The sequence below is a fragment of the Candidatus Tisiphia endosymbiont of Beris chalybata genome (assembly GCF_964026555.1).
In the GTDB taxonomy this organism is placed as follows: Bacteria; Pseudomonadota; Alphaproteobacteria; order Rickettsiales; family Rickettsiaceae; genus Tisiphia.
In genome coordinates, this window is sequence record NZ_OZ032159.1 from 692,057 (window position 1) to 807,399 (window position 115,343).

The window sequence follows — 115,343 nt, forward strand, 5'->3', positions numbered from 1 at the left end:
CGCTCGATATGGGCATTATCGTTACACCTGCCTTTGCCCGTCATGCTGATGCTTATGACGCATCTCCTCAATTCATTAATCCAATCCTCGCTGGTAAACTGGCTACCTTGATCACTATTAATTATCGACGGCTTCCCATATTTAGCTATAGCATCTTCTAACGCTAGCAAACAGCTCTCTGTATTTAAACTATTTGATAAACGATATCCTACTACTAATCTAGTATAAACATCGATTAATGCAACCAAATACATAAAACCACTTTGTACCCTTAAATAAGTGATATCCACCTGCCATACCTGATTTGGCTTTATAACCTCTAACCCTGATAGCAAATATGGATAAATAGCTTCTTTTAGGTTTCTTTTACTTGTATTAATCGAAGGGTAAATTGCTTGCAAATTCATTAGTTTCATCAACCTCCTGACTTTTTTGCTGTTAACAATTACCACTTCTCTCCTAAGTATCGCCGTTATTCGCCGGTAACCATATATCGGATAATTACTATAGATCTCAACTATTCTATTACTTAAATAATTATCTTGATCCTTCTCCGAATCCTTGTAATATAGGCTGGAGCGGTTCAGATTCAATAGCTGACTTTGCCGACGAACACTTAAATCTTTATAATCCTTATCTACCATCACTTTCCTCTTTATAGTTTCAACTTGGCAGATACGAGCTGCAAAAAATCGTTTTCTACCTTCAATTTGCCAATAGTTGCATGCAGTTTCTCTATTTCGCTTGTAGAACTAGAGGAATTACCGTTTTCATAGCTAAACTTAAAAATATCAGCACCATTTTCCAAAAATTGTTTCTTCCACCTTGTCATTACCGACCTTGGAACTTGATATTTTGAGATTATTTCAGCAATACTCAAATCTCCTCGGATCATCTCTAGCGATACTTTAAACTTAAATTCTTTACTGTAACTTTTTGGCTTACTCATTTTCGACTGCTCCTATTTTATATTTATTTTAACATAAAATAGTCTCTCTATCACTGCTCTAGTTTTCGGGGCGCATTACGCATACACGGTAGTATGCGGGAAGCATAGTAGCCATGCATATTTGAAGATACGTACCCTGTATGCACCTTAATGGACTATACTATACTTATGCAGGAAGTCTATTATTTTCCTTCCCCTACCTTATAGTCATTGGTGATAGGGTAGCGTCTTTCTTTCTCGAAACTGCAACTAGTTAATTTAATTCCTACTGCCGATTGCCTTCGTTTAAATTCAGAATTTTTTACTAATAACACTATTTTTTTTACTATATTACTATCAAACCCTAGTTTTACGATCTCATTCATTCCTAGATTATGCTCTATATGTAAATTTAAAATTTGATCAAGTAATTCATACTCTGGCAATGAATCACTATCTTTTTGATTATGAGATAATTCTGCCGAAGGAGGTTTACTAAATATTCGCAAGGGTATTATATCAATTACGGGAGTCTTAATATCAATTAAGCGGGGGAGATTTTTGTTGCGAAATCTTGCTATTTTATAAAGTTCTGTTTTATATAAATCCTTAATTGGACTAAATCCGCCACACATATCCCCATATAACGTAGCATATCCAGTAGCACTCTCACTTTTATTACTAGTAGCCACCAATAAGCTATTAGTAGAATTAGCAATACTCATAAGGATAGTACCTCTAATTCTTGCTTGCAAATTTTCATAAGCTATAGAGGAAATATTATTAATAGTGTTCTTGGCTGCTTTCAGCATATCAATTATTGATATAGATTGGTATACTGCCCCTAAGTTCTGAGCCACCTGCTCAGCATCTTCTATACTCTCCTTGCTGGTAAATTCAGAAGGTAACATCACTAATGTCACATTACTTGCCCCCAAACTATCTGAGGCAATAACACTTACCAAAGCTGAATCTATCCCGCCAGATATTCCTAGTAATACTGAATTAAAGCCATTATTGATAACATACTCCCTAAACCCTAAAATTATTGCACTATACATTTGCTCTGCTTCCGCTAAAGGAGCATAAGGCAAGACTTTTGAAGTAAACTTAGCTTCCGTTTGGTTCCCGTTCTCTACAGGGATCAAATTTATGCTTGGCGCTAAAGCTGGATGAAAATCTATATTAACAATACAAGTATCTTCAATAAAAGAACCTAATACATGCTTAAGCCCATCCTGATAAATAAAACTATTGCCATCAAAAATTATACCATCATATCCCCCTATTTGATTACAATATATAATTGGTAAATTATTATCTTTAAAACATTGCTCAGCTTTTTGAATTCTAATATTGAATTTATCCTTTTCATAAGGAGAAGCATTTGGCACTAATATTATTTCAGCTCCTTTAGATTTGAGCTCCTTAGACACCTCTGAACACCAAAAATCTTCACAAATTACTACTCCTACCTTAATCCCATTAATTTCGATTATTTCTGGTGAGCCTTCTAAAAAGTACCTTTTCTCATCAAATACTCCATAATTTGGCAAATATTTTTTGGTAGTGGAACCAATACAAATACCATGTTGCACGGCTAATACTCCATTATACAAGCCGGCATTTTTATAAATCACAGTAGGCAGTAACAGTACTGTTTTTTTAGTAATTTGTATAAGTTCAGTAACATATGCTTGTACGTCATTAATAAATGCACGATGTAAGAATAAATCCTCACATAAATAACCAGTAGTAATTAATTCAGGCAGTAACAATACATCCAAATTTTGACTAAGCGCTATGTTATAATATTTGGTTATTAGCTTAATATTATATTCTAAATCACCAATTTTAGGCTTAAGTTGTGCAACTAATATTTTCATGATACTCCTTATTATCTTGTATACTGCTCGCACCTGAAGAAGAGGTAGACGATAGAATCAACTTCAAGAAGAGAGCGAGGAACGGCAAAGTCGAGCAGCGCCGCATACTATAAAGTACGTGAGCAGCCTCGATCTTTAAGGCACGACGACGCCAATTCTTGAAGTTCACCGAGTATACTATACAGTTTTGATAGAACTGATTGTATAGCCTGCGGCATTTAGCTGGTGACACTTGATTTTGCAGGATTCGGTTGTGCTCACGTATTCTCTATACGCTGCGCAACCTCACCTTTAAATTCAAGTGTCACCAGCTAAATCACTTTGGCTATACGTGCAAGATGCTCGTAATCGTTATAGGGTAATAAATCAATTTCACAAGAAAAGTTTTTATTAGTTATATAATATTCTAATAAATGCAACATACCTTGCTGATGTTTATTTAATTCTTCTTTGCTTAAATCAATTGCTATAGTTTGAATATATGGTGGTGAACTTGAGAGTTTGACATACATAATTTGCTGAATTTCTGCAACTTGTATGCCAAAACCTCCTTCCCGTAATATTAACGCTTCAATAATTAACTGAGGAGATAAACCTAACTCTACATCTTGTTTATTTGGTAAAGTTCCAGTCTTATAATCTATAATCACCGCTTGCTTTTTTTCATTTACTTCTATTCTATCCGCTACAGCTATTATTTTTAATTCTTGACCTGCAATAGTTAAAGACATTTCTCCCCTACATTCAGGATAAATATATTTGAAATGCTTTCTACGCTCTTCATCAAATTCTATAAAAGATTTGGCGATAGGAATAAACTTCGTTTGCCATATTTTCTTAGTATAAAGCGGCAGCGTTGTATTTTGTGCAATGCCATCACTTATATCTAATATCAATTGCAGCGGATCAGGTGTGGAGTCATCATAATTTGTGGAATATTGTTCTAAAATCTTATGAATAAAAATACCAAATTCAGATATTTTAGGATCTTGCCCTATTATCTCTCTAGCCCTTAATTTCAATATCGTTTTAGCATAAAAACTATAAGGATTTCGGATTAACATCTCGATATTAGTTGCCGACAAGATATTAGGGAAAACGGGACTATAGATATAATCTTGTTTATTTGTAGGGTTAATATTATCTGGTCTTACAATACCCAGATTATTATTTGTGATTATTGAGGTTTGCTTAATTAACTGATTGCCTAACAAGAATGCCAACTTGAGTAATAAATTAGACGGTAATACCCCCGATTTGCCATTTTGTCTTTTGGCTCTAGTAATTATTACCTCTGTGTTATGTAGCAATAAGTAGAAAAAATATTGGTATATAGAATTCTTGGTCTTCGTAACAGTAATCTGCAATTCTTGTAATGTCTTCTCATTAACCCATTTATTGATTGAAGAATAAGAAGACCCTCGCCCCTGGTTGAAATCAGCTAATATTACCAAATCAAATTTTAATAATGCTAAATCTTCTGTCTTACCGAGCATTATATTGGGAGGGGAGGGATTAGAAGTAAAATAGGTATACCCCTTCATTAACATTTTAAGCAATTCTGGAAAATATTTTTTATTTTCTAATATTAAATTACCATCATTTTTGACCAGCTCAGATAGAAAATTTGTAAGCTCCAAAGCGTTCGCTTCATACCAAATATCAGGATAAAGTTTTTCAGCAATTTTCATTGAAGTTTTCAATATTTTAATAAAATTATTATCAGTATATTGGTAGACTAGCTTTATTAATTTCCCACCCCAATCTATTAATTCTTTATTATTCGAACTTTCTATTACTGCCAACAACTGCTCCTGGCTTAGAATAAATCGATTTTTCCCCTTAATTAATAGTTCTAATTCTTGAACTAATCGAGAATTAATTAAGGGATTTTTTAATAAAAAAAATAACTGTTTTAAATCAAAATTATTACATAATATTTCGGTAATAGTAACTATCAAAGAGCTAGTTAAAGTTTGAGATAAATTATTACCTAATAAATCTTGAAATTCTAAAGAATATTTAGTTAAAAAATTACAATAAAAGGATTTAGTAAGAGGGCTCTCTACAATAATGGCTATTTTTTTGCTAGTATCTTGCTTACATAACCATGCGATTTGTTCTGCTTCTTCAAAAATATCCTCAAGTTCAATATATTTTATACTGGTAAGAGATTGTACGTTGGATTCATTAAATTTTTGCTCATTACTTTCTATAATTAATTTATTTAAAATAGTGTCATGGGGGGGAGCAGCTCCTAGAAGCTGACAATCAGATAAATTACGTCCCAAAAATCCTAATAGTTTTTTAAAATTATATAAACAATCTTCTTCTGCTTTCCCTGGTGCGTTAAACAAGAAATCTGGTATATTATCAATAGGGGATAAAATTATAAAACCTCTGGGGGAACTTGCAATATCTTTTAAAAATTTCCATAATATAAGGTCATCCCCAACTATCCCAGCAGCTATTAAACTACAGTTAGGATGTTTTAACCTGGCTATCTCCGCCTCCAACATAGTTATGTGCCATTTGACCCGATCTTGTTTTCGTAAGAATATTAGCTTTTCATTCCATGCATGATAGGTGTACTGGAGAAACTCATAAATAGAATCCCAATGACTTGACAAGTTTTTCTGTTCGATAATGTTTACATCCTCTATGGATAAGTGATGACAAGCAAGTACATAAAACAGTTCAGTAATTATAGGACAAAACTGCAAAGCTTGTTGGGTAGTAAATTTTAATTTAGGATAATTTTGAATAATTTCTGTTAGAATAATTTTTTCTTGCAAAAAACTTATCGCTTCTAAATTTGCTGGGGGGATCTTAAATATTTCTTCTCCTTCAGCCATAATATTAGCAACTGGGATAATTTTAGGTAAAATTGCCAAAGTCTGTTTCTTAACCAAAATCTCTTGCAAATTTAAGCAAGCTATACCATTTGGCAATATCACCTTAAGGTTATTAATAGAATTTTTAGTTACAAAATTATCTAGAATAAAATTAGCTAATATCTCTAAAAATGGTGAAGATGGGTTGACTCTATATAAATTCATTAATATTTGATACTATAGGGGTTATAATATTACTTATAGCTAGTAATTACTTAGGCACTAACAGCTAAATTTTAAAGGTAGGTTTTAGGTTCTGTAAAGGAAATTTTATAAGACTTCCTGCATAAGTCAAAAATCCCGAGCGCTTTTTTGACTTATGCAGGAAGTCTATAGATAAATTACGTATATATAATAGCATAATTTAATAAAGGCACTAACCAATACAACCCGCAAAAATCTTATTTTAACAAAACCAGCAATTAAAGGAATAAATTTACTGCCTAAAGGGAGTATACTCAGGCAAAGGAGGAATATACTGTATTTTGAGAAAAATTGAACAAATAATTGGTAATTATTATACATCCGCACCGTTGCGAAATAAGCAAAAATTCTAGCTAATATTCTACCGAACAAGTAATTTATAGTAATTGCTAATAATGAAGCAATTGTTGCTATAATTAGTATTAATAAATTATTATAATTATTAAAAATAGTAAAAGAATGAACTATTATCTCACTATCTAAGATTATAACTACGTTACCTAATAAGCTATCGGTAAATAGTAATGGATATATTGATTCTTGTTGCATGTTGCTATTAATTTAAAATATATTAAGGTGCATGATAAAAAAACTTGATGTAACAATTATACTGTACTATAATTCCTCCCTTTAAAATCAAATATATAAAATTTTCCTGTGAATAGAATTGCCTCTTTACATAAGCCACTTTTTTTATGGTTCTTTGCTAGCTTATTTTTTGCCTTCCAATTTATATTAAGGCTTTCTGTGGGTATTCTTAGAGAAGAAATTATGCAAAAATTTTCTATTGATACTATAGCATTTGGTACTCTTGCGGGATATTATTACCTGGGTTATGCAGGAATGCAATTACCTATTGGTATAATGTTAGATAAATTTAATTTCAGAATTGTTACTTTTTTATCTATTCTACTTACTTCACTGGGGACTTTAGCTTTTATTAATAGTGCTAGTTTTAATTATTTATTAATTAGTAGATTAATGATTGGGGCTGGTTCTGCTGTAGGTTTTTTATCAGTAGCTAAAATTATTACAGCTTATTTCCCATTAAAATATCAAGCGTTAATGATAGGTTTTTCTTTTACTTTTGGCTTAGTGGGGGCAGTATTTGGGTTGACTCCAATGAAAATCTTATTTACTGCCTTTGGTTATCAAAATACCTTTTATAGTTTATCTGTAGTGGGGCTTGCTATTGGCATAATGATCCTACTAATCAAAGATGTAGGTGATAACCAAGGTAAGTCTACTGTTACTACTACTAATGTTTCTATAGGGAAACTCTTATTTAATCCTACCATCATATTGATTGGGATCGCCGGTGGATTAATGGTAGGAGCATTAGAAGGATTTGCAGATCTATGGGCTATCCCCTTCTTTAAACAAATTTATAGTATGGATGACATAGAAAGCAGCTTAGCCACCTCCTTTGTATATACTGGCATGTGTTTTGGCGGACCAATACTTGCGATGATATCAAATTTAGTCAAATCATCTAATTTAGTCATAATAATGAGCGGGTTAATGATGATAATTATTTTTATTATTTTATTATATGCCCCTTCATTAGGATTTTATACTACATGCTTACTCATGTTGCTATTAGGGATATTTTGTTGCTATCAAGTACTTATTTTCAGCGTTGTTAGCAGATTAGTTAGTATCCAATCTGCAGGTCTTGCAATTGCTATAGCTAACTGTATAAATATGGTATTTGGATATTTTTTCCATAAACTTATGAGCCATGCAATAACCTACCAATGGGATGGTAGCATAGACGAGGCAGGACTAGCTATTTATAGCCGTTATGATTTTACTGCCGCAATTTCTACTATACCTGTTTGTTGTTTTATTGGGATCTTAATATTTTTATATTTATTCTCCAAAGTTAAAGTCAATAGCTCTAAAAATACTAGCTTATAGAACAGCCCCCCTTTGGAACTTGTATCAAGCGGATAATTTGCAGGGCAATCTAGGCTAAAATCCTTATATACTGTTCGTAATAAAGAAGGTAGGCAGCCTGAAGGCCAAACTTCAAGAAGCGCTAGGGATGTGCAAGCCGAGCCGCACACCGTGTAGGATTCTGTGAGCAAAAATTCCTATCGAATCTACTATTACATAGAACCCTTCACAGAGCCTAGATCTGCATTAAAAATTTACTGAATATTTAAAATACCTCTTTGTTTTCAACTTTTAGCTGGTGTATGCTTAAGATTTTAAATTTAAACTTAAGAGGGTTATGCAAATTGTTTTATCTAATAACATTGAAAACTTAGGAAGCTGGTCCAAGCAAGATCATATTAATATTAAATTGCTCAACGTTTTTGAATTAATGGCGGTTTTAAACAATGTTTATATCTCTGTAGTCAATACTCAGACAGCTTATCCTCCCAAAATAACTTTTAGCGAATTTTGTATAATTAACTGCTTGACCGAAACAATTTCTAATAAACTAGCTAATAAATTATTTAAAACTTATACCCACAATGAATCCCTGCGGGAAATAATAAAAAAAATAAGCTTAGTACCTAAATGGGACCCCGTTGGCGATCCTTCTGTTGAACCTACGACAAATTGTTCAACATGTCTTAACAATCATGATAATCTTTTTACTTATATAAAGAAAAATTTTTTTGCTAATAAACTTTTTATTGAAATTACCGGATATTGCAGTAATTTATTAATAAAACGTGGTCAAATTTTGGAATTGCCACAAATTATAGGAGAGATAGATGTTTTTTATAGCCCCCATCTAAATATTTATCTCAATACATTTATCTCATTAACGACTCCTTTACAAAAGGTCATTGTTGATGAAGACTTATATAAATTGTTATGTTGTCATTCTATATTATTTGAAAATATATCTCATGATAATTCTTTCGAAGCAAAAGCCATATTAGCTCATACTACGCAAGTTTGTGGTACTTGTTTAGCGCTAATAACAGAATACCAAAGAGATAGTGATACGCAAAAATATATTGATAGCAAGTTAATAAATATTATAAAATATAGCTATATAGTGAATAGTTTAAAATTTATAACTTCTGACGCCATAAAGCCATTACTTAATTCCTGGTATAAAGAATTAAAAACTTTTTTATACTTCTGCCCAGGGGAAGAATTTTATAATGATCTTAAAAACCTCGATAAATCTATTATAACTTTAACTCCAGCAATAAAACTAACAGAAGAGCGAATAGATATAACAATAAATAGCCTCTTCTTAACAATAGATCATCTAACGCAAGAAGAACAAATAGAGGGGAGGAGTAACGTAATAGGGGATAACAATCAGGAGGAAGAAATATAAACTTTTATCTTGCAATTTCTATTAAGTAGACCTCTTGCATAACCTAAAGATAATTGAAGAATTTTTAGGAGAAACGAAGTCGAGTACCGCAGCGTACATAGACGTACGTGAGGAACAGAGAGGAGTTTCGACGACAAAATTACCAATTAGATTAGGTTATGCAAGAGGTCTAATATGTCTTTCTTACTATATTTAGGGGGTCTACCTCCATAGTACCCTACGATTTTGGGTTGGAGGGTTGATTTAGGGAGGGAAGAAGTAGTATAAGGTTGATATTTTTTGAGAAACTATGCACCAAATACTACTTCAAGAATTGATTTTATATATAGACGGAAATAAATCAAGATTAAAATGTTTGTCTGGGATGATAATCAGTTTAATAACTGGAGGTTCTATCGACCCAAAGGGTTTAGCGCTTGGTATTTCAGGTGATGCTAAAGCATCGTCAAAAATCCATAGGATTTATCGATTGTTAAAAGAATTTACTTTTGATTATATGAAGGTTGCATCATTACTGTTAAGCTTGTTCGGTGTAGGAAATTATGTTGTAGCAATGGATCGAACAAATTGGAAATTTGGTAAAACAGATATTAATATTTTGTTTTTAGTAATTGTAATTGGTAAGATATCAGTGCCAATATATTGGCATTCTTTATCGCATGGTGGAGCTTGTTCTAAAGAATTTATGGAAGAATTTTTGCAGAAGTTTATTGACAATTTTGGGGTTGAAAAAATAAAATATTTACTTGCTGATCGAGAATTTATGAATAAAGAATGGTTAAATTTCTTAATAGATAATCATATAAGATTTGCTATTCCCCTAAGAACGGATCACCAAATTCGTCTTGAGAAAGGTTTAAAAACTTTAACGATTGGAAAAATAGACCTCTTGCATAACCTAATCTAATTGGTAATTTTGTCGTCGAAACTCCTCTCTGAGTAGAGAGGTTTAACCAAATGGAGCGGTGGGTAGAAGAGGGATTAGATTCTATTGATTTAGGAGATGCGAGGTTAAATGAGCGTTCTAAGGAGATACTGGGAGCATTTTTTGGTAAGCATAGTGCCTAGCATTAATAGTAGTTTTAAGGGCTGGCCGGAAGTAAAGGCCGCTTACAGATTTTTTGATAATGACAATGTTAGTAGTGATCAAATATTACACCCTCATTATCAAGCAAGCGTTAGAAGGATAGAAAAAGAAGAGATAATTTTATGTGTACAAGATACTACGATTTTAAATTATAGTCATCGCAAGCAGCTGGTCTTGGTCATATATATAATACCAAAGATCAAGGATTGTTATTACATCCTACTATTGCTTTTAACAAGAGCGGGGTTTGTCTTGGCGTGCTTGATAATAAAAGCTTTATTAGAGATGAATTACAGGGGAAGAAAGCAAGGAGCATAGCTAAAGCTATAGAAGAGAAAGAGTCCATAAGATGGATAGAGAGTTATAGATTAACTAATAAAATAGCTGGGAACTATAAGGATAAATTATTCATCAATATAGCTGATAGGGAGGGAGATTTTTATGAGTTTTTAAGTGAATATAAATTAGGGGAATCTGCTGCCCATATTATTGTTAGAGCTAAAAGTGACAGGTTATTAAGCGGGAATGAGCCTGATGAGACAAGGAAATTATTTGGTTATTTAAGACAGCAAAGAGCAAGCTCTAAGGTTATATTTCAGCTCTGTGCAATAGATAAAAAAAGAAAAGACAGAACGGTAGTCCAAACTATTAAATTTTGTAGAATAAAGCTGGATCCCCCGCGTAAAGTCAAGAAGCTCAATGAGCTAGGGTTCCTAGAAATTAATGCCATATTATGCACAGAAGAAAACCCACCTCAAGGTGAGATGCCGGTGGAATGGCTGCTATTTACTACGCTTGATATAGATAAGGATTCTACGGTATTAGAGATAGTAAAATATTACCAGTTAAGATGGCAAATTGAGATATATTTTAAGATATTAAAAAGTGGTTGTAAGATAGAAGAATTACAGCTAGAGAATATCGCTCGGCTAAAGAATGCCATATCAATAGACCTCTTGCATAACCTAATCTAATTGGTAATTTTGTCGTCGAAACTCCTCTCTGTTCCTCACGTACGTCTATGTATAGCTTAGGGTACTATGATACATACACGATAGTACGCGGGAAGCTTAGTAGTCATGCTTGCTTGAAGATAAACACCCTGTACGCACCTTAATGAACTATACTATACGCTGCGGTACTCGACTTCGTTTCTCCTAAAAATTCTTCAATTATCTTTAGGTTATGCAAGAGGTCTATTTAATTATTAACAATAAAGGAGAGATAATGGCAGTTAAAATTACTAAAGGAAATAGAAGTGATATCTCTACTGTTTTGTCTATGACTCAAGGGTTAGAAGGTAAATTATTTGGTGATAAGGCTTATATATCAAAGGAGATATTTAACAAACTTTTTGCTAAAAGCTTACGTTTATTTACCAGTATTCGCAAAGATATGACAAAACATTTACTTGGAATAGAAGATAAAGTACCGTTAAAGAACAGAGCTCTAATTGAGTCAGTATTTAATGTACTCAAAAATTGCATGAATCTAGAGCATTCAAGAAATAGATCACCTGTTAATTTTCTAATCCATATTTTGGCTTGTGTGGTAGGATATGCTATTAAAAAACTTAGCTTGAAATTAGTTACTTCTGCTAATCCTCCTTTGTTCTTATCCTAAACTCACATATGATAAAATAAAAAAAACAATAGACCTCTTGCATAACCTAAAGATAATTGAAGAATTTTTAGGAGAAACGAAGTCGAGTACCGCAGCGTACATAGACGTACGTGAGGAACAGAGAGGAGTTTCGACGACAAAATCACCACTAGATCTCCTTATGCAGGAAGTCTAATACTTTTATAGCGAATTCTCAGGGCATTTAAGGAGTATATTCTTGCTCAACGTTACTATCTAACCACAGAACTTTTATAGTATGAGGTTTAATTGAGTGATACATTTGATCAGAGAAGTTAGCAGTAAGTTTTATTTTATTACCAAAAATAGTTTGTTGTACTTGTCGGTTATCATCTAACCATCTAAATTCTGCTATTATACTATAGTCGGGTTCTACCCCTGCTAGTGATATTTCTGATGAGCAAGTATCATAATATATACTGTCTAGAGCTTCATTATTATTTCTAGAGTCACTATGATATTCAAGTTCTGGGCAATGTCGCTCATCGTCCGCTGGAACTCCAAGAACACTGTCATGTTCTTCTTGAGGATCAATATTACTATATTCTCGTAATATTTCTTCACCTCGTTCTTTTATCTTTTGAAGCGTAGTAACTTTTTCTTCTAATTTTTCTCTTTTATTTATAATTGCTGTCTCTGTATTCCACGCGCCTTTATACCACAAACTACCCTGATAACTTTTTAAGTGGTTATCAATATATTGATCTATATCTGTAAGTTTTTGCGCTTCCTCAACAAGAGCAGGAGAAAATTCTTCTTCTAATTTATTAAGTACAATTTGATTTAGGCTAGGTACTTCCATTGAACGACATAGGTCTGAAGTATAATGTTCAGTATCACCTTTAATGTTACGTAGAACATACGTCGCTTGTAGATAGTTTTGTATGACAGTCTTTGAACCTTCAATAAAATTACCATTTACTTGCAGTAGTTTAGGCGTCCATGTCAGTGGATTTGATATAAATTCAGGATGAAAACCTTGAATATATTTGTATTGTCTTAGACAATCGAGACCTTGTTGATTTGTGAGAGTATAATATGTAAAACCTTCTATCTCTGAGGTAGTTAAATACACCGTTTCTGATGCTTCTTTAAGCATACCAGAATAATATTTAATTTTTTGATGAGTCTCGTATATTCCTTTAACTCCAGTAAATAGGCCTATACCAGCTGTGATGTATCCAATTATTTGCGTTAGAGGAGCGAATGTCCCACCAGTTACGACACTACCCACCCCTACCCCAGTAGAAGATGCGGATAAACATTTATAATAATAACTATAACGTTCAGCCTCTTGTAATTTACTTTTATAAGTTATTGGTTCCGCTTCCTCGACCAGTTTAGAAGCTATTGGCAGCGCGGTCAACCCCAACCATATTTGTGTTCCTGTAATGTCACACATTTTCGCCCAGGCTGATTTTGCAGCCCATCCGGTTGTAGGAGCCGCTGTTCCGGTAGCTCCTAGTCTCAGTAGCGTTTGTATTCCAAACATTTTATCCCTTTATCTATTAACGTTTATTATAATATATAATAATTTTGAAGGCATTATAGTAAAATACAGAATGCTAGTCAAGCAATATCTTAATATTTTTCTTAAATTATTAATCTTTACTTAATAATTGCTTTAGGTTACTATGTTTACTATTTTTTTTGGGATGATAATAATATTCTTTGGAGGATTATTTTCTAAGTATTTTTTTAATGGCTCTAGCTGTAAGGTAACATTCTTAATTTCGTCTTCAGTAGTTAAATTATGAAATTCATGAGTAGCCCTTAATTTACCATTAATTTGGATGGCCATTATATAAAATTCTTCTTCTAAAAATGCCTCATCAAATGAAGGCCAAGCTGTTTGATATAACCTTTCTTTATTCCCTAATTTTTGCCAAATTTCTTCAGTGATATGGGGGATAAATGGGTTGAATAACCTAATTAAGATAACAAAACCTTCTTTAACATTCCTAATATCCTTTTTCGTTTCTCTAGCATATTCCTCTGATAACGCATTAAATAATTCACGTAATCTTGCTATAGCTTTATTTAATTTAAACTCCCTAATTTCTTCAGTAACATATTTAATAGTGGCATGAGTAAGCTTTAGTAATTTACTTGACTTAATTTCTGGTAAACAACTCGAGTAATTCTGTGCATGAACCATCGCTTCTGCCATACCAACGAGCTTATTTAAAAAGCGGCTACATCCTTCAAGACCAGTAGCGGAGCATTCACAATCCTTTTCCGGAGGGCTATCTGATAAGACAAATAATCTTACAGAGTCCGCAGAGTGGTTTGCTAATATTGTTTCTAAATCTACTACATTCTTTTTAGATTTACTCATTTTTTCTACGCGGCCTTGAAAGACTTCCTTGCCCGTTTTTTTATGTATCAGCTTATCTGAATGCTTTACTATTTCGTCAGGATAAAACCAGTTATTTTCAGCATCCCTATAAGTAGCATGGAGGACCATACCTTGAGTTAATAAACTGGTAAAAGGTTCACGAACGCTAAGATGACCTTGTTCCTGCATGATTTTAGTGAAGAACCTTGCGTATAGAAGGTGCATTACCGCATGCTCTACCCCTCCAATATACTGATCGACCGGCAACCAATAATCACAAGAATTTTTATTAGTTATATTAGGAGCAGAGTTGTCACAATAGCGGGTAAAATACCAGGAAGACTCAAAAAAAGTATCAAATGTATCAGTTTCACGAAGGGCCGCTTTTTGGCAGGTGGGACAAATAGTATGTTTCCAAGTAGGGTGTAAATCAAGTGGGTTACCCTGCCCCCCAAATTTAATATCTTCTGGAAGAGTAACGGGTAAATGAGCCGCTGGTACAGGCACAATACCACAAAGCGAACAATATATTATTGGAATAGGGCAGCCCCAAAATCTTTGTCTCGAAACTCCCCAATCTTTCAAGCGATAGTTGGTAATACGCTTGCCTATACTACGGTCTTCAAATTCTTTGATCACTTTTGTTCTAGCCTCTCGAAGATCTAAATTATCCAGAAAATCTGAATTAATCATTATTCCATCACCAGTGTAAGGTAAAAGAGAAGAATCGTACTCCGCTGATAGGGATTGACATGCGTCGTTGCTCAATGCTCGCCTATTATCTATAGGCTTTGCTCCATCGCGCCTAGCGGCAAAATCATTTGAGAGGAGTATATTTGTCCCCATTCCTAAATCAACGTTTTGAGGTAGCACCACTGGTTTGATTGGTAATTGCAGTTTAATAGCTAATTCATGATCCCTTTCATCATGAGCGGGGCAACCAAAAATAGCCCCTGTCCCATAATCCATAAGAACAAAATTGGTTATAATAACCGGTAGCGTAATACTGGGGTTAAAAGGGTGGATAACAGAGAGATTAGTAAACACCCCATCTTTTTCAGCTTTTTCTACTGCGAGATTATTATGTAAATTAGTACATTGTTGGATAAAAGAGAGAATATCATCATTTTTATCTATTAATTGATCAACTATAGGGTGGTTATAAGCTATAGCTAGAAAGCTGGCCCCAAACACTGTCTCTGGTCTTGTGGAAAATACTTCAATAATATGAGGGCTATCTTTGATAGCCCAATTAAAGTTGCTTCCCTCAGATTTGCCTATCCATTTTTCCTGCATAGCTTTCACTGAATCAGGCCAATGGGTCAGTTTTGGAATTTCATTTAATAATTCTTCAGCATAGTTAGTAATTTTTAGGAACCATTGCTTTAAGTATCGCTTTTCAATTAAAGCACCAGAACGCCATCCGCGTCCATCAATTACTTGCTCATTCGCTAGAACAGTTTGATCCACAGGATCCCAATTAACTAAGGATTCTTTCTGATAAGCTAATCCCCTTTCATACAACTCTAAAAAGAATTTTTGTTCATGTTTATAATATTCGGGAGCACAAGTAGTGACCTCTCGTGACCAATCATAGGAAAAACCAATTGATTGTAATTGATTTCTCATAGTATCAATATTATTATAAGTCCATTCTTTAGGGTGAGAATTATTATTGATAGCGGCATTTTCTGCTGGCAATCCAAAAGCATCCCACCCCATAGGATGCAGTACGTTATAGCCTTGCGCTTTCATAAAGCGCGCAGTACAATCCCCTATTGAGTAATTCCGTAAATGCCCAACATGAATTTTGCCCGAAGGATAAGGCAACATTTCAAGGACATAATATTTAGGTTTATTACTGTCGTTGATTGTGGCGAAAGCTTTTTCTTCATGCCAAATTTTTTGCCACTTCTTTTCAATATCTTTCATAATTTTCAAAATAAAATTCCAACCTTTAATCGACGATAATTATTAAAGGATTATATTACTCACTTCGCTGAATTGTTTTTTTATTTTATCGTAAACTCACGTACTCAGGTGCTTATATGTACGCAGCAAACGCTCGCCCTTCAAAAGAAAATGATAGTTCTTTAAGTATAAGCAGTATATATCATTATTTTCCTTCAGCACTAATATATAATTCTCGTGCTTTTCGTAGTATTTTATCTTCTATACTAATAGCTAAATTGGAAGCATTAGAATGATCTACCCAATTACCTTTTTTAAGTAGTTGCTCAAACACCCTAACTTGAATGGAATCAGGGCTAATTATATTATCTTTAATAATAATATTGATTTTAAATCGAAAATTTTTATTTTCCTTAGGGCTATACCATTCAGTAATAATAATGCCACCATTTGAATCAGCAGAAGCCATAGGAATAAAATTTAACGCTTCTACTGACGCTTGCCATAAATATTTATTAATTTGATGATCCTTAGACTTTGTGGATTCATTTTTTATTTTACTAGGCCTAAAAGTTAATCCTTCTTCCCCAGCTAAGGACCCCATTTTCTGGAGTTTTCTTTCTTCTTCTGTTTCAGGATAGTCTGTATTTACCGCTACAGCATAGTTATTAAGGAAGAATTGGAGAATTATTATCCCCATAATTTGGCGAAAGTATTTTTGCATAAATTTATTAATTTTTAAAGTTAAATTAGACTTCTTGCATAAGTCAAAGTAGCCCTTCGGAATTTTGAGAAGAAATGGGCCCGCTACTAAAGCGTACTACTAGGTTCTGTGAAGGTTTCTATGTAATGAGTAGATTTATAGGCATTTTTTCTCACAGAACCGCAGTGTACTAACATGTACGTGAGGATTCAAGAACGAAAATAACGATCGATAAGACCATTAGATAAAAACCTTCCCAGAACCTAGTAGTACGCAGGTAGGGTTCCCACATCTTTCTCAGAGAAAATGACCGGCTAGCTAGACTGATGCAGAAGGCTATAATACCATTTCCGAAAACTAATCATCTACGTTCGCCTTACTTCATGATCTCCGCTCCTTGCGTACTAATATGTACGCGTTGGTGCAGGGCCCTCATATTCCTAATGCTAATTTAGTTTGGGAAATGGTATTACTACTTTCCTTACCTATATTGTTATTCTGTTGTTCTTGCATCTTTATAATTCTTTCTAATATTTTATTTATTTAGTTCATGGCTTAATATGATAAAAATATACATAGCTTTTGTCAATGCATTATATCTTATAGGTAGCACACGGCAATTTAAAAGTCACCCTCAAACATTGCAACAAGTGATTATTAAGAATAACAAACATCATTGCGAGAAGGCGTGAAGCGCCTACCGAAGCAGTCATGAGAATTAAATCATCGTATTTTTGTAGATTTTCGTGGATTGCTTCGTCGGTTGCAGTAAGCAACCTCCTCGCAATGACGTTTGCAGTAATATTTACTTAAAGTCATTTTAGCCTTTTTCAATTTCAGAGCGCGACTTTTGAACTGTCCGGTAGATAGTAATTGCTTAATTAGCCCTCTTTCACAGTGTGCATCGAGCTGGTCTACTCTTTTGCTTCCCAGAATTGGTTTTTGACAATATCACGGGTTAAGGTGCTTATCTACCTTACCTACTGCGCTCGATGCGAGTTTCGTAAGAAGTCTATTTTCAAATCCAACTCCAGAAATCACTCGAATATTTCGCCTCCCCACTCTTCAGTTGCCTATTATTAATCAGGATCAAGTGGCGCTACAGTGATAGCCTTAAGAAGCTCAATTATTTTTTGTCGAATTATAGGGTTAGGCACTTCTACAAATGCTTTCACTAATGCTACTATTTCTTGTTGTAAGGCATAGCACATGTCCTTCTTGATTGCTTCCTCTACTTCTGCAGTTAATTGGGACAATGAGTCTAGGGTCAAATTTTCTTCCTTTAAAGAGGTAGACCTCGGAAGCGCCGCGTCCTTTTCCCGTTCTTTCCGTGTACTAATTGGAGCAGCACCCGCTGGACTATCTTCCTTTGGGGGGGCTACATAATCTGCTGATTCCTCCGCAATAATATACTGTAAGAATTTATAATCGTCTTCTGTAGTAAAAAAATATTCATTAGGTGGTTTAATGTGGGGGACATCCAGGAAATACTCAGGCGGTACCTTTAACTCTTTAGCCAAAAAATATAATGTACCGCCTGCTACTGGGATGACAGCATTTTCATATTTTTGGACTTGTTTTTCATTGATCTTAACTGCTTTGCTTAATTCTTTCTGACTCATACCGAGCATTTCACGGCGCTCTTTTAAACGCTTTGCAATAATTAATACCATTTCCCTATTATAAATAGATATATGAACAATTACATATAGATTTTATAGTTTCTATTGAAATAGATTGAATAAATTCAATTACAGCATCTTCAAGTTTAGTTAAACAATCGTAAACTTTATTTTTTAATACCGAATCTTTTAAATGTTGCCACAACCTCTCTACAGGATTTAACTCTGGACTATATGGTGGTAAGTACATAATCTCAATATTAGCTGGTATTGTAAGACCTTTATGCCATCCAGCTCCATCCATCACTAGTATAACTTTTGTAGTTATATGTTTCGCAAATTCATTAAGAAAAACTTGCATACAGGCCTTATCAACATTCGGAATAATTAAACTAAAAGAGTCTCCATCTCTATGATTTGTAGCAGAATAAAGATAAAATGATTTAAATCCCAGCTTTGTAGGAACTGGAGTCCTACTGCCTTTTTCAAACCATCCTAAACCATGTTTTGTATTGGTCCCAAACCTAGTCTCATCAAAAAAATAAATAGGTACCATAGGATTATCTTGGTGTACTTGTTGTAGATTTTTTTTTGAATTCTTCTTGAGAAGATGTGTCAGCTTTGTAATGCCTCTTTCTACCAGTAATATGCCTAAACCCAAGTGCCCCTAGCATTCTATGTATACTAGATTTTTCTATATCTATATCAAATTTTTCTTTTATCACTATCTTTAATTTCTTAATCGTAATACTACTGTCTCTCTTTATCAAAGTTTTAATCTCATCTTTTTGAGCAGTATTTAATTTTGATCTAGAAGGCTTTGCTATGTTCTTGAGACCATCAATGCCTTGATCTCGAAATAGAGCAACCCATCTATGTAGCGAAGATCTGTTGATATCATAAACTTCCGCTACTTTCTTAATACCATGCTTACTCGATGCTAGTATGGCTTTTAATCTTGTTACTACAACACCATTCTTCCCTCCGTTATTCAAAGCTTCCCTTGCTTTTAATACTAATTCGTCATTTATCATTTTTGATACTTTAGGCATTTCCTTGTTACTTCCTATTATTTCATTATTACCTAGCTTTATATCATAAATTACTCATTCTATCAATCTAATATCTCTGCTTATAATGGGGAAATGGTATAAGTCTATATTGGTTAGAGTTATCATTTCATACATATATGTAATAATTTACAAATTAAATTGCAACTAAAAATAGAATAATATTATAGGACAATCAAGTAGTTATTTTACTTTAACTGCAGTTAAATATTCTGAATAGTTTTTTTAACGAGAAATAAAGGTGAATTATGGCTAGAAGTATGGGCTTGCTGCCCATACTTACCTTATTTTCTATTAAGAATTATTATTAAAAAAGAAATAAAAAAAGCCCTGCCTTAAAATCTTTTAATATATTATATGCCTAACATTTATTAAATGCAGTTTTAACAGAGGTGGAGTGTGGAGCACCAGCTATGGCACTGTTAACAAAATAAGTTGTAAATGAGAAAATATGGGATAGAATAATTGAGCAAGTAAGAAGGTTCAATTATGAAAGCAGAAAGAAAATACCCAATTAGTGAAAGTAAGTTTGAAGAGTTGGTAGAGCCAGCTATCAAAAGAGAGTTAAAGAAACCAGGTCGTCCTATGACAGTAAGCCATTATAAGTTTTTTTGTGGGGTATTATATGTGCTAAGGACTGGTATCGCATGGCGTGATCTTCCTGTAGAATATGGTAATTGGCATACAATATATACAAGATATAAGAGATGGAGTGAAAAAGGATTTTTTTGGCGTTTATTATATTATTTAACCCGACTATGGATAAGAGATTTTAGGTTTAGTAGGTTTAATTTGATAAGCAATTAAGGCAGCAAATAAAGAAACAAAGAAATTTGTTGGCGCCCTGTGCTTATTAGTTCTTATATTAAACTGCTCTTTGATATAGCCAAATACTCGTGTTATTATAGTACGCTGCGCTTCTCGACTTTGACACTCCTAGCTCTTCTTGAAGTTCACCGAATATAGTATACGCAATGGATTTCAAGAGTTGGATTTTATTTGCCAGGGGTGAGCACGCGAAACTTTGATAAAATGAAAAAACAACTCTTGAAAGGCGAAGAGTATAGATAACTATTCTAACAAATATCTTGTATTCTCGAGTGATTTGCTTTACCATATTTACTAATTTAATCTCAAGATCTCGCATTTTATTTTGAGCAGTAGGGGCGCAACAGAACATCAAGTACCTGAATATGCGCATCTTTGAAAAATGAAAAACAGTTCTTGAAAACAAATGAATATACATTATTCATAAATAGATCTCTTCATAGCGTGCATGGAGCAGGATACTGTTCGTACCTGAAGAGTTGGTAACGAAGGTCAACTTCAAGAAGAGCAAGGAGGGTTAAAGTCTCGCACCGGAGCGTACATATACGTTACGTAAGGAGCGCTGTCTTTAGACACGACGATGCCAATTCTTGAAGTACGAGCAGTATATACAATCCCAAATTAGCATAATATGACAAATATCATTAAAATAGCAGAGGTAAAAGCTAACAAGCGCCCAGACTGGATACGAGTTAAAGCTCCAAATTCTTACCAATATCATGAGACTAAGAAATTAATTGAAGGCCTAAAATTAAACACCGTTTGTCAAGAAGCGGCCTGTCCGAACATAGGTGAATGCTGGTCTAAAAAGCATGCAACAGTTATGATCCTGGGCTCTGTCTGTACTCGCGCATGCAGGTTCTGTAATGTAAAAACAGGGAGACCAGATTTATTGGACCCTCATGAGCCCCAGAGGTTAGCCCAAGCAGTAAAAAGATTAAGTCTAGAACATGTAGTCATTACCTCAGTTGATCGAGATGACCTGGAAGATGGAGGAGCCACCCATTTTGCGAGTTGTATTAAGGAAATAAGGATGATTGCTCCCAACACTACGATTGAGATTCTCACCCCAGATTTTCTTAAAAAAGCTGGGGCAGCAGAAATTATCGCGGCTGCTAAACCAGATGTGTATAATCATAATATGGAAACAGTTCCTTCTTTATATAAAACTATAAGACCAGGAGCGAGATATTATAATTCGTTAAGTTTATTACATAATATAAAAAAGCTAGATGCTAATATTTTCACTAAATCCGGTATGATGGTAGGGCTTGGTGAGAAAAATGATGAAATTATCCAGGTAATGGATGATTTACGAGAAGCTAAAGTTGATTTTTTAACTATAGGCCAATATTTACAGCCAACTAAAAACCATGCTGAAGTTGCAAGGTATGTCTCACCAGAAGAGTTCAAATATCTGGAAAGAGTTGCAAAAATTAAAGGCTTTTTAATGGTTGCAGCAAGTCCGCTCACTAGGTCGTCATATCATGCGGGCGCAGATTTCCAGAGATTAAAAAATAATAAATCCTCAGCTTAACCAATGTACAAAGCAATCGGAAAATATAAACTTAAATTGCCACTTATAGTAATAACATTTTTAGCGGGCTTAGCCATTGGCACAGGTTATCATGAGAGATACATGCAAGTGTTGCCGCCCCCCGCGGCTTGGCATACTACTCATACTGAAGCGGACACTATCAATGTCTGTTTTACACCTCCCTCTGGTTGCGGGTCATTAATAGCTAAAGAAATAGCTAAGGCTAAAGAAAGTATTTATGTACAAGCATTTGGTTTAACCTCCCAAAAAATAGTCGACCAATTAATTCAAGCTAAGCAAAACGGTGTTCAAGTACATGTATTATTGGACCGTAGTAACTTAAGTGATAAATATTCTAAAATGAATGAGTTAAAACGTGCAGGTATTGAAGTATCTATAGATAAAGTACCAGGTATTGCTCATAATAAAATTATGATTATTGATAAAAATAAAGTAATTACTGGCAGTTTTAATTTCACTAATGCTGAACTGCGCCCCTATGTTTAGACCAAAAAAGCTTTAAATAGAGAGACTATTATTTTCATAAACTATCTACAAAAATATTATTTTTATAATTTTGTAGCTGTTGTGGTAATAGTGGAATTGTGGGTAAGTCGCAAGACTTATCCATAAATCCACTATATATCTCAAACGGCGTTTTGTACTCCAAAGCCTGATGGGGCCTTTGATTGTTATACCAATTCAACCATTTCGGGATATTATTTTTCAACTCTAAAACTGAAGTACACCGGTATAAATACGACCCCTCATACTTAAACGATCGCCATAAACGCTCAATATGGGCATTATCGTTACACCTGCCTTTGCCCGTCATGCTGATGCTTATGACGCATCTCCTCAATTCATTAATCCAATCCTCGCTGGTAAACTGGCTACCTTGATCACTATTAATTATCGACGGCTTCCCATATTTAGCTATAGCATCTTCTAACGCTAGCAAACAGCTCTCTGTATTTAAACTATTTGATAAACGATATCCTACTACTAATCTAGTATAAACATCGATTAATGCAACCAAATACATAAAACCACTTTGTACCCTTAAATAAGTGATATCCACCTGCCATACCTGATTTGGCTTTATAACCTCTAACCCTGATAGCAAATATGGATAAATAGCTTCTTTTAGGTTTCTTTTACTTGTATTAATCGAAGGGTAAATTGCTTGCAAATTCATTAGTTTCATCAACCTCCTGACTTTTTTGCTGTTAACAATTACCACTTCTCTCCTAAGTATCGCCGTTATTCGCCGGTAACCATATATCGGATAATTACTATAGATCTCAACTATTCTATTACTTAAATAATTATCTTGATCCTTCTCCGAATCCTTGTAATATAGGCTGGAGCGGTTCAGATTCAATAGCTGACTTTGCCGACGAACACTTAAATCTTTATAATCCTTATCTACCATCACTTTCCTCTTTATAGTTTCAACTTGGCAGATACGAGCTGCAAAAAATCGTTTTCTACCTTCAATTTGCCAATAGTTGCATGCAGTTTCTCTATTTCGCTTGTAGAACTAGAGGAATTACCGTTTTCATAGCTAAACTTAAAAATATCAGCACCATTTTCCAAAAATTGTTTCTTCCACCTTGTCATTACCGACCTTGGAACTTGATATTTTGAGATTATTTCAGCAATACTCAAATCTCCTCGGATCATCTCTAGCGATACTTTAAACTTAAATTCTTTACTGTAACTTTTTGGCTTACTCATTTTCGACTGCTCCTATTTTATATTTATTTTAACATAAAATAGTCTCTCTATCACTGCTCTAGTTTTCGGGGCGCATTACGAGCTGCGGATAATAGAAATGCTGAAAACGTCTTATTCATCGAAAATAGTGATATTGCAGCAACTTATTTACGAAGTTGGTATAGCCGTAAAGAGAAAGTGAAAGAATAGCGTCTTTTAAGCTCTGCAAAAGTTTGAGGTTCTGCAAAGGAAATTTTACCCTTTTAGGTGTCTGGGAAGGAAATTTTTCTAGAGATCATTCGAGTAACAAATATTAACTTCCTACATTTCTAGAAAGACTAGCAGAAACAAATTTCTCTAAATCTCCGTCCAGTACTCCTTTAGTATCCGAAGTCTCATAGAGAGTACGTAAATCTTTTACCATTTGATAAGGTTGCAGCACATAAGACCTAATTTGATGGCCCCACCCATTATCTGTTTTAGAGGCATTTTGTTCATTAATGTTCTCAGTACGTTTTTGCAATTCACGCTCATATAGTCTCGCTTTAAGCATTTTCATAGCTTGAGCTTTATTTTTATGCTGTGATCTATCACTTTGGCACTGAGTGACTATATTGGTGGGTAAATGAGTAATTCTGACAGCGGAATCGGTAGTATTAACATGCTGTCCTCCTGCGCCAGAAGACCTATAAGTATCAATCCTTAAATCTTTGTCATCTATTATAATAGATATATCATCATCAATTTCTGGATATACCCAGCTACTGGCAAAGCTAGTCATTCTTTTTCCTGCGGCATTAAATGGAGAAATCCTAACTAATCTATGCACTCCCGATTCCGTTCTGAACCAACCATACGCTTGATGGCCACTAATTTTAATAGTACATGATTTTATTCCTGCTTCTTCTCCATTAATCAAGTGAATAATTTCTTGCTTAAACCCTAGCCTTTCTGCAAAGCGTAAATACATGCGCATCATAATTGAAGCCCAGTCATGGCTCTCTGTCCCTCCGGCGCCTGCATTAATTTCTAAAAAACAATTATTACTGTCAAATTCTCCGGAAAACAAACACTCAACTTCAAACTTTTCAGCAATAAATGACAGTTTTTTTAAGTCTTCTTGGTTTTGTCCTAAGATTTGTTGATCATTTTCTTCCAGCGCTAATTCTTCAAGTTCTAAACATTCACTAAGGGAAGATTTAAGATGGGTAAAGGAGCCAAGTTGGTTCTCTAATAATCGTTTTTCTTTTAGAACAGCCTGAGCTTTCTCTTTATTATCCCAAAGGCCTGGATCTTCTGAAATATTTTGGAGCTCTGAAAGCCTTTGAGTTGAATTCTCAAAATCAAAGTGACCTCCTGAGCAGTGCTAGCGACTGTTCTATTTTTTTTATATAATTTTCAATTTCAGCACGCACTATTAATTTTCCTACTCTAAAATGGTATTTTGCTATATATTAGCTTTAATTCTAAATAAGCAATTTATACTCCTCTGATATGATTTTACATACGTCGTTGCTCAAATAGCTCGCCTATTATGTATAGGCTCTACCATCGCGCCTAGCAGCAAAATCATCGGAAGAGAAGTATATTACTAATCTCAAAACTTATTACTAATTTTAACATTATACTAAAAATCTAATGAATAATCAAAAGTTTATCAGAAATTTTTCTATCATCGCTCACATAGATCATGGTAAATCTACTTTAGCCGATAGGTTAATTGAATATTGTGGGGGGCTTGCAGCTCGAGAAATGAGTCAACAAGTCCTAGACTCAATGGATATAGAAAAGGAAAGGGGTATTACTATTAAAGCGCAGACAGTGAGATTAGTTTACCAAGCGGAAGATAGTAATACATATTATCTTAATCTTATGGATACTCCTGGGCATGTTGATTTTTCCTACGAAGTTAGTAGATCCCTAGCGGCTTGTGAGGGTTCTTTATTAGTAGTAGATAGTAGTCAAGGGGTAGAAGCCCAAACTCTAGCCAACGTTTATCAAGCCATTGACAATAATCATGAGATTATTCCAGTATTAAATAAAATTGATTTGCCTGCTGCTGACCCCGCCAAAGTTAAAGAGCAAATAGAAGATGTAATTGGGATAGATGCCAGTGATGCTGTATTAATCTCAGCAAAAAGTGGTATAGGTATTGAAGAGGTACTAAAAGCTATTATTGCGAGATTGCCAGCTCCCAAAGTTAGTCAAACAGATATTTTAAAGGCTTTATTAGTAGATAGTTGGTATGATCCTTATCTAGGGGTAGTAATTTTAGTCAGGATCATTGATGGAAGCTTACGTAAAAATATGCGTATCAAGATGATGGCAACTAACTCTAGCTATAATGTTGAAAATGTTGGTTATTTTACCCCTAAACGGCATATTACTGAGGCGTTATATGCTGGAGAAATAGGATTTTTTACGGCTTCAATCAAGCAGGTTGCTGATTGTAAAGTTGGGGATACCATCACTGAAGAAAAAAAGCCTTGCTTAGAAGCTCTACCTGGCTTTAAACCGCATTTACCAGTAGTGTTTTGTGGTTTATATCCTTCGGAAGCTTCTCAATTTGAGCACTTAAAAGACTCTTTAGCAAAATTAAAACTTAATGATGCTAGCTTTGATTTTGAGCTCGAGAGTTCTACTGCTTTGGGCTTTGGCTTTCGTTGTGGTTTTTTAGGGTTATTACATCTAGAGATCATTCAAGAAAGATTAGAACGAGAATTCGATCTTGATATGATCACTACGGCCCCTAGCGTAATATATAAGATTGACTTACGCGATAATAGGCAAATAGAAATACATAACCCAGCTGATTTACCTGCAGTCCAAAATATAGAATCAATGTTAGAACCATGGGTAAAAGCAACGATATTTGTCCCTGATGAATTTTTAGGTAATGTATTAGCTTTATGCACTGATAAAAGAGGTACCCAAGTTGAATTATCTTATGTAGCTGGTAGAGCAATGGTGGTTTATAAATTACCATTAAATGAAATTGTATTTGATTTTTATGATAAGTTGAAGAGTTATACTAAAGGCTATGCTAGTTTTGATTGGGAAATGGATAGTTACGCAGTAGGAGATCTGGTGAAATTATCCATCCTTGTTAATAGTGAAGCTGTCGATGCTTTATCTACTATCGTGCATCGTACGCGCGCGGAATATAGAGGTAGAGAATTATGTAAACGCCTAAGCAATCTCATCCCAAGACAATTATTTCAAATTGCTATTCAAGCTGCTATTGGTAGTAGAATAATCGCAAGAGAGACCGTTAAAGCGATGCGAAAAGATGTTCTATCCAAATGTTATGGCGGCGATATAACGCGTAAACGTAAATTATTAGAAAAACAAAAAGCTGGTAAAAAACGTATGCGTAATATAGGTAATGTAGAAATCCCCCAATCTGCTTTTATTGCTGCTCTTAAAATAGGAGATGAGTAAGAGCAATATTCTTATTCTCGGAAGTTTTAAAGAAAAGTGTGATAAAAATAAATGATTAGACAAATTTTATACATCTTAAAGTTTATTTAATATTGTATTAATTAATTAATAGTGTTAAACATTATATAAATATATATATTATATAAATATATATATTTTTAACATAATTAATTTAAAAGGTATTAATATGCGTATATTGAATTTTAAGTGTATAGAAAAATTTTATTTAGATCAGGTTAGAGAATTAGATTGGGGAGCACAGTACATTAAGGATTGGCAACCGACCTATCCTAGTTTTGCAGGAAATTATAATACATTAAAAGGTGCCTTGGTTACGGCATTAGTCATCACTTTCCCCTATGCAAATGCTACTAAGCATTTTTCAATTGTAAATTCGACGGTCAATGCCACTCATGTGAGTACCACCACACAACACGGGGACGACTTGCTTACAACTGTTGTAACAGCTAATTACACAACTCTTATAAATACCGCGCTGAATGGTGAGTTTTTAGGAAAATCCACTACCTATGTTAATGGGAATCAAGAGGTTACAGCTCCCCATGATAAGGGTACAGCAACTAGGTACACAAAGAAAGGTAGTAAAGATATAAAAATTATCTATAAAAATGAGAAGAATAACATAGTAAAGACAGAGACCCTCTATGCTAATGAAACATTTTTAGAAGATTTTATAAACGGTACAACAAGATCAACCGATAGGGATGACACTAGGATAGAGACGGACTTAACTAAAATCCAAACCACCTACGCTAATGGTACAGAGATAATCACTAGTAAAATAGAACCTATTAAAACTGTTATCACTCACCCTGATGGTATGAAAATAACAAAATTTAAAAATGGTACAATTACAGAAAAAGACAAGTATGGTGGGAAAATAGTAAAAAGGGATAATAATATTGAAATATCATATAACGACTCTGAACTAAAGATAACTGGAAATAAATGGGAAGTTGACTTAGGGGGAGATGAAAACCCCCGTCAAGAATTATAACTTGTTAGATAGAACATATCTAACAACTCTTCAGTTACGAGCAGTATATGTTATCTGCAAAATGGCAGAAATTTTTTGAAATAAGTACGCTATTTCTACAAAATCTCTACTATTTTGCGATAAAAATTCTCTATACATTACTTCTGAAAAAATTTGTGTGCAGAAGGCTAGAGGGCCTATGAACAAACTTTTACTGTGCTGTTAAGACCCTTTACCAGTCGAGTTTTTATTGCTTTCGTTTGTTAATGGAGTTTTAGGTAATAACATCTTTATATCTGCTTTACTTTCAAGCTCAGTAACGTACTTTTGTATCGCTTCTCTGCCAAGTTTATTAGTAATATTAGTCTTCGCTTCCTCTCTAGCAGGAACACGAGCAGCTCTTTTGTCAAGAACAGTGATAATATGCCAACCAAATTGGGTTTTTACCGGGCCAGATATTTCATTCACTTTCATAGATAAGGCTTTATTTTCAAATTCAGGTACTAACTGCCCAGCAGTTATATAGCCTATTTCTCCTCCATTTGCTTTGGTTGCTTCATCTGTTGAGAATTCTGTAGCAAGCTTAGCAAATTTTTCGCCCTTATTCAGTCTATTTTTTACATTGATAGCTTCTTTCTCAGTGCCCACCAAAATATGGCTTACTTTTATTTCTTCTTTACCTTTTAAGCTAGCAGCTAATTTATCATATTCAGCATTAATCATTTTGTCAGTTACGTTAGATTTTACGTAATGCTCATAAAATTCCTGAGTAACCATTTGTTTTTTTATAGTATTTAGTTTATCTTGAAATTCTTTAGAGGATTCAATCCCTAACTTTGAGGATTCTTGTTCAATTAATTTTGCATCTATATAACCTCGAACCAAGTTTTCCTGTATATATGCATCAAAATCGCTAAATTTTTTATCTTTTCCACCTGGTTGGTTAGCCAAGAATGGTTGAATTTCTTTCATCACTTGGGATTCCCTGACTTCTCCTCCCTTATAGGTAGCAATAATTTTATCTTCATCTGCAAAAGCTATACTAGCAAACAAGGTAGCAGATAAAAAAACTATAGATGTTCTTTTCATTTGTATTCCATTAATATATTATATTACTTATTAAATAGTATGTTTTATAAGGATAATGGCCTTACGTCAACTTCTATTTACAATATTATTTGATAAATTTATAAAATGCCATATAAATATGGTATTTGTATTCATACTCTAGGATTTAAATGTTTTCTCTACTTACAAAGCTATTTGGGACAGCTAATGATAGATCTATTAAAAAACTATCATTAGAAATTGAAAAAATTAATTTGTTAGAGCCAGAAACCCAAAGGCTTTCTGATGACGAATTAAAACATAAAACAGAATTATTTAAAGGAAGGTTAACAAAGGGGGAACCATTAGATAATCTAACTTATGAGGCTTTTGCCGTTGTTCGTGAAGCGACAAAAAGGATTTATGGAATAAGGCATTTTGATGTTCAGTTAATTGGTGGATTAATATTACATCGCGGGATGATTACCGAAATGCGTACAGGCGAAGGTAAAACATTGGTAGCCACATTGCCTGCTTACCTTAATGCGCTTACTGGTAAAGGGGTTCATGTGGTTACTGTAAATGATTATTTGGCTAAACGTGATTCTGAAGGCATGGGGAAAATTTATAATTTTTTAGGGTTATCTGTTGGCTGTGTTGTAGCGAATATTAGTGATGATGAGAGGCGTGAGGCCTATCTGGCAGATATTACCTATGCTACTAATAATGAGCTAGGATTTGATTTCCTAAGAGATAATATGAAGTATAGCGAAGATTCTAAGGTGCTACGCCCTTTTAATTTTGCTATTATTGATGAAGCTGACTCAATTTTAATTGATGAGGCAAGAACACCCTTAGTGATCTCAGGGCCGGTAGATGATATATCAGATTTATATACTAAAATTGATAAATTAGTCCGCCAATTTAAAGATGAAGATTATGAAAAAGATGAAAAATTACGGACAGTTAATCTCACTGAAAACGGCATTACTCATATAGAATCAATGTTGGTCGATAATATATTGATTAAAAATGGTTCAAGTTTATATGATTTAGAAAATTTAAAGCTAGTTCATTATATTAATCAGTCGCTAAGAGCTCACCATCTTTTTAATCGCGATGTGGATTACTTAATACGTGATGGTAAAGTAATGATTATTGATGAATTCACTGGGCGCGTCATGGGAGGACGAAGATATTCTGAAGGTCTACATCAAGCATTAGAAGCAAAAGAATATGTAGTAGTACAGAATGAAAATCAAACTTTAGCTTCTATTACTTTTCAAAATTATTTTAGGAATTACCCTAAATTGTCTGGCATGACTGGTACGGCTGTTACTGAGGCTGCTGAGCTGAAAGATATATATAATCTTGATGTACTAGCTGTTCCTACCCATCAACCTATCACTAGGGTTGATCATGACGATGAAGTATATGGTAGTAAACAAGAAAAATATGCAGCTATAATCAAGCTAATACAAGATTGTTACGAGCGTGGACAACCAGTTTTAGTAGGAACGGTTAGTATAGAGAAGTCTGAAGAAATTTCCACCTTGCTTAATAAAAATAAAATATTACATAATGTTTTAAACGCCAAATTCCATCAACAGGAGGCTTTTATTATCGCTCAAGCAGGGCGCCTTAAAGCCATCACGATTGCTACAAATATGGCAGGACGTGGGACTGATATTATGCTTGGGGGTAATCCAGCAATGTTAATAGAACAACTCTCATTTAAGCAATTACCACACAACGAGTATCAATTAGAAGTAAAGAAAATAACCGATGAAACTGCAGAGGAAAAGAAGCGGGTGATAGAAGCAGGGGGGCTATTTGTTATAGGCACCGAAAGGCATGAAAGCCGTAGAATAGATAATCAACTAAGAGGAAGAGCAGGTAGACAAGGCGATCCAGGTAATACAAAATTTTTCTTATCTTTAGAAGATGATTTAATGCGTATTTTTGCTTCGGACCGTATTTCTGGAGTTTTACGTACCTTAGGATTAAAGGATGGTGAAGCTATTCACCACCCTATGATTAGTCGTTCACTTGAAAAAGCACAGCAGAAAGTTGAAGCGCATAATTATGAAATACGTAAAAATTTATTACGCTTTGACGATGTCATGAGCGATCAGCGCAAAATAATTTACGAACAGCGGACAGATATTATTGCAGCAAAAGATCCCCGGCTCTTCTTAAATGACATGACAAAAGAAATGGTAGAGAAAATAGTACTAATTTCTCTACCACCAGGATCGTATAGAGAAGATTGGGATGTAGGGGGTTTAGTAGGAGAATTACAGCGTGTTTTTGCATTAAAGTTAGAGCTCGACACAATAACAACAGCTAATGTTACTGAAATAGAGGTAATATCCAATATTGCCCAAATGGTTGAAGATTTATATCTTGTTAAAACAGAAGCATATGGTGTAGATTTAATGAATGATGCCATTAAGTATATTTTATTGACCACTTTAGATCAAGTATGGAAAGATCATTTACATAACCTGGATCATTTACGTCAAGGTATCTCATTAAGAGCTTATGCTCAAAAAGATCCTCTCAATGAATATAAGAGAGAAGCATTCTATTTATTTGAGCAAATGCTAAATAATTTAAAAGAGCTATTTATACAGAGAGTCTGTCATTTGCATATAGATACTAGCCATACTTATAAAGACACGATATCCTTGGAAAATAAAAAACTGCAGATGATGCGGGAAACTAGAGAAGATCCTGCTTTTAGTAAATATAATTCGGGAGTTAGTATGGAAACCCAAGTTAAAACTATTAAAACACATGTAAATCCAGAAGATAGAATACACTCTGATCCCACAAGTTGGGGTAAAGTAGCTCGCAACGAATTGTGTCCTTGTGGTTCGGGTAAAAAATATAAATATTGTCATGGGAATAATGAATAAATTCTTTGTGATAATTTTAATCAAAGGTTAATGAGTTAGGCTGATGAACGAAATTTTCTCTAGTACATTACCTATTCTTTTGATCACCCTTCTTGGCAGTATTATCAAAAGAAAATGGTTAACCTCTGAAGAATTTTGGAGAGGGTTAGAAAAATTATCATATTTTTTTCTTTTTCCAATTATGCTATTTAATTATATTTCTGTAGCTGACCTAAGTGCTGAAGCGATTATCCGTCTTGTTCTTGCCTTGATGATCTCAACTGGTATTATTTCATTAGGGCTAATTATTTATCAAAAAAAAACTAACTTTGATAAAATTCAATTTACTTCGATATTCCAAGGGGCAGTGCGTTATAATAGCTATATCTTTTTTGCTATTAGTAGTCCTCTTTTAGGAGTAAATGGTCTTGCTATAGTATCAGTGATTTCATCATATATGATTATCTTTACTAACATCATTTCCGTAATGATTTTTGCTCGCTATATTCCAGATAGTTCTCTTGCTCAAAGTCCGCGCGCTAGTTTTATATTAATGGTGAAATTGATATTACAAAATCCTTTAATTATAGCTAGTATAGTGGGGTTTCTATTTAATTATTCTAATTTGGAATTATATATAGGGATAAAAAAGACTTTATCCACTCTATCGGACTCAGCTTTAGCCATAGGTATGTTGAATGTAGGAGCAGGCCTTAAGTTTGCAATGCGAGGAGAACTGTTACATAATGTATTATTCACTAGCTTTGTTAAATTAGTAGCTTTTCCTATTGTTACCGTAATAGTGTTGTCATTAATGTCTATTACAGGACCCGCAAAGTCAATTGGTGTGTTATATAGTTGTTTACCATGCGCTAGTACTGCTTATGTCTTATCCCGTCAGCTTGGTGGGGACCCCGAATCTATGGCATCAATTATTACTTTTACAACACTTTTTTCAGTAATCTCATTATCAGTGCTTATGTATTTATGGGGTTAGGTTCTGCGAAGGTTTCTATGTAATGAGTAGATTTATAGGCATTTTTGCTCACAAAACTGCAGCATACTAAATGTACGTGAGGATTCGAAAACGAAAATAACGACAAAATCGACCATTACATAGAAACCTTCACAGAAGCTAGTTATTGATCTTATTTGCCTACTATATATCACCTTAATTTGCTACAAAAATAATGATCCAGGTTATTTATTTTTATATCAAATTGCTGATTTAAATAATAGACCTCTTGCATAACCTAAAGATAATTGAAGAATTTTTAGGAGAAACGAAGTCGAGTACCGCAGCGTACATAGACGTACGTGAGGAACAGAGAGGAGTTTCGACGACAAAATTACCAATTAGATTAGGTTATGCAAGAGGTCTAATAGAGTTCCTTCAAATTCTCTGCTCGATGCGAAGTATGTAAGAAGTGTTTTTAATAATTGCTTTAATAGATTTCCTGCATAAGTCGAAAAATAGTTAAAGGATTTTTAGGCAAAACGCAGCTGAGCACCAAAGTAGTACTTAAATGTATATGAGGAGCGGAGGCAAGTTTTGACGACAAAATCACCAACTAGATCGACTTATGCAGGAAGTCTCAATAATTCCTCAATTTTGTTAGAAAGGTTTAACTATGGATGAAATGAATAAAATGAATTATAAGAGAGCTTTAGAATATCATCAAAAAGATAGACCTGGTAAAATTGCTATTGTTCCAACTAAATCTTTAATTACACAGCAAGACTTAGCTTTAGCTTATTCACCAGGTGTGGCTGCCCCATGTCTTGAAATTGCTAAAGATATAGATAATATCTACAAATATACAGCACGAGGCAATTTAGTTGCAGTAATAACCAATGGTAGCGCAGTTCTTGGACTTGGTAATTTAGGAGCAGCTGCCTCCAAGCCGGTAATGGAGGGAAAAGCAGTTTTATTTAAAAATTTTGCTGATATTGATTCTATCGATCTTGAGGTAGATACTAGTGATCCCGATGAGTTTGTTAACGTAGTAAAATACCTGAATTATAGTTTTGGAGGGATTAATTTAGAGGATATTAAAGCTCCTGAGTGTTTTATAATTGAAGAAAAATTAAAGAATTGTATGCAGATCCCAGTCTTTCATGATGATCAGCATGGAACAGCTATCATCACTGCTGCGGGCCTTATTAATGCTGCTTACCTTACTAACCGTTCTTTTAATGACATGAAAATTGTAGTAAATGGAGCAGGGGCCGCTGCAATTGCCTGTATCGGCTTATTAATTGCTATTGGGGCTGATAGTAAAAATATTATTTTATGTGATACTAAAGGGGTAGTATATAAGGGGCGGCAAGACGGAATGAATAAATGGAAGGAATTATATGCAGCTGAGACTAATTTACGAACCTTGAGTGAGGCAATGAAGTCTGCGGATATATTATTAGGATTATCAACTAAAGGAGTAATTACTAAAGAAATGGTGGCTTCTATGGCAGCAAATCCTATCATTTTTGCTATGGCAAATCCTGACCCAGAAATTACGCCGGAAGAAGTAAAAGCGGTACGAAGTGATGCAATTATTGCGACCGGGCGTTCTGATTATAATAATCAGGTCAATAATGTTATGGGGTTCCCATACATTTTTCGTGGGGCTTTGGATGTTAGAGCTACGACTATTAATCAAGAAATGAAGATAGCTGCGGCTTATGCCTTAGCTGAATTAGCAAGGCAACCTGTGCCTGACGAAGTTTATAAAGCATACGCTGGTAGAAAAATGAGTTTTGGACCAGATTATATTATTCCGGTCCCATTTGATCCAAGATTAATTACTACTATTCCAATAGCAGTAGCTAAAGCAGCTATAGATAGTGGGGTTGCAAAAATTCCTGTTTTTAACCTTCAGAAATATAAAAAAGAACTAGAAAGCAGGTTAAATCCTACTTCCCATTACATGAACTTATTACTGGAAAAAATTTATGCTTCTCCTCTCCAAAAAATAGTGTTTGCGGAAGGAGAAGAGGAAGAGGTTATTATGGCCGCTATTATGATGCGTGATGCTTCTTACGCTATTCCTATACTTGTTGGCAGGGCTGAGAAGATATTTGCTACTTTAGAGAAAATGAAGTTAAAAGATAATTTAGCAGGTATTACTATAATGAATGCTGCTATTAATCCTAATCTTGATCAATATATAGAGAAGCTCTACAGTAGACTACAGCGTATGGGATATTTATACCGTGATTGTGCCAGGTTAGTCAAAAGTAATAAAAATATCTTTTCAGCCTGTATGATAGCTTGTCAAGAGGCAGATTGTATGGTTACGGGGATAACGCAAAGCTATTATAATAATTTAGAAGATATTATGAAAATAATGGACGCTAAAGAAAATAATAGAATTTTAGGTTACTCAATCATGATTTCTAAAGAGCATAATATAATTATCGCTGATAATAGTATTTCCGAGCTACCAAATGAACATGATCTAGTAGAGATTACTTTGCAAACTGCTAGCATAGCAAAAAATATGGGGATGAACCCAAGAGCAGCTCTACTTTCGTTTTCTACCTTTGGTAATCCTATACGAGAAAATACCAATAGAATAAGAGAAGCTATTAAGATTTTAGATAGTATGAAATTAGATTTTGAATATGATGGGGAAATGTCTGCTGAGGTAGCGTTGAACCCTAATTTACGTACTTTATATCAGTTTTGTAGGTTATCTGGCCCTGCCAACGTTTTAATCATGCCAGGTATGCATTCAGCAAGAATCTCAACTCAATTACTGCAAGAACTAGCAGGTGGTATTTTTATAGGTCCAATAATTAGTGGATTACAATATCCAGTACAAATATTACAAATGGGAATGTCCGCTAGTGAAATAATAAAATTTGCAACATTTGCTTGTATGGACTCAATAAATAATAAAGTTATTTAACTGTGCTGATCGTCAAAGATCCTCTAGGTTCTTACATTAGCTTTGAACGCGCAGAATTTACTTGCTAAAATTAAAAAACTATATAAATATTGAGGATAAAATATAATAAGGTTTATTGTGTCTCAAGAATATACGTTTTCAATGATTAAGCCCGATGCTACAAAAAGAAATTTAATTGGTAAAATTAATTCTTATTTAGAAAAGGAAGAACTAAAAATAGTAGCGCAAAAAATGATTGTTTTAACGCAAGAACAAGCAGAAGATTTTTACCAAGAGCATAAATCTAAAGGGTTTTTCAATAGCTTGATAAAATATATTACATCTGGCCCTGTGGTATTACAAGTACTTAAAGGAGAAAATGCAGTCTTAAAAAATCGTGAGATAATGGGCGCTACTAATCCGGATGAAGCCAAGCTGGGAACGATTAGAAAAGATTATGCAGAAAGCATTGAAGCAAATAGTATTCATGGGTCTGATAATTTAAATAGTGCTCAAAGAGAAATAAATTTCTTTTTTAAGCGTGATGAAATCTTGGGTTAATTTTATATAATTAACTGTCTTGCTACCCCAAGCGCCCTTCAAGTTAACATGTCCAGCTAATTTTTTGTAGGGTCAGGATTCTTGTTTAATCACTAATGGTACTACTTTAAAGACAATTAAATATAATACGATTTATGCGAATATTTACAAAAATTATCATACTCTTCGTTTTGCAAGGGTTATTATTTCATTTGATCAGGAATTTGCGTGTTTATGTACTACTTTGTACCCTGCGCTCACTCACCCTGCCAAATAAAATGAAGTTTCTTGACATCCATTGAGTATATATGAAATACAGCGTTATAGTGATTGGAGGGGGACATGCCGGTTGTGAAGCCGCTTCAGCGTCAGCACGTCTTGGGATAGATACCCTCTTAATCACTTTAAAAATAGGTAATATTGGAGAAATGTCCTGTAATCCTGCAATAGGAGGAGTAGCAAAAGGTACATTAGTAAAAGAGGTAGATGCGCTAGGGGGCCTTATGGGCAGCGTAATAGATCAGGCGGGTATCCATTATAGAATGTTAAATGCAAGTAGGGGCCCAGCGGTTTGGGGGCCTAGGGCGCAGGCTGATAGGAAACTTTATAAAAAAGCTATGTATGAGGTTTTAATCAATCAGCCAAACTTAACTATTATGTATGCTTCTGTAGAGGATATAGAGGTTTGTGATTATAAAATAAAAGCGGTACTCCTAGATAACGGCACTAGAATCAAGTGTCAAACAGCTATATTAACTACTGGTACTTTTTTGTCAGGGTTGATACATATTGGAGCTCACAAAATACCTGCAGGTAGAGTAGACGAAAACCCATCTTATGGATTATCCAATACATTAAGGAGATTAGGATTTGCTCTAGGCCGACTGAAAACAGGCACGCCTCCAAGAATAGATAGTAGAACAATTGATTATAATGAAGTAGAGATACAGCCAGGAGATGAATATCCTGTCCCTTTTTCGCAGCTTACAGAAGCTGTAAAAGTGAAACAAATAAATTGTTTTATTACTAGAACCACTGAGCAAACTCATGAGATTATTAAAAATAACTTAGAGAAATCTGCTATGTATTCTGGCCAAATAGAAGGAATAGGCCCACGCTATTGTCCGTCTATAGAAGATAAAGTAGTCCGATTTAGTTCTAAATTAAGTCATCAAATATTTTTAGAACCAGAAGGTTTGGATGATTACACTATATATCCAAATGGCATATCTACCTCATTACCTGCTGAGGTGCAGCTACAATTACTTGCAACCATCCCGGGCCTTAAAAAGGCAGTTATGTTACGGCCAGGCTATGCAATAGAGTATGACTATGTAGATCCTAGAGAATTAAGTGCAACTCTTGAAACAAAAAAAGTTAAAGGTTTGTATTTTGCTGGCCAGATTAATGGCACTACCGGCTATGAGGAAGCAGCAGGGCAAGGGTTAGTCGCCGGTATTAACGCCGCTTTATCTGTAAAAAATCAAACTTATTTTATTTTAACAAGAGCTGATTCGTATATTGGGGTAATGATTGATGATTTAATCACCCTTGGTACGATAGAACCTTATAGAATGTTTACTTCTAGGTCAGAGTATAGGCTCTCGCTTAGGGCGGATAATGCAGATTTCAGGTTGACTCCAAAGGCTATAGAGCTAGGCTTGGCATGCGAATTGCGTAAACAAATTTTTGTTAAGAAATATGCAGCGCTTAAGGCGGCTAAAGAAATTACCCAAAAACTTTCTATTACTACTACTAAATTAATGAATTTGGGGGTGCTAGTATCTCAAGATGGGGCATATAAAACTGCCTTTGAATTATTAGGTTTTCCAACGTTAAAGTTAAGTCAAATACTTGAAATTTTTCCTGCATTGTCCGCAATAGATAAAACAATACTTAATTTTATTTGTATAGAATCAAAATATTCTTCTTATTTGATACGTCAAAGTACAGACATTAAGTTATTTATGGAAGAAGAAAAAGAACTTATAGATGGGAATATGGATTATTCGCTGATCCCTAATTTATCTACCGAAGTAAGAGAGAAGCTTCATTATTATAAGCCTGCTACTATAGGGGCAGCTAGAAGGATATCCGGTATTACTCCCGCTGCATTAACCGCTCTTATAATTTATATTAAAACAAGACATAAAAATTGATGTATGATATTGCAAATGTTCCACGTGAAACAATAGATGCGTTAAATAGATATCAATTACTAATATTAAAATGGAATAAAACTATTAATTTAGTGTCCTATAAAAGTGAGAAGGAATTATGGGCAAGGCATATCTGGGATTCTTTACAGTTAATGCAATATATAGATAACCCCGATATACACTTATTAGATGTAGGAACAGGTGGCGGTTTTCCTGGTATAGTATTATCTATTGGCGGAGTAAAAAACGTCACTTTAGTTGAATCGGATGTTAGGAAGTCAATTTTTTTATTACAAGCTTCTAAAATTTGTGATAATAAAATCAATATAATAAATCAAAGAATAGAAAATTTAGCGTTAACTTGCGATATATTAACTTCCAGAGCTTGTGCATCTCTCGAGAAGCTGTTCAATTATACGCAGAATATTAAAGTAAAAACGAAATATCTATTGCTTAAAGGCGCAGAATATCAAAAAGAAATTGATGAAGCGCAGAAAAAATGGTCTTTTTATTATTTGACATATGATAGTATAAGTTCTAAGGATAGTAAAATACTAGAAATTCATAATGTAAAAAATATTGCATGACTAAAATAATTGCTATAGTAAATCAAAAAGGAGGGGTCGCTAAAACTACTACTAGTGTAAATTTGTCAACCGCTTTATCGGTAATGGATAAAAAAATTCTAGTAATAGATCTTGATCCCCAAGGGAATACTAGTACAGGGTTTGGGATTAAACATGCTGATAGAAAAGTGACTATTTATCAAGTATTAATTGGAATAAAAAGCGCTGAAGAAGCGATAATGGATACTAACATACCAAATTTACATTTAATTTCTTCTAATACTAATTTATCAGGGGCAGAAGCCGATTTGTTGAATTTACAAAACAGAGAATATTCTTTATCAATTTCATTAAGAAAATTAGGAACAAAATATGATTACATTATTATAGATTGCCCTCCCTCTCTTAATTTACTTACGGTTAATGCTTTGGTAGCATGTGACGAAGTATTAATCCCTATGCAATGCGATTTTTATTCATTGGAAGGACTAAGCCATTTATTGAAAACAATCGAAATTATAGAAAAAAAATTAAATCCTAAAATAAAAATTATTGGTATTTTATTTACTATGTATGATAAGCGCAATCGTCTTACTGAGCAAGTGGAAGAAGATGTAAGAAAGTATTTAGGAAAATTAGTCTTTAAAACAGTAATTCCTAGAAATATCAAACTATCTGAAGCGCCATCATTTGGTCAGCCGGCAATTATTTATGATCATAAATGTTTAGGATCTATTGCTTATATGGAATTAACAAGAGAAATTTTAGATAGAAGCCTATGAAAAATAAAGGATTAGGGAAAGGATTATCTGCGCTGTTAGGAGAAGACGTCTTTACCTTAGCAACAGAAGAGCTAGTAAAGATTATAGACATAGCTAAAATTGAAGCGAATAATGAACAACCTAGGAAAAAATTTGAGTATGATAAAATAAAAGAATTAGCAGATTCTATAAGTAATAATGGTTTATTACAACCTATTATTGTTAGCCCAATTAATGGTGGAAAGTATAAAATTGTAGCGGGTGAAAGGCGGTGGCGTGCTTGTAAAATAGCAAAAATTTACGATATTCCTGTAATAATAAAGGAATTAGAAGATAAAGAAATCATAGAAGTAGCTTTGATTGAAAATATCCAAAGAGAAGGATTATCAGTTATAGAAGAAGCAGAAGGGTTTATGCGGTTAATTAAAGAATTTGGCTATACCCAGGAACAATTAGCAGAGAAAATTAGTAAAAGCCGTAGCCATATAGCTAACTTATTAAGATTAAATCAGCTGCCAAATTCTATAAAAGCTCAGGTAAATGAAGGGCTATTAAGTATGGGACATGCTCGATGTTTAGTAAATCATGAACAAGCAGAATTAATTGCCGCGCATATTATTGAAAAAGAATTGAACGTCAGACAAACTGAAGAAATAGTAAAAAACTGGGCTAAAAACGAGTATACCCAATCACCAGCTGGGGATAAACGGATAGGACAAAAATTTTTAAAGGAAATAAGTAAAGATAATGATCTACAATTATTGGCAAAATCATTATCAGAAAAATTTAATGTAAAAATAACTATTGAAGTTTATCCGATCGGCGGTAGATTAGTATTCCACTATGGGACCTTAGAAGAACTAGATTTAATTTTATCAAAACTAGGTTAAAAATGAAAATATTTTTAGATAGTGCGGATATTGAAGAAATTAGAGAGATTAATCAATTAGGTATAATTGAAGGACTCACTACCAACCCCTCTTTATTCTCTAAAACAAAATATGACTTTAGGTCTACAATTACCCAAATATGCCAAATTATCCACACAGATATAAGCATTGAGGTAACCGCGAATGATTTTGATAGTATGGTTAAACAAGGAAATAAAATTTTAGAAATAGCTAATAATATTGTGCTAAAACTACCTATGACTTGGGAAGGTATTAAAGCGTGTAGGTATTTTGCGGGTAGAGAGAGAAAAGTAAATATGACTTTATGTTTTTCTACGAATCAAGCGCTTATTGCGGCTAAAGCAGGAGCCGCCTACATATCACCTTTTATAGGTAGACTAGAAGATATAGGCCAAGACGGCATTAGTTTGATAAATAATATACGACAGATGTATGATAATTATCAAGATAGAGAGCAGTGGCGCACAAAAATTCTCGCTGCTTCAATACGTAACACAAGCCATGTGGCGCAATGTGCTAGGATAGGAGCAGATGTAGCGACAATGTCAGGCAAAATTATTAAACAATTACTAACCCATCCATTAACCATAGCAGGGCTAGAAATTTTTAACAATGACTGGAGTAACTCCGGATTAAAAATATGAGTTAGTCTGAAAACTTTTCTGTAAACGAATTAGGTAAGCGAAGCAAGATAGGATAATTTTATAAAAATTTATTGCTAACTTGCGTTAGTAATTTGTATCAGTAGCGTCTATTATTAACGCAGTTAGTTCTGTGTATCTGGTAGTATTATCATGATTATCAACAAAATCAGACGGAGAAATAGTTGTTTCATGCTCTTGCAAAATCTGATAATTATAGCATGCCTCAATTATTTCCCGTTTTGCGGTCATTGCTGCATACATTAAAGTTGTATTACCTTGATTATCTTTTAAGGCCAGATTAATGTCTTTAATACTCAATAGGGCTGCAATAATATCTTGGCGGCAGTTTATTACTGCATGCATCAAGGCAGTTTGGCCTTGCTGATCCTGCATGTTGATATTAATTTTAATCGGTACCTTAAGTGGGGCAATAAAAGGGCCAAACCCATCATTATACTCTTCTATACGTGTTTCTTGAAAATTATTAAATAACTCAAAAGGATCAATTTCTTTGTCGGTTTCAGTAATATAAGTATCAGTTGTTGTCACAGTAATATATTCAAACATGTCTCCATCACTATCTTCTTCTTTCTTCAAAGCATTAGGATATTTTTTGCTCCTTATATTATTATCATAAGACTCTAGTTCTACAAAATCAGTATTTACTTCGTCTTGATAGCCAATTAAACGCTTTACTATATTAGTATATCCTAATATAACTGCTTGAATTAAAGGAGTAAACCCTTCTCGATTAGCGATATTTAAGTCAATGTCAGGGTGGAGCAGTAAGTATAATACTATCTCTTCGTTACCTATTTTTATCCCATTAATTAATGGGGTGTTGCCTTGGGTATCTTGAATGTTTGGGGAAAAATTTGAGTGGAAAATAAGATCATAGGCAAGAGATGCTACATTAGTATCTCCTATTACATGATTTGCACAACTAATTAAGCTATTAACTGTAATGTTGACATCAAAATTTGGATGCTCAACAAGTAGCGAAAACATATTTTTACTAACCTTTAAGGCTCTTATTATTAAAGGCACCCCGTCTTCATCTTGAATATTGATATCAAAATCATGGCGAAAGAATAAAAGCCTTACGACATCGTTCCCAAAATTACTCATTTCCTGTTTGTTTGCCCAGGTAAAATAAGAATCACTTAAAGAATCTAACATTCTGATTACTGTCTTGAATACAAAATTTATATCAAAAGAAGGGTGATAAAATAGAAAATATAATAGCTTCATATTTTGTCCGTGTATAGCATTCACTATATTGACATTAATATCGAAATTGGGGTGATTTAAGAATAGCTCGCCTATTTCTGTGCCGTCCTTATTTGTTACATAGGTAAATAAAAGATTATTGATTTCAAGATTTGGATGAGATAATAAAGCTTTGATAATTTCTATATTATTTTCAATTATAGCATTCAGAAGCGCAGATTTACCGTCTCGGCTCCTAGCATTAATATCAATAGTTTGATGGTGATAATTAATTAGAGATTTAATAAGCTCTATATTATTGTTTTTTATTGCTAGTGATAGTAATGTTTCCTGATCAAGATTCGGAACATTAACATCTGTTAAAAATGGAACTAGCGGTATAATATTACTAAATGGCAGACAGTCGTTATAATACAGAGCTAATGTTAAATTGTTCAAATAACTGTATAGTTTAACCCCATTTTGCTTACTGCTTTCTATAACATCAGTATTGTTAGTAAGAAATGCATATATTAAACGAAGCTCTTCTTTAGTAGCCTCATTACTAGAAGCATTTGCATCAACAAACCTTTGTAACGTAGAAATTAATCCGCCATTAATAATGTGCCCTATAAAAGAATATTTCTCTCTACTATATAATGTTCTGTTAATAGTAGTATATAAGGCATTTATCTCATTATTATCTAAGTAACGTATATCTTCAAAAGTAATTTTTTTCCTCTCAAGAAGCTCAAGGATTTTAGGCTGGATAAGAGTAAAACATTGAGTATAAGACAAGCTACCTAGCTCTTCCATACCACGCTTAGTGCCACCCTTCAATTCACTATAATAATAACGTGCAGCTCGAAATAATCTTCCTACTTCTCTTTGTAAATCAATAGTGTTAAGAGTTGCATAAGTATTTAATATTTCATACGGAATCCAATCTGCTTCCCGCTGAGTCAATAACCCTTCACTTACTAATTGATGTTCTGTTACTACATTACTATCTGTTTCATTTCTAGTTGCACGTGCTATATTTTGGGTAGCTCTCTTATCATATATAGCTTGCCTTACATTATGTATTGTTTGAGTTAGCTCATCTTTTAATATAGTCGTATAATTTTTTAATATTACGGCTTTCTCTTGGGCAGATTCTGCCGCCTGAAAGCTTGTAGCATACTCTAATTCCCGGCTGTCCATGCCTGGGGAGGCTAGCTGCTTACTATCATTAGACCACTGTTGACACTCGTATCGAAATGATAATTTGCCCATAGAATGTATAGAATCTAGGGCGGGGGCTTTAGCTATACTCGACTGTGCTACGGTTTTACTCACCTCATCCTCATCAATTGTCTTATAGTCAATTGATGAGCAGTTGGTGACATTGTCACTTGTCGCTTGCCTATTATATATAGATGTCGCTCCATCGCTCCTAGCACTAAATTGTCCTGAATTGACTATATAAGGTGCGAGCGGTGAGAGAGGCCTATTATTATTGGAGAAACTATTTACTTGGACTATTTTATCTTTTATATCGTTTACCTCAGTACATGACATAAAGGTTAACATGATATAATTGTTGGTAATTTGGGGATTAGAGGCTTGATAAATATATCAATAATGCTGGATAGTTCCTTGTACATTTGCCCTTGGTTTAAATATATTCTTCGTAAGTAATCAAGTCCATACCTAAAAGGTGACATAGCCTTTCTGCCGTGAGTTTTCAATTTTATAGGCCAGATAGAATGCCGCCATAAGCCCACAGTATAAGCAAAGGTAAAAGTTATAGCTAATATCCCTAATAATTTGTTTATTCTATCCAAATGTACTAAATGGGTATTTTCAAAGTTGAAGCCACGCGTCTTAAGGCATGCAAAAAGATTTTCAATTTCCCAGCGTTTTTTGTAAATATCCAAGGCCTGATAGGGGTTGTCATTGGTTGCTATAATTACTAATTCTCCTTCTCCGTTACGCAAAGCAGCCACAGAAACTTTAGGTCCTTTATAGTTCTTACCTAAATATCTCTTACCTCTGAGTACTTTATATTCATTATTCTGTAACTTCTTTACTAATGGATTTGCTGTCACTAATTCGTTTTCTGATCTACCAATAGTTAAATTTTGCTTAATTCTTATATAAAATGGAATATTACGATCTGCTAGAAATTTCAACCAGTCATCACCGATAAATTCACGATCTCCAAGCAATGCTGATATTTTTTCTACTCCAAATACTTGCAAAAATCTACCTATTAATTTCTGACGTTCACCACTATTTGAAACGCCAGTTTTTGGTAACATGTCCCACATGATTGGTATAGCTATGCCATTATGGCAGATTGATAATACTAAAATATTGATATCAAGCTTGCCAAATTTCCAGTTAGTACGATCCAAAGCCAACAACCATTTTTCTGATTCAATTTTGGCAAATGCTACTAATAATTTAGCCAGTGCAGTATAACAAAAACTAAAGCCAGAAAAAAATCTTTGTAGTTTGCGATATCGAGAATTATCATTGCCAGCTCCTTGAACTACCAAAGCTAGTTGAGTAAGATTGACATCTCTGACATAGAACAATCCTGTTATTATCTGCTCGATTAATTTTATACTTGCAAAACTCTTAAAAAAATAGTTTCCTAATAGTTGTGATAACGCTGAAGTCATTCTCCTTCTCCTTAAGTCTTAGACAACTTAAGTTATAGGACTTTGATCATGCGTTATCCACTGTTTTTTTCCTTGTTAACCTTTATGTCATGTACTGAGATCGTTTACTATCTCTTTTTCTAGCAAATTAGCACAATGGCCATAAAGTTTTGGGAGCAATGCAAAATCAACGTGCTTAGCTGGGTCTTCATTTTTCCTTGTAGTGTTTAGTTTTTCCATTTGTAGTTTAGCATAGTTAATTTGTTCCACTTCCTCCATGATGTCTTCTAGCCCAGTAGCTTTGTCCACTCCATCGCTGTTATTACCGTTTAACGCATCAATGATAAATGTTACCGCTGTTAATTGCTTAAAATATTGAAGAGGAAACTTATATTTTAACATTTCTTCAATAATAGAATTAATAAACGACATAAAATCTGTTACAAACTGTACTTCTTCACCAGATAGTTGAATTTTATCTCCAAACTCAGCATCCTTAAGTTCATTATCTTTCATATTCATTAATTTTTATTAATTAGCCTGCTTGGCATATTAATTACTCTTTATTAAATAACTTGTCAAATAGAAAAATAGCTCTTAGAAAATTCATAGATTCAATTTACAGTTACAATCATCGACTACAACGTTTAAGCTATCGCTAATAGACTATCTCCATATATAAGCCTGTCCTTCAAAAATTGGCGTCGTCATGTCTAAAGAGCTGCGATGCTCACGTATATAGTACGCTGCGCTTCTCGACTTTGACACTCCTAGCTCTTCTTGAAGTTGACCTTCGTTTAACAACTCTTTATTAGAGGAGATACCTACAGCTAGTTGATAATTTTGCGTCAGAACGTGGTCTATCTCTCTTTAGCTGTCCCTTAGTATGATGGGGTTTTACGTACCCCATCTTCTTCAAATTATATTACTAGACAAAAAGATAAATAGGTTGTAAATTGGTAAAAAAACGCAACTTATTATATACTTGTTTTGATATCACGAACTGAAACTTAACGGAATTCAGCAGCAAGCCTAGTTCAGCGCAAGGTAGGTAAATGCTAAGGTTTTGAAGCTTTGAGGGCCTCAATTCAGATGCGCAAAAGAGTATTAAATACCTTAACCGCTCTAATCTCACTGGCTTTACTTATGACTTTCCAATTTATCACTGAAACACTAAAAAAATTTGACCCTAATTTTGATGAAGCTAAATTGCGCTTAGCTCTCTCCTTTAACCGTCAATATTCTAAAAGTAATAAAAACACCCCATTAAAAATAGCAAAAATAATTACCTCCATATACCCGGACAGTAATGCAGTTATTACCGCATTACTGTTTTTTAGCGCTAAGGAGAATAAGTTAGAATTAATAAACGCTCAACATTATAGCGTTGAAATATGGGAGCTATTTAAGGGAATAAACAAATTTTTTGAAATTTACAATAAAAATTATTACCCTAACCAGTCTCAAGCCTTTCAATTTTTATTATCAATAAATCAAGATATAGGTATCAGGATTTTACTCATAAGATTTGGGTATTTATTGGATAAAATAATATATTCTACAAAAATAACATATATGGAATATTATTTCATTGCGCTTGAAATAAGTGAAATTTATGTACCGTTATTAAAAGCAATAAAAATAGAAGATATACAAACTTCTTTACAAGATGTCTGTTTTCAAATATTGCAACCCAAATTAAATAACTTTATCAATACTACTTTAGAAACTCAATGTCTAAATAACCCACTATTGGTTAGTGAAGTAATTAATAAGTTGCATAATATTTTATCGGGTATAGATATCTGTTATAAAGTATATGGAAGAATTAAATCTTCATACTCCATCTGGAAAAAGGTAGTTTATAAATCTAGTGAGGTAAACAAAATATTCGATATTATTGGTATTAGAATAATAGTAAATAAGGAAACTGAATGTTATAAAATATTAAGAATGATCCATAATGATTATCAGGTCATACTCAATAGGTTTAAAAATTTTATTACTTTTCCTAAAAGCAATGGGTATCAATCGCTGCACACCGTAATAGTAGACCGTGAGCTACAGAAGATAGAGGTCCAGATATGTACTCAGAAGATGTACGATATCACTAAGCTTGGCCTTGCCTCGCATTTGCAATATAAGATGCAAGCAATAACAAGTAAAAACCTCAATATTACATATAATATATTAAATAATTTAATACTAGCTAGATTAACCCCATTTATTATAGCTATAACACATAACATACTTAGTAAGGCTAACAGAAATGGCTTTCTAAGCTCATATATAGTAGACACGAAGCAAGAAATATCTTCTTTAGATTTGCTGACTAAGACCTTAGATCTCTTGTATAATTCTACTAGAGAGAGTAATTGGCGCGAGGGACCGGCACTCAGAGCCCAGCGCCCACTCCCCTGCGCTGCAGACCCACGTACAGGAACGCCGGCAAACTCCCTGGTTGATGTAAATTACCCACGAAATCTAATACAGAGTTTAGAATTTACCCGCCAAATGCCCCCCTCTCTGTTAGCAGATTTAGCTGGACATAAACACCAGGAGATTATGCCGACTGTAAAATTATCAGATAAATTAACTTATGCAGAGCCACTAGTAATTAATGGAGAGGATAATAAGTTAGGAAATACCTCTAGAGGTGGTACGCCGGTATTACAGGATAAGTTCAAAGCTTCTCTATGTATTTCAAAAACAGATAGAGTGAATATTAAGCAAAAAACTTCAATAATACTGGGAGCAGGGGGTATAGAGAATATAAATAGGAATAAGGATCCCTGTTACCTGGTCACAACCACAGAACCCTATACACATTATACTCCAACAACTAATATAGGTGAGATACAACAACAAGATTCTGTATTAGGGCGGAGAAGAAAAAGAGGCGTAGAGAATTTAGAGAAAGATAAAACAATAGAAGCACCAGATGATCAACCAGTTAATCACTTGGCTGCAATAATAGAACCTCATGGAGCAAATCATAATGTGAATACAGCATTCGAACGGTCTCGTGATCAACTTAGCCAATTTCTTTCCATATACAAGCAGAAACGTACTGACTTGAAAAATTTGCCTGCTGGTAGTCCTGGTATATGTAGAAAATCTATGGACCTACACTATAATACAATGGAACAGTTGGAGAGGCTGTGTAGTAGCGGCCTACTTGATGGTCTTGGAACACCTTCTTTCCTAAACGGCCCAAACGAAATGTTACTTAATGACATACCTCAAGAGGTGATCAGACTAAATTTACACTATACTATATTGTGGAATCTAAAAATATTACGCGAATGTTCTACAGTTGAGCAGCTTACAAACGCTGTGAAACATGTTCTAGCGGCAAACGCTTTGCCTCCATTAGAGGCGCTTGACAATTTTTGTCAGGCTTTTTTTGACGAAAGGGTAGATATGCCCTCGGGTAGTGAGCAAGGAGCTGCTTCAACCGCTGTGTCATACGATGAGACACTTGAAGATATACTACCAGATCTTAAGAGTTTTTTCGACTCTGCTATATCCAATGAGGCAAGTGGTGAGGTCGTAAACAGAGAGCCAGAGCCTGATGGGTCAATCTTGGCTATATCACTTAGGGTGCCAGTGCTTAAGTTAGGGGGTGACTCAGCAGCCTTGCAATCAACCGATGAGCAAGATGATGAAGCCATAGACAGAGACGTAGAGCTTGAGGGACGCCCTGTATCAGACTCGGCATCGCTTAGGGTGCCAGAGCTTGAGGAACGCCCTGAGTCAGGCCTAGGTACATCAATCGATTTGCCAGACAATGAATCAGACTATATTCAAAACTTTCGTAGCTTTGGAGCATCCAATGAGTCAGGCGGTGAGATCATAAGCAGAGAGCCAGGGCTTGATGGGTCAGACTTGGCAACACTTAAGGTACCAGAGCTTGAGGAACGCCCTGAGTCAGGCCTAGGCACCTCAATCGATTTGCCAGCCAATGAATCAGACTATATTCAAAACTTTCGTAGCTTTGGAGCATCCAATGAGTCAGGCGGTGAGGTCATAAGCAGTGAGCCAGAGCTTGATGGCTCAGTCTTGGCTGTATCATTTAAGGTGCCAGAGCTTAAATTAGGGAGTGACTCAGCAGCCTTGCAATCAATCAATGAGCAAGATGAGGAGCCAGAGAATGTGCAAATAGACGCTGCGCAATACGATGAGTTCATAGGCATTATCCCAGATCTTGCGTCATCAGGACGTGACTCAGGCATGAGTACTATATTAGATCCTGAGCCGCGCCCTGTGTCATCACTTGAGGTGTCAGGCGTGCCACGCCCTGAGGCAGCATCTGACTCAGGGTATCCTTCAAACTATACGTCATTCGATTCAAAGGAGGAGCTTGAAGATGCTGAAAACCTTCGTAGCCCTTCTTCAGCCCAGGATACAATTGGTGCTTTAGGAGCCATAAATATACCTAAAGAAGACGCTTAAGATTATTGCGTTGGTAGATTATTATGTTGGCAATTTTGTCACTTGCACTATAGCAGGCCGCAGCAATCTGTCTTTTATTTTATACCCTAACTGCATGACGGCTATTATACTATCTTGTTCATATTCATTAGATGCTATTTGGGAAATAGCATGATGAATATTGCAGTCAAATTTATCCCCTGGCATTGGTTCTATTGCCTCTAAACCATGTTTTTTTAGTATATTTACTAAATCGCTTTTAGTCATTTCGACGCCAGTAATAATATTAGCCGCTTCCTCTCCTATATCTTGTGGCTTGTGCTCCAGAGCTCTCGCAAGGTTATCATTAACCGTTAGTAGATCTTTAGCAAAAGCCACAATTGCATATTCTCTGGTATCGATAATTGTTTTTTCCAAACGTTTTCTAGTATTTTCTGCTTCTGCTACTGTCCTTAATAATTTATCTTGCAATATCTCCACTTGGCTCTTTAAATTAGTAACTTCTACTAGCTGCTCTTTTGATGCCGTAAGATCTAAATCTTGAGCTGTTTCGTTGCTTTCTCGAGCTGCACTAGTAGATTGTAATTCTTGAATATCCATATCTTTTTTTGGTTGATTGTCCATATATGTAGCTTTTCTCTTGCAAAAGTTTAGTTTTTTTACATATAGTATAAATTTTTGTATTTTCAAGTCAATTGTAATTAAGAAATATGTATGAGACCTTCTAAACGCAAAAACAATCAGTTACGTAATATCTCCATCGAACCAGCAATTCTTCTTAATGCCGCTGGTTCTTGTCTTATCAAATATGGTAATACCCATGTTATTTGTAGTGTTACTTATGAACCTACTATACCCTCATTCTTACGCGGCCAAAATCAAGGATGGATAAGTGCTGAGTATGGAATGTTACCAAGCTCTACTAATCAACGAGTAAGGCGTGAAGCGGCTCAAGGCAAACAATCAGGAAGAACGCAAGAAATCCAGAGATTAATAGGTAGATCGCTACGTTCTGCAATTGATCTTTCGGCTTTAGGGGAAAGACAATTTATTATTGATTGTGATGTCATCAATGCAGATGGGGGTACTAGAACCGCTGCAATCACCGGCAGTTATGTAGCTCTTCATTTGGCAATTAGCTCATTAATGACTAGAAAAATCCTTAAAACCAACCCTTTACTTAAGCAAGTAGCTGCCATCTCATGTGGTATATATAAGGGCGAGCCTATAGTGGACCTTGATTACCTTGAAGATAGTAATGCTGAAGTTGATGCCAATTTTGTTTTCGCCAATAACGGGAATATAATAGAGATTCAAAGCACTGCCGAAAAAGAACCATTTTCTGAAGAACAATTTAACGCTATGCTAAAATTAGCGCATAGTGCTACCGCAGAGCTTTTTCACCTCCAAAATAAAATATTATTAGGGATTCGCTAAATTATCAAAAAGTTAATAACATATTAATTTACTTGATTTTCTTAACTATGCGTTTATATTCCTGCTGTTATTGCTTATGTAAGAACCATTTATATGAGCAATGTCAGGATATCTTATATAAATATAATTAAGAGAAGATATGAGTAAACCCCTATATGATCCAAACAACCAAACACCAACCATAAACAAGAGAATAGCTCCTAGTAAACCTACGCCTTTAACACTAGAAATTTATGAGAATGAAATAAATACTTACAGGGAAACGATTCGTGATCTTGCGGAGAAGATATCCCAATTATCTGAGAAAGAATTGTATATGACAGCATTAGCGCTAACAGAGAAGGAGTTAATACCTATATGTTTTTCTGACTTAAGCTTAAAGCCAGAACTTATATCCTCATGTAGAATAGCTGAGAGCCTTCGGACGCTAATAAGCATCTGTAAAAATAGATAGGGACAAAGATTGTTTATCTGCAGAGCTTTTTCCATCTCGTGATTATCACCGCACTGTAAATGAACCTAGCCAATTAATTACGCTACACAAAAGTGACTATAACCCTCAAAATGAAGTTCATCAGGAAGCTGCTACTCCTGCTAATATGAAAGTATCATACTGGCTTAATTTTCAATGTAGTAACGATGGGTGGCACGCAGGAGATACTGATAATTTACACCTTAACCCTGCGATCACTAATAGCAGCGCTCCTCACGCAGTACCTTACAATAGTGAAATAGTTTTTAATGACCAGGAATTAGATATTGCCCCCCTAGGACAAAACTCCAATGCGGATCTTGCGGTATAATCCTTATACTAAACCACAAGAGATTTAAGACAAACCCAAATAAACCTATAGCAAGGCGCTTAGCCTTGCTTAGCTTTAAATCTCTTAGTTTTCTTATTTATTACCAGGATTTTACCTTTTCTTTTAACTACCTGACAATCCTTATCTCTTTTCTTTAAAGATTTCAAGGAACTAACAACTTTCATATATTTAACCTTTATCCCTACTTAACCAAAACTTATAAAATACTAGATCAGCTCTTATAGTAGGTTTGGTATTAAAAACGATGACAATAATATTTTTTCTTATCTACGTCAACTTAAAACTTAAATATTACATTAATAGTAGGCTTGCCCTAATATAATTATTAGAGTATCTTGCGTTTTAGAGACTCTTCGTTACTTAGAATAGATTATGTTAAGCAGCTATAAATTATTTATTATTTTTTTATTTGGTTTAATTAGCGGCTTTACTCTAATGATTACTGGTAATACTTTAAATTATTGGCTAGCTAAAGAAGCGCTTGATTTACAAACGATAGGGATATTTGCTTTTATTCTGATTCCTTACTCTATAAATTTTTTATGGGCTCCTATATTCGATACTGTCTATCTAGGATATTTAAGCAAAATATTGGGGCATAGACTATCTTGGATTTGTGTAATTCAATTTTTTTTAGCCTTATTTATTTTTCTTTTAAGTATCTTAGACCCTAAATATAATCTGATAATATTTGCTTTAATAGGGGTAGTAATAGCTTTCTTGAGTTCAGCCCAAGATGCAATTCTTGGCGCCCTTAGAACTGAAATAATTGCCAAAGAATCTCAAGGAGCCACGGCAGGAATCTACATTTTTGGTTACCGTATTGGGATGTTAATCTCAGGACCTGCTGCGATTTATCTATCCGCGCATCTTGGCTGGAGTAGTATATATAAAATTTTTGCTATTTTGGTGCTAGTTTATTCAGTTATTTTAACTATTAGCTTATTACACCCTAAAAATCGTCCTCCCCGAACAATATTGATCCATAAAAAGAGAGAATGGATCAATAGTTCTACTTTCATCCAAAATATATTAAAGCCTGTTGGTCCATTTTCTTTGACGTTGACTATAATAGTTTTCCTCATTTTATATAGATTGCCAGATAATTTTATCAACATGATGATCAACCCGTTTTTAATTCATATTGGCTATAACGAACTAGAAATAGCAAGTACTGGTAAGTTTTTAGGAATAGTATCAGCAATAATGGGAGGATTAATAGCCAGTTTCATTATGAGGAAAAAAAATATATTAGATAGTTTGTTGTTATTTGGCATATTACATATGTTTGCCCATAGTTTGCTTATTCTCCAAGAAATATGTGGTAAAAACTTATTATTATTATTTATTACAGTAGGGTTTGAAAGTATCACTAGTGGGATGGCTATGACCGCATATATAGCTTTTATAGCTTCAATATGTCAAGGGAGATTCCGGGCTACTCAATATTCTTTTTTCACTGCTATGATGGGCTTTTCTAGATCAATTTTCCCTGCTCTTTCCGGATATGTTGTAGTACAACTTGGTTGGCAAAACTTTTTCCTATTCATTATAATCATTACTCTACCCTCTTTACTACTTCTTAGAAAACTGAGATCCTTGTTAATTTGAACCTAGATTTGAGGTAAAAATTAACAACTCGGTGCCGGCTGTGAAAGAGAATCTCTTGACTGAGCCAGGAAGTCTACTTCTTAATATTTTCTCGAAATTAATATTTCCTACCCTTGGTTTAAAAATTTTTTACCTTTTAGTTGTTTTTAACTATACATAATAAACATTTTTATGTTAAATTAAGCTTAACAGCTATTATAGATAACTTAATAACTATAATAGTAGCTTATCAACTTAAAAATGAGTAATTTATGGAACAACCAAAATCTTTATCCAATCTGCCAATGAAATATCCTCTTCCTATCAGGGCTGTTTCTACCCATGTACCTGAACGGATGGAGCAGGTAACAACTATAGGGGTGACAGATAACGATGGGTATGCAGCAAAAATAAGAGATGCGGTGTGCAGTAAATCCGCCAAAATAGCGTACGGAGCTACTATTCTTACTGTCGCTACTGCCGGATGTATAGTCAGCTTGCTCTACCATTATAATGTACTCAAGGGGCCTAACTCTGAATATTCATCCTATAGTAATGACACCTTCTCCCCCCTCAATAGTACAGTTTTTAATACAACCGATACTATAGAAATGCTAGGGACTCATGTCTAAATCTTTAGATATTAGACTTCCTGCATAAGCCGAAAAAGCTCTCGGGATTTTTAGGGACAACGCAGCTGAGCCGAGCTGCGTACTTAAGGGTACGTGAGGATTTGATCCTAGATTAATTGTCTCTTACCAGCTCGGCGCCGGCTATGAAAGCAAATCTATTGACTGAGGCAGCAAGTCTACTGATTAATATTTTCTTGAAATTAATCCATTCCTACCCTTGGTTTAAAAATTTTTTACCTTTTAGCTGCTTTTAACTATACCTAATAAACGTCTTTATATTAAATTAACTTTAACAGCTATTATAGATAACTTAATAACTATAATAGTACTTTATCAACTTAAAAATGAGTAATTTATGCAACTGTCAACGATGCCAACACTTTTATCTAATACTCCAATAAACTTCCCTTCTCCTACCTATAGACCTGATTCTGGTATACCTAAAAACATGAGTCCCGTATCATATCCAGTATCTCCAGTATCATCTCCAGATGTGACAAGCCACCGCTGTTATCTAGCAACAGTAAAAGATAAGATATGTAGTGAAGGAGCACTAAAAGCGTGGTACACGTGCAACACAACGTGCAGCACCGCTATGGTGGTTGCCAGTATTACCATGGTTTTGTGTTGGCTCTTCTATTTTTACGTACTCAAGGAACCTAACTCTGGATATTCATCCTATAGTAGTGACCCCTCCACCCCCGATAGTACAGTTTTTAATACAACCGATGCTATAGAGATGCTAGGGACTCATGTCTAAATCTTTAGATATTGAGAGCAGTCTGGCAGCAGACCTATTATTCTAGGCTCGAATATACTCGAGTGATCCCTAGAATTGTTTGTTCATTTTATTGGAGTTTCACGTGCTTATGTAACGTATATGTTACTTACGCGCGCCTATTACTGCCAAATAAAATGAGGGTTTTGGCAGATCAAAAGAGTATACTATCTCTATATTTTAACGCCATGTTCGACTTTTTTTTAGCAGGTAACTAATTTTTCGAGTTGTGTTGGCACAAGTTTTAAAGACTTTGTCAAAAATGTAGCAATAGTATGAGCAAGTAATTTTCTAGCGATGCGAGATTGTAGATGCCAGTAACTCTTAACTCTGATAGCATTAATAGCAAAACGTTCTGTAAGCTGACCAATAACAGTTTCAATTAAACGACGAGTAGCAGTAATCCATTTAAGGAAATTCTTGGATCTATTATCCTTCATATTCTTTTTTAAAGGTGTTTGTAAATCAATGTTTTTGGTGGCCAACTCATCTTTTAAATCCTGACCAAGATAGCCTTTATCGCCCAGTACCATGCCACTAATATTAGGAGACATTACTTGCAGAGCTTCACGTTCAGACCCATTAGCAGGAGTTATCATGAATCCAGCTATTCGACCTTCTTCATTAATTAATACGTGTCCTAGAAAACCGTAATAATAGCTATCTTTCGAAGCGCAGTACCCATAGTCAGCGTATTCCTTAAAACATCGCCCTCTCGTTGCTCGGGCCAAATTTATTACAGGAATCGGTACCCCATCTATCATATGCAGATCTGATTTGCTTGCACTCTTAAACAAGTCGGCAAGCAGCATGTTCTTAATAGATAAAAGACCGCTACATTGCTTCACATAAGACGGTCTACTCTTTAGATTGGGAAACCATTCTTGAAAATGACGTTTAAAATATTCCCATATCTGCTTGTCTTGGTGCAAACCGATAAATTCTCCCACCACTTCCATTGTTAATGCTTCCACGTCACTTAAGCAAGGTGGAAATCCTGCTTTCCTTACTTTGATATTTTTGGTTATTATAGTCATTTTTTCTTCTATGAAACAATACACAGTAATGATAAACTCTTCTAGGGTCATAGCTTCTTTCTCGATAATTGAACTATGACCTTATTAGGCTATCCTATTCTTTTGTCAATCTTAAAAAAAAGTCGAACATGGCGTTATTTTAATAATTTCCTTTATTTAAAGTCGAATAATCATTTTCATATAACATATTTTGCTATATTGATATTATTAGACTTGCTGCATAAGTCAAAAATAGTGGGGGCAAGTTTTGACAACAAAATCACCCCATAGATCGGGCTTATGCAGCAAGTCTATTGAAACACTTTATAATTATCTTTAGATGCCAATCCTGTGCCATTTATCAACTACGCTTCCTTTAAGCGCGCAAATACCTACGAAATTGTTAAAACAAATTTCCTCTTGGGTTAAGCTGGATAGGCATATTATCATAATAATGATCTTATTTCTTTTCCCCTATTTAACAAATGCTGACCACCAAGCAGCAGACTCACAATTAGCTCCTCAGCAATTTAACTTTATATCAACTGATTATGTGGAATATGTTAAAAATGAACAAATGATTTACGCTAAAGGGAATGTTCAATTAATAATAGGAGATTATTTTTTATCAAGTAATAGATTATTCTATGATATAGCTCAAGATAAGCTATGGGCAGAAGGTAATGTAGTGATTAAAGATCAACAAAATAAAATCATTTTAGGGGAAACTGTTATATTAAAAGACAAGCTAAAAACTGGAGTAATTTCTGACTTTATTTTATATTTTGGGGATAATACAATTTTAGTATCCCAGCTAGCAGAAAGAGTCAATGAAAACGTTTTACAGCTAGCAAATAGTACTTTTACCCCTTGCAAAATATTATGTAATAAGAAACCTATTTGGCAAATTTCTGCCAAAAATACCGAAGTAGATCTTAATAATAATATAATGGTTTATAAACACCTGTTTTTTGAAGTGTGGGGTGTACCTATTTTTTACACCCCATATTTCTCTCATCCAACGCCTAAAGCTAAGGCGAAATCTGGGGTATTAGTACCTAAAATTCGTAATAATGGCCTAGGTATACCGTTATATTATAGAGCCAAGCCTAATTTAGATTTTACGTTCACTCCACGAATTTTTCAAAAATATAATATTTTAGAATTGGAAGGACGTTATAAGCCAAATAGCAGTGATTATATGTTATTAGAAACAAGCTATGGAAAAGTCCCATATAAACTTCTTGATGGAAATAACATATTAAAAAACCGTAATATATATTCAGGTTACATATTAGCTAATGGTACTTTCAAAAGAGAAAATTATAGTTATGGATTTAAGTTAGAGCGTGTTAGTGATACAGCTTATTTAAAAAACTATTATCAAAATTATACTCCTTATCTTACCTCTAAAATATATTTACGTAATATAAATCACTATAATTATTTTTTAATGGAAGGAATAAATTTTGAAGGATTAAATATATATGACTCAGGAACTACTGATCCCTTAATTTTTCCTTATCTCCGGACTAAGAAGGTGATAAATTTGAATGACCACGAAACTAGTAGGTTGGTTATTGAAAATAATACCTTAATTTATAAAGAAAAAAGTGGCAAAGAGTTAGGGCGCACGGCCTTGAAGCTTGCTATAGATAATAACTTTCTAACCTCTACTGGCCATTTATTTAGTTTTGTCCTGCGCAATAGAACTGATCTATATATTATTAATCATCTATATCCAAACGATGTTCGAGCGGGCAAAGTATTAGCGAGAAATATTCCCGAAATTCATACTATTTGGCGTTACCCCCTTGCCAGCTTAATTTCTCATCACTCTGCTCTAATGATAGAGCCTATTGTATCAGTAACTATTGGGCGCAAGCATAATTCTAATAAGAAATTTTCTTTCATAGATAATTCTAAATATGAGTTATCAGAAAACAACATCTTTCTTCCTAATCATTATAGCGGTATAGATAATCATGAATTTGGTACTCGGCTAAGTTACGGCATTAATTCAGCAATCAATTCAGGATTAAATCATTTTGCGCTGTTCCTAGGGCAAGCTTATAATACTAATTTTTACTCTAGCCCTAATGACCATATAGAAAATGTGGGCAAAATTTCTAGCAGTTTTTCTGATAATATAGAGTTATTTTACAGATTTAGAAAAAGTAAAAACCTAAAACCAATCCGAGACGAAATAGGGACGAATATTTCCCTTAACCAATTCCAGGTTACCTCCAGCCTTGTTCAAATAAGCAATTTGCAAAAATATTATTTCATAAACACATTGCCCGCGAATAAGTTACGGCAAATTTATTATAATTTCTCCTACCAATTAACCGATAATTGGCTGCTTTCGCATAATATGAGGTTAGATTTATCTAAAACTAAAAGACGCGTACTTTCTAAGAGTATCAAGGTGACATACTTAAATGATTGTGTTAGAATAGCTGCACAGCTTTCTGACGATTATATGGTAGATAGTAGAAGAGGAATAAAGAAAACTTTTTCCTTGCCCACTATTTCTCTTGGTTTAAAAATATTAAATATGTGAGTTTTAAATATGAACAAAATATTTTGTTTAGTTATTATTGTTCTTAACATAACTATGGCAAAAGCCGAATTACCTAACATAGTTGCTTTGGTTAATAATGCGCCAATCACTTTAAATGAATTTCAAGCACGAAAACATATGATTATGGCACTCAATGATATTAGAAATCTAAGCAGTGAGCAGGAGCATCAACTAGATTCAGTTGTAATGAAAGGCCTAATAGATGAAGCGTTATTATCTCAAACTACACAAAATAAAATTTCTGAAGGTGAAGTAAAGGAAGCGATCAGTACTATAGAACAGCGTCATAAGATGTCCCGCGGCCAATTAATAGAATTTTTAAAAAGTAAAGGTGTTGATATTGATAGCTATAAATCCCAAATTAGGGCAGAAATTATCAAAACGCATATTTTATCTGGCTTAACAAAATCTATTACTGTTAGTCCTAAAGAGATTAATACTATTATCTTAGCAGCTAACGAAAAGGATGCAGAAATATCAGCCCAAATTTTTACTTCAAAAAATAAAGAGGCTAGAACCTTACAAAGAATGTATAATTTACAAAAACGTCTTAAAAATTGCGATACAGTGAAGCAATCTCTATATAGCGATTTTGCTACCGTAGAAACTATTAATCAAAAGCTAAGTGATTTAGATTCTACCATGCAAACCATCCTTAGAGATCTTAATATAGAAGAAAAAAGTAGTGTGTTTGAAACAAAAGATGGATTTAAAATAATATTAATGTGTAATAAAAAAGTACTAAATATTACGCCTGACGAAAGTAATTATATATTAAACTTTCTAACTAACAAAAAAATATCCCAGAAGGCACAAAAATTTTTGGATGACCTACATAAAAAAGCTTATATCAAAATAATGTTGCCGTTGTGATATTACCTTCTATTGCCCAGCATGCAAGCAAACATAGGCTGCTTCCTTTGAAGAAATATGGGCAGAATTTTATTTTTGACAATAGTTTATGTGATAAAATAGTACGAGTTAGTGGATTAAAAGAAAATGAGAGAGTATTAGAAGTGGGAGCCGGTAGCGCAGGGCTAACTAGAGCAATTTTATCCAAAGCCCCTGCTTCTTTAACCGTTATTGAATGTGATCCCAGGTGTATTCCTTTGCTTGAAGAGGTAAAGGAAGTATATCCTAATTTAAATATTATTCATGGCGATGCTTGCAAGCTTGATTTGCTATCTCTAGTTACCAACAAAATAAATATTATCTCGAATTTACCTTATCAAATTGGCACAGGACTGGTAATTAAGTGGTTAAAACAATTAACTTTAATAACTAGCATGACTTTAATGCTGCAAAGAGAGGTAGTAGATAGAATATGTGGGGTAGCTGGGACAAAATCTTATGGGAGATTATCAATAATATGTCAGCTACTTTGCTCTGTGGAAAAATGTTTTGATGTAGGGCCGAAGTCTTTTTATCCCCCCCCACAAGTTTACTCAAGCATAGTAAAACTTACGCCGCTTGTCCATCTGCTACCTAATAAATTAATAGAAGCAGTAGAACAAATTACTAAATTCGCTTTTGGTGAAAGGCGTAAAATGATTAAAACATCTTTAAAAAAATTGACCCCTAAAATAGATGATTTGCTAGCAGAACTCAAAATTAATCCTTGCTCTAGAGCAGAAAATCTATTACCGCAAGATTACTTATCCTTAGCAAAATTATATTTAAAAGATTGACTTTAACCCCTAAAATACATATACTGTTGGTAAATGAATAGGTGATAGACGATAGAATCCCCTTCAAGAAGAGCTAGCATGCGGTAAAATCGAGCCACGTAGCGTACTTACCGGTACGTGAAAAGCCTCGATCTTTAGGGTGTCGCCGCACCCCAATTCTTGAAGTACGAGCAGTATACCAATCCACCTTAAAAGCAATAATATGCATACTAAAATTAAGAGATATAGAGCGTGACAAAAATTATTAGTTCTAAATATAAAGCCAGTAGAAGACTCGGAGTAAGCCTGTGGGGGGATAATAAGGATTCCTATAATACACGGAATTATCGTCCTGGGCAGCATGGGCAAAATACCATGATCAAAACTTCTGATTATGGTTTGCATTTAAAGGCCAAACAAAAGCTAAAATGTTATTATGGTCGCGTTAATGAGAAGCAGTTTAGGAATACTTTTGCCCTTGCACTGAAAATGAAAGGCAATACCGGAGAAAATTTTATTGGCTTACTAGAAAGAAGACTAGATGCAGTGATTTATAGGATGAATCTTGCCCCCACTATCTTTGCAGCCCGCCAATTTGTTACTCATGGACATATTAAAATTAATGGTCAAAAGGTTGATATACCGAGTATAAAATTGAAAGAAGGGGATGTTATTGAATTACGCGATTCTGCAAAACAAATTCCTGTAATAGTCGAAGCATCAAGCAAACAAGCAAGGACAGTGCCTAGTTACTTAGTTATGGATCCTTCTGCATTATCTGGTAAATTCCTCAGGATTCCATTAATTTCTGACGTACCATACCCTTTTGAACCAGAAGTGCACTTAATAGTAGAACTATATTCTAGATAACCCACACATATCACTTATAGCCAAAGTGATTTAGTTGGTGATATTTGAATTTTAAGATGAGGTGGTGCAGCATATAGTTAATATGTGAGCATTACTGAATCCTGAAAATGTTTTATGTATCATCCGCTAAACACCGTAGGCTATACTAGACTTCCTGCATCAGTCGGTCTAGTTGGTAATTTGTGTCAACACTTGCCTCCGCTCTGTAACAATCGTCTATGTATAGTATGGACCATTAAAGTGCCTACAGAGATTTATCTTCAAGTATACACGGCTATTATGCTTGCCGCATACTATCCTGGGTATATCCTAATGATTAGCTTAGGTTATTATGATACATACACGATAGCACACGGGAAGCATAGTAGTCATGCATACTTGAAGATAAATACCCTGTAGGCACCTTAATGGACTATAGTGTATAAGCTATACGCAGCTTGGCTTCGTTTTTCCTAAAAATCCCTTAACTATTTTCGACTTATGCAGGAAATTTAATAAAAAAACAATTCTGGGGAGCATACGAGTATATGTTCATTTGCACACTTAAATTAAGTTTAATAGTCTTCTTGCATAATTCACTGCTGCTAGGGAATTTGTAGGAGACTCTTCACGCAAAACCGCAGCGCCCTAGGGTGCAGCTGAGAATTTGAGTACCGGAACGACGCACAAATTACCAGGATCAGTAGAATTATGCAGGAAGTTTAATGTATTGCCAGTAACTTATTATTACTGGCTTTAACTCCTGCATTACGGTCAAGCGCAGTAAAAGTGAATGCGGTAAATAATATGAATATAGTCAAAGTAGAGAGGGTTATATTATAAGAAATATGCGTACTCAGCGCATCCGGGGACTTGCTTAACTTTAATAATATTACGGTAAATGCTACACCAAAACTCATCGATAATTGTTGAATAGCACTGCCTATACTTGTCCCTTTACTGACCAGATCTTCTGTTAAATCGCTGTAGGTGAGTACATTAAGGCAACTAAATTGAATGGAAGTAAAAAATCCATGCCAAAAAATTACTGTAGCCATTACCCATATATTTGAATTATATACGATAAAAAGTAAGCCACTAATACTTATTCCTAATAAAATAGTATTAAAAATTAAACATTTTCTAAACCCTATTTTTTGTAAAATTCCTTTTATAAAAAATTTAGCTACTAGCATTGCCCCAGCATAAAATATTATATAAAGACCAGATTTAATCGGGGAGAAACCTCTATTAATCTGTAATAACATTGGTAATAAAAAAGGGATGCCTCCAATTCCTATCCTCGAAAAAAAACTTCCTAATATTGTGATAGTAAAGGTTCTTATAGCAAATAGTTTCTTATCAAGAAATGGCTCTTTTATTTTTTTTGTAAAATAAAAATATAAACCTAATAAAATAAAACTAAGAGTAAGTAAAATTATACTAATTATGTTACTCAAAAAAGAAGTGCTAATTGTTTCTATTAAAAAAATAGTTAACGATAAAAAAGCGGCGAATAAAATAAAGCCAATTATATCAAATTTTCCTACCTTTTCTTCCTTAAAATTCTCAACATAATGGGAGGCTAAGTATAATAAGATAAAACAAAAAGGGATATTGATAAAGAATATCCATCTCCAAGAAAACCAGGTAACAATAAAGCCTCCTAAAGAGGGTCCTAGTACTGGCCCTATAAGTGAGGGTATTGTAGCCTGATTAGTAGCACTCACTAACTGAGATTTCGGATAAGTTTTAATTAATATTAGGCGGCATACTGGCACCATTAATGCCCCGCCAGCCCCTTGTATTATCCTTGATATTACTAAATGCTCTAGGCTAAATGAGCTGCCGCATAACAATGACCCTAAACCAAATATAGTGACCCCAAGCATTAATACTCCCTTAGCACCGTATTTATCTGATAGCCAGCCACTAATTGGAATTAATACCCCTAAACTTACTAGATAGCTTGTTAAAGCAAATTTAAGATTTAAAGGATATTGATTTAAATCCTGCGCTATAACAGGTATAGCGCTATTTAAAATAGTCACATCTAAATTTTGCATAAATAATGCGATTGCTACTATCCAAGGTACCATTGATCTATACTCCTGTACATAATATATACTCTTCACCTCTCAAGAGTTGTTTTTTCATTTTATCAAAGTTTCGCGTGCTTATGTTACGTACAATGTAGTACGCTGCGGTTCTATGAGCAAAAACGCCTATAATCCTGCTCATTACATAGAAACCTTCACAGAACCTAACTAATAGGTTATTCAGAATTTGCATAAATTGCTTTATCAATTCTTCGAGTTTTTGCAGTATAATAAAAAACAACTGATTACTTTGGGGTTCTTAAGATAATATCCCTTAGAAATGATTTGTTAAAGATATTTTAATAATTAAGATACGATTACGATGATTAAACTTATTTACCCAAGATTTTGGCACACAAGGAATGTTATTGCCTATTTATTATTTCCTTTCAGCTTAGTATATCTTTGTGCTACTTATATTAGAAGGTTAATTGCTAAGCCAATTAGGTTTCCCTGTAAAGTAATTTGCGTAGGAAATATCAGTGTTGGCGGTACAGGCAAAACCCAAGTCGTTCGTTTTATTGCTGAGATGTTGCAGGCTAAGAATAGTAATTTTATAATTGTCACTAAAGGATATGGAGGTACCCTTAAGCAAGCTGTGCTAGTTAGCCCTACTCATACAGCTTTAGAGGTAGGAGATGAAGCAGTAATGCTATTAAAATATGGTACAGTAATTGCGGCAAAGAAAATCCAGCAAATTAGCCCTTTGATCAGCCAGCTTAAACCAATGGTGATGATAGTGGATGATTCATTGCAGAATCCCAATTTTTATAAAGATTTTGTGCTTTTAACAATTGATGCTCACAGGTTATTTGGTAACGAATTTCTAATCCCAGCTGGGCCCTTACGACAAAAACCCACGCGCGCGGTAGAAAAATCTGATATAATCATCTCAATTAGCGCAACTAGTATTGCTCAGGATTATTGCACCTTAAATATTAAGGATAAATTATTTCATGCTCAAATAATTCCCTCTATAGATATAGATAAAAGTAAAAATTATTTTGCTTTTACTGGTATCGGGAATCCAGAAAGGTTTTTTTCTACCTTAGAAAATTATGGGTTAAAATTATTAGGGTGCCAAAGTTTTCCAGATCATTATCAATATTCTAAAGAAGATTTAGAATATTTGGCAAAACAAGCCGAAAAATATAATGCCTATTTAATAACTACTCCAAAAGATTATGTGAAAATTTATGACGTCAATTTACCAATCATTTGTTGTGATGTACATTTAGTAATAAGTAATGACAGACATTTAAGAGAACTAATATATGCAAAAATTCTTTAAAAATATTAGATATTTATTCGAATATTTTATAGTAATAATAATAATAAAAATAATGGGAGTGTTGGGGCTTGGGAAATCAGTAAGTATTTGCAGCTATTTGGCTAAAAAAATTGGCCCTTTATTGCCAGTGAACAAGGTTGCTCAGGCAAATATTAAAAATGCTTTTGGTAGCGCAGTAGATTCTCAAGCAATAGTTAAACAGGTGTGGGATAATTTTGGGGCCTTTATAGGAGAGTTCCCTTATGTAAACAAAATGAGCGAAGAAGAGCTATCAACAAGAGTAGAAATAACAGGGTTAAATAATATAGAAAAATTTCAGCAATTGCACCAGCCATTCTTATTATTTACCGGACATTTTGCTAATTGGGACTTTGCTCTTAAAATAGCGAATAAATTTTATCATAAATTTGTTATTATTTATCGTAAAGCAAATAACCCATATGTTAATAGGTTAATTAATAATACTCGCATTGGTAGTAACATCAAATTAATTCCAAAGGGCCCAGCAGGGGTTAGGGAGTTAATCTCTTCAATTAAATTAGGTTATTCTATAGCGATGCTAGTAGATCAAAAAATGAATGATGGAATAGAGGTACCTTTTTTAGACCAGCCTGCTATGACCGCACATGCAATCGCTAAAATTGCTTTGCAATTTGATTACCCCATTGTACCCTTACAAATTATTCGGACTAAAGGGAGCTATTTTCGGGTAATTGTTCACCCACCAATACAATTTCAAAAAACAAATAATAACCAAAAAGACTGCTATAATATAATGTATATCATAAATAATATTTTAGGTAACTGGGTTCAAGAATATCCAGGGCAGTGGTTTTGGTTTCACAATAGGTGGAAAAAGAATTATAAAAAATCTATACCAAAAAAATCTTAACCCTATAATAGCCCCCTTTTATAAGTTAAGAAGCTAGATGAAGCTCACCGTCCCCGGTTGCGCGCTCATCTCCTACAAATTTCCTGCTCAATGCAAATTATGCAAGAGGTCTATTATAATTTCATTATCAAGTCAAATTGATTATTATGAGAAGGAATGATTTTAGTAATAGTATTATAAATAATTGGATCATTAAGTCGTTCGTGTCCAAACCTATTGGTTTTAAACACAGGCACTTTTAGGTGGCTTGCAAAGTCGTTAAGTACATTCATAATATCCTGATTATCGTTATCGCAAGAGCCGAATATTATGGCATTTACTTGGTTAAATATTCCAGCTTGTTTTAAATGATATAAGGAACGGTCTAATTGATATGGCTTTATCCCTACATCTTCTAAGAATAGCATTTTCCCCAAAGGTTTGATTTGCCATTCTGTTGCTAAAGAATTTTCTACTAGAGTTAAATTCCCCCCTGTTAATTTCCCTGTAATAAGTTTACTAAGTTTGGCTTCGGAATTAAGTGGCACCAAACCTTGGATTGTTGCTTCAGTTTCTTTGCCAGAAATGATTTTTGCTATTTTGATAAAATTTTGCCGGTCCTTCTCTTTATTGAATACTTCAACTATTCCATTGCCATGGATAGTTTTCCATCCCCATTCTTGGGTTAAGAAGATATGTAAGGCGGTTATATCGCTAAAACCTATAAAAAACTTTTCTTGAGCAGGCTTTTTTAACTTCTGTAAATTATGAATCAGTTTTGCTGACCCATAGCCTCCGCGCAATGCCCAAATCACCTTGGTTCCATCATCTAGTAGGGCTTTTTCTAAACATTTATATCTTATTTCATCGCTGTTAGCGTGGAATAGGCTATTCTTCTCATTAAAACAATTCTTAGGAATATTTAAGTTTAATGAATTAATATGCTGCAAGTCTGACAATAATTCGTTACTAACCCCTGAAGCTGGAGCTACGATATTGAGCCTTATATCTTTTAACAACGCAATAAACTCGGCATTATTTTTATTAAAATCTGCATTAACACTAGTAGCTAATCTGCTGCTAAATTCCATATTATTTTTTTTAAAACCTGAATTAGAAAAAGCAGTTAATAATAAAAGAACAGCTAATAAAAAAAATATTCTAATTGACAGCATATAGCCCCATTAAATAATAGTTTAAATTTACTTAGGAAATATAGAGATAATAAATAAACGTTTAAGTTTTGGCAATAATAATTATTGTACGCTAAGCTTTACCATTATTAAAAAATTAATTAGCTTTATATAATCCCCAAAAGTTATACACAAAATTTATTTCTTTAAACACCCATGCTGTGATCCTAATTTTTCTTCTATTAAATCCGCAGATTTTATTGATATTTTAAGCAATATAATTATAAATCATATGGTATGAAATCCCCAAAAAAAACTATAATATTAGACGGTTATTCACGGGTTATTCACAAACTTATCCACAAAAGTAATGTACATTTTTTAATATAAAAATACTTAAAAAAATAATTCAACTTAATAATTCCGCTATAAATATAAGAGCCTAGATATTCCTGATAAATATGCTACAATATGCCAAATATTCGCATTCTTCAAAGTATGAAGAATATACTTAAACAACTAATACATTTGATCGTATGTTTCAAACTTTAACACAAAATCTCACTAAAATATTTGATCGATTAAAAAGAAGCGGCACTTTAACCGAAGCTCAAATAAATGAAACTATGAGAGATATTCGAATTGCTTTCCTAGAAGCCGATGTTGCTTTACCAGTCGTTAAAGATTTTATTGCCGTAATCAAAGAAAAAGCTTTAGGGCAGGAGATTATTAAATCGGTCTCTCCAGCACAGATGGTGATAAAAATTATTCATAGAGAATTAATTAATTTTTTATCTTCTTCTAAAGAAGAATCAGCTTTACAGCTCACCTCCGAGCCGCCAGTTTCTATTTTAATGGTTGGCTTGCAAGGTAGTGGTAAAACTACTGCGAGCGCTAAGTTAGCTCTTAGACTGCAAAATCAAAATAAAAAAGTTTTGTTAGTGTCTCTTGATACTTATAGGCCAGCAGCGCAAGAGCAATTAGCTATTCTTAGTAATTCGATAAAAGTGGATTGTTTATCTATCATTCCCCATCAAACACCTTTGGATATTACAAGAAGAGCTCTATATGAGGCAAAATTAGCGGCATATGATATTGTGATTTATGATACGGCAGGAAGATTGCAAATTGATAACGACATGATGAATGAAGCTTTAAATATCAAACATTTAATTACACCTAATGAAATCTTGTTAGTAATTGATGCAATGACTGGTCAGGATGCAGCAATAATTGCTAATAGCTTTAACCAAAAATTAGGTATTACTGGCATTATTTTATCTCGTATTGATGGCGATGCTAAGGGAGGTGCAGCTTTAAGCGTTAAGCATGTGAGCCAAAAACCTATTAAGTTCCTAAGTACTGGCGAAAAATTAACAAATCTAGAAGAATTTGATGCAGAGCGTATTGCTTCTAGAATATTGGATATGGGAGACATACTCTCCTTAGTTGAAAAAGCTGCTAGCATGGTTGATCAAGAAGAAGCAGAAAAAACTGCTGCTAAGCTTAAAAGGGGAAAATTTGACCTAGAAGACTACTTAGTACAAATGAAAAGCATAAAAAAGCTAGGGGGATTTAGTAGTATGCTGAATATGTTGCCAGGGATTAATAAAATTATGGATAAGGTGGATCCATCAAAATTAAATGGAAAAATAATAGAGCATCAAGAAGCAATCATCTTATCTATGACTAAAAAAGAACGCAAAAACCCCGATTTGTTAAACGCCTCACGACGCAAGCGTATTGCTGCAGGGTCAGGTACTACTGTACCTAAAGTAAATCAATTATTGAAACAATTTAAACAAATAAGCGGTTTTATGAAAAAGGCTAGTAATATGGATGTAAAAGGCCTTATGCGTAATTTTACAAATAAGTTACTTAAGCCATAACTTTAGCTATATATACTGCTCGTACTTCAAGAATTGGATTTTATTTTAAATGGCCAGCGCGCGCAGCGTATATGTAAGTTACGTGCGTATACGAATCCTTGATAAAATAAAAAAGCAAATCTTGAAAGACGAGTAGTATATTTCTTGAAGTACCGAGCAATATATTATTACTCACATTCGCTATAGTCACTTAGGTTAAACTAGCTACGTTGTTGCTCGTCGCTTACCTAGTATCTCCTAGGCTTCACTCCTCGCGCCTAGTATCTAATTCAACCTAAGTGACTATACAAACGTCATTGCCAGGAGGTTGCTTACTGCAACCGACGAAGCAATCCAGGCAAATCTACAAAAACACGATGATTTAATTCTCGTGATTGCTTCGGGCGGGGCTGTGCGCCTTCTAGCAATGGCATTTGTTATTCTTAATAATCACTTGTTGCAGCCTTCGGGTTGCGACTTTTAAACTGCTGTGTCCTATATTGTTAAATAATTTATAGACAAGCGCTGCTTAATTAGCTATAAGAAAACTATTTATAATTAACTTGCACTAGTAGATTCTCTGATTTAGCGCTTAAGGCTAGATAGCTCAGTTGGTAGAGCAAAGGACTGAAAATCCTTGTGTCGCCGGTTCGATTCCGGCTCTGGCCACCACCTTATACTAAAGCCATTTCCTTCTAATGATTATGTAGCAAGCCTAATAAAAACTCTTAGGGTCTATATCAATTTTCAAGTGACAGTAAGAAGGTATCTTGGTTGAAGATAACCACACTATCAATAATTTTTGCAGGTTAAATTGTTTTTCTGCTATTATTAGGATCCGGTAACGATATTTTCCCGCTAATTTAGACATTAATGCCCTAGATGGACCTAGTATCCTAGCAGTACTTTTTGGGGCAATTGTTACTAACTGTCTTGCTACCTCAAGCACTTTATATTCATCTTTGCCAGATAAAAGGATAGAAGCCATTTTCGTAAAAGGAGGCATATTATGGGCTGCCCGCGTTTCCAGCTCATATTGCCAAAATTGATTATCGCCATTTTTTATATAATTAAATATTATATTATCTGGGTAATATGTTTGTAATAATACTAATCCTTTTTTGCCTTCTCGCCCTGCTCTGCCTCCCACCTGGTGCAATAGCTGATAATTACGTTCAGTTGAAGATAAATCCCCATTATTAATATTCCCCAGATCAGCATCAATAATTCCTACTAAAGTGAGATTAGGGAAATGATACCCTTTAGTAATCATCTGGGTTCCAATTAGGATATCTATTTTAGAATGTTCCATTTTATGTAATAATTCACGGATTCTATCGGGCTTTTGAGAAGAATCTTTACTAAACATTGCAATCTCTTGCTTGGGGAATAAATATCTCGTTTCTTCTTCTATTTTTTCAACCCCTGGCCCACAAATGGTTAATGAATCCTCCTTTAAACAGCTGGGGCAAGAATGATGTATTCTAGTTTGATAGCCACAATGATGACATTCTAGCTTTTTAGACAGCTTATGTACTACTAGCCAGGCAGAACAAAAATTACAAGTAAAACGATAGCCACAAAGTTTACATAGCAGGAGTGGGGAATACCCACGACGATTTAGGAATAATAATACCTGTTCTTTATTAACTAAATTTTTGTGAATTGCGGTTATTAATTCATTAGATAAATAGGAATTTTTAGGTAATTTTTCTTTCCGCATATCTATTATTTGAATTTCGGGCAAAGTTGCTTCCAGATACCGGTTTAATAATTCAATTAGTTGATATTTGCCTTGATTCGCATTGTAAATTGTTTCGATAGAGGGGGTAGCTGAACATAAAACTACTTTTAAAGTAGGGGAATCGCCTGGTCCTTTAGTTAAAGTACTGCGTAATACTGCGCAATCTCGGGCATTATATAATATTCCCTCCTCTTGCTTATAGGAACTATCATGTTCTTCATCAATTATAATTAATCCAAGGTTGTTATAAGGAAGAAACAGACTACTTCTAGCCCCAATGATTACTCTTACATCATTACTAAGTACCCCGCGCAATATCATCTTTTTCTGGGCTTTAGTAACAGTAGAGTTCCATATTATTGGGTGGAAATTAAAACGTTCTATAAATCGGCTGATAATTTGTTGACTTAAAGCAATTTCTGGTAACATGATTAATATTTGTTTACCTTGCTTTAAATAATTAGTAATCAAATGAAAATAAATTTCTGTTTTACCAGAACCAGTTACTCCTTTAATAATTGATGGTTTACTAGTGGTGGTGGCCTGCAAAAGTGCCTTCTGCTGAGTGGGCAAAAGGGGAGGGAGCGAGAAATCTAAGTTTATCTCTTGTGTCTTGACTTTTATTGGGCCTTCAGAAATGTCCACAGGCAAAACCAGCTTAGCAATAGATCCTAGCTCTGCCATATAATAATTAGCTGCCCATCGCATTAATTTTAATATTTCTTGATTCAAACGAAATTCTAACGGGGCTTTCTGCTTAATAGACTTAATTTTGTTACTAGCTCCAGATAGTTTAACATCTAGCTCCCAGACAATAGCTGTTAGTTCCTTATTCCTAAAAGGCACGACTACCAAATCTCCTACTATTAGTTTTAGTTCTGCCGGAACATAATAATCTAAAGGAAAAAGTTTAGCTAAGGGTAACAATATTCTTGCAGCTTGCATTAATTTTTTCTGAATTGCCTCTAAGCCCCTACCTCAACTGTATAGGATAGGAGTATACTACGCGTCTTTCAAAAATTGTTTTTTTATTTTATCATGGACTCACGTGCTCACGTATAGCCAAAGTGATTTAGCTGATGACACTTGAATTTAAAGGTGAGGTTGCGCAGCGTATAGAGAATACGTGAGCACAACCGAATCCTGCAAAATCAAGTGTCACCGGCTAAATGCCGCAGGCTATACTGGCATGTACGCAGCAAACGCTCGCCATTTAAAATAAAATCCAATTCTTGAAGTACGAGCAGTATATATTTATCACTATTACGCCTAATTGTAAAATATTTAGATTAAAAATTATAATGAATAAGGGATATTATAATCACTTATATTACAAAAGATTTTAATTTCATTAACTATTATCCTTGCTTTCATATGTCTTAAATACTACTATTATTTTAATATACAAAATATAGGATTATTTATATGGCTAATGAGGAGGATAATACAGTAAAACTAAGTCTTAATAACGCCTCAGAGGAGGGCACTTTTGATAAGGCTGCTTCTTCTGTAGTTAAGGAATCTGATACGTCCTCTACCGTAACTAGTGAAACAGATCCTGTGAACTGCGCCCCTATGTTTAGACCAAAAAAGCTTTAAATAGAGAGACTATTATTTTCATAAACTATCTACAAAAATATTATTTTTATAATTTTGTAGCTGTTGTGGTAATAGTGGAATTGTGGGTAAGTCGCAAGACTTATCCATAAATCCACTATATATCTCAAACGGCGTTTTGTACTCCAAAGCCTGATGGGGCCTTTGATTGTTATACCAATTCAACCATTTCGGGATATTATTTTTCAACTCTAAAACTGAAGTACACCGGTATAAATACGACCCCTCATACTTAAACGATCGCCATAAACGCTCAATATGGGCATTATCGTTACACCTGCCTTTGCCCGTCATGCTGATGCTTATGACGCATCTCCTCAATTCATTAATCCAATCCTCGCTGGTAAACTGGCTACCTTGATCACTATTAATTATCGACGGCTTCCCATATTTAGCTATAGCATCTTCTAACGCTAGCAAACAGCTCTCTGTATTTAAACTATTTGATAAACGATATCCTACTACTAATCTAGTATAAACATCGATTAATGCAACCAAATACATAAAACCACTTTGTACCCTTAAATAAGTGATATCCACCTGCCATACCTGATTTGGCTTTATAACCTCTAACCCTGATAGCAAATATGGATAAATAGCTTCTTTTAGGTTTCTTTTACTTGTATTAATCGAAGGGTAAATTGCTTGCAAATTCATTAGTTTCATCAACCTCCTGACTTTTTTGCTGTTAACAATTACCACTTCTCTCCTAAGTATCGCCGTTATTCGCCGGTAACCATATATCGGATAATTACTATAGATCTCAACTATTCTATTACTTAAATAATTATCTTGATCCTTCTCCGAATCCTTGTAATATAGGCTGGAGCGGTTCAGATTCAATAGCTGACTTTGCCGACGAACACTTAAATCTTTATAATCCTTATCTACCATCACTTTCCTCTTTATAGTTTCAACTTGGCAGATACGAGCTGCAAAAAATCGTTTTCTACCTTCAATTTGCCAATAGTTGCATGCAGTTTCTCTATTTCGCTTGTAGAACTAGAGGAATTACCGTTTTCATAGCTAAACTTAAAAATATCAGCACCATTTTCCAAAAATTGTTTCTTCCACCTTGTCATTACCGACCTTGGAACTTGATATTTTGAGATTATTTCAGCAATACTCAAATCTCCTCGGATCATCTCTAGCGATACTTTAAACTTAAATTCTTTACTGTAACTTTTTGGCTTACTCATTTTCGACTGCTCCTATTTTATATTTATTTTAACATAAAATAGTCTCTCTATCACTGCTCTAGTTTTCGGGGCGCATTACGCTGCTCCTGCTCCTGCGCAAAAATCCCCTCTTACACGAGCTATTGCTTCTATCCAAAATGCTGTTAAGGGAGGGCTGAATTTTGTCGCCAATATTGTTAAGCGAGCTTGGGAGCCTATCAAAAATACTAAGGTAGGTAAAGCAATGAGCTGGCTAGCAAATACTAAAGTTGGTAAGGGGATAGGGAAGGGCCTTAAAGCTGTTGGCAAATTTGCTACTAGTAAGCCAGGAGCTTTATTGGTGGCAGTAGTTATGGGAGGATTAACTTTGGGAGGAGTCTTAGGGGCAGCCCCAGTAGCGGTAGCGGCTATAACCGGGGCGGGAATAGTAGCCGCAGCAGCCGCAGTTGTCCTAGAAACAATTAAAATAGTAAAAACAGTTAAATTGACTCAGGAGGTGCGCTTATTATTAGAGCATCACGAGATTGAGCAGAAAATAGATGGTATATTAAAGGACCACCCTGAACAGGAAAAATTGGTGCAAAAGGTAGATCGTACTCCTGTAGATAATAAGGATCGCTCTGCTAGCCAACATAAAGCAACACATGCAGCAGCTACTCTCGCGAGTGTTGTGGGAGAGGGAGCAGATGTATTTGTTAGCGGAATGCATGCGGCACATGGTAATCTAGTACCCATAACTATAGCAGTAGTTAGTGCTGTTAAAGCTCTCTTGAGCTCTACTCATGAAATTCATAGCCTGGGGGGGGAATTTAATCAGATAGAAAAATTAATCGAGTTACGTGATATCCTCAAAGGGGGAATACATTATAAGGATCTAGCAGAATTAGAACAAATAACGAATCATCATTCTGATGAAGCAAAAGCTTTAACGGCATTAAATAATCAACCACCAGATGAAGTTAATAAAAAAACTACCCTTGAGGAAAGATTCGACTTACAGATGGAAAAAATCAAAGCTGAGAGAGCTGAGATCCAATTAAAACAACAAGAATCTTATAAGAATGCAAAGCCCGATGCAAAGGCACTTCGAGTTGAACGTGCAGCAATAATTGAAACAGTGTTACCGTTCGGTGGTACTACCTCAGGACAAAAAAAAGTAGGTAATAGTACAATTCAACAAGTGATTTCACCACTTTTGCGTCAAAGTTCTGTAGGAGATAAGGCATTAATAAAACAGGCAAAGGAAATAATGAAACCAGTTAACAAAGACTTGAAGGTTGCTCCTTCTTCCTACAATTCAGTAACTTCCTATAACCATCCGGCAGATAAAGCAGCAGAACGTATTCGTTAAAGGTAAGCTCACTAGGTTCTGTGAGCAAAAATGCCTATAAATCTACTCATTACATAGATACTTTCATAGAACCTGGCTTAATGCGTTTTTGCCACTAATAAATAAAAATAAATATTTTTATAATAATGTGAGGAGATTATTTATAGACTTATTACCTATATTAGCATAATATGGTATACTCATTTGCGCATCTGAGTTGTTTTTTTGTTTTATCAAGGATTTGCGTGTCCCATGTACCAGTATGTACTACTTCGCGCGCCTAGTGGTTAAAATAAAATCCAATTCTTGAGATCAAAAGAGTATAATTATTATTATTTTAGTAGTGCAAATGCGTATCTCTTCACAAGAAATTAGCAAAAATCAAGATGATTTTAATTTTTCAGTAGAAAGCGCTAATGAGGAACAATTAAAATCTACCCGAATGAATGCGGATAATATATCCGATGAACTCTTACGCGCAGATCCCGTTAAAGAAGTGCAGGTTAAACAGGGGCCAGCTAAAAAAACGCAGGCGACAGAAATAAACCACGCTGATAAGATAGCAGAAGCCGCTTATAAAGAAGTAACTAAGCCAAAATCAAAAATCCGGCAGGTTTTTTTCAGTATATGGACTACTTGTTCTAATATTTTTACTAAATTTAAGGCCACCAAATTAGGGAAATTTTTAACTAGTACTATTCTGGGGCATTCTATTACTATACTCTTCGCTTCATTAACGCTAGCAGGGCTTTTGGGGCCAGTGGGGCCGCTTGTTTTAACTATTTGTATTACAACCTTAGTAGGGGTAGCGCTAGGAGTCACAGCAGAAACTATTAAAACCAGATCTTTTCGTAAATTAGTAAAAGAGAATAATTTATTAGTCCAGAATAGTGAAAATCTCAGGAAGCAAGAAATTATATTAGAGAAACCGCTTCTGAACTTGAGAGAATTGTTAGAGACAGATTTGTATCTTGCAAGCAAACCCCATCGTAAACCCCCACATGTTATAAGTTATAGTTATGAAATGGGGAAGAATATGTGGAATACGGGGGTAATTTATATTGCGAATATACTGAGTATAAGCGCTAAGATATCTTCGGCAGCTACCGGTAATATTCCAGCCCTTTTGAGCGCAATAGGGAATGGTACAGTAACAATTGGGAATATAGCTTATTCCGGCTATAGCGCTCATCAATTAGCCAACGTATCTATACAATTAAAAAACAATATAAATCTTGCATTGGACAACCAAAATATTGAAAAGTATCAGAACTTACATCAGCTAGAAAGGAAATGTAAGGTACAGCATATTCAAACTGAGGCTTTAATAGCCTTAACAAAAGATGGAGATATTTATGATGTTAAGGAGGTACCAAAGAAATTCCTTAGATATAAGGTAGCCGCTGCTAAATTAATAGAAGATAAAGATTATATGAAATTGAATGAAGAGGGTAAAATTATTAGACTCCAGGAAGAAGCAAGCACAATTCAAGAAAAAGAAATCTTACACTTCATTAAAGACAATAAGAAAAAGGACATGGCCCAAGCACGAGTGTCTCTGCCAGTAACTGGCTGGCTAAAAAGCGTTGGTAAGGATGTACTGAGAGTGCTTAATCCTTTATATGAACCCCCTGAAATAGCGCCGCAGAGTCTATTAACTGTAGCGGCCACTAGTAATCAACAAAATATTCTCATCCAAGAGCCTGCTCCAGAAAGCCGCCCTATTGATATAGCTCTTGCGAATTACCCGCCTGCTGAAAAAGGTGATGCGATCGTAGTAAACGCCACAGCCCCTGCTTCCCTACAACAAGCTACAGTGGTAACTTCTAAGATGGCTGACAAAACTTCCCCACCAGAAGCAAGAAGGGGGAGGGGGGATAATTATAGCGCACAAATCTCTCATACTAAAACAATTGGTAAATCGCACGTAAAGCGTAACCGCGGGCAGTAATATACTCCTCTTTCGATGATTTTGCTGCTAGGCGTGATGGTAGAGCCTATAGATAATAGGCGAGCTATTTGAGCAACGACGCATGCAAATTCATCGAAAGAAGAGTATAGCTATTTCAATAACCTTGGCACTATATAACTATGCATCATTAAACCTTTATCGGTAAGCCTAATATAATTTTTCTTGCCTATATCTACTCTGTAATCAATTAAGCCCAATTTCTGATAATCATTGAGCTTGTCCATATCTAAGATTTCATTTACTTGTTTATCTACTCTTGTTTGGAATACATCTACGCTAATACCTTCTTCAAGGCGTAAGCCCATCATTAGTATTTCTTCCATTATTTCTTGCCTGGATAGAGAGGTAAGAGATTGAATACCGCACCCTTGTTCCTGTACAGCCTGCAACCACTTCTCTGGCTTATGCCACATCATAATACTGTTTATAGTATGACCAGTATCATTAGCCCTCTTTCCCAACTCTACTCCTACTGGTAATTTTGTCGTCGGAACTCGTCTCCGTTCCTCACGCACGTCTATGTACGCTGCGGTACTCGACTTCGCTTCTCCTAAAAATTCTTCAATAGTAGCGAGTTTGGAAAGAGGGCTATTATTCCCGGCATTAATCCTACTATGTGCGCCTGGCCCAATTCCTAAATAATTATTATATTGCCAATATGTCAAATTATGTTTACATTCTTGACCAAGCAGCGCATAGTTAGATATTTCATACCTATTATATCCTTGCGTCTTTAAATAATAATTAGTCCATTCATACATATCTGCTGCGATATCCGTATCAGGTATTGTTAGGTTACCTTCATTAAATAATTTATAAAATAACGTACCTTTTTCAATCATCAGCTGATATAGTGAAATATGGCCTGAGGCAAATTGCATCGCACGACTCAGTTCATTTTGCCAATCTAGTAAGGTTTGATTAGTTCTAGCATAAATCAAATCAAACGATACTTGAGGGAAAAGATTACGAGCTATTTCAATAGTTTCAATTCCTTGCTTGACATCATGCTGTCGACCTAGTGCTTTTAAGTCAGCTTCTATTAGCGACTGCACCCCCACTGACACCCGGTTAATTCCAGCTAAACGAAAATCTTTAAATTTTTTAGATTCGAAAGAGGTAGGATTTGTTTCTATAGTAATTTCCGTCTGCTCATCTATTATAGCTAATTCAGCTATTTTTTGTATTATTCCTTCAACCACATACGGTTTCATCAAGGAAGGGGTGCCGCCCCCAAAAAAGATAGATCTTATGTATTTATTGCTAATAATAGTTTTGAAATATTCAAGCTCGCTAATATAACTTTGCAACCATATATCATGCGCAACTTGTTCAACAACATGGGAATTAAAATCACAATAGGGGCATTTTGAAAGGCAAAAGGGCCAATGAATATATATAGATAGATAATTTTTCATTAGGTTCTGTGAAGGTTTCTATCTAATGGTCGATTTCGTCGTTATTTTTGTTCTCGAATCCTCACATACATTTAGTACACTGCGGTTCTGTGAGCAAAAATGCCTATAAATCTACTCATTACATAGAAATCTTCACAGAACTTAGATCTTGTGGGAAATTCTACTTTTGATAATAGACTTTCTGCATAAGTCTATTATGCGTATTTTGCCATATGCTTTAACATAAACTCTTTCACTTTTTCGAAGGCAGCATTTTCAATTTGTCTGATTCTTTCTTTAGAAATATTATATTCGATACTAAGCATATCAAGAGTAGTAGGCAGATCCTTTAATTTACGTTCCGTCAAGATATGTAGCTCCCGCGGGTTTAATAATTTCATGGCCTGAGCTAATAAATTTTGTTTCTTCACCGAATCTTGCCTGCTAATTAATTTTAATTCTTGATTTAAGCGGGGTTCAGGTAAAAATTCAATTAATTCTCCGCCACTATTCTCACTATTATTAACTAGGTTATTTAAAGATAAATCAGGGCCAGCTAACCTAGAATTCATTTCGCTAACTTCATTTCTGCTAACGCCAAGTTCACTAGCGATTTGAGTAAAATCTTGTTCTGTTACTGCTCTTGAATATATTTTGGTAATTTTTTGTTTAATTTTACCAAGACTAAAAAATAGTTTTTTTTGTGCGGCAGTAGTACCGATCTTAACTAATGACCAAGATTTTAAAACATATTCCTGAATTGCCGCCTTAATCCACCACATAGCATAGGTTGATAAACGAAATCCTAAATCAGGGTTGTATTTTTTTACTGCTTGCATCAACCCTAAATTCCCTTCAGACACTAATTCACTAAGCGGTAGTCCATAGTTTCTATAACTAATTGCTATTTTGGCCACTAGTTTTAAATGACTGGTTACCAGCCTATGAGCAGCTTCCAAATCCTGATTGTCAAGGTAGGATTTTGCAAGTAAAAATTCTTCTTCTGGTGAGAGAGAAGGAATTTTGTTAATCTTTTGCAGATATTGATAAAACCCTGTTTCAGCAGAAATTACTGGCAAACTAGTGTTATTAGACATATAATAACCTATAAAATTTAAGAAACTGATAAAAAAACTAATTGTTAGCTTATAACCCTATATTAGACTTTCTGCATAAGTCAAAAATAGTTAAGGGGTTTTTAGGAAAAACGAAGCTGAGCCGAGCTTCGTGCATGGACGCAGCTGAGGAGCGGCAGCAAGTTTTAATGACAAAATCATCAACTAGATCGACTTATGCAGGAAGTCTAATAAAACTAGTATAACATAGGTTGGAAATATTTTAAATAGGCTTCTTATTATTTATAAGAGAAAAATAGTGTCACCAAAATCTAATAAAAATTTTGCCTTGGCTTTAGCCAGTTTAACTCTTAGTATGATTATGTTAAGCTTTGCAGCTGTCCCCATTTACAATCTATTTTGTAAAATGACCGGCTATGGTGGTACTGTAACTAGAGCAGAAGCCAATACCTATTATCACCGAAAAACTAAAGGAAGTAGGGTAATAAGTATAGAATTTGACGCAAATGTTGATAAAGATTTACCTTGGAAATTTACCCCTAAACAACGTAGAACTACTACCATTCCAGGACATAATACCTTAGTTTTTTATGAAACAGAAAATTTAAGTAGCAAGGATATAATAGGAACTTCCGTTTATAATGTGACCCCTAATAAAGCTGGTAAGTATTTTATAAAAATACATTGCTTTTGCTTTGAGGAACAATTGTTGAAAGCAGGACAAAAAGTGTTAATGCCCGTAACATTTCTTATAGATCCTGACATAGAAAAAGATCCCGAAATGAACGATGTTAATGCTATCACATTATCTTATAGTTTTTTTAAGGTTAGAAATATTGAAAAACTCCTAGAAAATTCAAATAAAGGTTTAAAAAAATAATAAATTAGTATATATAATATGACTATAACAATTCATTCATTAGACGACTTTAAACAAATGCGCGCCGCAGGCAAGCTAGCTGCTGAAACTTTAGACTTGATTACAGAGTATATAAAACCAGGAGTAACTACTAATTATTTAAATGACCTTTGTCATAAGTTTATTATATCTAATAACGCTGTGCCAGCCCCATTAAATTATAATGGCTACCCCAAGTCAATTTGTACTTCTGTAAATCATGTAGTGTGTCACGGTATTCCAAGTGACAAAATTCTGAAGAATGGCGATATAATTAATGTGGATGTCACGGTAATTGTAAACGGATGGCATGGTGATACTAGTCGAATGTATTATGTTGGTGATGCTAGTATTAAAGCCAAACGCCTAATACAAGTTACTTATGATGCAATGATGATTGGCATTGAATACGTCAAGCCTGGCGTGCATCTAGGTACTATAGGAAATGCTATCCAAGCTTATGTAGAAAAGCATAATTACTCGGTGGTAAGAGATTATACGGGGCATGGCATAGGCAGGATATTCCATACCGATCCTTCAGTTTTACATTATGGTAAAGTAGGAACTGGTCCTATATTAGAAGAAGGTATGTTTTTTACTATTGAACCAATGGTAAATAGCGGACATTACGCTACTAATTTAAGTAAATTAGACGGCTGGACAGTCACGACAAAGGATAAATCTTTATCTTCCCAGTTCGAACATACTTTAGGAGTGACTAAAGATGGTTTTGAAATTTTTACTTTATCCCCAAAAAAATTAATGTATCCGCCTTATAAACTATAATCATGCAAGATAATATCCCCCATTATATGGGACATAGACAACGTTTAAAACAACGCCTCACTTACTGTGCAGAAAATCTTCTAGATTATGAACTACTGGAACTAATATTATTCTTAGTTATACCGCGCAGAGATGTAAAGCCCTTGGCAAAAGAATTACTGCAGAAATTTGGGGATTTTTCTGGTTTATTAAATTCCAATAAAGAAAAATTACTTAGTGTGAAAGGAACTAATGAAAATTTATATATAAATTTTATTATCTTGCGCGAATTAATTAATAGGATGCTAAAGCAAAAAGTAATAAAGCAAAATATTATTAGTTCTTGGAGCGTTCTAATAGACTACCTAAAAATCGCAATGGGTGGTCTGCAATTAGAACAATTTAGAGTTTTATTCTTGAATAAAAAAAATATTTTACTTGCTGATGAGATTTTAAGCCATGGTACCATAGATCAAGCCGCCGTCTACCCTCGTGAAATCGTTAAAAGAGCTTTATTTAATGAAGCAAGTGCTATTATATTAGTACATAACCACCCAAGTGGTAATAGTAAGCCCTCAAATACCGATATTGTCCTCACAAATACAATAGTCAAAACCTGCTCTAATATGAATATCACTGTTCACGATCACGTCATCATTGCTGGTAATGAATATTTTAGTTTTAAATCGAATATGTTATTGTGAATACATCTTTACTTCTTCCCCTTTAATAGATTAACATATTAACATATGCTAATCTTTATTAAATTATGCTTCAAAATATTATGAAAAGTGATGAGCAAACCTTAGAGGAACTCGAAGCACAATATCAGAAAGTCACTGATGTGTTACAGGATTTTATTGATAATGAAGATGAATGTAGAATGGTGCAGTATAGAGAAAGATCAGATCTTAAATCAAAAGGATTACCTCTCCACTTCGCAAAACATAGCGGAAATTCACAACAGATGTATTATGGTTATCTGGCATTGTTAAATGCTGCTAACATTCTTATTGATACCCACCCCAATAATACCACCCCAAGAACTGCTCAAGAGAAAGCTTTAAGGGCACAAACTTTTTCTCACGCAGCTATAACTCTCAAATATATGGCAGAACTGGCCTACGATTTTCAGCCCAAAACTAATAACGAAAAATTTGAAGATGGTGCAGTACAAGCACGTATTGAAAATACTAAAGAGACGGTAAATAATATATATAAAAAAGAAGGTAGAGTTTACCTTCCAACATCTCTCTTAAAAAAAAAGAAGAGAAGGCATCGCCTAGTAACAAAACTTTCTCAAGAAAATAACAATTATTATATTACTAAATTTAATGCAGGAGGAAGGGAAAATATTACTGACGCTATTAAGAGCATTGCCGGTTTCCTGCAATTTACTGATGATGGTATGCCTATAATATATGATACGGTGAAGTACCGAGTTGAAGTAGACGATATACCAGAATTTATTAATTTCATTATCGCAAATAACTATACCAACAAAATAAGCTGTTCTCAAAAGACCGTTAGTGAGCTCAAGAAAAAAGAACAACAATTGTCACAAAGGTTAAACAATATAATCCATAAAGAAGAAGGCAGTAACCAAAGAATTGGTAATTGCTCTACACGCTCTATTAGAATAGCATTGCGTAATATGCTGCTGCCAAGTGATTTTCGTCAAGTTTTTGATATTATTACTACTATAAATTATGAAGAGATTTTGTCAGCCTTAAAGAGTTATCAGCAAGAATTGGACCAAAAATTAGGTACAGCTCAAGATCACCCCTCTACTCCCCACATATTTCCCCCTAACTTATCTACTCAAGAGAATAGAATTGACTATTTAATACAAGCGATTAACCAACAGGTTAATCATCTATTAAAATTTCCGCTAGATACTAACCACCTTAACAAGATAGAACAAGACAACTACTTATACTTAAGGTTAACCAGGTGCTATGATAATAAACCCGCAATATATCACCTTCTAGCTCAAAATATAGCGAAAGATTTAGTAAGGAGAAAAATTATTATTAAAGATGAACCCACTGGAAATCCTTTTTATCCTTTAGATTCTCAAGGAAAACCACTACTACAGAACCAGTTATTACCTTGGATTGGATGCCCGCATGAGGGTAATACCCTCGAGCGGTTAGATATGATTTGTCAATATTGTGCTTATATATGTACGAATACGGATTCAGCAGCAGAAAGCCCCCTTACTGCAGAACTAAACACAAAGGTGGAATATATAATCAAAAAAGCTCTTCAGACAAAGTACCATAATCTTCTAGCAGGAGATAATATGGTGATCACAACAAGTTTAGCTAACAACGCTATTAAATATGTTACAGCAATTTTAAAACAAGCAAAAAAAGAGGGACATGTTGTTTTTGTAGAACAACAACATGTCCCAGATAAGCTAGCTATAGTTGATCCTAAGTATATAGGAGACAATAAAGAAAAATTTGTCCAAGAGATAGCTAGTTCATTGCCTGATCCTGCACCTTCCTATGTATTTTATTTAGAACGACTGCGTAAAACAATTGCTACTGTTAACCCCATAATTAGTGGTATTAAAGAGGCAGTTTCTACTGCTAAAGATGCATCTAGTGCTATTAAAAACGTAATGATTACTGGAGAAAGTGCAATTGCTACTGCTGAAGCTGCTAAACTTAATTATTTATTATCCAAAATAAAATTACCCAAAAAAAAGATACAAGTTACTCCAGATCCTAAAGCAAGAGATATAATGCTTGCTCAACATATAGAAAGAAAACAAATTCTACTTGCAGAACTTAGGAATGAAATGGGACACAAAGTATATGAGAAATCATTGGCCACAGACCATGAACGCTCCATAACCGCTGAAAAAGAGGAAGAACAAATAAGGAAGGAAACGCAAAAGCCTACTGTTGCCCCCATCGCGTAAATCTGAGTTTGTCCCGCTTTTAATTGCAAAGTCGTTGGCTCAAGGTAATAATACTACTAACCTTAGCACTAAATCTAAATTCACCTCTAAATATCTTCAAGAAAAATTAGATAAAAAAGGTAAAGTCCCTCAGTTATAGTTATTACATAAATAATTCATCCTGTCATACTCCCATAAATTGCTGAAGCAAGATAAAATCTTCAGAGAGCAGGTGAAAAATTTTAGGTAAATATATCTTAGCGATGAAATTATTATCGGGGTTAACTTTAAGGAATAAAATTAACTGGATACTTGGCTGTTTTGAAGAATTGGCTCCGCAAAACTGCAGAGAATTCGCGTGCTCATGTAGTACCTCTACCCTGTACACGCTCACCCCTTGTTTTACGCTCCCATTTGGAGGATCATTCGAGTATATATTAGGAGAACTGGTAAGATTCGGTATTATGGCATTATTATGTTGACCCTTCACATGGATAGCTGACTCCTGCGCTTCCTGCGGAGCGCGGCTTTTAAGCAACTTAACTATTGTCTCTAACTCGGCATGATTTTGGGGGTAAAGCTTGATCTCGGAGTGATTGGCATTTATTATCTCATCTATGGTGGTAAAACTCTTAGCAATTAATCTTACTCCTCCTGCATCTTTAAATAAATCACAATGAGCAATAACTACGCTCTGAACATCTAGCAAATGGACAAAAGACTTGAGCACTTCTTCACTATAAATAGTTACTTCAAAAATACCAAACTGATCCGATAATTGTAAAGTTATGAATCGGCCCCGCCCTGACATGCGTGAATCTTTCTTTTGTATTATACCAGCAATTTTTATTTGCTTCGAACCATGCGGTATATCTCCCAGAAAATATAAAGAAGTTAAAACATTAAGCCGTGATAATAAATCATGATATTTTGCTAACGGATGCAGAGTAAGAAATAAGCCTAATACTTCAAATTCATGTAAGGAGAGGTCCCTATTATCCATATCGCTTACTTCAACTAATATTTGCTCGCTTGCGGTATTAACTTTAATTAAGCTAAATTGATTAGAAATTTTTTCAGCATGGTAAGAAGAAGCATAAGCTAGTAGCTTAGGTATGCTTAAAAGCAATTGATTACGGTTATTATTTAATTGATCAAAACCCCCAGCTTTAATAAGATTTTCTAATAATTTTCTATTGATAGATTTAAGGGGTAGACGTTCCATAAAATCTATAATACTTTTAAATTTACCATTTTTTTCTCTGTCTGTTTCTAATATTTTACTAAAATTAAGAGTAACGCTTTTAATGCCAGCCAGCGCGTAAACTATAGATTTTTTATCACTATAAATAATATTAAAATGTCCGGTAGAAAGGTTAACATTAGGAGCAATAATAGGAATATTATTATTTTTAGCTTCTTGAATAAATAAATTTATTTTATCATGATTATTTAATTCTAAGTTCAAATAGGCTACTAAAAATTCAGTGAGAAAATTTGCTTTAAGATAAGCTGTCTGGTAAGATATGACCCCATAAGCGGATGCATGGGCTTTATTAAAGCCATAGCCAGCAAATTTAGCTACCGTTGCGAAAATAGTTTGAGCTTGCTGGCGCGAGATGTTATTTTTCATAGCCCCGCTAACAAAAATCTCTTCTTGCTGTTCCATCTCAGATTTTATTTTTTTCCCCATCGCTCTACGTAGTAAGTCGGCACCCCCTAATGTATAATTAGCGATTACTTTTGCAATTTCTAACACCTGTTCTTGATATATTACTACCCCGTGAGTTTCTTCTAAAATGGGAGTAAGCATTTCATGTAGGTAATCTGGTTGTTGGAGCCCATGCTTACAGGCGATATAGGTAGGTATATTATCCATGGGGCCCGGCCTATACAATGCGCCAAGCGCTATGATATCTTGAATAGAATCAGGCTTAAGGCGCCTTAAAGCTGATTCCATTCCTGGGCTTTCAAATTGGAACACCCCTACCGTTTTACCTTCGCAGAGCAATTCATAAGTTTTGTGATCATCAAATAAGCTATTACTAAAATCAACATCTATATTCTGCTTTTTTAGTAATTCTAAACATTTGGTGATGACGGTAAGAGTTTGTAAGCCTAGAAAATCAAATTTAACTAAGCCAGCTATTTCTGCATATTTCATTGAATATTGTACTATCAACATTTCAGAATTCTGATCTTTATAGATAGGTACTATCTCTACTAAATCTTTACCTGCTATAACAATTCCTGCGGCGTGAGTCGAGGCATGCCTATTAAGCCCTTCTAATACTAAAGAAGTTTCCAATACTTGTTTTATTAATTCTTCCTGTCCTTCTAAATTATATAAACCTTTACCCCGCGCAGCAAAGCCCAATTCCTTTACTTCTTGTATAGCTTGCTTTAAGGTCACAGGAGTAACTGCGTTAAAGGGAATAAGTTCAGTTAGGTTTTCTGCATATTTGTAAGGCAAACCTAGGACCCTTGATACATCTTTGATAACCGCCTTTGCTTGCATTTTACCAAAAGTAATAATTTGGCCAACTTTATTATCTCCATATTTAGAACGAACATAATTAATCACTTCTTCTCTTCGTTCTTGGCAAAAATCAATATCAAAATCCGGCATTGAGATGCGTTCAGGATTTAAAAAACGCTCAAATAATAGCCCAAATTTTAAAGGATCAAGGTCAGTGATTAACAGACTCCAAGCAACTACAGATCCGGCTCCTGATCCTCTACCCGGTCCTACCATGATTCCTTGCTTCTTACACCATTTGATAAAATCAGATACGATTAGGAAATAACCAGAAAAATCCATACCGCAAATTATATTTAACTCATAATTTAAACGCTCTAAATATTGCGCGGTAATAAGCTCATGTTGATCGCATGGAGTATTTTCCCATTTAAATTTAGTGTTTAGCCTTGCTAATAATCCTGCTTGAGCCTCTTTTTTGATTAAATCTATCTCATTAATATCTTGATGAGTAAAGTTTGGTAACATTGCTGGATTAGGATGAGCCATAAAATGGCATCTCTGAGCTAAGTGGACAGTATTTTCTATCGCTTGTGGCAGATCCTTAAAAAGCTCGCACATCTCCTTGGGCGATTTGAAGTAACATCCAGTACTGGCTCTTTTACGATCATCTACCTCTTTATTTACTCCGGCTGCTATACATAATAAAACATCATGAGCATCATGCATATTAATGCTACTGAATAATACTTTATTAGTTGCAACTAAGGGAATCGCCAGGTCACTTGCTAGCTTTATATAATTTTCTTCTATCGCTTGTTCTGTAGCTAAATTATGCCTCATAATTTCGAAGTAAAAACGATCACCAAAAATGCTTTGCAGCTTAGTAGCCCAATAAATTGCCAATTCATTTTTTTTAGCAAGCAGATTTTTGCCAACTAACCCTTCAGTATAACCAGATAAAATGATTAAACCTGCATTGTATTTTATTAAATCCTCAAAAGTAATATGGTTGCAAATTTTACGATCATTTTTAGTAAAACTATCGCTAACCAGCTGTAGAAGATTTTTATACCCAATTTCATCTTTAGCGATTAATAAAATTTCACAAAACTCACTTTCGGCATATATAAGGTTTACAAGAGCTCCATTTATAGCCTGCACTCCAGCTTTAGCGCTATTTAAAGCAAATTCTAAAGATCCAAACAGGTTACCTCTATCAGTCAAACAAATTGCTGGCATTTTATGTTTGCAAGCTAGTTCCACTATTCTCTCAATAGTAAGAGCGCTTTCAAGAAATGAATACGAGCTTTGGGTTCTTAAATGAACAAAATCAAATGACATATTAGTATTAACCATTTATATTTTCTTAAATTCGACCTCCTGTATCCGTCAAAAATAATAGAGGGGTCTAATGAAATAACAATTCTTGAAGTACGAGCAGTATATATTTCAGCCCTGACCAATACAATGATACTTATATCCTATGGAACTTAACTGATCTGCATCTAAAATATTGCGAAGGTCAATAATTATCGGGTTTTTAGTTTGAGACTTTATAGTTTCCCAAGGTAGAGCTTTAAATTCTGCCCATTCAGTAGTAATTAATATTAGATCGCTATTTTGACATGCGCTAAGCGCTGTTGTTGCATAAAATATATTATTATAATTTAAAGCTTCTAGATATTTTTTAGTATGCAGCATACCCATAGGATCAAATGCCTGAATGATTGCTTCTCGATCAAGCAAGATTTGAATAATTTTAATCGCTGCACTATTTCTAATATCGTCAGTACCGGCCTTAAAAGTTAACCCTAAGACAGCTATTGTCTTATTACTAAAATTTATTTCGGAGGGCAAATTATATTTGTTTGCTTCAGCTTGTTGTTGCTCCAAATATAAGGTAGAAGCGAGCTGCGAACGAGGACTAATGTCAATAGGCTCTGAAATAGAGCAGTTATTTAGGATATAGTAAATTTTGTTAACCATATCATAGGGTCTTTGATTATTACTACTGATAACCGCATCAATAATTTGACACTCTGTATAAAAAGTTTTAGCCACTTGCGCAAGGGCTAGAAGATCTTTAGGAAAGCATGAACCCCCAAAACCGGGTCCGGCATTTAAAAATTCTTCCCCTATCCTTTTATCCAGTCCCATCGCCAAAGTAAGATCTTTTATATTCGCCCCAGTTTGTTCGCATAAATTTGCCATTTCATTAGTAAAAGCAATTTTTGTTGCTAAAAAAGAGTTAGAGGCATATTTTGCTAGCTCTGCAGTTACCAAATCGGTACACACCATTCTTATTTCCTTAGTAATTAAAGGCAGATAAATTTCTCTGAGTAAATCTTCAGCAATTTTGCTATTGGTACCAATTAAGATTCTATCGGGATTTAAAAAATCATCTACCGCACTACCTTCTCTTAAAAATTCTGGATTGGATGCAACAGGAAAGTGCAGATTTTTTGCGTGTAGGTAGGTAATAATTTGATTGCATGTGGTAGGAGGTACTGTCGATTTAATAACAATTAGGCATTCCTTGTTAATCCAGCTACTAAGATTATCTATAGCGGCAAAAATATATTGTAAATCTGCTGCCCCTGATGGAAGAGAAGGTGTTCCTACAGTAATAAATACTACATTAGAGTCTTCTAAGGTGGCGCTATAGGTATCTAGAAACTGTAATTGACCAGATTCTAGTAAGGGAGTTAAATACTGTTCTAGCTTTGGTTCATAAATTGGTAATATATTTTTTTTGAGTTGAGCAATTTTTTGCGTATCGGTATCTAAACAACTCACATTATGTCCAAGATAGCTCATCATTATCCCTGATACTAACCCTACATAACCAGTACCGATAAAAGTAATATTCATAAATAAATTAACCTAAAAGAAACTCAGCTCTGGGGCATATCAATCTATAATTTCTAATTTATATAAATTCTTTATTTAAAATGAAAAAATTATAATTGATACTATAACTTGTGCAACAATTTTGATATGTTAGACTGCTTTAACAGTAGACTTCCTGCATAAGTCAATCTAGTCGGTAATTTTATCGTCGAAACGTGGCTTCCCGCGCCCTAGGCTTGGTTTTGTTTTTTCTACAAATTCTGAAGCACGACTTCGTCTTATGCAGGAACTCTAATGAAGTTACTAAAAAATATACTGCTCGTCTTTCAAAAATTGTTTTTTTATTTTATCATGGACTCACGTGTTCACGTACTGGCATGTACGCTGCGCGCGCTCGCCATTTAAAATAAAATCCAATTCTTGAAGTACGAGCAGTATAGTTAGTAACTTAATAAACAAGCCCTCTAATTAACTTTACCTGCGCGATAACAACCTTTATCTTTATAGTAAGTTGACTTAATTAAAATAATATATAATTGTTTAAAATTAAATAGTAAAATGGTTGGAATCAAAAAATTTTTTATCGGTTTAAGTGTAGTAGTTTGTATCACTATTTTAGTTTTATATTTATTGATATTGGGGGCCAGTAGAGGCTATTTTGATAAGCCAATAAAGAAGGGAATAGAAACTTATTTAAATTATAAAAATGCTCAAATAAAAATTGGTAATTTGCAAATAAGAAATAATATTCTATCAATTGACAAAATTTTTATGGATTTAACCCATAATACTAAGGGGGAAATTACTAACTTTAATATTAATTTTGTTATTAGTAATCTAATGAGTAATCTTATAGTCACGAATATTATTAGTATGGATAGTTTCACTGTCATTTCTGAAGATAATCAACCTATAATAGAGACGGTTATCTCCGCTAAGCACATAATAGAGCCTTTTAAAAATAATACTGAAACAGAAATAAATCTCTCCCCGATTAAAAACGTTGCGCTACTTGATTCATATGGTAAGTACCTGTCAGATGGGGCAGGAGTTTGTACTTATACAAATAAGACTGATACAATCCCACAAAAATCACTAGACTGTAAATTGACTTTTAGCAATCAAGCTAACTTTCTATTAAAAGGTAAAATTCATAATAACATAGTTGAAGCGCAAGCTGATATTAATAATATTCCTATAATAATTTATAAAATTGGAGAAAAATTTCTTGCCGATAATGAAATAGTTTTATTCTTACAACAATATATTAAGGGCGGCTACATTAGAACAGGGGAGCTTAATTTAAATTTTGATAATAATGCTTTAACACCACACATTCCGGAAAACGCAATAAATGGTAAATTACACATTATAGATTTGGAATATAAGTATGACCCGGACTATCCCGCTCTTAAGAAGGTGGATACTGATGTCAAGGTAGCCGGATCAAAAGTTGACTTTGTGGTAAACCAAGCCTACAGTAGTGATACCCTTCTTTCTGGGTTAATAACTTTGGAATGGAAAGGAATGGAAGATTCATATTTTACTGTCAACGCTAATGCTAAGGGGGAGGCGATAGATTTAATTGACTTTATCCCTGCTGAAGATTATAAAAAAGCAAAAAGCCAAGGGATAGATCTTAAAAAGGTTACAGGGCAGGCTAATTCTAAAATTGAAATATCTATTCCCATTAATCCCCAGATCAAAAATACCTATAATATCTCTACTGTGATTACTAATGCTAATCTTACCGCCTTTGATAACAATATCATATTAAAAAATGCTAAAATGACTGGCTCATTTAACGGAGATAAAATAGTAGTAGCTGGGGTAGGAAAAATTAACAATAATAATAGTAATTTTGTGTATCAGCACAATATTATTAGTAATAAAAAAGATAATTACGACAAGATATTAAGTATTAAAGCCACCGTTCCGGGAAATAATCAACAATTTGGAATAATAAAATTACTTGGTGGTAGTACCATTCTAGATTTTGAATATAAGACACAAAATAATGGAGAATCTATAATTTCTGCCAACGCAAATCTAAAAAATTTAGAATTTTATATTGATAAAATTTCTATCCATAAAACTCGCGGGAAGGAAGCCAAATTAACTTTGTTAGGAAACTTAGAAAATAATTTAAAGGACGGCCTGCATTTTGATCTTGTCGGTGAAAACAATTTAAAAATTACTGCTCAAGTTAAACTGCCCAACAATAAATATGATATTACTTTGCCAGTCATTAGTTACGGAAGTACTAATTTAACCGGTAGATTGCTATTAGATAAAGATAATTTAAACGCAGAAATTCAGGGTAAGCAATTGGATTTGTCTAATTCTAATATGATGCAATTTTTAGAAAAAGCTGCAGACACCAAAAATATTCATTTGAAAGTGGGGATAGAAAAAATTCGACTACAAAATAATATATGGCTTAATGATTTCAATCTACAAATTGACTGTGATAAAACGAAGTGCTTCTCGGGCTCCTTATTCGCCAAAATTGGATCTAAAACTTTGAAAATGTTACTTACCGATAAACAAGATAAAGAGCAATGGTTCATTAGTTGTAATAATGCAGGTGCTCTATTAAAAGGTATAGGGATGTATAATAATATGAAAACTGGCACAGTAAATTTGAATCTTGAAACCAAGAGACAAGAAGTTAAAAAAGGTGAAATAATACCCATTTTAAACGGGACATTTAATATAAAGCAGTTTATTATTACCGATATGTCTTTTCTTACTAGAATAGTATCTTTTGTTTCGTTTCCTGGCTTTATGAGTTTTATATTAAACAATAAAGATATTATGTTTACTAATATGCAGGGGCAGTTTAGTTATATAGGCAATACTGTTAAAATCTCTAATAGTGCAGCTGAAGGTCCATTTTTTGATTTTACAATGCAAGGGGTAATTGACACTGATAGGCGCCAAATCAAACTTAAAGGAAACGTTATACCATCATTCTTTTTTATGAGTAACATTATCACCAAAATTCCAATCATTGGCAAAATATTTTCTAAGGTAGCGCCTTACTCTATTGCGCTGGAATATAAGGAATAAGTGTTTATAAATATGCAGCAAAATGTTCTTACCTCTTCTGCTATTGATCCTTACCTTGATCTTGAGCAGGCAATTTTACGAATTAAAACAGAAAAAAATGCAGTAATTTTTGCTCATTACTATCAAGATTCTGAGATTCAAGATATTGCAGATTTTATTGGAGATTCATTAGAATTGTCTAAGAAAGCTTCTATGACTTCAGCTGATATAATAGTTTTTTGTGGGGTGAAGTTTATGGCAGAAGTTGCTTACATCCTTAATCCTCATAAGAAAGTCTTGCTCCCAGATTTGAATGCGGGCTGTTCGCTAGAAGAATCCTGTCGTCCTGAAGATTTTGCTAAGTTCAGGAGAGAAAATCCGGGATATATTGCTATAACTTATATTAATTGCTCTGCTGAGGTAAAAGCCTTATCTGATATTATAGTGACCTCCTCTAGTGCAGAAAAAATAATTAATGCTATACCACAAGAGCAGCCTATCCTTTTTGCGCCTGATAAACATTTAGGAAATTACCTAATAAAAAAGACAAACAGGCCAATGAAATTATGGAATGGTTCATGTATTGTTCATGAGAATTTTTCGGAAAGAGAGTTAATTAAGCTGCGTACAAGTAGCCCTTTAGCTCAAATTATTGCGCACCCGGAGTGCCCAGATACTTTACTAAGCTATGCAGATTACATAGGGTCTACCTCTGCGCTACTTAAATATGTAGCAGCCAATAACGGGATCGAATTTATTGTGCTTACCGAACCAGGGATTATTCATCAAATGCAAATGCAAAGCCCAGATAGCAAATTTTATGAAGTACCTTCTATTAATCAAGCTGGTTGTAGTAGTTGTAGTAATTGTCCTCATATGAAGCTTAATACTCTGGAGAAGTTATATCTTTGTATGGTTAACGAATATCCGGAAATTAAATTAGAGAGAGATATAGTAATTAAAGCCAGGAGATCTTTAGATAGAATGTTAGAATTAAGTAAATAGGCTGCTTACATAATTAGTACTTAGGTTAAGCTTGCAAGAATTGGTTAAAACTATTACTATACTCAATGGATTTCAAGAGTTGGATTTTATTATGAGGGGTGAGCGCGCGGAGCGTACAACTAAGTACGTAAGCACGCGAAACTTTGATAAAATAGACCTCTTGCATAACCTAAAGATAATTGAAGAATTTTTAGGAGAAACGAAGTCGAGTACCGCAACGTACATAGACGTACGTGAGGAACAGAGAGGAGTTTCGACGACAAAATTACCAATTAGATTAGGTTATGCAAGAGGTCTAATGAAAAAACAACTCTTGAAAGGCGAAGAGTATATGTGAATAAATATAACGTAAGGTTAATTATGTCGAAAACAAGGCAGGAAATTTATAATAATAGGCCTCTTTCTCCTCATTTAACGATATATAAAAAACAGATTAGTTCAGTTTTGTCTATCTTTCACCGTATCACAGGAATAGGATTATTTGTGAGCCTAGCTGTATTAGTATGGTATTTTATTATCCTAGCCTTTAATCAATTTAGCTCTGAATATGTACAATATTTCAAAGGTAGTTTGTTTAAAGTAGCTTTAATAGGGGTCAGTTTTGCTTGGTTTTATCACTTATGTAATGGTATACGTCATTTAATTTGGGATAGCGGATATTGTTTTTCAATTAAAGCTATTAATTTGACGGGCTGGCTGGTAGTAATATGCTCATTATTGATGACATTAATTTTTGGCCTAATAATAGTTTTATAGTTTGGGAAAGTAATGATAGATAATTTAAGAACAGACTTGACAAAAGCTAAAGGGGAAGGAGCAGCAAAAAGTGGTGCTAGCCATTGGTGGTATCAAAGAATAACTGCTCTTATTTTACTGCTTTGTTCTATCTGGCTAATATTTTTTATAAAAAATATTATTAACAAGGATTTAACTTCTGTTATTATAATTTTACAAAAACCTTATAATATTATCGTACTAGGAGTCTTGGTGATTACCTCTCTGTATCATTCAATGCTTGGAATGCGGGTTATAATTGAAGACTATATCCATTGTGTAAAACTGCGTATTGGATTGATTATCTCTCTGCAGATATTTTGTATTATAACGTCAGCCTCATTCATAGTAGCATTATTTTATACTATGATTATAGCTGAACAATAGACTTTTTTCGAAACTCTACTTCTGCTGGTAATTTGTACGTCGATTCGGTGCTCAAATCCTCACGTACTGACATGTACGCTGCGGTTTTGTGCTCCGAGTCTTCTTCAAATTCCCTACCAGAAGCGAGTTTGGAAAAAAGTCCAATTTACTAGCTGAAAAATTACTAATAAACGTTAATATAGAATAAGGACTTTATTAATTCTTATCCAAACTATATAGCTATAAGGAACATATTCAATGCCAAAGTCTTATAATATTATTCACCATGAGTTTGATGTAGTAGTAGTTGGAGCAGGAGGCGCAGGACTAAGAGCTGCCTTTGGCATGGCAAAAGAAGGGCTGCGTACAGCGTGTATCAGTAAGGTTTTTCCCACAAGAAGCCATACGGTGGCAGCACAAGGAGGTATTAGTGCTGCTCTTGGGAATATGGGAGAAGACAACTGGCGTTGGCATATGTATGACACTGTTAAAGGGTCGGATTGGCTAGGAGACCAAGATGCAATCGAGTATATGTGCAAACATGCAGTAGCATCAGTGCTTGAACTTGAACATTATGGGGTACCTTTCTCCCGCACCGAAGAAGGGAAAATTTATCAACGCCCATTTGGAGGAATGACCACCAACTATGGAAAAGGTAAAGCGGCGCAAAGAACTTGTGCTGCAGCAGATCGTACAGGGCATGCAATATTGCATACTTTATATCAGCAGGCTTTAAAAAATAAAGCTCAATTCTTCGTTGAGTATTTTGCTCTTGATTTATTAATGGATGATGGAGAATGTAGAGGAGTAGTAGCTTGGAATTTAGATGATGGCAGCCTTCATTGTTTTCATGCACATATAGTAGTCTTAGCTACTGGCGGGTATGGTAAAGCTTATTTTTCTGCTACCAGTGCCCATACATGTACAGGTGATGGAGGGGGCATGGCTGTAAGAAGTTCTATTGCATTGCAAGACATGGAATTTGTTCAGTTTCATCCCACCGGTATATATGGTTCTGGTTGTTTAATAACAGAAGGGGCAAGAGGAGAAGGGGGATATTTAGTCAATTCTAACGGTGAGCGGTTTATGGAAAGATATGCGCCAGCTGCCAAAGATCTTGCTTCTAGAGATATAGTATCCAGAGCTATTACTATGGAAATCAGAGAAGGTAGAGGCGTTGGTGAACATAAAGACCATGTGTTCTTACATTTAAATCATTTACCTCCGGAAATTCTGCATGAACGTTTACCGGGTATTTCAGAAACGGCAAAGATTTTTGCGGGTATTGATGTAAATACTCAGCCAATACCAATATTACCAACAGTACATTATAATATGGGTGGTATACCGACAAATTATCATGGGCAAGTTCTTAATAAAGATAAAATTATCCCAGGTCTAATGTCAATAGGAGAGGCTGCTTGCGTATCTGTACATGGAGCAAATCGTTTAGGCTCTAATTCTTTATTGGATTTAATAGTATTTGGTAGAGCCGCGGCTTTAAAAGCTGCAGAAATTATTAAAGCTGAGACGCCACATAAAGCTTTACCGCCATTTATATTAGATAAAATAATTAGTAGATTTGATAATATACGTGATAGCAAGGGTGATATGCCAGTAGCTGTTTTAAGATTAAAAATGCAACGGATTATGCAGAACCATGCCTCGGTGTTTAGAACTCAAGAAGTATTAGATGAAGGAATAGAGTTAATTAATCAAGCACGAAAAGAGTATACTAACCTACAGGTAAATGATAAATCTTTAATATGGAATAGTGATTTAGTTGAAGCATTAGAATTATCTAATTTGTTAGATCAGGCGCTTATCACTATATATTCCGCAGCTAATAGAACAGAAAGCAGAGGAGCCCACTCTCGAGAAGATTATCCTGAGCGTAACGATCAAGAATGGATTAAACATACATTAGCTGTAATTGATGAGCAGGGAAAGGTAATATTGGATTATAAACCTGTCACTCTCACAACTTTGTCTAACGAAGTAGAGGCCATTCCGCCTGCTAAAAGAGTTTATTAAAGTGCAGTCTATACTCCTCTTGCGATGATTTTGCTGCTAGGCATGATGGTAGAGCCTATCGTCTACCAACTCTTCAGGTGCGAACAGTATATATAGAATTCTCTCATACCAAGTTGCTTTCAAGACAGTAGTAGGAGTATGAGTGGTGAGGCGCGCGGAACCTAGTAGATCTAGGTGAGCACGACGAATCCCGAAATACGACGACCTAATGTGAAGAAAGCAACTTGGTATTACTTAACCCTTTGCACTTGAGGTATTATTAATGTGTTATCAATAAGATTATGTCAGGCTTTAAATGAAAAAATATCTCATGATTTTGCGGGATTAATGGGGGCAATAGATAATAGTATGCGTTTAATACAATCTAAAGAGTATCAAGACAAAGCTATTACATTAGTGCAGAGTAGTATAGGTAAGCTTATAGGTCGCTTACAGTTTTATCGCCATTTATATTCTATCCCTTGTGATAACAGCAATATAGAGATTGGAGAAATTAATAAATTAAGCATCAATTTTTTAAAATTAAAAAATAACAATATTAAATTAACATTTCAAGGGTTTACAACTACCCCTATAAAAGATAGTATCAGTAAAATGATTATGTGCCTAATTTTTATAGCAACAGATAGCTTAAAAAAAGAAGGTATGATACTAGTTAACTTGGAAGTAGCAAGTAATAATTCCTTTGTGATCAAAGTGATTGTTACAGATAAACAACTGAGATTTGATGAGAATAAAAATGATATTCTGCTTGGAAAAGGCGATGCTCAGAATATTAACACCGACAATATTCATGAATATTACACTTATTATTTGACTACCGAGTGTGGATATAAATTAGAAATTAACCCCACCCTGGGCTCTATAGAATATATCCTGCAGGATAAAAATAATTGAATTATAAAGTATACTCTATGAATTTCAAGAGCCCTCATTTTATTATAAGGGGTAAGAAATCTTGATTTTGAGGGTGCAGGCGCATGCCAATCTTTGAAGTTCACCGTGTATATATACTGCTCGTACTTCAAGAATTGGATTTTATTTTAAATGGCGAGCGCGCGGAGCGTACATGCCAGTACGTAAGCATGTGAGTCCATGATAAAATAAAAAAAACAATTTTTGAAAGACGAGTAGTATATAGAAATTAGTTAACAGATATATTAAGATAGGTTATGACAAATTATCGAATAGAAACCGATTCCTTAGGAGAAGTCAAAATAGAGGAACAATTTTATTGGGGTGCACAAACTCAAAGATCTCTTGAGAATTTTAGGATAGGAAATCAACAAATGCCTATTCAGTTAATTAAGGCTCTAGCTATTTTGAAAAAATGTGCCGCCGCAGTGAATAGAGAATTAGGAAATTTGAAGCTAGAAATAGCAGAATCAATAGATAAGGCTACCTCTAGGGTATTAGAGGGAGAATTTGATAATCAGTTTCCTTTAGCAGTATGGCAAACAGGATCTGGCACTCAAACTAATATGAATATGAATGAAGTAATTGCCTCTATTGCTAATGAACATTTAACAGGCACGAAAGGGGGGAAAAATCCTGTGCACCCTAACGACCATGTTAATATGGGCCAATCCTCTAATGACTCCTTTCCTACAGCTATGCATATAGCAACTGTAATTGCCACTAAGAAGCAATTAATTCCTGCCTTAATATTATTACAATTAGAGCTGGAGAAAAAAGTTAAAGCTTGGGGGCAAATAATAAAAATAGGGCGAACTCATTTACAAGATGCAACTCCGTTAACCTTAGGCCAAGAATTTTCGGGATATGTTACCCAAATTACCTATTCAATAGAAAGAGTTGAAGAATCGCTGAAAAAAATATATTATTTAGCACAAGGAGGCACTGCCGTAGGAACTGGCATTAATTGTCATAAAGAGTTTGCAGTAAAATTTGCTAATAAAGTAGCGTTATATACAGATTATCCCTTTAAGACTGCTATTAATAAATTCGAGGCCATAGCAGCTCATGATGCTTTAGTTGAATTTTCAGGAACTTTAAACACTATAGCTGTAAGCTTGATGAAAATTGCCAACGATATTAGATTATTGGGCTCAGGGCCAAGATGCGGTTTTGGTGAATTACATTTACCCGAAAACGAGCCTGGTTCTTCCATAATGCCAGGTAAGATTAACCCAACGCAAGTGGAAGCATTAACTATGGTTTGTGCGCAAGTTATGGGCAATAATGTTGCAGTTACTATTGGCGGATCAAATGGCCACCTTGAATTAAATGTCTTTAAGCCAGTGATCATATATAACATTTTACAGTCAATAGATTTGATTTCTAGTGCCATTAATAGTTTTGTAGCTCATTGCATCGTTGGTCTTGAACCAAATGTAGAAAATATAAATAAATTAATCAAGCAATCATTAATGTTAGTAACGGCATTAAATCCACATATTGGCTATGATAATGCCGCAAAAATTGCTAAAAAGGCTTACCAAGAGGGTATTACCTTAAAGGAAGCTGCAGTCAAATTACAGCTTCTTACAAGTGATGAATTTGATAAAATAGTAATAGTAGAGAAAATGATATAGAGATTTCTTGCTCCTGCTTAGATAGAGTTTCTATATAAGTTAATATATACTACTCGTACCTAAAGAGTTGGTAGACGATAGAATCAACTTCAAGAAGAGCGATGAGGCTCAAAGTCGAGCAGCGCAGCGTACATGCAAGTACGTGAGCACGTGAGTCCATGATAAAATAAAAAAACAATTTTTGAAAGACGAGTAGTATATATAGACCGTAATGCGCCCCGAAAACTAGAGCAGTGATAGAGAGACTATTTTATGTTAAAATAAATATAAAATAGGAGCAGTCGAAAATGAGTAAGCCAAAAAGTTACAGTAAAGAATTTAAGTTTAAAGTATCGCTAGAGATGATCCGAGGAGATTTGAGTATTGCTGAAATAATCTCAAAATATCAAGTTCCAAGGTCGGTAATGACAAGGTGGAAGAAACAATTTTTGGAAAATGGTGCTGATATTTTTAAGTTTAGCTATGAAAACGGTAATTCCTCTAGTTCTACAAGCGAAATAGAGAAACTGCATGCAACTATTGGCAAATTGAAGGTAGAAAACGATTTTTTGCAGCTCGTATCTGCCAAGTTGAAACTATAAAGAGGAAAGTGATGGTAGATAAGGATTATAAAGATTTAAGTGTTCGTCGGCAAAGTCAGCTATTGAATCTGAACCGCTCCAGCCTATATTACAAGGATTCGGAGAAGGATCAAGATAATTATTTAAGTAATAGAATAGTTGAGATCTATAGTAATTATCCGATATATGGTTACCGGCGAATAACGGCGATACTTAGGAGAGAAGTGGTAATTGTTAACAGCAAAAAAGTCAGGAGGTTGATGAAACTAATGAATTTGCAAGCAATTTACCCTTCGATTAATACAAGTAAAAGAAACCTAAAAGAAGCTATTTATCCATATTTGCTATCAGGGTTAGAGGTTATAAAGCCAAATCAGGTATGGCAGGTGGATATCACTTATTTAAGGGTACAAAGTGGTTTTATGTATTTGGTTGCATTAATCGATGTTTATACTAGATTAGTAGTAGGATATCGTTTATCAAATAGTTTAAATACAGAGAGCTGTTTGCTAGCGTTAGAAGATGCTATAGCTAAATATGGGAAGCCGTCGATAATTAATAGTGATCAAGGTAGCCAGTTTACCAGCGAGGATTGGATTAATGAATTGAGGAGATGCGTCATAAGCATCAGCATGACGGGCAAAGGCAGGTGTAACGATAATGCCCATATTGAGCGTTTATGGCGATCGTTTAAGTATGAGGGGTCGTATTTATACCGGTGTACTTCAGTTTTAGAGTTGAAAAATAATATCCCGAAATGGTTGAATTGGTATAACAATCAAAGGCCCCATCAGGCTTTGGAGTACAAAACGCCGTTTGAGATATATAGTGGATTTATGGATAAGTCTTGCGACTTACCCACAATTCCACTATTACCACAACAGCTACAAAATTATAAAAATAATATTTTTGTAGATAGTTTATGAAAATAATAGTCTCTCTATTTAAAGCTTTTTTGGTCTAAACATAGGGGCGCAGTTCATATGCAGGAAGTCTAATAATAAAAAATTTAAAAATAATTAAAAATTTAATGAGTGAAGTATTATTATGGCCTTACATTTTAAAGCTCCAGACAATATAGTTCTGAAACCAATTATAACAGTATTTGGCGTTGGAGGGGCAGGAGGTAATGCTGTTAATAATATGTTAAACGCAAAATTACAGGGAGCAAAATTTGTGGTGGCAAATACTGATGCTCAGTCGTTAGAACATTCCTTATGTGACAATAAAATCCAACTAGGTATCACCATCACTAAGGGTTTAGGAGCAGGGGCATCCCCAGAAATTGGGGCGTTAGCTGCAGAAGAATCAGCCGATGAGATTAGAGGACATTTAGAAGGTAGCAATATGGTCTTTATTACGGCGGGAATGGGCGGCGGTACCGGAACGGGTGCTTCTCCAGTGGTAGCAAAAATTGCCAAAGAGTTAGGCATTCTTACAGTAGGGGTTGTCACTAAACCGTTTCATTTTGAGGGCAGGCACAGACTTAGAACAGCTACTCAAGGGCTTTTAGACTTGCAAAGATTTGTCGATACTCTCATAGTAATACCGAACCAAAATTTATTCCGTATCGCTAATGAACATACTACCTTTGCTGATGCTTTTAAAATGGCAGATGATGTATTACATGCAGGTGTTAGGGGAGTTACTGACTTAATGATTATGCCAGGGCTGATTAATTTAGATTTTGCAGATATTAGAACAGTAATGAGTGAAATGGGAAAAGCAATGATGGGGACAGGAGAAGCTTCCGGAGAAGAGCGAGCTGTTAAGGCAGCAGAAGCAGCGATCTCTAACCCATTACTTGACCATAATTCAATGCGTGGTGCTAAAGGAGTTCTGATTAATATTACTGGCGGTGTGGATATGACTCTATTTGAGGTAGATAGCGCAGCTAACAGGATTAGAGAAGAAGTAGGAGACGTAGATGCAAATATTATTTTTGGTTCCACATTTAATCCGGAATTAAATGGCATTATTAGAGTTTCGGTAGTTGCCACGGGTATTGATGCGGATCAAACGCTTAACGCTAATAAATCATATATTAATGATATGGTGCCAGAGCTTCCTACTATTGCTCCACAAAATGAGAATCCTAATTATGCAGTGAATGGTACCGAAACTGTAGAAGAAATCCCAAATTTTGCCCAATATATTAGTGATCAAGGGGACTCCACAGATTCTGAGGTCCCGCCTTTAAATTTACGAGTACCAGTAATGCCAGAGCATAATATACAAGCTCAGCCTGCCCCAAGCCTTCATAAGAGCTCTTTATTAAGTAGGATGTGGAACTCACTAAAGACTAACCCTCCTCACGTCCCAGAGGCTACTCACCCTCCTGTTATCCCTACGTCCCCCAGTATTGAGGGGGAGAGCAATATCCACGATATTCCCGCGTTCTTACGAAAACCAAAATAGCGTTTTCTATATAGTTAATTGATTTGACTTATGCAGGAAGTGTCTATTGCAGTTGTTGTTTCTTACTTTGCCATCAACTCCTAGGCTTTCACTTTTCACACTTATATATAATTCAACTGAAGTCACTATATAGAAATTATGGAATTAATATTATTTATTTTGCCTATCTTTTCCAATCCGCTAAGTACCCGAGCGAGGTAATGAACAAACCTATACTGGTAGTGGTTCTTTTGGTAGTTGTTCTTTAATAAGAGCTCGTATCAAAGCATTCACTGCTTGCTGGTGTTCTGGGTTGCGAATTTTCATAAAATTTCTTGATACTTCGATGCACATACGCTGATGTTGCGTTAATACCGGGGCCATATTATCTGCATTTTCTAATCCTTCATAAAAGTAATCAATAGTTTTGTCTAATGCCTTAGCAATAAGAACTAACCTCCCTATCGATATTCTGTTAATACCTTTTTCGTATTTTTGTAATTGTTGATGAGTTACCTCAATTTCATCAGCAAGTTGCTGACGTGACCATCCTTTAGCAAGGCGCAGAGAATAAATTTTTTCTCCAATAAACTGATCAATTTTTTGTATATAGTCATTTTTTCTTGCCATTCTAACTCCTTGATGAATGAATTATTAAATATTTTTAATATATACATTATTAACAAAAGCAAATATTTATGTCATATATTAATAAGCTCATTTAATAACAGCGTAAAGTTACTAACTTACTATAAAAAAGCGTATCTATTAGGTTAGTAATTCCTATTTAATATATTTCCTTTTACTTATGCTAAAAGGTATTTAAAATTTTTTAACTATTATATAATTATTGCAATCCTACAGATACTTAATTAAATTGTAAATTATAATTTTATTTTATTAGAAATTTTTAAATTATTCTTTGCTATTAAAAGGGATAAGTCTAAAAAATAAATTAACTAAAGGATAAAGGAAGCCGCGTCAACTACTAATATTTCTTTTCTTGCATTATGCATAAATACCACTACTAAAATCGTTATATTATTTCGCACAAGAGATATAAACTTAAAGTGCTAATTATTTCTCAATTAACAAATATTATATATACAGCTCATCTTTCAAGAATTGCTTTTTTATTTTATTAAGGATTCGTATACGCACGTAACTTACATATATGCTGCGCGGGCACCGACTGCTCAAAATAAAATGTGGATTCTTGAAATACGAGCAGTATACTCTTTTGCTTTAAAGAATTGTTTTTTGAAAATAGCCTAGGCTCAGGTAAGCAGGTACCTTATGTATACTCTTCGCCTTTCAAGAGTTGTTTTTTCATTAGACCTCTTGCATAACCTAATCTAATTGGTAATTTTGTCGTCGAAACTCCTCTCTGTTCCTCACGTACGTCTATGTACGCTGCGGTACTCGACTTCGTTTCTCCTAAAAATTCTTCAATTATCTTTAGGTTATGCAAGAGGTCTATTTTATCAAAGTTTCGCGTGCTCACGTACTGGCGTGTACGCTGCGCGCGCTCACCATTTAAAATAAAATCCAACTCTTGAAATCCATTGCGTATACTGCTTTCGCCCTTCATTAGACTTCTTTCGAAACTCTATCGAGCTGGTAATTGAAACAATGAGTCTAGGCCTTCAAACCCTCAGCTACGCTACGGTTTTGCGCTGCTCATCTCCTTCAAATCCCTTGCGTGATGCAAGTTTCGCAAAAGATCTATTTTCAAATCTAACTCGAGGGATCATGCGAATATAGTAGTTATTTGCAGAAAATTAGCCTTCTTGTTAGCAGACAAATCTAGAGGGTAATTTTATTATTGAATATTACCTTTTGTTTATCACATACGAGAATATACTGCTCGCACCTGAAGAGTTGGTAGACGATAGAATCAACTTCAAAAAGAGCGAGGAGTGGCAAAGTCGAGCAGCGCAGCGTACTATAAAGTACGTGAGCAGCCTCGATCTTTAGGGCACGACGACGCCAATTCTTGAAGTTCACCGAGTATATATATATGAAAGAATGATAGATTCATGTTCTATAAAAATTTTAAAGGCTACCTAAGACTAAATAAGTAAAGCCTGTTAAATTATCTTATTTGCGCTATTTTAGGCGTACCTTCTTAGGTATAAGTTAATAAAGTAAGATTACCTTTCCAAAGATTTTAGAAATACTCTTAGCTATATTGGCGACTTTATTAATCCCTGTATTTCAGTGCTAGAAACAAAATTTTAGAGGCGCTTATGATATAAGGTTATAACCAAAAAATACTAGAATTGTCTTGGCAATAGCACTACTACTACCCAAGTAAGCTCCACTATTTTAGAATAAAACATTAATAAGTTAAAACTATAAAATTTTGTTAATAAAATCTAAAACATACTATATCACTTTCAAAAGTTGTTTACCCATTTCCACTTAAGAGGCAAGCGCGGCCGCTCGTAACTTTGTCCTTTGCACCGCCTATCACTTGAGAATAAATTTCAGGTTCTGTAAATAAAACAAATATATCAAATAATTTAAATTTTCTGTCTACAACTTACGCATCGCTTAATACTAAAACAAAAATTTAAGTAAAAATTATAACTTTTAGTAAAATAATAATAAAACTCAATAATAAAAATTAAGGCTTCACTGCTTATACTTTGTACCAATTTTTTTAACTTTTTAACCGACAAGCTTCCAAAATAGCTGCTAGGAACGAAATGTTTATAGTTGGATTTATGCATATTTTATCTGTAAAATGGCAGAAATTTTTGGAAATAGCTCTACTACTCCTATACAATTTCTACTAATTCTCTATAAATCGCTCCTAAAAAATTTCCTCCGCTGAACCTATAATCGCTGTAAGGTCTCTAATCATTTAACATTTAGCTATTTTTACAAAAATTTCATAGTTTGTAACTGAAAAGAGCTAAGTACAATTATTTAGCCACCTTACGCTAGCGTCAACCTATATTAAGCAATTCTCTTGCTGAATATAATGCTCCGTGTAAACTATTCTATAAGTATTAACTTATTATTAATATGAAAGAACTTGCGGAATAAACATAGCTAAATAAAAGCAAAAATTCAACCAAAATGAGCTCAAAGTTAAAAATAGGTGTTTACCTCTGTGGTCCTACTGCTGGGCTCTCACTTTGGCCTTAGGATATGGGGCAGTTTGTTAATATCGAATTACTGTTATATGGTATAGCTTATATCATTATGATATAGACACGATAGTATGCGTGGAGCATAGTAGTAAGTGCATACTTGAAGATAAATCTCTGTACGCACCTTAATGGCCTATGCTATATATACCGCTCGTACTTCAAGAACCATCATTTTATTTTGAACGGCGAGCGCGCGCAGCGTACATGTAAGTGCGTGAGCATGTGAGTGAGCATGTGAGTTCACGATAAAATAAAAAAACAATTTTTGAAAGACGAGTAGTATATTACAGTAAATTTTAGTCGGCCTCAGGGTTCATCGTTATGTTTTTACTCTTTAATAGTAATACTAAATCGCCATTTTCATGCATGGTACGAACAATATCACATCCTCCTACAAATTCCCCTTTGATATAAAGTTGCGGAATAGTAGGCCAATCACTAAAAGTTTTGATATCTTCTCGTAAATCTAGTTGAGCTAAAACATTGATATCTTGAAATTTTACTCCAAGTTTTTTTAAGATTGCCACCACCATAGATGAGAAACCGCATTGAGGAAACTGGGCAGTTCCCTTCATAAATAATACAATCTCATTATTTTCAATTTCATTTGTTATATAATTAAAGTTTTTATTTTCTCCCATTCTTAAACCTGCTACAAATTGTAATTTCCTTTTATACTTAAATGTTATATCATGCAAGCCGAAATAATTGATCAAATCTTTAAAACTTTAAGTCAAATTAATGCTACGCCTAAGACAGAACTGCAATATGTTAATGATTTTACGCTGCTTGTAGCGGTAATATTATCTGCTCAAGCAACTGATGCCTCCGTTAATAAAGCTACCAAATTATTGTTTGAAACTTACAATACCCCGCGAAAATTCTTAGAGTTAGGAGAACTAGAATTAAGGAATAATATAAAATCAATAGGTTTATTTATAACTAAAGCAAAAAATATTATTGCACTTTGTCAAATTTTAATAGATAAGTATGATAGCAAGGTACCTGATAATTTTGAGGCGTTAATAAAGTTGCCAGGGGTCGGTAGAAAAACTGCGAATGTCATATTAAATCGCTTATTTAATATGGCTACTATGGCGGTAGATACCCATGTATTTCGCGTCTCTCGCCGATTAGGGATTGCTAAAGGTGATACCCCAATAAAAGTAGAAGTGGAGCTTCTTAACGCTATTGATATAAAATGGATGAAATATGCACATCATTGGTTAATATTGCTGGGTAGATATATTTGCAAAGCCCGCTCTCCCAATTGTGCTGTTTGCCCTGTTAAAGATTACTGTGAATATTATGCTAGTATAAATTCCGTAATTAGACTTCCTGTATAAGTCGAAAAAGTGCTCGAGGTTTTTAGGAAAAATGAAGCTGAACCGAGCTGCGTATAGCTTAGGTTATTATGATACATACATGATAGTACGCGGGAAGCATAGTAGTCATGCATACTTAAAGATAAATACCCTGTACGCACCTTAATGGCTATACTATACATGGACGATTGTGGAGCGGAAGGCCGTTTTGACAACAAAATTACCTACTAGGTTCTGTGAAGGTTTCTATCTAATGGTCTTATCGATCGTTATTTTCGTTCTTGAATCCTCACGTATACCCTAGTGCGCTGCGGTTCTGTGAGCAAAAATGCCTATAAATCTACTCATTACCTAGAAACCTTCACAGACCTAGTTTCCGGAAATGGTATAATATAACAAATACTCTTGGAGAGGTGGCCGAGCGGTTTAAGGCGCACGCCTGGAAAGCGTGTTCACGGCAACGTGTCAGGGGTTCGAATCCCCTTCTCTCCGCCATTCGGAACAGACGATCGTTTTGTCAAAAATATCGAACGGGAAACGTAAGTCGGGTTCAAGTTTCCTGCCCCTTAGGTGCAGGTTCTGAAATACGAAATTTATCATTTTACGTTTTTGCGGCATTTCAGAACCTTTGAAAGTTTCATAAGCCTCAAGGGCTAGACTTATCAGCATTGTAGCGGGATCAGTAAATTTATCGTCAGCTTCATCTCAGAGGAGTATATATCTAATATAGGAATCATAATCAGTTGGAAGTGGAATGAGCTGAGGTGCAGAAAATTAAGATCACTTTTCTTGAAAATAGCGTGTTCCTGCATAGAGCTAGAAGTGTTACGCCCCTGATAGACGTACACCGAATCAATAGACCTCTTGCATAACCTAAAGATAATTGAAGAATTTTTAGGAGAAACGAAGTCGAGTACCGCAGCGTACATAGACGTACGTGAGGAACAGAGAGGAGTTTCGACGACAAAATTACCAATTAGATTAGGTTATGCAAGAGGTCTAATTAAGCCTGCTATCCCTAGAGTCCCAAGGACGCACCAGGTTAATATATTCTGAGGCAGAGAAGTATAAGTTTTATGATCGATAATTAGGTTAACAGATTCGCCCTGGCTACTGACAATCTTTATAAATTGTTGCAGAGCTTGAGCATCATATTCACTGTTAGCGGTGATAATTTTTACTATTTTAAAGTCTGGGTAGAAAGTAATGAGAGATTTTTTGATTTCAGCAATTTGTTGTAGCGTATATGGTGGGTAAAGTAAAATAATGGTTTTTTTGACAGTCATAACAGCCCCCTCTTAAATGATTAAATAAAGAGTTTTGACCGCCAGAGACTATACTCAGGCGATCGGGGAGTTAGTAAAACCGCCAACGACAGTTATAATAGCCTTTAGGTTAGAGCCCTGAACATACGCTATTATCTCCCCGACCACAACAAAGTCGAGGATTGCATCATTTTACGGTTGATACACAACCACGTTGACAAGAGGTTACTACACCCCAGAATAGCGTTGCCACTATTCCAGTTGCGATATTAAATTATTCGCGTCTTTAAGTCAACTGGCCACTTTATATATCAGATAATAATTTCCATACTTCTGATGACTTAAGCCCGTAACAATTGAATTACAGTTGGTAAACCCAGCTTTCCCAAAAGTTCTGTCACAATTGTAAGCATAAGCGAAGCAATCCAGAAAATATTAATCCAGAAAATATTAGTTTGTTGTAAAAAATTTTCCTAGATCGCCGTGCGCGCCTTTTGCTCAGTCGCAACAACGCTGTGTAATAATCGACAAAATGTTATCACCAAAACCTCAGTACATGACATAAAGGTTAACAAGGAAAAAAACAGTGGATAACGCATGATCAAAGTCCTATAACTTAAGTTGTCTAAGACTTAAGGAGAAGGAGAATGACTTCAGCGTTATCACAACTATTAGGAAACTATTTTTTTAAGAGTTTTGCAAGTATAAAATTAATCGAGCAGATAATAACAGGATTGTTCTATGTCAGAGATGTCAATCTTACTCAACTAGCTTTGGTAGTTCAAGGAGCTGGCAATGATAATTCTCGATATCGCAAACTACAAAGATTTTTTTCTGGCTTTAGTTTTTGTTATACTGCACTGGCTAAATTATTAGTAGCATTTGCCAAAATTGAATCAGAAAAATGGTTGTTGGCTTTGGATCGTACTAACTGGAAATTTGGCAAGCTTGATATCAATATTTTAGTATTATCAATCTGCCATAATGGCATAGCTATACCAATCATGTGGGACATGTTACCAAAAACTGGCGTTTCAAATAGTGGTGAACGTCAGAAATTAATAGGTAGATTTTTGCAAGTATTTGGAGTAGAAAAAATATCAGCATTGCTTGGAGATCGTGAATTTATCGGTGATGACTGGTTGAAATTTCTAGCAGATCGTAATATTCCATTTTATATAAGAATTAAGCAAAATTTAACTATTGGTAGATCAGAAAACGAATTAGTGACAGCAAATCCATTAGTAAAGAAGTTACAGAATAATGAATATAAAGTACTCAGAGGTAAGAGATATTTAGGTAAGAACTATAAAGGACCTAAAGTTTCTGTGGCTGCTTTGCGTAACGGAGAAGGAGAATTAGTAATTATAGCAACCAATGACAACCCCTATCAGGCCTTGGATATTTACAAAAAACGCTGGGAAATTGAAAATCTTTTTGCATGCCTTAAGACGCGTGGCTTCAACTTTGAAAATACCCATTTAGTACATTTGGATAGAATAAACAAATTATTAGGGATATTAGCTATAACTTTTACCTTTGCTTATACTGTGGGCTTATGGCGGCATTCTATCTGGCCTATAAAATTGAAAACTCACGGCAGAAAGGCTATGTCACCTTTTAGGTATGGACTTGATTACTTACGAAGAATATATTTAAACCAAGGGCAAATGTACAAGGAACTATCCAGCATTATTGATATATTTATCAAGCCTCTAATCCCCAAATTACCAACAATTATATCATGTTAACCTTTATGTCATGTACTGAGCACCAAAACATTAAACTACCCATCAATACTGTGGATAACTTTGTAGATATCAAGTGGGTAAGTTTTGAAAGGCATCAAAATTAGCATAAAATTTAGGATAAATTCCTAGAAAATCATAAGAAAATTGGAATTTTTTGGTGATTTTTTCAAGATTTCTTTTGTTGCATAGGGTGCACTTTTTTACGCAATAAAAATGCACTTAATTTGATTGATTTAAAGAGAAAATCATTATGATTGAATCGTTTGATAAACTCTTTTACCTATCAGCTTCGCCTAAGGATGTAGAGTTGCTGAAACATGACGAATATGGAGTGTATATTCGTTTGTTACAGTATATAGCTTATGTCATTATGATGTATACATGATAGTATGAGGGAAGCATAATAGTCGTGCCCGCTTGAAGATAAATACCCTGTACGCACCTTAATGAACTATGCTATGGCACTGTTAACAAAATAAGTTATAAGCTTTAATAAGAGCAAGAGCGATAAAGCTGAGGAAGGTGCAGTCAAGTTTATCAAATCGCATAGCAATTCGTTTGTTTTCTTTAAGCCTACCAAAAAGTCTTTCAATAATATGTCGTTTTCGATAAAGTGTAGTATCGTAAAAATCTTTTGGGGTTAAGTTAGAATCATTAGGTAAATACACACCTTTTAAGGGTATAACTGGGATAGCATTTTTCGATTTAATAGACCTCTTGCATAACCTAATCTAATTGGTAATTTTGTCGTCGAAACTCCTCTCTGTTCCTCACGTACTTAACATGTACGCTGCGGTACTCGACTTCGTTTCTCCTAAAAATTCTTCAATTATCTTTAGGTTATGCAAGAGGTCTAATGGCTTACTGTCATAGGACGACCTGGTTTCTTTAACTCTCTTTTGATAGCTGGCTCTACCAACTCTTCAAACTTACTTTCACTAATTGGGTATTTTCTTTCTGCTTTCATAATTGAACCTTCTTACTTGCTCAATTATTCTATCCCATATTTTCTCATTTACAACTTATTTTGTTAACAGTGCCATAGCTTCCCCCTTACTTTATCCATACCTCAATGACTTAAGCTATAAGACTAGACAAAGATTTATTTTTGTTAACTTTTTGTCACAATATATACTTATATTCTTTGTTTTGGAGGTCTATATTATAACAATTTATCATATAGAGCTTGTTGTAAAACCAAAGATATGATAAATTAACAGATAATAAGCGATGAATATTAAATTATGGCAAGAGCAAAATATCCTACAGATCTAAAAGAAAGAGAATGGAGTTTAATACAAGAATTATTTATCCCATCATGCAAAGAAGGAGGTAGACCCCCTAAATATAGTAAGAAAGACATAATAGATGCTATTTTCTATTCATTTTTGGTATAGCTTTTCTTTTTGTCTTTATCCTGTAAAAAATATTCGCCTTATGCAGTGGTGGATTTTAGAAGTAATATATAATTTTAGTAATTATAACAGCATAAATTTTAAACAAGAATTTAAACTATATATTGAATATATACACCAATTTTTAATTAATAAGTGGTAATTATGCTAAAATCAGATCATTTGATAGCATTATTATGTAGAATAAATTAATAACCCTTTATTTTTTGTTCATGAGACTACCGTGATGGGCAATTAACCCCTTTTGCTTTATTCCAATATTCTGAATATTAGTTGAAGGAGTAATCGTTATGGCTGCAAGAGGTACAGCATTACCTATTTCTACTGCTTTTGTCTTTAATGATTTTGTGATTTGTGCCGTATTATTTTTACTTTCTTGAACGTTTTGGGTTAAAGATGCTTTTAACTGTATTGCAGTAATTTTGTCCTTTATTAATTCTGTTAATTGACTTGAATTGCAATTAATTAAATCTTCTGCTGTTAAAATACCCTCTTGTAAGATATCTTCGATTTTGTTCTCGTTATTTGTTATTAATTTTGCACAACCAGGATCATTATCGTATATTTTTGACACGTATTGAATGGTAAAATTAGTTTTATCAGATAAAATCAATATCTCCATATAATTATCAATAAGGAACTCAGCTTTATTAACATTACTATCATACGTTACTAATATTTCCGGAAGCGTAAGGTCCGTGTTAGATAAAATCTCTATAATACCAAAATAATTATTAGTAAGGAACTTAGCTTTATTAACATTACTGTTATATATTTCTAACATTTTTCCTAAGGTGAGCTTAACTTCTTTATCTAAAGCATCTATCGCGTAACTATTATCAATGAAAAACTTCACTTTATTTATATCATTGTCCTTAAATAATTCTTGTATTGGAAAACCAAGGCTAGATAGGATAAGTATTTCAGGACCATTAGTCATAATGTACTCGAAGTGATTAGCACGGTTGATACACATGTCTAATAGTACTTGAGGTACAGCTCCTGCTGTATGTAAGTATTCAATTTGATTACTATTTTTGACAAAAAGTTGTAACTTCTCGAGTGTAATATTTTCATTGTTTAATAATGATTTTAGGGGAAAACCAGTTTTAGATAGAGTGACTATCTCTTTAACCTTATTAATAAGGAGCTGTACTACATCAGGTGCTATTTTCAATAGTTCTTGAGGCGTAAAGTCTTCTTTATTACAGAAGTATTCAATTTGATTACTATTTTTGACAAAAAGCTGTAACTTCTCGAGTGTAATATTTTCATTGTTTAATAATGATTTTAGAGGAAACCCAGCTTCAGATAGAGTGCCTATCTCTTTAACATTCTTAATAAGAAACTCTATAATACCGAGTTTGGTATAATATATTTTTGATAGCACTTGAACTGTAAGGTTTACTTTATTACATAAATATTCAATTTGATTACTATTTAAATTAAAGAAATATTCTCTATGAGTTATAAAACTTGCTCTCTTCTTAATTAATTGAAGTGTTAATATTTGCCTATCTATATAAGAATGCTTCAATTCAGGTTTTAATGTTAGGAGTTTATCTATTTGATTTGCTCTCATTATATATGTAGAATGCAATGCTTGGTTAATATCAACCCCGGGGTCGTCAGCTATAGTGTAACTTGTTGCAATACAATTCTCAATGGTTTCTATTAATTGTTCTATTTGTTTTATACTATCAATTTTGACCTCAAAACTGAAGTTTTCTTTTTGTTCGCCAAAGTGTGGCTTATTCACAAAGTGAAAATCACCTAGTCTCAAATTTATTTCACTATCTACTGCTAGATGTTCCCACCTATTATTGTCATTTCCACCAAATATAGAAAATTTAACTGAAGTAATACCTGTTTTACAATTATATTGTATTTTGAGTATTGCTGCGTGAGATCTTAAAGGTAGAACTTTCGTAATAGAAATCTTTTTTGAAGTGACATCTATTATAGTTGGTGGAGTTGTGTATATAAAACTACCTCTTGCTATATGATTACACTGATTATTTAATTGTTGCAATAAAGGAGGATAATATTTTTCAATGATTTGCTTTAAATCTTTATTAACAACATTTAAAGCTATCAGCGTCTCCTGGTGTATTAATGTAAAACTATCCTCTAACGTAATAGGAAGGCCAAATCCGAGGGTAACGGCTTCATTAACATCAAAGTGCATAGAGGGAAATAATTCTTTTTTAGTTAGAGTAGAGTGCCTTTTTCGTTCAAAAAATGCTAATAATGCTTTCCTATCTTTAAATCCAGCATGTCTTCTCCAAACATTCCTCAGCTCAAGGAAAGGTTCTAACATTTTCAAAAATCTAGCGGCTTTAAGGTGATTGCCTTTATCGTCCTGCATCTCATCAGTATATTGACTTGAGCGGGTAAGAGCTTTAACGCTTTCCGTAATGCGCCCCGAAAACTAGAGCAGTGATAGAGAGACTATTTTATGTTAAAATAAATATAAAATAGGAGCAGTCGAAAATGAGTAAGCCAAAAAGTTACAGTAAAGAATTTAAGTTTAAAGTATCGCTAGAGATGATCCGAGGAGATTTGAGTATTGCTGAAATAATCTCAAAATATCAAGTTCCAAGGTCGGTAATGACAAGGTGGAAGAAACAATTTTTGGAAAATGGTGCTGATATTTTTAAGTTTAGCTATGAAAACGGTAATTCCTCTAGTTCTACAAGCGAAATAGAGAAACTGCATGCAACTATTGGCAAATTGAAGGTAGAAAACGATTTTTTGCAGCTCGTATCTGCCAAGTTGAAACTATAAAGAGGAAAGTGATGGTAGATAAGGATTATAAAGATTTAAGTGTTCGTCAGCAAAGTCAGCTATTGAATCTGAACCGCTCCAGCCTATATTACAAGGATTCGGAGAAGGATCAAGATAATTATTTAAGTAATAGAATAGTTGAGATCTATAGTACGTTAATTCTGGATAAGGGGAATATGGGAGGATAATAGATAATAAGGATTGCCAAGGGAGGCAACCTACAGTATTGAAGTTTTTGAACAAAAAAACAAACTGTAGGCATGAAGAAAGATATCACAGAATTATATAGTTTTATAGATGATTTTTGTAAAATTTATCTTGAATATGAAAAGAGCAAATTATTACCATCCAATAAGCAGAGAGATCGCGCTTGTAATATGAGTTTAAGCGAAATGTTAACAATAATAATTATGTTTCATACATCGCATGCTAAGAACTTTAAATTTTTCTATAAAACTTACGTCGAATATTTACATAAGAACGACTTCCCTAGCGCCCTAAGCTATAACAGATTTGTTGCTTTAATGCCGCGATTATTCATGCCCTTAAATATGTTGATTCATTTATTATTTGGGCAAGAAACAGGTATTTATTTTATTGACTCTACAACAATTAAAGCTTGTCACAATAAACGACGCTATAGTAATAAAGTTTTTAAAGGATTAGCCAAACATAGTAAATCCTCTATGGGATATTTTTATGGCTTTAAATTACATTTAATAATTAATAACCAAGGAGAAATTATGGCATTAAAAGTGACTAATGGTAATGTAGATGATAGAGTTCCGGTAGCGCAATTAACTAAAGGATTAACTGGCATTATGGCCGCTGACAAGGGATATATCAAGCAAAATTTGTTTTTAAATTTATATGAAAGAGGCTTAAAAATGATTCATGGAATTAAGAAAAATATGGCGAATAAATTAATGGATTTAAAGGAAAAAATCTTGCTTCGAAAACGAAACTTAATTGAAACAGTTTTTGATTTTTTAAAAAATAAAATGAATCTTGAACATACAAGACATAGATCTCCTATTAATGCTTTTGTTCATATTCTTTCTACCCTAGTTGCTTATTCTCTAAAAAAAACTAAACCTTCCACAAAACTTGACTTTAATCTATATATTCATAACTCTCTTATCCAGAATTAACGTATAGTAATTATCCGATATATGGTTACCGGCGAATAACGGCGATACTTAGGAGAGAAGTGGTAATTGTTAACAGCAAAAAAGTCAGGAGGTTGATGAAACTAATGAATTTGCAAGCAATTTACCCTTCGATTAATACAAGTAAAAGAAACCTAAAAGAAGCTATTTATCCATATTTGCTATCAGGGTTAGAGGTTATAAAGCCAAATCAGGTATGGCAGGTGGATATCACTTATTTAAGGGTACAAAGTGGTTTTATGTATTTGGTTGCATTAATCGATGTTTATACTAGATTAGTAGTAGGATATCGTTTATCAAATAGTTTAAATACAGAGAGCTGTTTGCTAGCGTTAGAAGATGCTATAGCTAAATATGGGAAGCCGTCGATAATTAATAGTGATCAAGGTAGCCAGTTTACCAGCGAGGATTGGATTAATGAATTGAGGAGATGCGTCATAAGCATCAGCATGACGGGCAAAGGCAGGTGTAACGATAATGCCCATATTGAGCGTTTATGGCGATCGTTTAAGTATGAGGGGTCGTATTTATACCGGTGTACTTCAGTTTTAGAGTTGAAAAATAATATCCCGAAATGGTTGAATTGGTATAACAATCAAAGGCCCCATCAGGCTTTGGAGTACAAAACGCCGTTTGAGATATATAGTGGATTTATGGATAAGTCTTGCGACTTACCCACAATTCCACTATTACCACAACAGCTACAAAATTATAAAAATAATATTTTTGTAGATAGTTTATGAAAATAATAGTCTCTCTATTTAAAGCTTTTTTGGTCTAAACATAGGGGCGCAGTTCATTCATCAAGCACTTGATCAGCAAGTTTATAAACTTGCTGGGTAATAAGGATTTTCTCTAAATTACTAGCCTTAGCATTCCATTTAAGGTTTTCACTGATTAGTTTTAAACTTTCCTGAAGGTTTTCATCTCAGTACATGACATAAAGGTTAACATGATATAATTGTTGGTAATTTGGGGATTAGAGGCTTGATAAATATATCAATAATGCTGGATAGTTCCTTGTACATTTGCCCTTGGTTTAAA

At 34.3% G+C, this 115,343-nt stretch carries 95 protein-coding genes, 2 tRNA genes and 5 pseudogenes (2 of these 102 running past the window's edge); 66 read left to right on the forward strand and 36 right to left on the reverse strand.

The genetic code is table 11. The features are described from left to right. The 5 genes from AAGD44_RS03360 to AAGD44_RS03380 form a co-directional block, all read right to left on the reverse strand. A protein-coding gene (locus AAGD44_RS03360) for an IS3 family transposase (RefSeq protein ID WP_341763476.1) crosses the window boundary here: on the reverse strand, positions 1–644 show its 5' portion. The gene continues 250 nt to the left of window position 1, outside the view; the window shows 644 of its 894 coding nt (coding positions 1–644); the start codon lies at positions 642–644; its stop codon lies off the left edge, out of view. Between the two features lie 11 nt (positions 645–655). Then, positions 656–949, reverse strand: coding sequence for a hypothetical protein (locus AAGD44_RS03365; protein ID WP_341763459.1), 294 nt, complete (start codon positions 947–949; stop codon positions 656–658). A gap of 182 nt (positions 950–1,131) precedes the next feature. Further along, complete coding sequence (locus AAGD44_RS03370; protein WP_341764555.1) at positions 1,132–2,814, reverse strand: NAD+ synthase; 1,683 nt, start codon at positions 2,812–2,814, stop codon at positions 1,132–1,134. Between the two features lie 311 nt (positions 2,815–3,125). Further along, complete coding sequence (locus AAGD44_RS03375) at positions 3,126–5,873, reverse strand: PD-(D/E)XK nuclease family protein (protein WP_341764556.1); 2,748 nt, start codon at positions 5,871–5,873, stop codon at positions 3,126–3,128. A gap of 165 nt (positions 5,874–6,038) precedes the next feature. Beyond that, on the reverse strand, positions 6,039–6,461 hold the full coding sequence (locus tag AAGD44_RS03380) for a hypothetical protein (protein WP_341764557.1): 423 nt from the start codon (positions 6,459–6,461) through the stop codon (positions 6,039–6,041). A 108-nt stretch (positions 6,462–6,569) separates the two neighbouring features. Between AAGD44_RS03380 and AAGD44_RS03385 the strand changes: the two genes are divergently transcribed. The 9 genes from AAGD44_RS03385 to AAGD44_RS03420 all read left to right on the forward strand — a co-directional run bounded on the left by AAGD44_RS03385 (position 6,570) and on the right by AAGD44_RS03420 (position 12,107). Next, on the forward strand, positions 6,570–7,832 hold the full coding sequence (locus AAGD44_RS03385; protein ID WP_341764558.1) for an MFS transporter: 1,263 nt from the start codon (positions 6,570–6,572) through the stop codon (positions 7,830–7,832). A gap of 316 nt (positions 7,833–8,148) precedes the next feature. Continuing rightward, the gene (locus AAGD44_RS03390) at positions 8,149–9,222 is read left to right on the forward strand and encodes a hypothetical protein (protein ID WP_341764559.1); all 1,074 of its coding nucleotides are present in this window, start codon (positions 8,149–8,151) and stop codon (positions 9,220–9,222) included. 34 nt (positions 9,223–9,256) lie between these two features. After that, positions 9,257–9,418 (forward strand): palindromic element RPE1 domain-containing protein, encoded by a 162-nt coding sequence (locus tag AAGD44_RS03395; protein ID WP_341764560.1) that lies wholly within the window; start codon positions 9,257–9,259, stop codon positions 9,416–9,418. A gap of 93 nt (positions 9,419–9,511) precedes the next feature. Next, a complete protein-coding gene (locus tag AAGD44_RS03400) occupies positions 9,512–10,129 on the forward strand; it encodes a transposase (RefSeq protein ID WP_341763778.1) in 618 nt (205 codons plus the stop codon). Positions 10,130–10,179: 50 nt separating this feature from the next. After that, the gene (locus tag AAGD44_RS07805; RefSeq protein WP_410520997.1) at positions 10,180–10,290 is read left to right on the forward strand and encodes a transposase DNA-binding-containing protein; all 111 of its coding nucleotides are present in this window, start codon (positions 10,180–10,182) and stop codon (positions 10,288–10,290) included. Further along, positions 10,271–10,627 carry a transposase DNA-binding-containing protein gene (locus AAGD44_RS03405; protein WP_341764561.1) on the forward strand — a complete coding sequence of 119 codons (357 nt, stop codon included), beginning with the start codon at positions 10,271–10,273 and terminating at the stop codon, positions 10,625–10,627. Before AAGD44_RS07805 ends, AAGD44_RS03405 begins: the two co-directional genes overlap by 20 nt. Continuing rightward, positions 10,516–11,283: an IS4 family transposase gene (locus AAGD44_RS03410; protein ID WP_341764562.1), complete on the forward strand. Its 768-nt coding sequence runs from the start codon at positions 10,516–10,518 to the stop codon at positions 11,281–11,283. Before AAGD44_RS03405 ends, AAGD44_RS03410 begins: the two co-directional genes overlap by 112 nt. Before the next feature lie 211 nt (positions 11,284–11,494). Beyond that, positions 11,495–11,932, forward strand: a complete 438-nt coding sequence (locus AAGD44_RS03415; protein WP_341764112.1) for a transposase — start codon at positions 11,495–11,497, stop codon at positions 11,930–11,932. Between the two features lie 37 nt (positions 11,933–11,969). Further along, positions 11,970–12,107 carry a hypothetical protein gene (locus AAGD44_RS03420; RefSeq protein WP_341764563.1) on the forward strand — a complete coding sequence of 46 codons (138 nt, stop codon included), beginning with the start codon at positions 11,970–11,972 and terminating at the stop codon, positions 12,105–12,107. Between the two features lie 27 nt (positions 12,108–12,134). Here AAGD44_RS03420 and AAGD44_RS03425 read toward each other — a convergent pair whose 3' ends face one another. From AAGD44_RS03425 to AAGD44_RS03450, 6 genes are all read right to left on the reverse strand, one after another. Next, a complete protein-coding gene (locus AAGD44_RS03425) occupies positions 12,135–13,442 on the reverse strand; it encodes a hypothetical protein (RefSeq protein WP_341764564.1) in 1,308 nt (435 codons plus the stop codon). Positions 13,443–13,574: 132 nt separating this feature from the next. Next, positions 13,575–16,220, reverse strand: a complete 2,646-nt coding sequence (leuS, locus tag AAGD44_RS03430; RefSeq protein WP_341764565.1) for a leucine--tRNA ligase — start codon at positions 16,218–16,220, stop codon at positions 13,575–13,577. Positions 16,221–16,404: 184 nt separating this feature from the next. Next, a complete protein-coding gene (locus tag AAGD44_RS03435; RefSeq protein WP_341764669.1) occupies positions 16,405–16,899 on the reverse strand; it encodes a DUF3576 domain-containing protein in 495 nt (164 codons plus the stop codon). A 1,082-nt stretch (positions 16,900–17,981) separates the two neighbouring features. Then, the gene (locus AAGD44_RS03440) at positions 17,982–18,575 is read right to left on the reverse strand and encodes a helix-turn-helix transcriptional regulator (RefSeq protein ID WP_341764566.1); all 594 of its coding nucleotides are present in this window, start codon (positions 18,573–18,575) and stop codon (positions 17,982–17,984) included. 7 nt (positions 18,576–18,582) lie between these two features. Continuing rightward, positions 18,583–19,080, reverse strand: a complete 498-nt coding sequence (locus tag AAGD44_RS03445) for an IS630 family transposase (protein ID WP_341763542.1) — start codon at positions 19,078–19,080, stop codon at positions 18,583–18,585. A 4-nt stretch (positions 19,081–19,084) separates the two neighbouring features. Beyond that, a complete protein-coding gene (locus AAGD44_RS03450; protein WP_341763541.1) occupies positions 19,085–19,576 on the reverse strand; it encodes a helix-turn-helix domain-containing protein in 492 nt (163 codons plus the stop codon). A gap of 507 nt (positions 19,577–20,083) precedes the next feature. Here AAGD44_RS03450 and AAGD44_RS03455 point away from each other — a divergent pair. The 3 genes and pseudogenes from AAGD44_RS03455 to AAGD44_RS03465 form a co-directional block, all read left to right on the forward strand. Next, entirely contained in the window at positions 20,084–20,401 is a 318-nt protein-coding gene (locus tag AAGD44_RS03455) for a transposase (RefSeq protein ID WP_341764567.1), read from the forward strand. A 652-nt stretch (positions 20,402–21,053) separates the two neighbouring features. Then, positions 21,054–21,959 carry a lipoyl synthase gene (gene lipA / locus AAGD44_RS03460; protein ID WP_341764568.1) on the forward strand — a complete coding sequence of 302 codons (906 nt, stop codon included), beginning with the start codon at positions 21,054–21,056 and terminating at the stop codon, positions 21,957–21,959. 3 nt (positions 21,960–21,962) lie between these two features. Beyond that, positions 21,963–22,445 (forward strand): annotated as a pseudogene (locus tag AAGD44_RS03465) (phospholipase D family protein); the annotation flags it as partial. Positions 22,446–22,500: 55 nt separating this feature from the next. Here AAGD44_RS03465 and AAGD44_RS03470 read toward each other — a convergent pair. The 3 genes from AAGD44_RS03470 to prfB form a co-directional block, all read right to left on the reverse strand. After that, complete coding sequence (locus AAGD44_RS03470) at positions 22,501–23,394, reverse strand: IS3 family transposase (protein ID WP_341763476.1); 894 nt, start codon at positions 23,392–23,394, stop codon at positions 22,501–22,503. A gap of 11 nt (positions 23,395–23,405) precedes the next feature. After that, complete coding sequence (locus AAGD44_RS03475) at positions 23,406–23,699, reverse strand: hypothetical protein (RefSeq protein ID WP_341763459.1); 294 nt, start codon at positions 23,697–23,699, stop codon at positions 23,406–23,408. Between the two features lie 292 nt (positions 23,700–23,991). Then, positions 23,992–25,093, reverse strand: a protein-coding gene (prfB, locus tag AAGD44_RS03480; RefSeq protein WP_341764569.1) for a peptide chain release factor 2 whose coding sequence is annotated in 2 segments (ribosomal slippage) — positions 23,992–25,023 and positions 25,025–25,093 — 1,101 coding nt in all. Because the reading frame shifts where the segments join, the coding sequence is not laid out codon by codon here. Positions 25,094–25,316: 223 nt separating this feature from the next. Between prfB and lepA the strand changes: the two genes are divergently transcribed. Together lepA and AAGD44_RS03490 are read left to right on the forward strand one after the other, a co-directional pair. Continuing rightward, the gene (gene lepA / locus AAGD44_RS03485; RefSeq protein WP_341764570.1) at positions 25,317–27,119 is read left to right on the forward strand and encodes a translation elongation factor 4; all 1,803 of its coding nucleotides are present in this window, start codon (positions 25,317–25,319) and stop codon (positions 27,117–27,119) included. Positions 27,120–27,306: 187 nt separating this feature from the next. Beyond that, entirely contained in the window at positions 27,307–28,137 is an 831-nt protein-coding gene (locus AAGD44_RS03490) for a hypothetical protein (RefSeq protein ID WP_341764571.1), read from the forward strand. Positions 28,138–28,338: 201 nt separating this feature from the next. Here the strand turns inward: AAGD44_RS03490 and AAGD44_RS03495 are convergent, their stop codons facing one another. Next, on the reverse strand, positions 28,339–29,205 hold the full coding sequence (locus tag AAGD44_RS03495) for a peptidylprolyl isomerase (RefSeq protein WP_341764572.1): 867 nt from the start codon (positions 29,203–29,205) through the stop codon (positions 28,339–28,341). 149 nt (positions 29,206–29,354) lie between these two features. On the opposite strand from AAGD44_RS03495, the gene secA reads away from it, so the two are divergent. From secA to AAGD44_RS03545, 10 genes are all read left to right on the forward strand, one after another. Then, positions 29,355–32,084 (forward strand): preprotein translocase subunit SecA, encoded by a 2,730-nt coding sequence (gene secA / locus AAGD44_RS03500; protein WP_341764573.1) that lies wholly within the window; start codon positions 29,355–29,357, stop codon positions 32,082–32,084. Between the two features lie 43 nt (positions 32,085–32,127). After that, positions 32,128–33,060 carry an AEC family transporter gene (locus AAGD44_RS03505; protein ID WP_341764574.1) on the forward strand — a complete coding sequence of 311 codons (933 nt, stop codon included), beginning with the start codon at positions 32,128–32,130 and terminating at the stop codon, positions 33,058–33,060. A 247-nt stretch (positions 33,061–33,307) separates the two neighbouring features. After that, positions 33,308–33,487 (forward strand): palindromic element RPE1 domain-containing protein, encoded by a 180-nt coding sequence (locus AAGD44_RS03510; RefSeq protein WP_341764575.1) that lies wholly within the window; start codon positions 33,308–33,310, stop codon positions 33,485–33,487. 207 nt (positions 33,488–33,694) lie between these two features. Further along, a complete protein-coding gene (locus AAGD44_RS03515; RefSeq protein ID WP_341764576.1) occupies positions 33,695–35,974 on the forward strand; it encodes an NADP-dependent malic enzyme in 2,280 nt (759 codons plus the stop codon). A 117-nt stretch (positions 35,975–36,091) separates the two neighbouring features. Then, positions 36,092–36,514 carry a nucleoside-diphosphate kinase gene (ndk, locus tag AAGD44_RS03520; protein WP_341764577.1) on the forward strand — a complete coding sequence of 141 codons (423 nt, stop codon included), beginning with the start codon at positions 36,092–36,094 and terminating at the stop codon, positions 36,512–36,514. Between the two features lie 287 nt (positions 36,515–36,801). Beyond that, positions 36,802–38,652: a tRNA uridine-5-carboxymethylaminomethyl(34) synthesis enzyme MnmG gene (mnmG, locus tag AAGD44_RS03525; RefSeq protein ID WP_341764578.1), complete on the forward strand. Its 1,851-nt coding sequence runs from the start codon at positions 36,802–36,804 to the stop codon at positions 38,650–38,652. Then, positions 38,652–39,239, forward strand: a complete 588-nt coding sequence (rsmG, locus tag AAGD44_RS03530; protein ID WP_410520998.1) for a 16S rRNA (guanine(527)-N(7))-methyltransferase RsmG — start codon at positions 38,652–38,654, stop codon at positions 39,237–39,239. The genes mnmG and rsmG overlap by 1 nt, the downstream gene beginning before the upstream one ends. Further along, on the forward strand, positions 39,236–40,000 hold the full coding sequence (locus AAGD44_RS03535) for a ParA family protein (RefSeq protein WP_341764579.1): 765 nt from the start codon (positions 39,236–39,238) through the stop codon (positions 39,998–40,000). Before rsmG ends, AAGD44_RS03535 begins: the two co-directional genes overlap by 4 nt. Next, complete coding sequence (locus AAGD44_RS03540; protein ID WP_341764580.1) at positions 39,997–40,869, forward strand: ParB/RepB/Spo0J family partition protein; 873 nt, start codon at positions 39,997–39,999, stop codon at positions 40,867–40,869. Before AAGD44_RS03535 ends, AAGD44_RS03540 begins: the two co-directional genes overlap by 4 nt. Before the next feature lie 2 nt (positions 40,870–40,871). Next, a complete protein-coding gene (locus AAGD44_RS03545) occupies positions 40,872–41,534 on the forward strand; it encodes a transaldolase family protein (protein WP_341764581.1) in 663 nt (220 codons plus the stop codon). Positions 41,535–41,618: 84 nt separating this feature from the next. On the opposite strand, the gene AAGD44_RS03550 is transcribed toward AAGD44_RS03545, so the two are convergent. From AAGD44_RS03550 to AAGD44_RS03560, 3 genes are all read right to left on the reverse strand, one after another. Continuing rightward, complete coding sequence (locus AAGD44_RS03550) at positions 41,619–44,303, reverse strand: ankyrin repeat domain-containing protein (RefSeq protein ID WP_341764582.1); 2,685 nt, start codon at positions 44,301–44,303, stop codon at positions 41,619–41,621. A 5-nt stretch (positions 44,304–44,308) separates the two neighbouring features. Then, positions 44,309–45,412, reverse strand: coding sequence for an IS4 family transposase (locus tag AAGD44_RS03555; RefSeq protein WP_341763462.1), 1,104 nt, complete (start codon positions 45,410–45,412; stop codon positions 44,309–44,311). An 87-nt stretch (positions 45,413–45,499) separates the two neighbouring features. Beyond that, positions 45,500–45,907: a hypothetical protein gene (locus tag AAGD44_RS03560; RefSeq protein ID WP_341764583.1), complete on the reverse strand. Its 408-nt coding sequence runs from the start codon at positions 45,905–45,907 to the stop codon at positions 45,500–45,502. A 576-nt stretch (positions 45,908–46,483) separates the two neighbouring features. Here AAGD44_RS03560 and AAGD44_RS03565 point away from each other — a divergent pair. After that, positions 46,484–49,846 carry a hypothetical protein gene (locus tag AAGD44_RS03565; RefSeq protein ID WP_341764584.1) on the forward strand — a complete coding sequence of 1,121 codons (3,363 nt, stop codon included), beginning with the start codon at positions 46,484–46,486 and terminating at the stop codon, positions 49,844–49,846. A 21-nt stretch (positions 49,847–49,867) separates the two neighbouring features. On the opposite strand, the gene grpE is transcribed toward AAGD44_RS03565, so the two are convergent. Next, a complete protein-coding gene (gene grpE, locus AAGD44_RS03570; RefSeq protein WP_341764671.1) occupies positions 49,868–50,425 on the reverse strand; it encodes a nucleotide exchange factor GrpE in 558 nt (185 codons plus the stop codon). Between the two features lie 114 nt (positions 50,426–50,539). Between grpE and rph the strand changes: the two genes are divergently transcribed. The 3 genes from rph to AAGD44_RS03585 all read left to right on the forward strand — a co-directional run bounded on the left by rph (position 50,540) and on the right by AAGD44_RS03585 (position 52,065). After that, complete coding sequence (rph, locus tag AAGD44_RS03575; RefSeq protein WP_341764585.1) at positions 50,540–51,262, forward strand: ribonuclease PH; 723 nt, start codon at positions 50,540–50,542, stop codon at positions 51,260–51,262. 139 nt (positions 51,263–51,401) lie between these two features. Then, positions 51,402–51,716 carry a hypothetical protein gene (locus AAGD44_RS03580; protein WP_341764586.1) on the forward strand — a complete coding sequence of 105 codons (315 nt, stop codon included), beginning with the start codon at positions 51,402–51,404 and terminating at the stop codon, positions 51,714–51,716. Positions 51,717–51,861: 145 nt separating this feature from the next. Further along, the gene (locus AAGD44_RS03585; protein ID WP_341764587.1) at positions 51,862–52,065 is read left to right on the forward strand and encodes a hypothetical protein; all 204 of its coding nucleotides are present in this window, start codon (positions 51,862–51,864) and stop codon (positions 52,063–52,065) included. Positions 52,066–52,124: 59 nt separating this feature from the next. Here AAGD44_RS03585 and ykgO read toward each other — a convergent pair whose 3' ends face one another. Next, positions 52,125–52,250 carry a type B 50S ribosomal protein L36 gene (ykgO, locus tag AAGD44_RS03590; protein ID WP_341764588.1) on the reverse strand — a complete coding sequence of 42 codons (126 nt, stop codon included), beginning with the start codon at positions 52,248–52,250 and terminating at the stop codon, positions 52,125–52,127. A 208-nt stretch (positions 52,251–52,458) separates the two neighbouring features. Here ykgO and AAGD44_RS03595 point away from each other — a divergent pair, with 208 nt between their 5' ends. Together AAGD44_RS03595 and AAGD44_RS03600 are read left to right on the forward strand one after the other, a co-directional pair. Continuing rightward, entirely contained in the window at positions 52,459–53,697 is a 1,239-nt protein-coding gene (locus AAGD44_RS03595; RefSeq protein WP_341764589.1) for an AmpG family muropeptide MFS transporter, read from the forward strand. Between the two features lie 251 nt (positions 53,698–53,948). Then, a complete protein-coding gene (locus AAGD44_RS03600; RefSeq protein WP_341764590.1) occupies positions 53,949–54,308 on the forward strand; it encodes a hypothetical protein in 360 nt (119 codons plus the stop codon). 981 nt (positions 54,309–55,289) lie between these two features. On the opposite strand, the gene AAGD44_RS03605 is transcribed toward AAGD44_RS03600, so the two are convergent. Then, entirely contained in the window at positions 55,290–56,174 is an 885-nt protein-coding gene (locus AAGD44_RS03605; protein ID WP_341763539.1) for an IS982 family transposase, read from the reverse strand. A 24-nt stretch (positions 56,175–56,198) separates the two neighbouring features. Here AAGD44_RS03605 and AAGD44_RS03610 point away from each other — a divergent pair, with 24 nt between their 5' ends. The 5 genes from AAGD44_RS03610 (at position 56,199) to rpsD (ending at position 61,223) form a co-directional block, all read left to right on the forward strand. Further along, positions 56,199–56,393, forward strand: coding sequence for a hypothetical protein (locus tag AAGD44_RS03610; protein ID WP_341764591.1), 195 nt, complete (start codon positions 56,199–56,201; stop codon positions 56,391–56,393). Between the two features lie 109 nt (positions 56,394–56,502). Further along, complete coding sequence (locus AAGD44_RS03615) at positions 56,503–58,665, forward strand: LPS-assembly protein LptD (protein WP_341764592.1); 2,163 nt, start codon at positions 56,503–56,505, stop codon at positions 58,663–58,665. 9 nt (positions 58,666–58,674) lie between these two features. Beyond that, a complete protein-coding gene (locus tag AAGD44_RS03620) occupies positions 58,675–59,559 on the forward strand; it encodes a SurA N-terminal domain-containing protein (protein WP_341764593.1) in 885 nt (294 codons plus the stop codon). Continuing rightward, positions 59,559–60,374, forward strand: a complete 816-nt coding sequence (gene rsmA, locus AAGD44_RS03625) for a 16S rRNA (adenine(1518)-N(6)/adenine(1519)-N(6))-dimethyltransferase RsmA (protein ID WP_341764672.1) — start codon at positions 59,559–59,561, stop codon at positions 60,372–60,374. The genes AAGD44_RS03620 and rsmA overlap by 1 nt, the downstream gene beginning before the upstream one ends. A 231-nt stretch (positions 60,375–60,605) precedes the next feature. After that, positions 60,606–61,223, forward strand: a complete 618-nt coding sequence (gene rpsD / locus AAGD44_RS03630; protein WP_341764594.1) for a 30S ribosomal protein S4 — start codon at positions 60,606–60,608, stop codon at positions 61,221–61,223. 701 nt (positions 61,224–61,924) lie between these two features. Here the strand turns inward: rpsD and AAGD44_RS03635 are convergent. Continuing rightward, complete coding sequence (locus AAGD44_RS03635) at positions 61,925–63,301, reverse strand: MFS transporter (protein ID WP_341764595.1); 1,377 nt, start codon at positions 63,299–63,301, stop codon at positions 61,925–61,927. A gap of 322 nt (positions 63,302–63,623) precedes the next feature. Here AAGD44_RS03635 and lpxK point away from each other — a divergent pair, with 322 nt between their 5' ends. Both lpxK and AAGD44_RS03645 read left to right on the forward strand, forming a co-directional pair. Continuing rightward, positions 63,624–64,592: a tetraacyldisaccharide 4'-kinase gene (gene lpxK / locus AAGD44_RS03640; protein WP_341764596.1), complete on the forward strand. Its 969-nt coding sequence runs from the start codon at positions 63,624–63,626 to the stop codon at positions 64,590–64,592. Beyond that, complete coding sequence (locus AAGD44_RS03645; RefSeq protein ID WP_341764597.1) at positions 64,576–65,484, forward strand: lipid A biosynthesis lauroyl acyltransferase; 909 nt, start codon at positions 64,576–64,578, stop codon at positions 65,482–65,484. Before lpxK ends, AAGD44_RS03645 begins: the two co-directional genes overlap by 17 nt. A gap of 113 nt (positions 65,485–65,597) precedes the next feature. Here AAGD44_RS03645 and AAGD44_RS03650 read toward each other — a convergent pair whose 3' ends face one another. Continuing rightward, on the reverse strand, positions 65,598–66,638 hold the full coding sequence (locus tag AAGD44_RS03650; RefSeq protein WP_341764598.1) for an LD-carboxypeptidase: 1,041 nt from the start codon (positions 66,636–66,638) through the stop codon (positions 65,598–65,600). A gap of 494 nt (positions 66,639–67,132) precedes the next feature. On the opposite strand from AAGD44_RS03650, the gene ffh reads away from it, so the two are divergent. After that, on the forward strand, positions 67,133–68,485 hold the full coding sequence (ffh, locus tag AAGD44_RS03655; protein WP_341764599.1) for a signal recognition particle protein: 1,353 nt from the start codon (positions 67,133–67,135) through the stop codon (positions 68,483–68,485). A gap of 575 nt (positions 68,486–69,060) precedes the next feature. Beyond that, positions 69,061–69,136, forward strand: a tRNA-Phe gene (locus AAGD44_RS03660). A 43-nt stretch (positions 69,137–69,179) separates the two neighbouring features. Here AAGD44_RS03660 and AAGD44_RS03665 read toward each other — a convergent pair. Further along, positions 69,180–71,153, reverse strand: coding sequence for a primosomal protein N' (locus AAGD44_RS03665; RefSeq protein WP_341764600.1), 1,974 nt, complete (start codon positions 71,151–71,153; stop codon positions 69,180–69,182). Between the two features lie 480 nt (positions 71,154–71,633). Here AAGD44_RS03665 and AAGD44_RS03670 point away from each other — a divergent pair, with 480 nt between their 5' ends. After that, entirely contained in the window at positions 71,634–71,807 is a 174-nt protein-coding gene (locus AAGD44_RS03670; RefSeq protein ID WP_341764601.1) for a hypothetical protein, read from the forward strand. Positions 71,808–71,825: 18 nt separating this feature from the next. Here the strand turns inward: AAGD44_RS03670 and AAGD44_RS03675 are convergent, their stop codons facing one another. Both AAGD44_RS03675 and AAGD44_RS03680 read right to left on the reverse strand, forming a co-directional pair. Further along, positions 71,826–72,719: an IS3 family transposase gene (locus AAGD44_RS03675; RefSeq protein ID WP_341763476.1), complete on the reverse strand. Its 894-nt coding sequence runs from the start codon at positions 72,717–72,719 to the stop codon at positions 71,826–71,828. 11 nt (positions 72,720–72,730) lie between these two features. After that, positions 72,731–73,024 (reverse strand): hypothetical protein, encoded by a 294-nt coding sequence (locus AAGD44_RS03680; protein ID WP_341763459.1) that lies wholly within the window; start codon positions 73,022–73,024, stop codon positions 72,731–72,733. 223 nt (positions 73,025–73,247) lie between these two features. On the opposite strand from AAGD44_RS03680, the gene AAGD44_RS03685 reads away from it, so the two are divergent. Next, complete coding sequence (locus AAGD44_RS03685; protein WP_341764602.1) at positions 73,248–74,354, forward strand: hypothetical protein; 1,107 nt, start codon at positions 73,248–73,250, stop codon at positions 74,352–74,354. A gap of 328 nt (positions 74,355–74,682) precedes the next feature. Further along, positions 74,683–76,284, forward strand: coding sequence for a hypothetical protein (locus AAGD44_RS03690; protein WP_341764603.1), 1,602 nt, complete (start codon positions 74,683–74,685; stop codon positions 76,282–76,284). Between the two features lie 110 nt (positions 76,285–76,394). On the opposite strand, the gene hemW is transcribed toward AAGD44_RS03690, so the two are convergent. Continuing rightward, positions 76,395–77,723 (reverse strand): radical SAM family heme chaperone HemW, encoded by a 1,329-nt coding sequence (gene hemW, locus AAGD44_RS03695; protein ID WP_341764604.1) that lies wholly within the window; start codon positions 77,721–77,723, stop codon positions 76,395–76,397. 194 nt (positions 77,724–77,917) lie between these two features. Continuing rightward, positions 77,918–78,799, reverse strand: coding sequence for an RNA polymerase sigma factor RpoH (gene rpoH / locus AAGD44_RS03700; RefSeq protein ID WP_341764605.1), 882 nt, complete (start codon positions 78,797–78,799; stop codon positions 77,918–77,920). Positions 78,800–79,076: 277 nt separating this feature from the next. Between rpoH and AAGD44_RS03705 the strand changes: the two genes are divergently transcribed. The 4 genes from AAGD44_RS03705 (at position 79,077) to AAGD44_RS03720 (ending at position 83,373) form a co-directional block, all read left to right on the forward strand. Further along, on the forward strand, positions 79,077–79,658 hold the full coding sequence (locus AAGD44_RS03705; RefSeq protein ID WP_341764606.1) for a cytochrome c oxidase assembly protein: 582 nt from the start codon (positions 79,077–79,079) through the stop codon (positions 79,656–79,658). A gap of 18 nt (positions 79,659–79,676) precedes the next feature. After that, on the forward strand, positions 79,677–80,462 hold the full coding sequence (map, locus tag AAGD44_RS03710) for a type I methionyl aminopeptidase (protein ID WP_341764607.1): 786 nt from the start codon (positions 79,677–79,679) through the stop codon (positions 80,460–80,462). 2 nt (positions 80,463–80,464) lie between these two features. Continuing rightward, positions 80,465–81,145, forward strand: a complete 681-nt coding sequence (gene radC / locus AAGD44_RS03715) for a RadC family protein (protein ID WP_341764608.1) — start codon at positions 80,465–80,467, stop codon at positions 81,143–81,145. A gap of 65 nt (positions 81,146–81,210) precedes the next feature. Continuing rightward, complete coding sequence (locus AAGD44_RS03720) at positions 81,211–83,373, forward strand: hypothetical protein (protein WP_341764609.1); 2,163 nt, start codon at positions 81,211–81,213, stop codon at positions 83,371–83,373. A gap of 409 nt (positions 83,374–83,782) precedes the next feature. Here the strand turns inward: AAGD44_RS03720 and dnaE are convergent. The 3 genes and pseudogenes from dnaE to AAGD44_RS07815 form a co-directional block, all read right to left on the reverse strand. Continuing rightward, positions 83,783–87,175: pseudogene (dnaE, locus tag AAGD44_RS03725) on the reverse strand (DNA polymerase III subunit alpha); the annotation flags it as partial. Positions 87,176–87,283: 108 nt separating this feature from the next. Continuing rightward, entirely contained in the window at positions 87,284–87,727 is a 444-nt protein-coding gene (locus AAGD44_RS07810) for a UDP binding domain-containing protein (protein WP_410521007.1), read from the reverse strand. A gap of 60 nt (positions 87,728–87,787) precedes the next feature. After that, positions 87,788–88,705: pseudogene (locus AAGD44_RS07815) on the reverse strand (UDP-glucose dehydrogenase family protein); the annotation flags it as partial. Between the two features lie 537 nt (positions 88,706–89,242). On the opposite strand from AAGD44_RS07815, the gene AAGD44_RS03735 reads away from it, so the two are divergent. The 11 genes and pseudogenes from AAGD44_RS03735 to ftsZ all read left to right on the forward strand — a co-directional run. After that, complete coding sequence (locus AAGD44_RS03735; protein ID WP_341764612.1) at positions 89,243–91,756, forward strand: DUF3971 domain-containing protein; 2,514 nt, start codon at positions 89,243–89,245, stop codon at positions 91,754–91,756. Positions 91,757–91,768: 12 nt separating this feature from the next. Further along, a complete protein-coding gene (gene nadA, locus AAGD44_RS03740; protein ID WP_341764613.1) occupies positions 91,769–92,740 on the forward strand; it encodes a quinolinate synthase NadA in 972 nt (323 codons plus the stop codon). 160 nt (positions 92,741–92,900) lie between these two features. After that, entirely contained in the window at positions 92,901–93,077 is a 177-nt protein-coding gene (locus AAGD44_RS03745) for a palindromic element RPE1 domain-containing protein (RefSeq protein ID WP_341764614.1), read from the forward strand. A gap of 23 nt (positions 93,078–93,100) precedes the next feature. Then, a complete protein-coding gene (gene sdhC / locus AAGD44_RS03750) occupies positions 93,101–93,496 on the forward strand; it encodes a succinate dehydrogenase, cytochrome b556 subunit (protein WP_341764673.1) in 396 nt (131 codons plus the stop codon). 12 nt (positions 93,497–93,508) lie between these two features. After that, positions 93,509–93,901 (forward strand): succinate dehydrogenase, hydrophobic membrane anchor protein, encoded by a 393-nt coding sequence (gene sdhD, locus AAGD44_RS03755; RefSeq protein ID WP_341764615.1) that lies wholly within the window; start codon positions 93,509–93,511, stop codon positions 93,899–93,901. 237 nt (positions 93,902–94,138) lie between these two features. Then, on the forward strand, positions 94,139–95,914 hold the full coding sequence (gene sdhA / locus AAGD44_RS03765) for a succinate dehydrogenase flavoprotein subunit (protein ID WP_341764616.1): 1,776 nt from the start codon (positions 94,139–94,141) through the stop codon (positions 95,912–95,914). Positions 95,915–96,178: 264 nt separating this feature from the next. After that, complete coding sequence (locus AAGD44_RS03770; protein WP_341764617.1) at positions 96,179–96,811, forward strand: histidine phosphotransferase family protein; 633 nt, start codon at positions 96,179–96,181, stop codon at positions 96,809–96,811. Positions 96,812–97,086: 275 nt separating this feature from the next. Further along, positions 97,087–98,469: a class II fumarate hydratase gene (gene fumC / locus AAGD44_RS03775; protein ID WP_341764618.1), complete on the forward strand. Its 1,383-nt coding sequence runs from the start codon at positions 97,087–97,089 to the stop codon at positions 98,467–98,469. Positions 98,470–98,756: 287 nt separating this feature from the next. Next, complete coding sequence (locus AAGD44_RS03780; protein ID WP_341763459.1) at positions 98,757–99,050, forward strand: hypothetical protein; 294 nt, start codon at positions 98,757–98,759, stop codon at positions 99,048–99,050. Positions 99,051–99,061: 11 nt separating this feature from the next. Beyond that, a complete protein-coding gene (locus AAGD44_RS03785; RefSeq protein WP_341763476.1) occupies positions 99,062–99,955 on the forward strand; it encodes an IS3 family transposase in 894 nt (297 codons plus the stop codon). A gap of 121 nt (positions 99,956–100,076) precedes the next feature. Continuing rightward, positions 100,077–101,049 (forward strand): annotated as a pseudogene (gene ftsZ / locus AAGD44_RS03790) (cell division protein FtsZ); the annotation flags it as partial. Positions 101,050–101,657: 608 nt separating this feature from the next. Here the strand turns inward: ftsZ and AAGD44_RS03795 are convergent. The 3 genes from AAGD44_RS03795 to grxD all read right to left on the reverse strand — a co-directional run bounded on the left by AAGD44_RS03795 (position 101,658) and on the right by grxD (position 105,228). Beyond that, entirely contained in the window at positions 101,658–102,056 is a 399-nt protein-coding gene (locus tag AAGD44_RS03795) for a helix-turn-helix transcriptional regulator (RefSeq protein WP_341764620.1), read from the reverse strand. A 664-nt stretch (positions 102,057–102,720) separates the two neighbouring features. Continuing rightward, on the reverse strand, positions 102,721–102,897 hold the full coding sequence (locus tag AAGD44_RS03800) for a palindromic element RPE1 domain-containing protein (protein WP_341764621.1): 177 nt from the start codon (positions 102,895–102,897) through the stop codon (positions 102,721–102,723). Positions 102,898–104,883: 1,986 nt separating this feature from the next. Beyond that, positions 104,884–105,228 carry a Grx4 family monothiol glutaredoxin gene (grxD, locus tag AAGD44_RS03805; RefSeq protein ID WP_341764675.1) on the reverse strand — a complete coding sequence of 115 codons (345 nt, stop codon included), beginning with the start codon at positions 105,226–105,228 and terminating at the stop codon, positions 104,884–104,886. Between the two features lie 51 nt (positions 105,229–105,279). On the opposite strand from grxD, the gene nth reads away from it, so the two are divergent. From nth to AAGD44_RS03830, 5 genes and pseudogenes are all read left to right on the forward strand, one after another. Continuing rightward, positions 105,280–105,933, forward strand: coding sequence for an endonuclease III (gene nth, locus AAGD44_RS03810; RefSeq protein WP_341764622.1), 654 nt, complete (start codon positions 105,280–105,282; stop codon positions 105,931–105,933). Between the two features lie 386 nt (positions 105,934–106,319). Next, positions 106,320–106,407 (forward strand) — tRNA-Ser (locus AAGD44_RS03815). A gap of 369 nt (positions 106,408–106,776) precedes the next feature. Then, positions 106,777–106,968: a palindromic element RPE1 domain-containing protein gene (locus AAGD44_RS03820; protein WP_341764623.1), complete on the forward strand. Its 192-nt coding sequence runs from the start codon at positions 106,777–106,779 to the stop codon at positions 106,966–106,968. 856 nt (positions 106,969–107,824) lie between these two features. Next, positions 107,825–108,928, forward strand: a complete 1,104-nt coding sequence (locus tag AAGD44_RS03825; protein WP_341763462.1) for an IS4 family transposase — start codon at positions 107,825–107,827, stop codon at positions 108,926–108,928. A gap of 1,244 nt (positions 108,929–110,172) precedes the next feature. Further along, positions 110,173–110,310, forward strand: a pseudogene (locus AAGD44_RS03830) (IS5 family transposase); the annotation flags it as partial. Between the two features lie 232 nt (positions 110,311–110,542). Here AAGD44_RS03830 and AAGD44_RS03835 read toward each other — a convergent pair. Then, complete coding sequence (locus tag AAGD44_RS03835; RefSeq protein WP_341763458.1) at positions 110,543–112,711, reverse strand: hypothetical protein; 2,169 nt, start codon at positions 112,709–112,711, stop codon at positions 110,543–110,545. Between the two features lie 125 nt (positions 112,712–112,836). On the opposite strand from AAGD44_RS03835, the gene AAGD44_RS03840 reads away from it, so the two are divergent. From AAGD44_RS03840 to AAGD44_RS03855, 4 genes are all read left to right on the forward strand, one after another. Continuing rightward, entirely contained in the window at positions 112,837–113,130 is a 294-nt protein-coding gene (locus AAGD44_RS03840) for a hypothetical protein (protein WP_341763459.1), read from the forward strand. A gap of 11 nt (positions 113,131–113,141) precedes the next feature. Further along, entirely contained in the window at positions 113,142–113,318 is a 177-nt protein-coding gene (locus tag AAGD44_RS03845) for a hypothetical protein (protein ID WP_341763460.1), read from the forward strand. 72 nt (positions 113,319–113,390) lie between these two features. Next, on the forward strand, positions 113,391–114,281 hold the full coding sequence (locus AAGD44_RS03850; RefSeq protein WP_341763461.1) for an IS982 family transposase: 891 nt from the start codon (positions 113,391–113,393) through the stop codon (positions 114,279–114,281). A 17-nt stretch (positions 114,282–114,298) separates the two neighbouring features. Continuing rightward, entirely contained in the window at positions 114,299–115,042 is a 744-nt protein-coding gene (locus AAGD44_RS03855) for an IS3 family transposase (protein WP_341764676.1), read from the forward strand. Positions 115,043–115,246: 204 nt separating this feature from the next. Here AAGD44_RS03855 and AAGD44_RS03860 read toward each other — a convergent pair whose 3' ends face one another. Continuing rightward, positions 115,247–115,343: the 3' portion of an IS4 family transposase gene (locus tag AAGD44_RS03860; RefSeq protein ID WP_341763462.1), read on the reverse strand. It continues 1,007 nt past the right edge of the window; the window shows 97 of its 1,104 coding nt (coding positions 1,008–1,104); its start codon lies beyond the right edge, outside the window; its stop codon occupies positions 115,247–115,249.

Coding starts and splice junctions, on each gene's coding strand:
- AAGD44_RS03365 (WP_341763459.1), bottom strand. CDS start 949: ATGAGTAAGCCAAAAAGTTACAGTAAAGAATTTAAGTTTAAAGTATCG.
- AAGD44_RS03370 (WP_341764555.1), bottom strand. CDS start 2,814: ATGAAAATATTAGTTGCACAACTTAAGCCTAAAATTGGTGATTTAGAA.
- AAGD44_RS03375 (WP_341764556.1), bottom strand. CDS start 5,873: ATGAATTTATATAGAGTCAACCCATCTTCACCATTTTTAGAGATATTA.
- AAGD44_RS03380 (WP_341764557.1), bottom strand. CDS start 6,461: ATGCAACAAGAATCAATATATCCATTACTATTTACCGATAGCTTATTA.
- AAGD44_RS03390 (WP_341764559.1), top strand. CDS start 8,149: ATGCAAATTGTTTTATCTAATAACATTGAAAACTTAGGAAGCTGGTCC.
- AAGD44_RS03400 (WP_341763778.1), top strand. CDS start 9,512: ATGCACCAAATACTACTTCAAGAATTGATTTTATATATAGACGGAAAT.
- AAGD44_RS07805 (WP_410520997.1), top strand. CDS start 10,180: ATGGAGCGGTGGGTAGAAGAGGGATTAGATTCTATTGATTTAGGAGAT.
- AAGD44_RS03415 (WP_341764112.1), top strand. CDS start 11,495: ATGCAAGAGGTCTATTTAATTATTAACAATAAAGGAGAGATAATGGCA.
- AAGD44_RS03425 (WP_341764564.1), bottom strand. CDS start 13,442: ATGTTTGGAATACAAACGCTACTGAGACTAGGAGCTACCGGAACAGCG.
- leuS (WP_341764565.1), bottom strand. CDS start 16,220: ATGAAAGATATTGAAAAGAAGTGGCAAAAAATTTGGCATGAAGAAAAA.
- AAGD44_RS03435 (WP_341764669.1), bottom strand. CDS start 16,899: ATGGGGATAATAATTCTCCAATTCTTCCTTAATAACTATGCTGTAGCG.
- AAGD44_RS03440 (WP_341764566.1), bottom strand. CDS start 18,575: ATGGTATTAATTATTGCAAAGCGTTTAAAAGAGCGCCGTGAAATGCTC.
- AAGD44_RS03445 (WP_341763542.1), bottom strand. CDS start 19,080: ATGGTACCTATTTATTTTTTTGATGAGACTAGGTTTGGGACCAATACA.
- AAGD44_RS03450 (WP_341763541.1), bottom strand. CDS start 19,576: ATGCCTAAAGTATCAAAAATGATAAATGACGAATTAGTATTAAAAGCA.
- AAGD44_RS03455 (WP_341764567.1), top strand. CDS start 20,084: ATGAAAGCAGAAAGAAAATACCCAATTAGTGAAAGTAAGTTTGAAGAG.
- lipA (WP_341764568.1), top strand. CDS start 21,054: ATGACAAATATCATTAAAATAGCAGAGGTAAAAGCTAACAAGCGCCCA.
- AAGD44_RS03470 (WP_341763476.1), bottom strand. CDS start 23,394: ATGGTAGATAAGGATTATAAAGATTTAAGTGTTCGTCGGCAAAGTCAG.
- AAGD44_RS03475 (WP_341763459.1), bottom strand. CDS start 23,699: ATGAGTAAGCCAAAAAGTTACAGTAAAGAATTTAAGTTTAAAGTATCG.
- lepA (WP_341764570.1), top strand. CDS start 25,317: ATGAATAATCAAAAGTTTATCAGAAATTTTTCTATCATCGCTCACATA.
- AAGD44_RS03490 (WP_341764571.1), top strand. CDS start 27,307: ATGCGTATATTGAATTTTAAGTGTATAGAAAAATTTTATTTAGATCAG.
- AAGD44_RS03495 (WP_341764572.1), bottom strand. CDS start 29,205: ATGAAAAGAACATCTATAGTTTTTTTATCTGCTACCTTGTTTGCTAGT.
- secA (WP_341764573.1), top strand. CDS start 29,355: ATGTTTTCTCTACTTACAAAGCTATTTGGGACAGCTAATGATAGATCT.
- AAGD44_RS03505 (WP_341764574.1), top strand. CDS start 32,128: ATGAACGAAATTTTCTCTAGTACATTACCTATTCTTTTGATCACCCTT.
- AAGD44_RS03515 (WP_341764576.1), top strand. CDS start 33,695: ATGGATGAAATGAATAAAATGAATTATAAGAGAGCTTTAGAATATCAT.
- mnmG (WP_341764578.1), top strand. CDS start 36,802: ATGAAATACAGCGTTATAGTGATTGGAGGGGGACATGCCGGTTGTGAA.
- rsmG (WP_410520998.1), top strand. CDS start 38,652: ATGTATGATATTGCAAATGTTCCACGTGAAACAATAGATGCGTTAAAT.
- AAGD44_RS03535 (WP_341764579.1), top strand. CDS start 39,236: ATGACTAAAATAATTGCTATAGTAAATCAAAAAGGAGGGGTCGCTAAA.
- AAGD44_RS03540 (WP_341764580.1), top strand. CDS start 39,997: ATGAAAAATAAAGGATTAGGGAAAGGATTATCTGCGCTGTTAGGAGAA.
- AAGD44_RS03545 (WP_341764581.1), top strand. CDS start 40,872: ATGAAAATATTTTTAGATAGTGCGGATATTGAAGAAATTAGAGAGATT.
- AAGD44_RS03550 (WP_341764582.1), bottom strand. CDS start 44,303: ATGTCATGTACTGAGGTAAACGATATAAAAGATAAAATAGTCCAAGTA.
- AAGD44_RS03555 (WP_341763462.1), bottom strand. CDS start 45,412: ATGACTTCAGCGTTATCACAACTATTAGGAAACTATTTTTTTAAGAGT.
- AAGD44_RS03560 (WP_341764583.1), bottom strand. CDS start 45,907: ATGAAAGATAATGAACTTAAGGATGCTGAGTTTGGAGATAAAATTCAA.
- AAGD44_RS03565 (WP_341764584.1), top strand. CDS start 46,484: ATGCGCAAAAGAGTATTAAATACCTTAACCGCTCTAATCTCACTGGCT.
- grpE (WP_341764671.1), bottom strand. CDS start 50,425: ATGGATATTCAAGAATTACAATCTACTAGTGCAGCTCGAGAAAGCAAC.
- rph (WP_341764585.1), top strand. CDS start 50,540: ATGAGACCTTCTAAACGCAAAAACAATCAGTTACGTAATATCTCCATC.
- AAGD44_RS03580 (WP_341764586.1), top strand. CDS start 51,402: ATGAGTAAACCCCTATATGATCCAAACAACCAAACACCAACCATAAAC.
- AAGD44_RS03585 (WP_341764587.1), top strand. CDS start 51,862: ATGAAAGTATCATACTGGCTTAATTTTCAATGTAGTAACGATGGGTGG.
- ykgO (WP_341764588.1), bottom strand. CDS start 52,250: ATGAAAGTTGTTAGTTCCTTGAAATCTTTAAAGAAAAGAGATAAGGAT.
- AAGD44_RS03595 (WP_341764589.1), top strand. CDS start 52,459: ATGTTAAGCAGCTATAAATTATTTATTATTTTTTTATTTGGTTTAATT.
- AAGD44_RS03600 (WP_341764590.1), top strand. CDS start 53,949: ATGGAACAACCAAAATCTTTATCCAATCTGCCAATGAAATATCCTCTT.
- AAGD44_RS03605 (WP_341763539.1), bottom strand. CDS start 56,174: ATGACCCTAGAAGAGTTTATCATTACTGTGTATTGTTTCATAGAAGAA.
- AAGD44_RS03610 (WP_341764591.1), top strand. CDS start 56,199: ATGACCTTATTAGGCTATCCTATTCTTTTGTCAATCTTAAAAAAAAGT.
- AAGD44_RS03620 (WP_341764593.1), top strand. CDS start 58,675: ATGAACAAAATATTTTGTTTAGTTATTATTGTTCTTAACATAACTATG.
- AAGD44_RS03635 (WP_341764595.1), bottom strand. CDS start 63,301: ATGGTACCTTGGATAGTAGCAATCGCATTATTTATGCAAAATTTAGAT.
- lpxK (WP_341764596.1), top strand. CDS start 63,624: ATGATTAAACTTATTTACCCAAGATTTTGGCACACAAGGAATGTTATT.
- AAGD44_RS03645 (WP_341764597.1), top strand. CDS start 64,576: ATGCAAAAATTCTTTAAAAATATTAGATATTTATTCGAATATTTTATA.
- AAGD44_RS03650 (WP_341764598.1), bottom strand. CDS start 66,638: ATGCTGTCAATTAGAATATTTTTTTTATTAGCTGTTCTTTTATTATTA.
- ffh (WP_341764599.1), top strand. CDS start 67,133: ATGTTTCAAACTTTAACACAAAATCTCACTAAAATATTTGATCGATTA.
- AAGD44_RS03665 (WP_341764600.1), bottom strand. CDS start 71,153: ATGCAAGCTGCAAGAATATTGTTACCCTTAGCTAAACTTTTTCCTTTA.
- AAGD44_RS03670 (WP_341764601.1), top strand. CDS start 71,634: ATGGCTAATGAGGAGGATAATACAGTAAAACTAAGTCTTAATAACGCC.
- AAGD44_RS03675 (WP_341763476.1), bottom strand. CDS start 72,719: ATGGTAGATAAGGATTATAAAGATTTAAGTGTTCGTCGGCAAAGTCAG.
- AAGD44_RS03680 (WP_341763459.1), bottom strand. CDS start 73,024: ATGAGTAAGCCAAAAAGTTACAGTAAAGAATTTAAGTTTAAAGTATCG.
- AAGD44_RS03685 (WP_341764602.1), top strand. CDS start 73,248: ATGAGCTGGCTAGCAAATACTAAAGTTGGTAAGGGGATAGGGAAGGGC.
- AAGD44_RS03690 (WP_341764603.1), top strand. CDS start 74,683: ATGCGTATCTCTTCACAAGAAATTAGCAAAAATCAAGATGATTTTAAT.
- hemW (WP_341764604.1), bottom strand. CDS start 77,723: ATGAAAAATTATCTATCTATATATATTCATTGGCCCTTTTGCCTTTCA.
- rpoH (WP_341764605.1), bottom strand. CDS start 78,799: ATGTCTAATAACACTAGTTTGCCAGTAATTTCTGCTGAAACAGGGTTT.
- map (WP_341764607.1), top strand. CDS start 79,677: ATGACTATAACAATTCATTCATTAGACGACTTTAAACAAATGCGCGCC.
- radC (WP_341764608.1), top strand. CDS start 80,465: ATGCAAGATAATATCCCCCATTATATGGGACATAGACAACGTTTAAAA.
- AAGD44_RS03720 (WP_341764609.1), top strand. CDS start 81,211: ATGCTTCAAAATATTATGAAAAGTGATGAGCAAACCTTAGAGGAACTC.
- AAGD44_RS03735 (WP_341764612.1), top strand. CDS start 89,243: ATGGTTGGAATCAAAAAATTTTTTATCGGTTTAAGTGTAGTAGTTTGT.
- nadA (WP_341764613.1), top strand. CDS start 91,769: ATGCAGCAAAATGTTCTTACCTCTTCTGCTATTGATCCTTACCTTGAT.
- sdhC (WP_341764673.1), top strand. CDS start 93,101: ATGTCGAAAACAAGGCAGGAAATTTATAATAATAGGCCTCTTTCTCCT.
- sdhD (WP_341764615.1), top strand. CDS start 93,509: ATGATAGATAATTTAAGAACAGACTTGACAAAAGCTAAAGGGGAAGGA.
- sdhA (WP_341764616.1), top strand. CDS start 94,139: ATGCCAAAGTCTTATAATATTATTCACCATGAGTTTGATGTAGTAGTA.
- fumC (WP_341764618.1), top strand. CDS start 97,087: ATGACAAATTATCGAATAGAAACCGATTCCTTAGGAGAAGTCAAAATA.
- AAGD44_RS03780 (WP_341763459.1), top strand. CDS start 98,757: ATGAGTAAGCCAAAAAGTTACAGTAAAGAATTTAAGTTTAAAGTATCG.
- AAGD44_RS03785 (WP_341763476.1), top strand. CDS start 99,062: ATGGTAGATAAGGATTATAAAGATTTAAGTGTTCGTCGGCAAAGTCAG.
- AAGD44_RS03795 (WP_341764620.1), bottom strand. CDS start 102,056: ATGGCAAGAAAAAATGACTATATACAAAAAATTGATCAGTTTATTGGA.
- grxD (WP_341764675.1), bottom strand. CDS start 105,228: ATGGGAGAAAATAAAAACTTTAATTATATAACAAATGAAATTGAAAAT.
- nth (WP_341764622.1), top strand. CDS start 105,280: ATGCAAGCCGAAATAATTGATCAAATCTTTAAAACTTTAAGTCAAATT.
- AAGD44_RS03825 (WP_341763462.1), top strand. CDS start 107,825: ATGACTTCAGCGTTATCACAACTATTAGGAAACTATTTTTTTAAGAGT.
- AAGD44_RS03835 (WP_341763458.1), bottom strand. CDS start 112,711: ATGCAGGACGATAAAGGCAATCACCTTAAAGCCGCTAGATTTTTGAAA.
- AAGD44_RS03840 (WP_341763459.1), top strand. CDS start 112,837: ATGAGTAAGCCAAAAAGTTACAGTAAAGAATTTAAGTTTAAAGTATCG.
- AAGD44_RS03845 (WP_341763460.1), top strand. CDS start 113,142: ATGGTAGATAAGGATTATAAAGATTTAAGTGTTCGTCAGCAAAGTCAG.
- AAGD44_RS03850 (WP_341763461.1), top strand. CDS start 113,391: ATGAAGAAAGATATCACAGAATTATATAGTTTTATAGATGATTTTTGT.